This window comes from Methylobacterium sp. Leaf466 (assembly GCF_001425565.1).
In the GTDB taxonomy this organism is placed as follows: domain Bacteria; phylum Pseudomonadota; class Alphaproteobacteria; order Rhizobiales; family Beijerinckiaceae; genus Methylobacterium.
Window position 1 is genome coordinate 108978 of the sequence record NZ_LMRC01000033.1, and the last position, 110338, is coordinate 219315.

Consider the following 110338-nt stretch of genomic DNA (forward strand, 5'->3'; position numbering starts at 1 on the left):
ACGGCGGCGAGGGCCGCCCGGATCGGATCGGGATGGTGGCCGCCGCGCGCGTTGCGCACGGTGGCCACGTGGTCGATGTTCACGCCGAGACGCAAGGGAGGGCTGGGCATCGTCGCTGGGGCTCCGGACACGGGAGCGGCGTTCCGACTGGTAAAGCCCGGATGCCGCCACCATTAGATAGGGGCGCCGGGCGTCGGCGGGATAGGGGGAACGGCGGATGGGACTTCTCGACGGCCTGCTCGGGCACGGCAGCGACCTCACGGCGGGCGAGATCGACCGGCAGCTCGACGGCGTGCTCACCGACGGCGAGACCGTGAGCATCGCGTTCAAGCTGATCCGCGACCTCATCGTGTTCACCGACCGCCGCCTGATCCTGGTGGACAAGCAGGGCATCACCGGCCGCAAGGTCTCGTTCCTCACGGTGCCCTACCGGGCGATCACCTCGTTCTCGGTGGAGACCGCCGGCAGCTTCGACATGGATTCGGAACTCAAGGTGTGGGTCTCGGGGCGGGTCGACCCGATCCAGAAGACGCTCAAGCGCGGCGCCAACGTCATGGCGATCCAGAAGGCGATCGCCTCGTCGATCCGCTGAGGCGGGAGACGCCGCCCGTCATCCGCGACGACGGGTGGCGGCGACCGCGGGGAAACCCGTGCTCTACTCGCAGACGCGCACGCGGCGCACGACGCTGTAGCCGTCCGCGTCGATGAAGCGGCGCTTGGCGATGTAGCAGTAGTCCTCGTCCTCCACGGCGACGTAGGCGGGTGCGGCGGAGGTGGCGAGCGCACCGAGCACGACGGTGCCGGCGATGCCCGCGGCCACCGCGCCCGGCCAGTAGCCGGTCTTGACCTTGTAGCCCGCGGCCTGGCCGGGGGCGGACGACGCGATCAGCGATGCGCCCAGAACGGCGGCGGTGGCGACGACGATGGCGGCCCGACGAACGATACCCTGCATGACACCCTCCTCAAGACTGGTCCGGATCCATTCGCGTCCGGCCATGATCAGACGTTGCGGCAAGAAAAATCAGTCTTCGGTGCGCGATAGCACGACGATTTCTTCATGAGTCCGTGCAGGACGAGGTTTGACCCGAAGGCGCGTGTCGCAACGCACGATCCCGTCGTCCGGCGATGGTGGTCGCCTTTCTTCGATCCCGAGGACCGCGAACGGTTCGTCACGCCTTCAGGGTGAGGAACCGCGTCGGGGCGACGTTGCGCAGGTTCGGGTGATGGCCCGACAGGCGGGGCGAGACCAGCGCCTTGGCGCGGGTGTGCATCACCGGGATCCAGGGCAGGTCGTCGAGCAGGATGGCCTCGGCCCGCACCAGGATCTCGGCACGCCGGGCCAGGTCGCGCTCGGCCGCCGCCTGCCGCATCAGGTCGTCGAAGGCCGGGTTGGCGTAGCGTCCGCAGTTGAAGCCGAGGTTGTCCGCCTGCAGCAGGAACAGGAAGTTCTGCGGGTCCGAGTAATCGGCGATCCACGACATCCGCGCCACGTCGAAGTCGCCGCCGTCGCGCAGGTGGGCGAAATGGGTCTTGGCGTCGGTGTAGACGAACCGGGTCTCGACCCCGATGGTCCGCCACATGTCGGCGATGGCGATGGCGGTGTTACGGTTGTTGTCGGTGGTGTTGAAACGGTATTCGACGCGCAGGGGCCGCTCGGGGCCGAACCCGGCGCCGGCCAGGAGCGCGCGGGCCTCGTCCTCGCGGTCGATGGGCAGGGCGTCGCGACCGGGGAGCTGCGGCGGCGGCCTCGCGTTGTCGAGGCCGGGCGGGCACAGCGAATAGGCCGGGGCCATGGTCCGGCCCCAGACGACCTCGCTCAGGAACTCGCGGTCGATGACCAGCGACAGGGCCCGGCGTACCCGCACGTCGTCGAAGGGCGCCTTGCGGCCGTTGAACGCCAGGGCATAGAGGCCGAGCGCCGGGCCGAGCACGACCTGGTTCCCGAAGCGACGCTCCAGGGAAGCGATCTGGTCGCCGGGCAGGTCGGCCAGCGAATCGATCTCGCCGGCCGCATAGCGGCGCACGGCGCTGGCGAGGTCCGGGGTCGGCACGAAGGCGACGGCGGGAATCGCCACGGTGGCGGCGGCGTGGTGGTGCGGGTTGCGCACCAGGGTGATGCGGTCGTTGGGCACGACCTCGGACAGGCGGTAGGCACCGTTCGAGACGAGGTTGCCGGGCTTGGTGAAGGCATTCCCGAACCGCAGGACGGAGGGAGGATGCACCGGCAGGGCGGTCTGGTGGGTCAGGAGTTCGAGGACATACGGGGTCGGCCGTTCCAGGGTCACCACGAGGGTGCGTTCGTCGGGGGCGCCGACGCCGAGCGCCTCGGGCGGGGCGCTGCCGTCGTTGACCGCGCCGGCGTTGCGGATCGGCGCCAGGACCTCGGCGTATTTGGCGGCGGTGGCCGGGGCCATGATCCGGCGCAGCGCGAAGACGAAGTCGCCCGCGGTCACGGCGTCGCCGTTCGACCAGCGCCCGTCCTCACGCAGGATGAAGGTGTAGGTGAGGCCGTCCGGGGAGACGCTCCAGCGGGTGGCCGCGCCCGGAACGATGGCGCCGTAATTGTCGTAGGTGAGCAGCCCGTCGAACAGGTCGCGCAGGATGTGGGCTTCCGCCACCGTCGAGGAGCGATGCGGGTCGAGGGTCTCGGGGTCCGCGTCGTTGCCGCGCCGGTAGAGCGCGGTCGCCGCGGCCGCTCCCTGCCCGAGCACGGCTCCGGCCAGCAGGGCGCCGCCCCCCGTCAGGCAGTGGCGGCGGTGGAGCGGCATCCGGCCGGCTGCGTCAGGCGCCGGTCTGGGCCGAAAAGCCCGCCGCCTCGATGCCGGCCAGCGCGCAGACCTCGTCGTTGTCGGAGGTGTCGCCCGAGATGCCGACCGCACCCACGAGCACGTCGCCCTGGCGGATCAGCACGCCGCCCGGCACCGGCACCATCGCGGCCGGGCCGACGAGGTGGCTGACGGCGGCCACGAAATACGCCTGTTCCTCGGCGCGCTTGGCGATGGCGCGTCCACCGAGCCCGAGCGCCAGGCAGCCGTTGGCCTTGCCCATGGCGATCTCGGCCCGGCGCAGGGATGTGCCGTCCTCGGCGGCAAACGCCTTGAGCGCCCCGCGGGCGTCGTAGACCGCCACGGCCAGGGGCTTGAGGCCGCGCTCGCGGGCGGTGGCGAGGGCGGTGGCGACGATGGCCTGGGCGGCGGCGAGGGTGAGGTCGGTCATGGGGACTCCGGTGCCGACCGCCGGTCACGCGGCGGTCGCGCCGAGGAATAGTACGGCCGGGGGGCGGGAGCCAGCGGCCCTCAGCCGCCGAGTCCGGCCAGGAAGGCGTCGTAGCGCGCGGTCACGTCGGCGAGCCGCTCGAAGTGCGGAAACGCGCCGGTGGGCAGCACGGCCACCGTCCAGTTCGGCTTGGCCCGCACGTCGTCGACGTGGCGGTAGTCGACGAAGTCGCCCCGGGTGCCGTGGACCATCCAGACCGGCCGCTCGAGGCGGGCGTAGACCCGGGTGATGTCGGCGGGAAACAGGTGGCCGGACAGGAACGAGAACGGGGCGTGCTCGGCGCCGGGCTGGTGGGCCGAGGCCTGGTCGTATGCGAACAGGCCCTCGTCGATCTCGGCCGACCCCCAGGTCTTCTCCAGGAAGAAGCGCATGCTCGGCCGGCTCACGAGGAGGTCGTAGAGGGGGCGGCCCCAGAGCGGCTGCGCGACGATCGACCGGGCGGTGTCGCTGCCGCGGGTGGATTGGTCCGGCCCCGAGCCCGAGAGCCGCGCGTCGAAGCCGGTCGGGCTCACCAGGCCGAGGCTGCGGTAGTCCTGCGGGCGCTCGACGGCGGCGCGGGCGAGGTATTCGGCCGAAAGCGACAGCGCCACGGCGTCGACCGCACCCCCGCCGTGGCGGGCGCGGATCGCCTCGACCATGGCATGGATCGCATCGGTCATCAGCCTTGGCGTGTAGGTGCGGTCGCTGCGCTCCGAGAACCCGAACCCCGGCAGGTCGATCGCGTAGACCGGCCGGCGCGTCCGGTAGTGCATGTAGAGCGGCCGGACCTCGTAGGCGTTGGCCGCGGCGTTGATCGAGTGGACCAGGAGGAGCGGCACGCCCGCCGTCTCGTCGGTGCGGTAGTAGCTCAGGCGGCCGGCGGGGCTGTCGATCTCGTCGCGCGGACCCGGCAGGGCCGGCGGCAGCGCCACGGCACGGTCGAGCGCGAGGTGGCTGTAGGCGATCCATCCGCCGGCCGCGACCAGGGGGGCGAGGGCGAGCCCGATACCGAGGCGTCGCTTCGACAGGGTCCGGCGGCGTGGTGTCGTCATGGTGTCGTCCCGGAGGAATGGTCAGCACCGGCAACGTGGGTGGGGGCGGAATGTTGCCGCGCAGCCCCTGCGGGACGATCGCCACTGGAGTGTGCGGCGCGGCTCTCCTCCGCTTGCGGGGATCAGTTGGAGGTGGGGGTGGCGGGGTGAGCCCGTATCGCGCCAGGCGCAACCGACCCCTGCCGATCGCCGCAACGGGGAGGGGATCGCGTTCGGCTCGAACACGCCGACGGCACGAGCCGGCGAGCCATCACCCCTCGCCTTCGATCTCCGCGCTCAGGCCGAGCCATTCCTCTTCCGCGGCTTCGAGGGCCACCGCGGCATCAGACCTCATCTTCATCAGTTCCGCCGCCTTGGCGGGATTGGCCTGGAAGGCCGAGCCGTCGGAGAGGGCCGCGTCGATCTTGGCCATCGCGTCGGAGAGCTTCGTCATCCGCGCCTCGACGCCGTCGAGCTTCTTGCGCAGGGGAGCGAGCGCGCTGCGGCGTTCGGCGTTGGAGCGGCGCTCCTGCGCCTTGGCGCCGCCGGCCGGTTCGGCGGCGGCCTTGTCGGCCTCGCGCTCGGGGCCGGAGAGGACGAAGCGTCGGTAGTCGTCCATGTCGCCGTCGAAGGCCTTCACGCTGCCGTCGGCCACGAGCCAGAGCCGGTCGGCGCAGGCCTCCACCAGGAAGCGGTCGTGGCTCACCAGGATGACCGCGCCCTCGTAGTCGTTGATCGCCGCCACCAGGGCCTGGCGGCTCTCGATGTCGAGGTGGTTGGTGGGCTCGTCGAGGATGAGGAGGTGCGGACCGTTGAAGGCGGCCAGCCCCATCAGGAGCCGGGCCTTCTCGCCGCCCGAGAGCTGCGACACCGGCGTCTCGGACTTGGGTCCCGAGAAGCCGAGGCGGGCGGCCGCGGCGCGGGCCTTGGCTTCGGGCACGTCCGGCATCAGGTCGCGGACATGGGCGTAGGCGCTCTCGGCCGGGCGCAGCTCGTCGAGCTGGTGCTGGGCGAAATAGGCGACCTCCATCTTCGAGGACCGCTTCATCTCGCCGCTCAAGGGAGCCATGCGCCCGCCGATGAGCTTGCAGAAGGTCGACTTGCCGTTGCCGTTGGCGCCGAGCAGGGCGACCCGGTCGTCGGGGGCCAGCGACATGTTGAGGCCCGAGAGCACGATGCGGTCGGCGTAGCCCGCCTGCACCCGCTCCATCGCGACGATGGGGGGCGAGAGCGGCCGCTCCGGGCTCGGCAGGCGGAAGACGGGCACGTCGTCCTCGATCACCGAGGCGATGATCTCCATCTTGGCGAGGCGCTTGACGCGGGACTGGGCCTGGCGGGCCTTGGTCGCCTTGGCCTTGAAGCGGTCGACGAAGCTCTGGAGATGGGCGCGCTCGGCGTCCTGCTTCACCTTGGCCTTGGCCTGCAGCACCCTCTTCTCGGCCACCTGCCGCGCGAAGGAGGTGTAGCCGCCGCGGTAGATGGCGAGCTTGCCGCGGTCGAGGTGGAGGATGTGGTCGACGCACTCGTCGAGCAGATCGCGGTCGTGGCTGATGATGACGGCGGTGCGCGGATAGCGCTCCAGGTAGTCGTAGAGCCAGATCGTGCCCTCGATGTCGAGGTAGTTGGTCGGCTCGTCGAGTAGCAGCAGGTCGGGCTCGGAGAACAGCACCGCGGCCAGCGCCACGCGCATCCGCCAGCCGCCGGAGAAATCCGCGCACGGCCGGCCCTGCGCGACGGCGTCGAAGCCGAGGCCGTGCAGGATGGCGGCGGCGCGGGCGGGGGCCGAATGCGCCTCGATGTCCACGAGGCGGGTCTCGATCTCGGCGCGGCGCAGGCCGTCGGCGTGCTCGGCCTCCGCCATCAGGCGGGTGCGCTCGGTATCGGCCGCGAGGACGACGGAATGGAGCGTCTCGGGCCCGGCCGGCGCCTCCTGGGCCACGGCGCCGATGCGCATGCCCTTGGGCATCGAGACGGTGCCGCCCTCGGTGGGCAGTTCTCCCAGGATCGCCCTGAACAGGGTGGTTTTGCCGGCGCCGTTGCGGCCCACGAGCCCGACGCGAGCCCGGTCGGGGATCGAGAAGGTGGCGCCGTCGAGGATCAGGCGCTCGCCGATGCGATAGGTGAGGTCGTTGACGCGCAGCATGGCGCGCTTGTGCGGTGGCGGCCCGTGCGAGGCAAGCCCGCCGAAGTTCGAGACCCCCGGCAGGATCGTGCACCCGGCCCGGTGGGCCCCGCAGCGCGCGGGACCCCTCCGGACCGGATCGATTCGCTCTAGGGACAGGCGTGACGCAGGCCGTCGTTGCCGAGATAGGTGCCGGAGGCCCGGTCGTAGGAGCGGAAACGCTGGACGCAATAGGCGACCGTATTGCGCGGATCCTCGGATTGCACCTCGTAGACCGGTTGCACCCCGTACCCGTAGCCCGGCTGGACCTGATAGCCGTATCCGTAACCGGGCTGCGCCCCGTAGCCGTAGCCGTATCCCGGCTGTCCACCGTAGCCGTAGTAGCCGCCGCCCGACTGGCTGGCGATCGCTCCGCCGAGCAATGCACCCGCGGCGAGACCGCCGATCACGGCGCCGCCGCCGATCCCGCCACGGCGATAGCCGCCACCGCCGAAGCCGCGTCCCGCGAAGCCGCGTCCGCCCGCGAATCCGCGTCCTCCTCCAAAGCCGCGTCCGCCTGCGAAGCCGCGTCCTCCGCCGAAGCCCCGGCCACCGCCGATCCCGCCGCCGGCAAAGCCGCCGCGTCCACCGCGAAACTGCATGTATCCGGTCGGCGCGCCGCCCCGCTGCAGGGCGCCTAACGTCGGCCGTCCGGAGACTTCGGCCGCCGATGCGGGCGCGGGTGCGGTCAGGAGCATGGCGGAGGCAAGACCTCCCGCGATGAGCGACGGCAGAATAACCTTGACCATGGCGAATTCCATTTCTCGAAAAGTGGCCCGGAGCAGGGATCTACTTTTGGGGCGATGGAACTCAACGCGCTCGGCCGGCCGGTGTTCATCGCCTCATCGCGGAAAGATCGACACGGGCGCGGCGGTGCGGGTCGGTCCGGTCCAGGGGCCCGTCGCGTCGTCCCGACGGCATCCACCTCTATCCGCCGGCCCGGTGCCCATCCGGCTTGACCCGCCCGGGCGAGGGCTTAACGATCGGTCCGGCAACGGAAGGTGGACGACGTGAGTGCAGGGCGGCTGACCGGGATCCCGTTCTTCAAGGAGCCGGGGATCGAACTGTCGGCCTACGAGACCCGTTGTCATTGGCGCAAGTTCGACGAGAACGAGGTTCTGGTCGACTACGACGATGTCTCCACCGACGTCTATTTCATCATCGCCGGCGAGGTGCGAATCCTCAACCGGTCGCAGTCCGGCAAGGAAGTCATCCTCGGCGAGATGCGCGGCGGTGCCTTCTTCGGCGAGTTGGCCGCGCTCGACGGCATCGGCCGCTCGGCCAACGTCACCGCGCTCACCCGCGGCGAGGTCTGCGTGGTCCCGGCCCCGGTCTTCCGGCAGATGGTGTTCGCCTCCGAGCCGATCGCCGACCGCCTGTTCCGGCTGCTGGCCAAGCGCGTGCGCGAACTGAACACCCGGCTGATGGAGCACGCGCTCCTCGACCTGCGCCACCGCCTCTATGCCGAATTGCTACGCCTTTCGGTGCCGCGCGCGGGCAGCGACGGCGCCCGCGTGGTCACGCCGCCGCCCTACCATCACGTGCTCGCCGCCCGCATCGGCTGCCGTCGCGAGCAGGTGACCCGCGAGTTCACGGTCATGGCCGCCGACGGGCTCATCGACCGCACCCGCGGCGCCCTGGTGATCCGCAGGCCCGACCTGCTGGAGGCCCGCGTCGCCGAGGCGTTGCGCGAGGATTCTTGATCGGCCGGGGCCCGTGACCGTGCCGACCCCGCCCCTGTTGCGCATCGCCGGCCTGACGAAGCGGTTCGGCGCCTTCACGGCGGTGGACGACGTCTCCCTCGATCTGGCGCCCGGCGAGTTCGTGTGCCTGCTCGGCCCCTCGGGCTGCGGCAAGAGCACGTTGCTGCGCCTCGTCGCCGGCTTCGAGGCGCCGACCTCCGGCACGATCCACCTGGGCGCAGACGACCTTGCCGCCCTGCCGGCGCACCGGCGGCCGGTGAACATGATGTTCCAGTCCTATGCCCTGTTTCCCCACCTCAGCGTCGGCCGCAACGTCGGCTACGGGCTGAAAGGCCTCGGGCTCGGGCGCGGGGCCGTCGCCGAGCGGATCGCCACGCTCCTGCGCCTCGTGCGCCTCGAAGGCTTCGAGGCGCGCCTGCCCGAGACCCTCTCGGGCGGCCAGCGCCAGCGGGTGGCCCTGGCCCGTGCGCTCGCCCGCGAACCCAGGGTGCTGCTCCTCGACGAGCCCCTCGGCGCCCTCGACCGCGCCTTGCGCGAGGAGACGCAAGGGGAGTTGCGCGCGCTGCAGCGCCGCCTCGGCACGAGTTTCGTCGTCGTCACCCACGACGCCGGCGAGGCCATGACCATGGCCGACCGCATCGGGGTGATGCGTGGCGGCCGCCTCGTGCAGATCGGGACGCCGGCGGACCTCTACGAACGGCCGGCGGACCGCTTCGTCGCCGCGCTTCTGGGCGACGTGAACCTCGTCGACGGGCGCATCGCCGGCAGGGGGGACGGCGCTCACCGCGTCGAGGCCGGCTTCGGGCCCGTCGACGTCGCGGCCTCTGACCGGGCCTGGGCGGAGGGCGAGGCCGTCGTCGTGGCCCTTCGTCCGGAGCGGATCGATCTGTCCCGGATCGATCTGTCCCGGATCGATCTGTCCCGGATCGATCTGTCCCGGATCGATCTGTCCCAAGCCGATCCGGCGACGCGCCTGTCCGGGACGGTGGCGGACCGGACCTACCTCGGCGACCGCATCCGCTACGGCGTGCGGCTGTCGGACGGCACCCTCATCCGCGTGATGCGCCCGGCGGCATCCGCGTTCGTCCCCGGGGACACGGTGGCCGTCGACATCGATCCGCGCGCCGCCGCGATATTGCCGCCATGACGCCGCGGCCGCGCCTCCTCCGGTTGCTGCCGGTGCTGCCGTTCCTGTGGCTCGGCGCGTTCTTCCTGCTGCCCGTCCTGATCACCCTCAAGATCAGCCTGTCGGAGCCGGCCACCGCGCAGCCGCCCTACCTGCCCGTGCTCGATTGGAGCACCGGACTCCAGGGCTGGGCCCACTTCCTCGAGGCCCTGGATTTCGCCAACTACGAGACCCTGGCCAACGACAGCCTCTACCGCGATGCCGCCCTGTCGTCGCTGTCCCTGGCGGCGGTGGCCACGCTGATCCTCGCCCTCGTCGGCACGCCCATCGCCCATGCCATGGCGCGTGCTCCGGCGAAGGTTCAGCCATTCCTCGTCGCCCTGGTGATCGTGCCGTTCTGGACGAGCTTCCTCATCCGCATCTACGCCTGGATCGCGATCCTGAAGCCCGAGGGGCTCCTGAGCGCCGGCCTCACGCGCCTCGGGCTCGTCGACCGCCCGCTGGAGATCCTGGGGACGCAGGCGGCGGTGCTGGTCGGGCTGACCTATGCCTACCTGCCGTTCCTGGTGCTGCCGCTCTACGCGGTGATGGCCAAGGCCGATCCGCGCCTACGGGAGGCCGCCGCCGATCTCGGGGCCTCGCCGACGCGGGTGTTCTGGACGGTGACGCTGCCGCTCGCCCGGCACGGGCTCGTGGCCGGGGCACTTCTGTGCTTCATCCCGATGGTGGGCGAGTTCATCGTCCCCGACCTGCTGGGCGGGTCGGACACGCTCATGCTCGGGCGGGTCCTGTGGAGCGAGTTCTTCTCCAACCGCGACTGGCCGCTGGCCTCGGCGGTGGCGATCCTGCTCCTCGTCATCGTGGTCGGCCCCATCGTCGTGTTTCGCGAGGCGGAGACCCGGCGCGGCGAGGCGGCGCGATGAGCGCCGTCGCCAAAGGCGCGTTGATCCTGGGCTTCGCCTTCCTCTACGCGCCCATCGCGGTGCTGGTGGTCTATTCCTTCAACGCCTCGGCATTGGTGACCGTGTGGGGCGGGTTCTCGACGCGGTGGTACGGGGTCCTCCTGTCCGACGGGCCGCTCCTGGCGGCCGCCCTGGTGTCCCTGCGCGTGGCGCTCGCCTCCGCCCTGATCGCGACCGTCATGGGCACCCTGGCCGCCCTCGCCCTGACGCGCAGCGGCCGCTTCCCCGGCCGCGCGCTCTTCACCGGCCTCGTCCATGCCCCGATGGTGATGCCGGAGGTGATCGCGGGTCTGGCGCTGCTGCTCCTCTTCGTCGGGCTCGGGCTCGACCGGGGCATCGCCACCATCGTCATCGCCCATGCGACCCTCGCCACCGGCTTCGTCGCGGTCGTGGTCGGGGCCCGGCTGAAGGGCCTCGATCCGTCCCTGGAGGAGGCGGCGCGGGATCTCGGCGCCGGTCCGGTCAGGGTGTTCCTCACGGTGACGCTGCCGCTGGCGGCACCGGCCCTGGCGGCAGGCTTCCTCCTCGCCTTCACGCTGTCGCTGGACGACCTCGTCGTGGCGAGCTTCGTCTCGGGACCGGGCGCGACGACCCTGCCGATGAGGCTCTACAGCCAGATCCGCCTCGGGGTGAACCCGGAGATCAACGCGGCCTCGACGCTGCTGATCGGGGTGGTGACGGTGGTCGCGCTCACCGCCAGCCGGCTGATGGGACGCGATGCCCGTCCCGGTCAGGGCGCATAGGAGCGGGCGGTGGCCGGAAGGGCGGCCTTGGCAGGAAGCCGCAGCAGGTCGGGCTTCATGACCGCCAGCCCGCGCGGGCCGGCCTCGGACGCATCGGCGAGCAGCGCGCGCACGACGATCGCGTCCCAGGGGCCGGTGATCCCGAACTGCCGGAGTGGAACCTCGGTCTCGGCCGGCGACAGCCCTGCCCGGATGTCGAGGTGGCGCCGGTCGAGCGAGATCGTCCCGGCGAGGGAGGCGGCGACGGTCGGGGCGGCCAGCCGGCCCTGCGTGACGGTGCCCTGTCCGTCCTTGAAGCGCAGGGTGACGGCGGCGCTGGAGAAATCGGTGCGCCCGATCCGCTGCTGCGGCGATCCGGCCGCCGCGTCCGCCGGGCGCTGCAGGAGGGCGCCGAGATCGAGCCCGCTGATCGCCCCGCCCTCGACGGCGAGGCCCGCGCGGCCGTTGGCATTGGCCACGAGGTCGCCCATCGTCGCCGCGCGGCTGTCCATGGCGAAGCTGCCCTTGGCGGGGCCGACGAGCCACCGCTCCTCGCCGAAGGCGGTGAGGAGCGCGCCGAGATCGACCCCCTCGAACGCGCCCTGGGCCTTCACCTCCGTGCCCCGGTCTTCCCCCGGATCGCCGAGCACGACGCGGCCCTTGAGCGTGCCACCCTGGAGATTGGCGCGCCCGAGCGACGCCTCGACGTTGCCGGAGCGGACGATGAGACCGGCGGCGACGTCCTCCACCAGGAGCGGCCCGACCCGCGTCTCGGCGGCCGAGAGCCTCAGGTCGAGGTCGCCCATCGTCGCCGCAGCCAGCGACAGGGAGCGCCCCGTCCACTCCGGGGCGGGCCGGGCATCGCCCTCGATGCCGAAGGCGGTGGCGAGGTCGCGCACCAGCGGCGCGATGTTGAGGGTCTCGGCGGCGAGGGTCGCCTGGATCGCGGGACGCCCCCCGGCGAGCGCGAGCGACCCGGCGCCCTCGAGGCGGTTTCCACCCATCTCCACCCGCAGGCGCGGCAGGATCAGCGTTCCGGCTTCGGTGGTGAAATCGCTCTCGACGACCAACGCATCGAGGAGGGGAGCGAGGGCGACCGTGACGCCGCTCCAATCCAGCATTTCCGGCAGGGACTGGCTGGCGAGCCGCAGGTGGCCCGAGACGGCGTAACGCGCGCCCAGGACGACGCTTCCCTTCGCGTCGAAGGTGGCGGCGGGCCAGGACGCGGTCGCGGCAAAGCGGCTGACACGTCCATCGAGCAGGGCCGGCAGGTCGAGGCCCGACAGGCGCAGCTGGGCGTCCCGCTCCCGCCAGATGCCGCGGGCGACGATCTCGGCGCGGGTTCCCCAAAACGGCGAGGTGAGGCCCAAGGTCACGTCGCTCACCGTCTGGATCGCGCCGTCGCGTGGATCGCGCACCGTCACCGTGGCGCGGGTCAGGCCGAGCCGAAGGGGGCGGGACTCCGCCTCGCTGCCGAAACGCCGGACGATCCTCTCCATCGGACCGCGCCAGCGGTCGTCCGTCTCCGACAGGGGCAGGGTCACGGCGGCGCCGTCGAGGGAGACCGCGTCGAGGTCGACGCGCCCCATGGCCAGGGCGACGAGGCTGAGCTGGAGGCTCAACTGGCCGCCCTCGGCCAGGATCGCCCCGTCCGGACCGCCGGCGGTCAGGCGCGTGCCGGAGACGTTGAGGCGCGGAAACGGGAGGAGCGCGATCTCGGTAGGGCCGTCGGCCGTCAGCGCGATGCCGTAGGACCGCGCCAGATCGTCGGCGACCATCGCGAGCAGGCGAGGGGAGGTCACGCTCCAGGGCAGGCAGGCCGCGACCACACCGGCGCCGAGGGCTGCGACCGCAAGGACGCGCGCACCGGTCCCGGTCCGCGTGCGGACGGGCTCGGTAAGCTCTGGCGACGAGGGGCGCGGCGACATTTCGCTCCGGGAGGAGGGACGGTCCCAGGGGGTGTCCCGACGTCGGCCGCGACCGTGCGGACACGACCTTCCTTACCGGCTCGCACCCGCTTTGTCTCCACGCCGGTCCCGCCTGGGGGCGCCGGGCCGGGGAAAGCCCTGTCGAGTGCTGCCGGAGGGCCGTGTTTCGGCGCCGGCACGGGCGGCTCGGACGGCCTACCCCTAGCGCCGCGGCGGCTCCGCCTCCATCTGACGCGATGCGAAATTCGAGGCGAACGGGTTGGTCGGAGTGCCCGAGCCGAGGGTCCGCTCGCGGGACGAGCCGCAGCCGGCCAGGGGCACGGCGAGAGTCGACAGGACGAGGACGACGATGGCGCGGATCAGCATGACGGTCCTAAAGGATGGGCGACGCGGGATGTCGCCCGCAGCTCCTTAGCGAGGAAGAGGCCTCATGAAACCCCGTGATCTGGAACCCCATCATTTCGAGGAGGACGGTCACCGCTTCGCGGTCGCCTTCGAGCGCTCGCCCGACGGCTGGATCTGCCGGCTGCGACGCGAGAGCGACGGGACGGTCCAGGTCCTGGCCTTCCCCGATGGGCCCGGTTTCGACCCGGACGACGTGCGCGATTCGCTGATCGCCGGCTGCCGGGCGGCGGTCGCCACCCTCGGCTGGGCCGGTACGACGCGGCACTGAAGCGGAACTCCCGCACGGCCCGGTCCGTTCGCCGTCATATCCTCGTACACGGGAACCGAACCGATGACGGACGTCACCTATCACATCGTCGAGCACGACGGCGGCTACGCCTACAAGGTCGGGGACGTGTTCTCCGAGACGTTCCCGAGCCGCGACGAAGCCCTCCAGGCCGCCCAGGCGGCGGCCGCCGAGCAGCAGGTCCCCGGCTCCACCGAGGGCATCCGTTACCAGGACGGCAGTGGCGCCTGGCACGACGAGACCGCGCGCGGCGATGACCGGCCGCGGGCCAAGGTCACCGAATAGGTCTCGACCTCCCCCCGGACATCGACCTGCCGGTGTCCGGGGGGCACCCTTCGCGGGTGGCGAGGCGAGCCTGCGGCCCAAGGCTGTGACGGCAGGGTCGAAAAGGGATACCGCCGCCGGGGGGCCTGGCTATGCGGGTGCCCGCGGTTGGGGAGCCCCGTCATGACGGCAATCATCTTCGTGGGGGCGGCGCTCGCCGAGATCGCCGGGTGCTTCGCGTTCTGGGCGTGGCTGCGCCTGGATCGCTCCGCGCTCTGGCTGCTGCCGGGGCTCGCCGCGCTGGCGCTGTTCGCGCTGCTGCTGACGCGGGTCGAGAGCGAGGCCGCGGGCCGGGCCTATGCCGCTTACGGCGGCGTCTACGTCGCCGCGTCCCTGGCCTGGCTATGGGCCGTCGAGGGGCGCCAGCCCGACCGGTGGGATCTGTCGGGGGGAGCGATCTGCCTTCTGGGCACCGCGGTGATCCTGTTCGGACCTCGGCTCTGACGACGACTGCGTCACTCAGAGAATAGCCCTTAGGCCGCCGGCATCACGGCCGGGTCGTCGCGCCGGCGCGGGCCGGCCGGGGACTGGATGCGGTTGCGCCCCGCTTCCTTGGCGGCATAGAGGGCGAGGTCGGCCGCCTCGACCAGGGCGGCATCGGAGGCCGCCTGGCTGCTGATCGCGACGCCGAGGCTGACGGTGACGCGGCCGAGGCCGTCCTTGCGGGCCGCGTGCGGCACCGCCAGGTCCTCGACGCCGCGGCGGAGCGCTTCGGCGACCTCGAGGGCTTGCACCAGGGTCCGGCCCGGCAGCAGGACGGCGAATTCCTCGCCGCCATAGCGGGCCGCGACGTCGGACGGGCCGGTGGCGTGACGGGCGAGGATGGCGGCGATCGCCCGCAGGCAGTCGTCTCCCGCGCTGTGACCGTAGCGGTCGTTGAAGAGCTTGAAGTGGTCGACATCGAGCAGGATCAACGCGAAGCGGCGACCTTCCACGGCGCCCTGCCAGAGGTCGCCCATGCTGCGCGCGAACCGTCGACGGTTGGCGAGCCCCGTGAGGGAATCGGTGGTGGATAGGCGGGCGAGCATCGTGTTGTCTTCGGCCAGGCGCCTGCCGCGCAGCGTCTCGCGCAGGGTCAGGAGATAGTCGCGCCGGTTCGCGGCCTCGGTCCGCCGGGCGGCCATGAGCGTGAAGTTCATCATGACGAGGAGGTCGATCACGATGACGAGCCCGAGCTCGATCGGGATGTCGGACTTCGTCAGCACCACCGTCGTCGCCAGGACGGCGGTGACCGCGGAGACGATACAGGCCCAGGAGAAGCGCAGCGGCAGCACGTTGCTGCCGAACACGATGCTCAGCATGATCTCGGCCGTGCACAGATAGATGCGCGGCCCGCCCTCCAGGGCCATCAGCAGGATCGGGACGCCGTTGGCGCCGACCATGGCCCCGGCGCACAGCATCTCGCGCAGGCCGCCTCCCACCCGGCTCGACGCCCAGTAGACGAACAGGCCGACCGGCGTGACCACGGCGGCCCTCAGGACCAGGTTGAGCACCCACCAATCCGGCAGCGTGACGAGCCCGGTCAGGTTGTAGATGTTGAACACCAGGATGCCGATGAAGACGGCGTACCTGATCTGGCGGATGCGGTCCTGGCGGGTGTCGGCCTCGAAACGGGCCTCGAGGACCGGACCGAAGCTGTCGAGGAAGCGTCCCGAGCGCAGGCAGCGGTCGGCCGCATCGAGCAGCACCGCATCCAGGGTCGCCGAATCGTTGGCGGCGGCGGGGCCTCCCGCCGGCCGTTCGGTCTGGCCAGAGCCGTATGGCACGCCGTCACCTCGTCTCGCGTTCGGCCGCGGGAGGCGGGAGCCTGGGCCCATAAGATGACGATATCGCTAACGGGAACGGCGCGATCCGCACGGGGTTTGCGCTCCGGGGCGGATGTCGTGCATGCGGTGTCCCGTCGACCCCGCCGCATCGCGCGGCCGCCATCCGGAGATCGCCCGTGACGTCTTCCAACCCGCGCCGGCCCGACCACGAGATCGATCCGCTCTTCATCGAGCGGTGGTCGCCGCGCGCCTTCACGGGAGAGGCGGTGCCGGAGGCCGAGCTGCTGCGGATGTTCGAGGCGGCGCGCTGGGCGCCTTCGGCCTACAACTCGCAGCCCTGGCGCTTCCTCTACGCCCTGCGCGACACGGCCCATTGGCCGGTGTTCTTCGACCTCCTGGTGCCCGGAAACCAGAAGTGGGTGAAGGACACCGGCGCCATCGTGATCCTGGTGTCGAGCACGCACATGAAGGCGGGCGACGAGCTGAAGCCGTCCTGGAGCCATTCGCTCGATGCCGGCGCGGCCTCGGCCAACTTCCAGCTCCAGGCGATCCGCCAGGGGTGGCACGCCCACGGCATGACCGGGTTCGACCGGGAGCGGGCGGTCGCCGCCCTCAACGTGCCCGCCGACCACCGGGTCGAGGCGGCCTACGGCGTCGGGCGCGCGGTGGCGCGGGCCGAGCTCACGCCCGAGCAGGTCGCCAAGGAGACGCCCAACGGACGCCGGCCGATCACCGACTTCGTCCATGCCGGCGGCTTCAAGCCCGCCGGGACGTGAGCGCTTCCGCCATGCTGGCCAGCGCGCCCGATTACGACCGCCTCGTCGCCGGCTTCGCCTGGGCGATTCCGGAGCGGTTCAACATCGGCGTCGACGTCTGCGACCGCTGGGGGCTGCGCGAGCCGCAGCGCCCGGCGATCGTCGAAGTCGGCGGCGACGGCACCGTGGCGGCCACCACCTTCGGCGCGCTCAAGGCGGGGTCCGACGCCCTGGCCGCTGGCCTGGTGGCCCTGGGGATCGCGCCGGGCGAGCGCATCGGCATTCTGTTGCCGCAATCGGCCGCCGTCGTCGTGGCCCATGCGGCGGCCTACAAGATCGGCGCCATCGCCCTGCCGCTGGCCGGCCTGTTCGGCCCCGAGGCGCTGCGATACCGCCTCGCCGATGCGGGTGCGCGGGTCCTGATCACCGACGCGCCCGGCCTCGCCAAGCTGGCCGCCATCCGCTCCGACCTGCCCGCTCTGGCCCATGTCGTCTCGACGGACGGCGCGGCGCAGGGCGTCCTCGGCTGGGACGACCTCCTCGCTTCGGCGCCGGCGGGGTTTTGCCCGCGCGACACCCTGGCCGACGATCCGGCCCTGATGATCTACACCTCCGGCACCACCGGCCTCGCCAAGGGTGCGCTCCACGCCCATCGGGTGCTGCTCGGCCACCTGCCGGGCTGGGCGATGATGCACGACTTTCCCCCGAGACCCGGCGACCTGATGTGGACGCCCTCGGACTGGGCCTGGGCCGGCGGCCTCCTCAACGTCCTGATGCCGAGCCTGCACCACGGCGTGCCGGTGGTGGCCCGCCCTACCGCCCGGTTCGATCCCGAGGGCGCGTTCCGGTTCATCGCCGACCAGGGCATCACCAACGTGTTCCTGCCCCCCACCGCGCTCAGGATGCTGCGCGGCGTGCCCGATCCGCGCGGGCGCTTCGACCTCTCGGCCCTGCGCAACATCGCCTCGGCCGGCGAGGCGCTGGGGCCCGAGACCTTCGCCTGGGCGCGCAGCGAACTCGGGCTGACCATCGGCGAGGCCTACGGCCAGACCGAGTGCAACCTCGTGCTGGCCGCGTGCCGGGCCGCCGGCGTGGCGCGGCCGGGGTCCACCGGGCGCCCGGTGCCGGGGCACCGCGTGATGGTCCAGCGCCCCGACGGCCGCGAGACGGAGGTCGACGAAGTCGGCGAGATCGCGGTGGCCCGGCCCGACCCGGTGATGTTCCTGTCCTACTGGAACCAGCCCGAGGCCACTGCCGCCAAGTTTCGCGGCGACTGGATGCTGACCGGCGATACCGCCCGGCGCGACGCCGACGGCTACGTCCACTTCGTCGGCCGCGAGGACGACCTCATCACCTCGGCCGCCTACCGCATCGGCCCCACCGAGATCGAGGACTGCCTCCTGCGCCACCCGGCCGTCGCCCTGGCGGCGGCGGTGGGCAAGCCCGATGCGCTGCGCACCGAGATCGTGAAGGCCTTCGTGGTGCTGCGCCACGGATTTTCGGCGAGCGACGCCCTGGCGGACGAGATCCAGGCCTTCGTGCGCACCCGGCTCTCCGCCCACGAGTACCCGCGCGAGATCGCGTTTCGCGACAGCCTGCCGATGACGACGACCGGCAAGATCATCCGGCGGCAGCTGCGCGACGAGGGGTGAGCGATCTCGGTCGCCGCGGTGTGTTCGACCGGACCTTCATACCCCTCCTCACACGAGGCGGAAGCGAGGCGCTCGCTTTCATCCACGCTCGTCACGCGATCCCGTATCGGGCGTCGGCGCGGTGCCCCCGGTGCCGGATCGGGGCGCCGTGGCACCCTTCCCGCCGACGACCGGCAACCCGAGAAGCATGGCCAGATCCGGTGCCGCGCCGTCCCCGAGCAGGTCGGCCAGGGTGTAGCCGTCGAGCACGGCGAGGAAGGCGGCCAGGGCCTCGCCCAAGGCACGGCGCAGGCGGCATGGCGCCGTGATGGCACAGGCGCCCCCGGAGAAACACTCCACCAGGGCGAGGTCCTCCTCCGTCTGCCGCACGACGGCGCCCACGACGATCTCGGCGGGCGGACGGGCGAGCCGCAGGCCGCCGCCGCGGCCGCGCAGGGTGTGGACGAGGCCGAGCCGCCCGAGCTGGTGCACGACCTTGGTGAGGTGGCTCTCCGAGATCCCATAGGCGCGCGCGATCTCGGCGATCGAGCTCAAGCCGGTGTCGTTGAGCCCGAGATAGATCAGGGTGCGGAGGGAGTAATCTGTGTAGCGAGTGAGGCGCATGGCCACCTCCTACAGGCTTTCGAAGATACATTCTGCTTGCATCTTTTGCATCTCGGCTCCAAAGGTTCATTGTAAATGAACCTTTGGAGCTCGCCGTGTCCCAGCCGCTGACGCCCGCCACCGTCGCCCTCATCAAGGCCACCGTTCCCGCCCTGGAGGCCCATGGCCTCACCATCACGAAGCGGATGTACGAGCGCCTGTTCCAGGACCCGGCGATGCGCGACCTCTTCAACCAGTCGCACCATGGCGAGAACGGCTCGCAGCCCAAGGCGCTCGCCCTGGCGGTCCTGGCCTATGCCCGACACATCGACGACCTCGGAGCCATGAGCGGAGCCGTGGAGCGGATCGCCCAGAAGCATGTCGCCCTCAACATCCTGCCCGAGCATTATCCCTTCGTGGCCGACGCGCTGCTCGGCGCGATCCAGGACGTGCTCGGCGACGCCGCCACGGCGGAGATCTGCGCGGCCTGGGGCGAGGCCTACTGGTTCCTGGCGCATATCCTGATCGGCCGGGAGGCCGCCATCGCCCGCGACTTGGCGCACAAGCCCGGCGGCTGGAACGGGTGGCGCGACTTCGTCATCGAATCGGTGGCCGAGGAAAGCGAGACGATCCGCTCCTTCGTGCTGGCGCCGCGCGACGGCCTGCCCGTCCTGCGCCACGAACCCGGGCAGTACCTCGGCTTCCTCCTCGACCCGCCGGGGCGGGGGGTGCTCAAGCGCAACTACTCGATCTCCTGCGCGCCGAACGACCGCGCCTACCGCATCACGGTCAAGCGCGAGGGCGGCGCCGGCCAGCCCGCCGGGATCGTCTCCCACTGGCTGCACGCGCAGGCTGGGCCGGGCACGGCGATGCGGGTGGCGCCACCGGCCGGCGAGTTTGTCCTCGACCGTTCGAGCGACGCACCGGTCGTGCTCGTCAGCGGCGGCGTCGGCCTGACGCCGATGCTGAGCATGCTGGAGACGCTGGTGCAGAGCGGCGATGCGCGTCCGGTCTGGTACGTCCACGGCGCCCTGAACGGGCGCGTCCACGCGATGCGCGAGCATGTCCGCGCCCTGGCCGCCCGGTCGGGCAACGTCCGGCTGCAGACCTTCTACGCCTCGCCGGAGGCCGGCGACCGACCGGGCGTCGACTACGACGTCCCCGGCCTCGTCACCGCCGATTGGCTCGCGGCCCGCACGCCGCTCGGCGAGGCGACCTACTACCTGTGCGGCCCCAAGCCGTTCCTGGCGGCCCTCGTCAACGGCCTCGCCCGCCACGGCGTGCCCGCCGAGCGGGTGAAATTCGAGTTCTTCGGCCCCGCCGACGAACTGCTGGAGGAGCCCCGCCAGGCCGCGTGACTCCGGCGGCACGGCGGATCGTCCGCGAGGGGATCGGGCCGGGCGGTCCGGTCCCTTCTTTCGCCGCTGCCGCCCGGTGCGTCTCGTTCGTGGACCGGGCGCGTCGTCACGCCGGCCGGCACCCGCTGCGCCGACCCGCCGACCTCGAGGTTCGCATAAAGACATCTTTATGTCTTGATTGCTTCCTACCCCGGCGCCTGCTAGAGGCTCAGCCCAAGCGCAACGCGAGACGAGAGAGCGAACCACATGGCCCAGATTTCCCCGGCCCAGGATTACATCGTCAAGGACATCGGCCTGGCCGAGTACGGCCGCAAGGAGATCTCGATCGCCGAGACCGAGATGCCCGGCCTGATGGCCACGCGTGAGGAATACGGTGCGTCGCAGCCCCTCAAGGGCGCAAAGATCGCCGGCTCGCTGCACATGACGATCCAGACCGCGGTGCTGATCGAGACGCTCAAGGCTCTCGGCGCCGACATCCGCTGGGTGTCCTGCAACATCTATTCGACCCAGGACCACGCCGCCGCGGCCATCGCCGCCGCCGGCATCCCGGTGTTCGCCATCAAGGGCGAGACCCTTGAGGAGTACTGGGACTACACGTCGAAGCTGTTCGACTGGCATGGCGGCGGCATGCCGAACATGATCCTCGACGACGGCGGCGACGCCACCATGTTCGTCCACCTGGGCCTGCGCGCCGAGAACGGCGACACCGCCTTCCTCGACAAGCCCGAGTCGGAAGAGGAGGAGGTGTTCTTCGCCCTCCTGAAGAAGAAGCTCGCCGAGAAGCCCAAGGGCTGGTTCGCGGGCCTGGCCGAGTCGATCAAGGGCGTCTCGGAAGAGACCACCACCGGCGTCCACCGCCTCTACAACCTCGCCAAGGAGGGCAAGCTGCTCTTCCCGGCGATCAACGTGAACGACGCCGTCACCAAGTCGAAGTTCGACAACCTCTACGGCTGCAAGGAGTCGCTCGTCGACGGCATCCGTCGCGGCACCGACGTCATGATGGCCGGCAAGGTCGCCATGGTCGCGGGCTTCGGCGACGTCGGCAAGGGGTCTGCCGCCTCCCTGCGCAACGCCGGCTGCCGCGTCCTGATCTCGGAGATCGACCCGATCTGTGCCCTCCAGGCCGCCATGGAAGGCTACGAAGTCGTGACGATGGAAGACGCGGCCCCCCGCGCCGATATCTTCGTGACCGCCACGGGCAACAAGGACATCATCACGATCGACCACATGCGCGCCATGAAGGACCGCGCGATCGTGTGCAACATCGGCCACTTCGACAACGAGATCCAGGTCGTCGGCCTGAAGAACATGACCTGGTCCAACATCAAGCCGCAGGTGGACGAGATCACCTTCCCCGACGGCCACCGCATCATCCTCCTGTCGGAGGGGCGCTTGGTGAACCTCGGCAACGCCACCGGCCACCCGTCCTTCGTGATGTCGGCCTCCTTCACCAACCAGACGCTCGCCCAGATCGAGCTCTGGACCAACCCGGGCAAGTACGAGCGTCAGGTCTACACGCTGCCCAAGGCGCTGGACGAGAAGGTGGCCATGCTCCACCTCGAGAAGATCGGCGTGAAGCTCTCCAAGCTCCGCCCCGATCAGGCCGCCTACATCGGCGTGTCGCAGACCGGCCCGTTCAAGCCGGATCACTACCGCTACTGATACTGACGGTGGGGCGGCCCCGGCCGCCTCGGTCCGCTGCGTGACGGAAAAGCCCGGCTCGATGCCGGGCTTTTTTCGTGTCCGGGGCCGCGCCGCCGGGGGCGGGCGAGGGCGTCCGGTGTGTCTTTTCTGCGGCCTCCCGGCGGCACGTGATCCGGTTCGGGTCAAAGTTAAGCTTCGCCCCCTTCCTGCGGGATTCCGGCTCGCGCTAGTGTGGGTCGGAGTCGCCGGATACGGCGAGTCGCCAGCCGATGACGGGGTCGGTCTGTTGCGACGTGGTGGCGCCTCATCGGCAGGTCGTGGAGGCGGGGCGAAATGTGGGTCGATCGAGCGGTGCAGATCAGGGTCTGCGTCGGCGCTCTGCTCGTCGGTGCGTCCGGCGCTTCCGCCCTGGCCGCTGGCCCGGGCGCGACGACCCAGGCAACCGCGGCCCCGGGAACCACGTCCTTAGGAACGACCTGGGCCACCGACGTCATACAGCACACCCACAACGCCGCCGGTCTCGCGATCCTGATCGGCCTCACGGTGTTCGCCACCATCCTCTCGCTGCTGCACATGCGCGAGCGGTCGCGCTGGACCCGGCGCGAGGGTGACCTCGCCTCGGAGCTCGCCCGCCTGCACGGGTCGCACGACCTCGCCGAACTGCTGCTCAACGCCGAGCGCCAGGTCATCGTGACCTGGGCCGGGCGGGGCGATCCCGTGATTGAGGGCGACGTGACGCTGGCCCTGCCCGAGGGTCGTAGCCTCGCCGGCGGGTCCGAGCGCATCCTCGCCTTCTCGACCTGGCTCGCGGCGAGCGACGCCGGAGCGCTCGATGCCGCCGTGCTCGCCCTGCGCGAGCGCGGGACCGGTTTTCGCCTGAGCCTGCGCGCCCAGGACGGCCGCTACATGGAGGCGCACGGCCAGGCGCTCGCCGGCCGCGCCCTGCTGCGCCTGCGCGAGACAAGCGAGGAGCGCCGCCAGCTCAACGAGTTGCGCCACCGCCTCGACGAGGCCAAGCGCGGCCTCTCGGCCCTCTCGAACCTGCTCGACGCGATTCCCCAACCGGTCTGGCAGCGCGACCAGGACGGGGCCCTGGCCTGGGTGAACACCGCCTATGTCGCCGCCGTGGAGGCCCCGAGCCGCGAGGGCGCCGTCGTCGCCGGCATCGAGCTCCTGGACCGGCAGGCCCGCGAGATGATCGCCCGGCACGACGGCGCACGGCCGGGCTCGGGCGCGCGCGGCGCCTTCCGCCTGTCGGCGGTGGTGGCCGGCGGCCGGCGCAACCTCGACGTCACCGAATCGGTGATCGAGGGCGGCCGGGTCGGCATCGCCGTGGACGTCTCCGAGCTCGAGAGCGTGCGCGCCGACCTGCAGCGCCAGATGGACGCCAACGTCCGCACCCTCGACCAGCTGCCCACCGCCGTGGCGATGTTCGACGCCCGCCAGCGCCTCATCTTCCACAACGCCGCCTATCGGCACCTGTGGGGCCTCGACCAATCCTTCCTCGAGCAGCGGCCCCTCGACGGCGAGATCCTCGACCACCTGCGCGCCTCGCGAAAGCTTCCCGAGCAGGCGGATTTCAAGTCCTGGAAATCGGACGTGCTCGCCGCCTATCGGGCGGTAGAGGCCAACGAGACCTGGTGGTACCTGCCCGACGGCCGCTCCCTGCGCGTGGTCGCCGACCCCAACCCCCAGGGCGGCCTGACCTACCTGTTCGACGACGTCTCCGAGAGCGTGAAGCTCGAATCCCGCTACAACGCCCTGATGCGGGTGCAGGCCGAGACGCTGGACACCCTCAAGGAGCCGGTGGCGGTGTTCGGGGCCGATGGCCGCCTCACCTTCGCCAACCGCGCCTTCGCCACCGCCTGGCGCCTCGACGCGGCGATGCTGGTGGAGCGGCCGCGGGTCGACGCGGTGATCGCGGCCTGCCGCATCCTGTCCCCGGACGAGGAGCCCTGGCTTGACATCCGTGCCGCCGTGACCGACCTCGAGACCCGCGCCGGGCTCACCTGCCGCCTGGAGATCGTCGACGGCACCGTGCTCGACTGCGCCACGCAGCCGCTGCCGGAGGGCGCCACCCTGCTCACGCTCATCGACGTCACCGCCAGCGTCAACGTGGAGCGGGCGCTCACCGAGAAGAACGACGCCCTGGAGCGCGCCTCGCTCCTGCGCGACACCTTCGTCCACCACGTCTCCTACGAGCTGCGCTCGCCGCTCACCAACATCATCGGTTTCACCCAGCTCCTCGGCGACGAGACCGTGGGCGCTCTCAACGACCGCCAGCGCGAGTACTCGGACCACATCATGCGCTCGTCCGGCGCCCTCCTCGTGATGATCAACGACATCCTCGACCTCGCCTCGATCGATGCGGGCTCCCTCGAACTGTCGCGGGAGGTGGTCGACGTGCGCGCCACGGTGGAGGCTGCGGTGCGCGGCCTCGAGGACCGGTTCGCGGAATCGGCGATCACCCTCGACCTCGCGGTGCCCGACGACATCGGCAGCTTCGTCGCGGACGGCAAGCGGGTGCGCCAGATCCTGTTCAACCTCCTCTCCAACGCAGTGGGTTTCTCCGCGCCGGGCCAGACCGTGCGGGTGGAGGCGCGCCGCGAGGGCGACGAACTCGTGCTGTCGGTGGCCGACCACGGCCGCGGCATGCCTGTCGACGTCGCCGCGCGGGTGTTCGACCGGTTCGAGAGCCATACCCTGGGCACCCGCCATCGCGGCGTCGGACTGGGCCTGTCGATCGTGCGCTCCTTCGTCGAGCTGCACGGCGGGCGCGTCGCCCTGGACTCGGCCCCTGGCGCCGGCACCCGCGTCACCTGCACCTTCCCGGTCACCGATCCCCTCGCCCACCGCGCCGCGGCCGAATGACGGCCCGGCGGTTCGGGTCGCCGACCGTCGGACCTACGGCGTCGGTGGCAGGCTGTTCTTGACGAGGTACTTGAGGCCACGGTCGAACGAGACGTCGTTGTCGCCTCTGATGTCGACGCTGTAGGCCTGCTCGGGTTTGTCGCCCCTGAGGTCCTTCACGTAGACGTTGATGTTCAGGATGAGGTTGGAGACCTTCTGGATTTCGCCCGTGACGGCGACGTCGGCACCCAGCGTCCTGGCGTAGTCCTCGGCGCAGCCGTTGCAGTTACGCAGGCCCGCCCCCCGGGTGACCCGGTCCTCGACCGGGCCGGTCGATACGATCGCATAGCGACCGCTCTGCGACAGCAGCGACCGAAGCTGGTCGCTCAACGGCTTCAGGCGGGCCACATCGGCCTCGGTCGGCCCCTGGATTCCGAGGTTCGCGAGCTGGAAGTCGAAGACCGCGGCCTTGGGAGGCTCCGCATGGGCTGCGGTCATGGTCGCCAGCATGGCCCCGATGGAGATCGTCAGCGTGCGGGAGATCGACAGCGTGCGAGAGATCGTCATGGGCGGTCCTTCACGGTATTCGCGTTCCCAATGAACGCGCGTGACGGTCGATCGACCTCATGTTCCGGGAAACCCTCTTTTCGAGACCTCCAATCGATCCGCCTCGCATCGGCGAGCCGCCGGGCCGAGAACGCTCCGGACGGCCTCCCGATACGCTTGAGCGGAGGACCTTCGCGGAGCCTGCTCAGGGCTGGGCGGCCTTGCGCAGGGGCCTGGCGAAACGCTGGCCCGTGAGGGTGAAGCCGGTGGCGAGACAGAACCCCTGCGAGTCCGGCCGGTCTACATCGACCAGGGCTTCCAGGCTGGCGCAGCCCGCCACCCGCGCCGCCTGCGCCGCGGCCTTGAGGAGGAGCCGGCCGATGCCCCGGCGGCGGTCGTCGGGCGCCACCAGGAGCACCGTGATCTGGGCGACCGGGGCGCCGGATAGGAGGGTCCGGTACCAGTTCATTACCACGAGCCCGGAGGGTGGGCCCCACTCCACCGCGATGAGGGCGGCGGCCTGCTCGCGCCGCAGGATGTCAAGGCGGTCCGCCGCGTCGCGGGCCGACAGCGTCAGGCCGCAGGCGTCGAACAATTGCGACAGCCCGGGGGCGTCGCCGGCCGCGGCGGCGCGGATCTCCAGGCCGTATCGTGTGCCCAAACCCATCTCCGCGCGTGAAAGGCTGCCGGCCGCCGCCGCCGCCCCGGACTTTCCGGGCATATAGGCCGCCCGGTTCGAACGGCGACGGACCCGCGCGGGTCACGGCGTTGCGTGATTGGACACCGGCCGCCTATAGGGCGTCGAGACGACCGTCTCCGATCGCAGGACCCTCATGTCCGCCCTTCCCAGCCGCCGCGCCGTTCTGTTGCCGCTCGCCGGGTTGGCCTGCCTCGCCCCCGCCGTCCTGAGCGCACCGGCCCCGGCACAACCGGCCTCCGCCATCCCCGTGTTCCGGCGCGGCATCGGCGTCTCGCACGCGATGGGCTGGGCCGAGGTCGCGGAGGACGGCTCCTATGCCGATCCGCCGTTCTCGGGGCCGCGCTTCCGCTTCGACGGGCACCAGCGCAGGGCGATCCGCGCGGCGGGTTTCGACTTCGTCCGGCTCGCCGTCGACGTCGGCCCGTTCCTCGCCGCGGACGCAGCCAGGCGCGCGCGCATCGACCGCTTCCTCGTCGAGACCGTTGAGGCACTCCTCGACGACGGCCTCGGGGTGGTGGTCGATCTCCATCCCAGCGACATGCACCCGGCCTACACGCCGACCGCGCTGACCGGGGGCGCCGCTGCGCCGGGGTTCCTCGCCTACCTGGGGTTGGTGACTCGGACCGCGGCCAATCTCGCCGCGCTGGTCGTACGGCGGCGCCCGGTGTCGGCGCCGCGGCTCGCGTTCGAACTGATGAACGAGCCGGAGGTGTCGCAGGCAGCCTGGCAGCCGATGCTGGAGGCGGCCTACCGGGCCGCCCGCCAGGGTGCGGCCACATTGCCTCTCGTCCTCGGGGGCGGCGAGCAGAACGCGGCCGCCTCCCTTGAAGCCCTCGACCTCCGGCCGTTCGTGAACGATCCGGCGGTGCTCTACACGTTCCACAGCTACGAGCCCTGGCAGTTCACGCACCAGGGCGTGCAGGGCAACCCGGCCTTTCCCTTCGACGCGGTCCCCTATCCGGCACCGGCGACGCCGCAGGCGATGGAGCGGGCCACCGCTGCGCGGATCGCCGGCCTCCGACCCGCGGCGCCGCGGGATGCGGCGGCGGCCGCCGACGCCCTGCGCCGCTACAGCCGGTCCGGATTCGATCGGGCCGCCCTCGATGCGATCTTCCGCAGGGTGAGCGCCTGGCGACAGGCGCGAAAGCTGCCCGCCCATGCGATCCTCCTCGGCGAGTTCGGGGTTCGCCTCACGCCCTACCTGCGCACGGACGAGGGGGCGGCGGCGCGCACCCGCTGGCTGCACGACATGCGTAACCTTGCCGAAGAGCACGGGTTCGCCTGGGCCGCCTGGACCTATGTCGGGAGCGGCGGCTTCGCCCTGGCCGAGGACGAGGTCGGCCCCGGCTTCGACCCGGCCACCGGCGGCGCGCTCGGCCTCACCGCCAGCGCTGCGAAGCCGAAGCGCCCCTGATCGCATCGCCGATCGCGGCAACGGTTTCTTGACCGCGATTCCCGTCTCGCGCCGATCCAGACCCCCGCATCGCCTTCTCGGCGCGCCGATTGCGGCATGGGGCCATCGAAGGGCCGCGCCGGTCTCGAAACGGTACGGCCCCGTCCGGCCGTGACGCGTCGATGCGGCCGGCATCCCATCAGCGACGAGACATCGAGATGCAATCCGTCAAGAACCTGATCTTCCACGGCGTCGGTGTGGGTGCCATGGGCCTCGCGGCCGCGCGCCACCGTATCGGCGGCTACCGCAGGCCCACCGATTTCTCGTCGTCGGACCTCGCCCAGGCGATCGAGCACGTCGTGGCGATTGTCCAGGATTGGAACGACACCCTGTCCCGACTCGGAACGCCCGAGCACGGTTTTCGAGGGCTCGACGTGCTCGAACTCGGTCCCGGCGCCACCCTCGGCACCGGCGTCCTGCTCCGGGGGCTCGGGGCTGCGTCCTACCTCGCCGTCGACGTCAACGAACTGGCTACTCAGACGCCCTCTGCCTTCTATCGCATGATCGCCGAGGCGCCGCTCCCCGACGGATGCGATCCCGTCATCGTGCGCGCCGTCGCCGAATCTCTCGCACAGGGTCGGGATGCGGGGGTCGGCTATGCGACCGACCCGGATTTCGACATCGGGCGCGCCGTGGCCGGCCGGACCTTCGATGTGGTGGTCAGCAACGCGGCGTTCGAGCATTTCGACGACGTCGATGCGGTGATCGCCGATCTTGGACCGGTCCTGCGTCCGGGGGCGGTCTTCATCGCGATGGTCGATTTCCAGACCCATTCCCGCTGGGTCCGCCGCGTCGATCCCAACAGCATCTACCGCATCGGCCCGTCCCTCTACCGGGCCATGACGTTCCCGGGGCAGCCCAACCGCCTGCGGCCGCGCGACTACCTGAAGTTGCTCGCCCGCCACGGCTGGCGGGACGCGCAGGTGCGCCCCGTCGACCGGGCGCCCCCGGACTACCTCGCCTGGAGCCGACGCTCGCTGGCCTCGGGCTATCGCGACGACGACGCCCGCATGGACGTGCTCACCGGGATCGTCACCGCCCGCAAGCCCTGACCGCCCGCAAGCCCTGACCGGGCGCCGCGGCCGGTCGGGGCCGCGGCACATCCGTTCGGGAGCGGCCCCGTATCGTGATGAAGAGACCATGAAGAACATCGGCGAACCGCGGTCGTTCACGGCATCGCTCGTGTGCAGGGCGAATGGTTTTCTCAGGTGGTCTTGGCGACGCCATGGTGTGTCGGGGCTGAAGGACCGATTTCGGTAATCATGTCTCGTATTTTAAGAAACGCCGGCCCGGATCGCGCGTTCATGCGCGGAACAGCGATCGGTGAACGCAGATTAACAATCGTGGTCGTTGCCGAGATCGCGAAAATTATCAGTATCGATATCGGGTAAATTTACCTCGTCTCGATCCTTCGCTTTGCTCAAGAGCCGTCTGATGGCAACAGTTCGATCTCAAAGGACCGATGCAGTGAGGGGCTCCGACATGCACGACGATCGTCAGGAGCCCAGTCCGCCGTCGGGGACGTCTCCCTCGGTCACGATCGTCATCAAGGCCCTCAACGAGGAGGGCTGCATCGCCCGGGCCATCGAAAGCGCCACTACGGCGCTGGCCGCGGCCGGTGTCTGCGACGGGGAGGTGATCCTCGCCGACAGCCGCTCCGAGGACAGGACCGCCGAGATCGCGGCGGCGCGCGGCATCGCGGTGGCGCGCCTGTCCGACGCGGTGCCGCGCAGCTGCGGCATCGGCCCCCAGCTCGGCTACCAGCATGCGCGCGGCGACTTCGTCTGCCTGATCGACGGCGACATGGCGCTGGCGCCCGGGTTCCTGAGGGAGGCGCTGGCGTTTCTGCGCGACCATCCCGAAGTCGCCGGCGTCGGCGGCGGCGTGCGGGACGTCAACGTCGTCAACCTCGAGTTCGACCGCCGCGCCCGTCGCGGTGCGGCGGACCTGCGGCCGGGTCCCGTGGACCGGCTCAACGGCGGCGGCCTCTATCGGCGCGGTGCCATCGCCACGGTGGGCTATTTCAGCGACCGCAACCTGCACGGCTACGAGGAGTTCGATCTGGCCGTCCGCCTGCGCACCGCGGGCTGGTCGCTGCATCGCCTGGCGACGCCCTTCGTCGACCACTACGGCCACACCATGGGCGGCTATCCGCTGCTCCTGCGCCGGATCACCAGCCGCTACCTCGACGGGATCGGCGAGCTCCTGCGCGGTGCGCTGGGCAAGCCGCACCTGCGCACCACGTTGCGCGACCTGCCGGAGATCCGGTTGTGGCTCGCCGTCTATGTGGGCTGGGCACTCGGGCTCCTGGCGGTCATCGCCCTCCCGGCTGACCTGGCGCTCGCGGCCCTCGGCGTGCTCGTCCTGGTGCCGGTGGCGGGGATGAGCCTGCGCTACCGCTCGCTGCCCCTCGGCATCTACGCCTTCGTGGCCTGGAACGCGCACGCCTTCGGCATGGCGCGGGGCTTCCTCAGGCCCAGGGTCGCGCCGGATCTCAGGATCGAGGCCACCTTCCTGCCGGCCAAGCCGAAGGACAAGACGACGGTCGCGGGTGCCGCCGCTAGCAGGTCCGCGCCGGCGCGGTCGGTCCCGGCGCCCGCCGAGGCGCAGCCGGGCCTGGGCGAGGTCTCCCGTGCCACCGCGACGGCGGTCATGGCCGGTGCGCTCTGTGTGGTGCCGGCCAGCCGGACGATTCCCGCCGGCCTGCCGGGAGGCGACCTCCGCGGCCTGGTCGACCTCGACGCGCGCTCGCCACTCCCCGACCGCATCCGCGACGGGGCGACGGCCTGCCCGGACGGCGGTCGTCGCCATGCCGCACCGACAGCTTCGGACGACTACCATGTATAAGTATTCGGAGCCTTCGCGAGACATGCCGGCGGCACGTGGCCCGGCGCCCACGCGCAGCGCGGCGATGGCGGCCGTGACGCCCCACCCCTTTCCCGTCGAGCCGGCGCCGCTGACGCCGATGGTGTTGGCCTTCATGGTCTGGCGCCACCGGGTGCAGGTGGCCGCCTCCGGCCTCGCCGTCGCCGCCCTGGGGCTGGCCTTCGGCGTCCTGGCGCCCGCGAAATACGCCGCCTACACCCAGCTCATCATCGACCCCACCGACCTGCGCGTCACCGACCGCAGCCTGCGCACGTCGAGCCAGTTCAGCGACGCCCTGGTCGCCCAGGTGGAAAACCAGGTCCGCGTCATCACCTCGTCCTCCGTCCTCGACCGCGTGATCGCGGCCGAGCGCCTCGATCGGGACGACGAGTTCAACCCCACGGGCTCGCCCGGCCTCGTCTCGGGGATCACCGCGTCCCTGCGCGGCCTCTTCGGCGGCGGCGAGCCGCAGCGCCAGCCCGCCCCCGGGCTGATGGCCCTGCGCGCGCTGGAAAAGGTCGTGGGCGCCAAGCGCGACGAGCGCACCTACGTCGTCACCATCAGCGCCACGAGCCGCGACCCGGACAAGGCGGTACGTCTCGCCGATGCGGTGGTGGACGCCTACGTCACCGAAACGGCACAGACCCGGGACGAGGTCAGCCGCAAGATCGCCGGCTCGCTCAACGACCGCATCACGGAACTCAAGAGCGCGGTGGAGCAGGCCGAGCAGAAGATCGAACGCTACAAGCGCGCCAACAACATCGTCTCGGCGGTGGGTTCGAGCGTTACCGAGCAGCAACTCGTCACGGCCAGCACCCGCTACCAGACCGCCGTCAACGCGGTGGCGCAGGCGCAGTCGCGCTACCAGCAGGTCATGCAGGCCCGCAGCAGCGGCGATGTCGGTGCCATTCCCGACGCGCTCCAGTCGAACACCGTCATGAACCTGCGCAGCCAGGTCACCGAGGTGCAGCGGCGCCTGAGCGACCTCTCCGCCACGCGCGGCCGCCGCCACCCCGAGGTGATCGAGATCACCGCGCAGGAGACCACGGTGCGCCGGGCCCTGAACGAGGAACTCGGCCGGATCGCGGTCGCCGCCAAGACCGACCTCGACCGGGCCCGGGCCGACGAGCGCGAGATCCAGCGGACCTACGAGACCCTGAAGGCCGCCGTGAGCACGAAGGACGACGCCAGCGTGCGCCTGCGCGAACTCGAGCGCGACCTACAGGCGAGCCGCTCGGTCTACGAGACCTTCCTGAACCGGACTAAGGAGGTCTCGGAGCAGACGAAGATCGACGAGGCCAACATCCGCGTGATCTCGCGGGCCCAGGTTCCGGAGCGGCGTTCGTATCCGCCGCGCACCCTCCTGCTCGTCATCGTCGGCCTGGTGGTGGGGCTGGCCCTCGGGGTCGGGATCGCCATCGCGCGGGGCCTCATCCGCAAGAGCGGCCTCACGCTTCGGCCGAACCGGACACCCGGCGCCCTCTCGATCCGACGGTCCTAGGAACCCCGCGCAGGGCCGGGCTTCACCGACCCCGCCTCCACCCACGACGTCCCGCCCCGGGACGAAGCACCGACGTCCGCGGTGAGGCTCGGACGGACGCTCGCCACCGCGCGACACCGGTCCGCGGGGACGGCTGGCGACGACGATCGGATGTCCCCGTCGAGGGGATCGACACTGAGGAGGACAGCGCATGACTGCGATAACCAAACAGGTCCGGACCGGGTTTCAGCTCCTCGCCGAGGGCCGCCTTCGCGAGGTGGCGCGCCGGGCCGGCGCGCGATTCGGCGGCAGGATGTTCGAGCGCACCGTCGCCTTTGGCTTGCGCCGCGACCTGACGGTGCCCTTCCCCGCGCCGGCGGCGCGGATCGCCATCACCGTGCGCGAGGCCACGGAGACCGACGCCGCGCACCTGTTCGAGCATCTGCCCGAGGACACCGATCCCGCCGACCGGCAGGAACTCGCCTGGCGCCATGCCCATTTCCGCAACCGGATCCCGACCTGCTACGTGGCCATCGACGAGGCCACCGGCCGGCCCTGCTACGTGCAGTGGCTGATGACCGCGAGCAGCAACGCCGAGATCCAGAGGCTCGGGCCGTTCCCCGTCCTCGAGGCCGACGAGGCGCTCCTCGAGAACGCCTTCACCCCCAAGGCCTATCGGGGCCTCGGCATCATGCCGGCGGCGATGGCGCAGATTGCCGAGAAGGGCACCGCGCTTGGCGCCCGCTACGTCTACACCTTCGTGGGCGACGACAACATTCCTTCGCTCAAGGGCTGTGAGAAGGCTGGCTTCAGCCCCCACCTGACGCGGACGGTCACGACCCGGTTCTTCAACCTCTCGAAGCGGGTCGCCTTCGGGGTCTCCACGGATGGCTATCCGCTGTCCCACCGGGCCGGGTGACCGGCGATGCCCGATCGTAGCGGGACGCACCCCCTCCTCGATGGACGGGCCGGGCCGGGCGGCGAGCCTTTGCGGCTGCGCCTGAGGCGCGCGGCCGCGCGCCTCGTCCGCACGCGCACGCAGGTCGTCCGGTTCTCCGAGCCGCTGGTCTCCTTCACGTTCGACGACGTGCTGGAATCGGCCTGCACCGTCGGAGCCCCGATCCTGGAGGAGGCCGGTGTCAGGGGTACGTTCTACTGCGCGGGCAACCTCGGCAAGGGTTGGGCCGGTCCCCCGCTCGCCTCCCCCGAGCGGACCCTCGCCCTGCACCGCCGCGGCCACGAGGTCGCCTGCCACACCTATTCGCATCGGGCGGTCTGGAGCCTGTCGCCCGAGGCGCTGGCGCAGGACATCGCCCGCAACCGGGCGCATTTCACGGGCCTCGCCCCGGACATGGCGCTGGCCAACTTCGCCTACCCGTTCAACACCACCTCGCTGCGCGCCAAGCGGCAGCTGGAGCGGACGTTCGCGACCTGCCGCGGCGGCGTCCCCGGCGTCAACGTCGGCCGGATCGACCTCGGCTACCTGCGCGCGGTGGAACTGGCCGACGACTTCACCGACCGCGCCGCGATCCGCGCCTGGATCGCCCTCGCCGTGCGCGAGCGCGGCTGGCTGATCTTCTTCAGCCACGGCGTCGCGCAGGTGCCCGAGCCGTGGGGCTGCCACCCGGACCTGCTGCGGTTCGCCGTGGCCGAGGCGCGCGGGCAGGGCGCCCGGGTCGTCCCCGTGGGCGAGGCCGTCCTTCGCGCCGCCGGAAGCGTCAGCGCCGAGCCGCAGAGGGAGTCCGTTCCATGACCACGGTCCTGACCGAGCCGGTGCGCCGGCACGCGCACGCCGACACGCGGCCGATGCGCCTCCTGTCGGTGAACAACTACCACTACCGCCGCGGCGGCGCCGAGGTCGTGTTCCTCGAGCACAACCGGCTGATGCGGGAGACCGGCTGGGACGTCACGAGCTTCGCGATGAAGCATCCCAAGAACCTGCCCTCCGCATCGGATGCCTCCTTCGTCGACGAGATCGAGTTCGGCCAGGACTACGGGGTGCTGCGCTCCCTGCGCCAGGCCGCGACCCTGATCTACTCGTTCGAGGCGAGGGCCAAGCTGCGCCCCCTCATCGCCGCGCAGCGCCCCGACGTGGCGCATGTCCACAACATCTACCACCACATCTCGCCCTCCTTCCTGCCGCTCCTCAGGCAGGCGGGCATCCCGGTGGTGATGACGCTCCACGACCTCAAGATCGCCTGCCCGGCCTATACGATGCTGAGCCAAGGCAAAGTCTGCGAACGCTGCCGCGGCGGCAGGATCTACAACGTCGCCGTGCGGCGCTGCGTGAAGAACTCCGTCGCCCTGAGCGGCCTCGTCATGGTCGAGACGCTCATCCACCGGATGCTCGACATCTACGACCGCAACGTCGACCGCTTCGTGGTGCCGAGCCGGTTCTACATCGACAAGCTCGTGGAATGGGGCTGGCCGCGCGAGCGTTTCGTCCACATCCCGAACTTCGTCGACGTGGACGACTTCACCCCGAGCCACCTGCCGGGGGAGGGGTTCCTCTACGTCGGGCGGCTGAGCCCCGAGAAGGGTCTCGACACCCTGATCAGGGCCGCCGCCAAGGCGGGGCAGCGGGTGGCGCTGGTGGGAAGCGGCGCGATGGAGCCGCATCTGCGCAGCCTCGCCGCCGAGACCGGGGGCGACGTGCACTTCCTCGGCTACCTCACGGGCGAGGGCCTGCACGACGCCATCCGGTCGAGCCGGGCCGTGGTGCTGGCCTCGACCTGGTACGAGAACGGGCCGATCAGCCTGATGGAGGCCTATGCCCTCGGGCGCCCCGTCATCGGCACGCGCATCGGCGGCATCCCGGAGATGATCCGCGAGGACGTCACCGGCCTGATCGTCCCCCCGAACGACGCCGATGCCCTGGCAGCGGCGATGACGCGGCTGGCCGCGATGCCGGCCGAGCGTGCCGCGGCCATCAGCCGGGCCGCCCGCACCCTCGTCGAGGACGAGTTCTCGGTGGAGCGCTACCGCAGCCGCATCCTTTCCCTCTATGCCGACATCGCACGAGGCCCGACGTGAGCGACAGGTCGAGACGGTCGTCGTCCGCGCATCACGCGCCGCTGCGCGTGATGATGCTGGGCCTGCGCGGAATCCCCGACCTGCAGGGGGGCGTCGAGCGGCACGTCCAGGAGCTGGCGCGGCGCCTGGCGCGCGCGGGCTGCTCCGTCGAGGTGCTCGGGCGGGCGCGCTACCTGCCGTCGCGGCGCCCCTACGAGTGGTGCGGCGTCCGGGTCACGCCGCTGTTCTCGCCGCGCAACCACGCCCTCGAGTCGATCGTGCATACGCTGCTGGGCGTGCTCTACGCCGCCTGGGTTCGCCCCGACATCCTGCACATCCACGCCATCGGCCCGAGCCTGTTGGTGCCGCTGGCGCGCGTCCTCGGCCTCAGGGTCGTCGTCACTCACCACGGCTTCGACTACGACCGCGAGAAATGGGGGCGGCTGGCCCGCGCGATGCTGCGCATCGGCGAATGGACCGGGATGCGGTTCTCCAGCGGGCGCATCGCCGTCTCGCACGGCATCGCCTCGGTGGTCGCCGCCCGCCACGCCGTGGCTGTGTCGCCGATCCCCAACGGCGTCACGGTCCATCCCATGCCGCAGGGGACCGGCACGCTGGCCCGCTTCGGCCTCGAACCGGGCCGCTACGTGGTCATGGTCAGCCGCCTCGTGCCCGAGAAGCGCCACCTCGACCTCATCGATGCCTTCGCCCGGGCCGCGCTGCTGGGCTGGAAGCTCGCCCTGGTGGGGGGCGCCGATCATGCCGACAGCTACTCGCGCGAGGTGCTCAACCGGGCGCGCCGGACCGCCGGGGTCGTCACCACGGGCTTCCAGAGCGGTCCGGCCCTGCAGGAACTCCTCGCCCATGCGGGGCTGTTCGTGCTGCCGTCGAGCCACGAGGGGCTTCCGATCGCGCTCCTCGAAGCCCTCTCCTACGGGGTGCGGACACTCTCCAGCGACATCCCGCCCAACCGCGAGGTCGGCCTGCCCGACACCTGCTACTTCCCGGTCAGGGACGTCGGCGCCCTGGTCGCGGGTATGGCGAGGGCCTGCGCCCGGCTGCCGGACGAGGCCGAGCGGACCGAGAGCCGCGAGAGGATCCGCCGCATGTTCGATTGGGACGTCATCGCCGCGCGAACCCGCGAACTCTACATCACCGTCCAGCGCGACCCGGCCGCCCGCGCCCGCGCCCCCGGCCGGGCGCCGCTCTCCCGCCCGGGCCCCTGAGCTGCGCGGCGGCGGCGCCGACGCCGCCGGCCTCGAAGGAAGGACGCCGCGGCACGGACCGCCATGCGGGGACGGTGAACCTGGGAAGCGACGATTCGCCCGGCACCGTCCCGGCCTTCGGGACACGGCGACGGACAGTCGGGACAGGCAGGGCTCGACCTCGGGTCGACGTCGTCGCTGGCGGCCGAGGCCGACCCCTCGCCGTCTATCCGGTGCTGCGGAGCGGAACCCGGAATCCAGAACCTCGACGCGCGTCCATCCTGGCTCCCTCGGCGGCCTTGGCTTGCGCGCCTCCGGCACGGCCCTTCGGGTCCAGGTTCGCCTGTGGCGCCTCGAAAGGCGGGGGTCTTTGTCCGCAACCTCAGGCAGGAACCCTGTCGGGACCAAGCGGCTGGACGCTCTTGCCGCCTGGCGCTACGACCCGCGCCTGAGAGCGCGCATCAGGCGCCACTTGAGCGGGCGCAGGCGCTTCCAGAGCGTGGTCTCGCGCAGGCGTTCCACGAGGGCGTCGAGGGCGACGTTGCCCCGTCCCATGACGCTGGCGGCCTCGACCGCCTGGTAGAGCGGCACGACGATGTCGCAGTACTCGTCCTTGTAGGCCTCGTCGCCGATGCCGAAGTCGAACACCCGGTAGCCCTGCTCGTGGCACCAGCGCACCGTGCGGTCGTTGAGGATGCGGCCGGGCGCATAGCGCCGCCACGGCTCGTCGGAATAGCCCGAGAGGATGTTGTAGAACCGCTCGCCCAGGACGAAGCTCCATTGGCTCGCGATCACCGTCTCGCCGGCCAGGATCCCGGAGACGACGACGGGCCCGCCCAGCGCCATCGTCCGGGCCGCCTCGCGATAGAACGCCAGCTTGCCCGGCAGCTCGAAGCCCGGCACCCGCGTCTCGTCGAACTTGCGCGACTTCGTCTCGACGAGGTGGTCCATGAACGCGGTCACCTCGGCCTCGGTCCGGGCGACGGCGAACCGGACGGGCATCTCGCGTTCGAGCTTGCGCACTATCCGGCGGTGGCTCGACCGCACGGGGAGCCGCTCGTCGAGGGCCGCCAGGCTGCAATCGAGGTCGATCGCGTGGCCGGAGGTGCCCATCGCGGTGGGTTCGAGGTGCATCAGCGGGTTGCGGATTCCGCCGAACGCGGCGGGCATCTTGTCGAAGACCGCCACGTCGTAGGCCGGCAGGGCCGCCTTGATGCGCGGCCACAGGTCCGCCCACAGGCGCGCGTCGATGGCGTCGGCCGCCGGGAACAGCACGGGCATCCCGTAGTCGGTGATGGTGCCGTCGAGGAAGGCCAGGATCCTGGCGCCCCGGCTCGCCTCGATGCCGAGGGGAAGCAGCATGACGGGTTCCCCGAGCCCGTCGAAGATGCCGACGAAGACCGGTCTGGTCCCCCGAGTCCGGCCCACCGTCTCGAGCCAGAGGTCGAGGACGTCGCAGCACTGGAAGACGTGGCAGCGGGCCTCGCCCATCCTGTCCGAGCGCGGCCAGTGGGCCGCGAAGGCGGCGAGCGAATCTGAGACCCGGACCTGCAGTGGGGCGGGACGCGGGTCGGCGGCGGAGGGCATCGGCGAGGCGGTCGGCGTCATGATCGCACCTGCGCCGCATGGGCGACGCCGCCGGTCGCGCTCCGCCGGCCGTCCCGTCTGACCAGGACGAGGAGCGTGATCCAGAAGGCGACGGCAAGGGAGATTTCGGTCACGTACAACCCCAAGAAGACCCCCGGCAGGAGGAGAAAATAGGTCAGGACGGCGGAGACGGCCGCCCCGAGGAGGTTGCCGACGTTGTAGACCGCCGCCCGCACGCCGTGGCGGCCCGACGCGCCCAAAACCTCGGAGGCGGCGACGTGGATCGCCACGAAGACCACCGACCAGCACATGATGCGCAGGTTCTCGACCATGGCGCCGAACTGCGCCCCGAACAACCACGGCATCGCCGGTGCCACGAGCCAGGTCGCCGTGGCGGTCACGAGGCCGATGGCGACGGCCAGGGCGGCCAGCCCCGCGATCAGCGGCGTCATGGCGCCGTAGCCGCCCACCGCCGCCCTGGCGAGGCGCGGGTACATCACCCGGTGCAGGGCCTCCGTGGTCAGGATGCTGGTGTCGACGATGCGGCGGGCCACGCTATAGGCGCCGATCGCCTCGGGTCCCGCAACGATGCTCAGCATGAGGAAATCGATGTTCTGGCGGAAGGCGCGAAACAGGAACGGCGTCGTGAAATAGATCCCCTGGCGGACCTCGCCCCGCATGATCCGCCAGTGCGGCCGGCCGAACCGCCGGATTGCCAAGAGGCAGGCGGCGGCGACGAGGACGTGCGAGCCCAGCATCCAGAACGCCCATTCGCTGGTCTGGTCCACGCCGAGCAGGCCGCAGGCGAGGGCGGCCACCCCGGTCCGCGCGAGGGCGAAGCCGATGTTGATCGCGTTCGCCCCCCCCATGAGCCCGCGGGCGATGTAGACGCGCTCGGCGAGGAGAATGACGCGCACGAGCACGACGTTCGTCACCACCAGCGCACTGAGCGCCAGGGCGTTCGTCGATGGGTCCGGTGACAGCGTGACGAAGCTTGGCAGCGCGATGCCGAGGATCAGCGAGAGGACGAGCCCGGAGCCGCCGAGGAGGAGGAGGTGGTGTCCGAGGGCCTGCGCGTAGAGGCCGGGCTCGGCCGCGACCCGTCGCACCAAGGTCTCTTCGGCGCCCAATCCGCAGATCTGCACGGCGACGTTCGTGACGGCGGTCACCGACATGAACAGGCCGAACTGCTCGAGGCCGAGGCCGCGCGCGAGCAGGGCGAACGTGACGAGTTGCGCCGCATTGCTGACAATGAGGGTGCTCGTCGAGAAGAGGCAGCTCAGGGTGACGGCGAGCCTGCGCGGGCGCGGGCCGTTCGACGAGGGTGCAATGGCCACAAACGCCCTTCTCACACGGCTGGCTTCGGGACTTTCGTGCAATGCGGCATACCGCGTCGCGCCGCCTTCGTCTTCCTCTCGAGGACCCCCGCCCTTATCCGGCGGAGCGTTGTCCGGGTGTTTCCGGCCGATGCGCTTAATGCGCGCTTGCCGTCGTGGCCGGATAACCGGGGAATCGCCGCGGGGGGCCGGTCCGCGACGGCGAGAGGGCGGCCGGCCTCGGCGCCTCTCACGAAAAGCCCGCCGCGAAGGGTGTGCGTGAACGGGGAACGGCATTGACGGACGTTCTCGTGAGGGACTCTTAACCGCGCGGTAAGGACGCCCGGCGGATCGTCGCTGCCGGCCCCTGCAAGATCGTGCCCCTTGCGCGCCTGGCGCGCGCGATCCGCGCCCGATCCGCGCCCCTGGGGATCGACGGTCGCGACGAGGAGCCGATCATGAGCGACGCCGGCATCCCCCTGGCCGCGGGCGATCGCCCGGATCGCGCGGCGGGGACGGGCGCGCTCGGCCATGCGCTCGGCGCGGTCCTCCTGGCCGCGACGCTGGTGTTCTACTTCGTGTCGACCAACCCCTTCGTCGACCTGACGGCGGCGGCCTCCGTCGATCCGGCCACCGACCAGTCGAACACGCTCAATCAGCTCGTCTTCCTCTCGCTCACGGGCGGGCTCTGGCTGTTCGCCCTCGCTTCGCCGATGCGAGGCGAGATCGCCCAGCCGCGCGCGCTGCTCGCGGCGGTCACACTCTGGTTCCTGGCGGCCTCGGCCGTCTCCGACCACCCGGACCTGGCGATCAAGAGGACGGTCCTGGCGATCCTGACCTGCGTCAACGCAAGCGTCATCGTGTTCCTGCCCCGTTCGGAGGCCCGCTTCGCCCGCATCCTCACGGCCTGCGTCGCCCTAACCCTCGCCGTGGCCTACCTCGGCGTCCTGTTCCTGCCCAACCTGTCGATCCACCAGTTCTCGGAACTGCGTGAGCCCATGAACGCCGGGCTGTGGCGGGGCCATTTCACGCACAAGAACGCCGCCTCGACGGTCATGGTGATGATCAGCTTCATCGGCCTCTACGCGTTCCGGCGGGGCCTGAGGCTCGTCGGGGCCACCGTCTTCGTCTTGGCCGTGGTGTTCCTCCTCCACGCCGGCGGCAAGACGGCGACGGCCGCGCTTCCGGCCATCCTGCTCATGTCGTGGATGTTCGAACGCTGGCGGCTCCTGCGCATCCCCCTCGTGATCGGTGGCGTCGCCGCCATCAACACGATGACCCTCGGGTCCGCCACCGTGCCGGCCATCCGCGACCTGGTCGCCGCCCTCGGGATCGACCCGACCTTCACCAACCGCAGCGACATCTGGAAGATCGGCGTCGACGCGGTGGCGCAGAAGCCGGTGTTCGGGCACGGCTTCCAGCTCTTCTGGCAGACCGGGGACATGGTCTACCGCGCCGGTCGGGGCGAGGACTGGGCGGCGGCCGCCTACAACGGCCACAACGCCTACCTCGACAGCGCGATCACCACCGGCATCCCGGGGCTGATCCTCACGCTGCTCTTCGTCATCGTCGTGCCTCTGCGCGGCCTCGTCCGCTCGCCGGCGACGCGGTACACGCCGCTCAGCAAGCTCTACGTGGACATCTGGCTCTACGGGCTGTTCACCGCCTGCGTGGAGAGCATCCTGTTCAGCTCGGGCAGCGTCTTGTGGTTCATGATGCTGGTGGCCATCGCCGGGCTGCGCCTCCAGGGCCGGGCTGACCCGGTCGACGACACCGGAAGAGCCCCACGCCTTCCGTCCGGCGCCGCCCCGGAGCGGAAAGCGCATGACGGGCGAAACGCTTGACCCACGGCGGGAGCCGTGGCTTCTGGGGCTCGCGACGTCCCCGACTCCGTAGCTCAGCTGGATAGAGCAGCCGCCTTCTAAGCGGCAGGTCGTTGGTTCGAGCCCAACCGGGGTCGCCAGGCATTCCGGCGTATCGTCAATGAGTTGGCGCGTCGCCATGGGTCGGTGGCCACCGGCGGCTAAGCCCTCTTTGCCCCATCGCCGCCGTCGACGTGCCCGGCTGAGCGGCCCCGGCCGCATGTGACCTCCCGACCTCGCCCACCATTTGCAACCCCCGAGCGCGAACCATTTCGACGCATGCGCGTTTGTCATGCCGTTCGAACATCCGGACGCGTGGAGGTTTCAATGCGCAAGATACTCGTGGTGACGGCTGCCCTGGGGGCCCTGATGCTGCAGGACGCGCCGAGCTTCGCGCAGGGGTTCCGGATCGGTCCCGGCGGCGTCGAGGTCGACGACGGGCGCGGCTACCGCGACGAACGGGACGATCGCCGCTTCCGCCGCATGTGCCGCGAGCTTCGCGACCGCTGCGAGAACAAGGATCTTTATGCCGAAGAGGGTCAGGGTAATTGCCGGCGCTACCGCCGGACCTGTGGCTGAGGCCGTCCGAGCGGATCACCGCCGGAGGTCGAACGATCGGCCTCCGCAAACGTTTGACGTCGCCGACACGAGGATGCCGGCATGAAGACGTTTTGGGTTTCGGCACTCGTCGGCGTGAGCTTCGCCGGGCTGAGCCTCGTCGCTGCGATCGATCAGGCCGTGGCGCAGCGCGGCGGCCCCGACTACGGCTACGGCACCGACGAGGGCGATGACCGCAACCGTAGCGATCGCCGCCGCCGCGACGACGATGACGACCGGCGCCGATACCGCGATCGCACCGACGAGATCGACCGCAACGCCGAGCGTGATCGCGAGACCGACGAGGATCGCGATGTGCGGCGCCCGCGACGCTACGACAACGACGATCGCATGCGCGATCGCGGGGGCCAGCGGGCGCCGCGGGCGCGATTCGACGAAGACGAGTATCTGCGCTGTCATCCGGACGTCCGCCGCGCCGTCGAGCGTGGGGATCTCGAGTCCGGCGCCCTGCACTACCGCACCTTCGGTCGTCGCGAAGGGCGCAAGCTCACCTGTCCCCTGAAGGTCTAGGACGGGTCGCCGTCCGATCTGCCGATCCGGTCTTGGTGAGGTCCGGTACGTATGGCATGGTCGGTCCATGCCATACGCGGTCGAGATCACCCTGGCCGAACCACCGTCCGCGGACGGTGACGACGCCTTGCCGATGTACCTGCTGCCAGAGACCTTCGATACGGTCGGCGATGCCAAGGCCGCGGCCGAGGCGCACATCGCCGGCTTGCCGCGCGATCCGGCGACGGTCTTCTTCGCCATCACCGACCAGAACGGCCTGACCGTCACGACGAGCGCGAAGCAGGCGGGTTAGGGCGCCCCGCGTTTTCGGCGAGGTGTCGCCGCTGACGACGCCGCGCCTATCCGCTCACGAGGTGGACGAGATAAGCCCCCAGGAGGGCGACCGGCACGCTGACGACCATCGTGTCGGCATAACGGGCGAGCCCGGCGTACACGCCGCTCTGGAAGGCCTCACGAATTCCGAGCGACCACAGGGCGAGGGGGGCCAGCGCCCCCACGAGCAATCCGCCGACGTACCAGGGCATTCGCGTGTCGCTCCTTCAAGACCGCCCGGTGCCGGCCGGCGCAGGGTCGCCCCTGACGGCCGCGTCGTAACCCGCCAGCCACTGGGCATGCGCCTGCGTGCCTTCGGCGTAGGGCACCGATTCCCGGGCCAGGCCCTTTCCCGGCGCATAATACCCGAGCGCGAAATGGTCGAGGTTGTCGTCCGGCGACTCCATCAGGCATCGTCCCTGTCGATGTCGACGTTCATCTCGGCCTCGTCGAAGGTGTAGCCCTCGAGCCAGTCGGCGCTTTCCTGCGATCCGGCGGGATAGGGGTTGGCGTCCGCGGGCTTGCCGGCGCCCTTCGCGACCTTGCCCTCGTTCATCACGGTGGTCGACACGAAGTTCATGCTAGCACTCCTCTTCGGCACGCCTCGCACGCGCCTACCGAGTATGTAGGGCCGGGCGATCGGAAAAGCCCGGCCTATCGGTCCGTCGGATCCGCGCGCAGGTCCGTTACCGTCCCGATGGTCAGCTCGTCGACCCGCAGGCGGCCGATGTGCGCCCCGCGGATCGAGACCCGCCGGACGGACAGGCGGCCGATGGAGAAGGCGCCGACGGCGACCGCCCCCAGGGCCAGGGCACCGATCGCGATCGCGCCCAAGGCCAGGGCGCCGGTCGCCTCGGCACCGGTCGCGGCTGCCCCGGTCGCCGCCGCGCCGGTCACGCGGGTGGTGCGAACGGACGGGCGGGCTCCGCCCACGCCGACCGGTGCCTGCCGATCCTCGAGAGTACGCTCCGGCATCGCGACGATCCTCCAGGAGACCCGATCGCACGGCGGCGACCCGTCCCGTTCGGCGACTTGCGCCGCCAGCTTGCACCGGTTTCTCCCGCGCTCATAACGGTTAGGTCCTCCTGCCGCGACCCGATCGGGGCGATCCCGCAACTGGCGCCGGTCATCCGGGCGATCAGGCCGTGCAGGCGCCGCCGATGGGCAGCACGACTTCCGGGTAGCGGCTGTTCTTGCGGACGCCCTTGCGGACCGGCCACTTCAGGGTCTTGCGGATCGTGAGGCTGTCGCTGCCGTGGTCCGGGCTCAGGATCCCGCTGGCGAAGAGGATGCGATAGGGCATCTCGACTTCGACGTAGAGGAAGCGGGTGCCGGCCTCCTCGTTCGAGAAGAGGTGGGTCACGTCCTCGCCGACGGCGCGCGGGGCGGCATTGGCGGTGGCGGCCGTCGAGCAGACCTTGGCGGTGACGGCGCCGTCCTTGGCGGGGGCCCCGATCGTGCTCAGCCTGACCTTGGCGGTCGTCCCGTCGAACGGCGGCAGGATGAGGCCGGCCGCACCGAACAGCTTGGCGGCGGCCGCCGCGTCGAGGGTCTCGCCGTGGCTTGCGATCTCGCCGATCGCGCGGGCCAGGAAACCGACCTTGCGGGCATTGTTGGCGAAATGCGAGAGCTCGGCGCATCCGACGATCATCAGGATGAGGATCGGCGCGAACATCGCGAATTCGACCGCCGCGATCCCGTCCTCGGCCGCGCGGAACCGACCCGCGAGGGAGCGTGCGCCCGGCCGATCCCCGGCACGCGGCCCCCGGACCGTCATGGCGCGGGCGTCGTCCCCGGGGCCGCGCATTGGGCGGGAAGGCCGAGGCCGTCCTGGATGCGGAAGGTGTAGGCCGCCTGGAGGACGCGGTTGCCGTTGGCGAGTTCCTCGTGGCCCAGGCTCAACCCTGACAGTCCGACGAACTCCGCGGCGACCTGAAGCACAGCGATGGCGCCGTCGCGCGGACAGTCTGAGGTGGTCCCGAAGCCCTCGCTCCAGGCGCGGGTCGCCGGGTCGATCGGCAGGGCGACGGAGGCGGTGGAGAGCGTGTCGAACGTCCGCAGGTGGATCCGGATCGAATCGCAGTTGAACAGGGCGCCGATCTGCCCGCAGATCTCGGTGCGCAGGGCGGACGTCGACGGCGTCTGGCCGCTGGGGGCGGCCACGAGCGTGTCGCTGGAGATCTTGCGGGCGGCGATCTCGGTGGCGTTGTCCATGGCGTGCCCCATCCAGTACATCAGGGCCACTTCCAGGATCACGAGGAAGGTCATCAGCATCGGCAGCGCGATCATCGCGAATTCGACCGCCGCCGCTCCTGTGCGGTCCGAGCCGATCGAGCGTCCTCGCGTCGCGCATCGCCGCAGGGCGGCGCCCGTCCTCGCGACCGCGGAACCGGCGGTCGTCATCGGCCGGGAATCCGCCGAGGGGGGCTGATGGTCAGGCCGGATGCCGGAGCCGTCTGCGTGTCGTCCAGCGGAGCATGCCGCGCATCCACGAGAAACCGTCCCTGTCCCGTCCGGACCATCGTGCGCGATGCTGTGCGATCGTCGGGACGTCTTGTCGCCGTCTCGAGCGATAGCACGCGGTCCTTGTTCAAACCTTTCGTCGACCTCGCATGGTCGCGGCCCGTGATCCGGTTTCCGCTTGAATCAGGCGTAAACCGTATCACCGAGCCCGCGCGGCGCCTGAGCGAAGGCCATTTCCGCATCACGAAGTGATCACCCCAGAAATGGGATGACCGGTCTTCGCACGGCGGATCGCGATTGGGCTCAACGGATCAGGTGCACGTCCCCGTCGGTCTGTCCGAGACCCTTGGGCACCGGCACCGTGGTGGCGCCGTAATTGGTGTTGATCGTCAGCTTCGGGTTGGCGGTCAGCAGCATCTGCCGCGTGACGATGACCGTGAAGGCGGATTGCTGGGCGACGTCGTTGGTGGCGTCCACCACGAACCGCCCGCGCGACAGGTAGACCGTCCCGGTCATGTTCGAGGCATAGTTGGTCTTGATCTCGTGGTTGCGCAGCAGCGGAGCGGCGCGGTCCTCGAAGAACAGCAGCCCGGCCATGGCCCCGGAGCGCGGCGCGTTGAAGTCGACGCGGGCGTTGCTGAGGAACTGGAAGGTGCTGCCCGTCCCCGTGAGGTAGAACCCGACCCCGTCGCCGCGCACGTCGGCGTTCGAATCGACCACGAAGGGGCCGTCCTTGATCACGTACTCCCCCGGCGCGAGGCTCACGTAGGAGTTGCCGCCGATGAAGAGCCCTCCGCAATAGGTGCCGGGCTGGAGCAAGTGGCGCCCCCCGGCGGTGCCCTTGTCGACGACCGACGCCTTGGTCGCGGTGCATCCGGCGGAAGGGGAGGGCGCCAGCCGGTCGGCGAGGGGGTCGTCGATGCCGCGGCAATCGCCGATGCGCGACCCGTAGAACGTCCCCTGGCCCGAGAAGCCGCCGCCGGAGCATACCCGCGCCGCCGTCACCTGGATGCCGCTGTCCGAGGCGATGCCGCTGCTGCTGACGGCGTTCGAGTGGACGTCGCAACCCTTGGCCGTGAGCCAGGCGTTCGACTTGAGGTGGATGGTGGCGCTGCTGGCCGGGTCGAGGGCGATCACGCACACCTTGCGCTGGCCGCGCAGGGTCGCCACCGAGGAGGCCTCGATCGTGCCCGGAACGATCGCCAGCATGCCCGACAGGGTCTGCTGGCGCTCCGATGTCAGCCGGACCTGGACGCTGCGCCCTTCGTCCAGCGACGAGACGGTGGTGGCAAGGCCGATCTCGGCGCCGTCGGCCGGAAACGCCTTCTTCGCCCAGCTCTCCGCCACGGCCTGCATCCGCAGCGGCTCGAAGGCGTTCACCGCGAGCTCGCGGGCGGCCGCCATCGCCGCCGCATCGGCGGCGGCCTGCAGCTGCGAGCGCTGCTTGACCCACGTGCCGTAGTCCACGGCGACCCCTCCGATCCCCATCAGCACCGGCAGGGCGAGGGCGAACAGGACGAGCGTGCCCCCCGACGTCGACGCCCGAAACGCGAGGCGGAGGGACTTCGGCGTCATCACCGCACGTCTTTCTGGTCAGGGCGGTCGCTGCCGAGGGCGCGACGGGTCTGCCGATCGATGGACCGCGAATGCTTGAGATTCGGTTGTGACCCACCCGAAGAGCGTCCCGCCCCGGCGGTCGGCCCGCGACCGCAGGACCAATGCCGTCGCATGTGGCGCGTGTCTCCTGTAGATCGTATCCGATGGAGCACCGCGAACCGCACCGGCCGTCCGATCGCCCGCGGTTCCGCTCGTGCCGCGCGGTGGCCGCATGACCGACGAGCCGGGGTTCCTGGCGGGCGGCGGCAGGGCCGCGCAGATGATCCGCGCCCGCGACTGGTCGGGCCATCCCCTCGGTGCCCCGCACGCGTGGCCCGAAGCCCTGCAGGTGGCGCTGTCGCTGGTCCTGAACTCGCCGGAATCAATGATCCTGTGCTGGGGCGAGGACCTGCACTTCTTCTTCAACGAGACCTACTTCCCGCTGCTCGGGCCGCGGCTGTCCTGGGCGATGGGATCGACCTTCGCCGAGGTCTGGGCCGACGGCTGGGAGCAGGCCAAGCCGATCATCGCCGAGGCGATGGCGGGCCGCAGCCGCCGCTTCGTCGACCTGCCCTGGACCCTCGACACCGACCGCGGCGCCAAGGAGACGTGGTGGACGTTCTCCTACTCGCGGGTGCTCGATGCCGACGGCGCCGTGGCGGGCCTGTTCATCTTCACCAACGAGACCACGGGCCGCGTCCTGGCCGATGCCGCCCTGGCCGAGAGCCAGAGGCGGCTCGAGACCGCTCTGGCCGAAGTCCGCAGCCTCAACGAGAGCCTGGAGCGGCGGGTGGAGGAGCGCACCGCCGAGCGCGACCACCTGTGGGAGAGCAGCGAGGACCTCCTCGCCTATGCCGACTTCGAGGGGCGCATCCTCAGGGTGAGCCCGTCCTGGGTGCGGACCTTCGGCCACGACGCCGAAATCCTCGTCACGACCCCCTACATGCAGCTCGTCCATCCCGACGACGTCGCTGCCGTCGCCGGCTGCCTGGCGCACCTGGAAAAGGACCGGCAGCCGGTCCGCTACGTCAACCGCCTGCGCCACGCCGACGGCTCCTGGCGCAGCATCGCCTGGTCGCTGGTCCCCGAGCCGGGCCGCGATCGCTTCAACGCGGTCGGCCGCGACGTCACCGCCGAGCTGGAGGCCGAGGCGAGCCGCCAGCGCCTCGAAGACCAGCTCCGTCAGTCGCAGAAGCTGGAGGCGGTCGGCCAGCTCACCGGCGGCGTCGCGCACGACTTCAACAACCTCCTGACGATCATCCGGTCCTCGGTGGACCTGCTGCGGCGTCCGTCCCTGCCGGAGGACCGCAGGGCGCGCTACCTCGACGCCGTCTCCGACACGGTGGACAGGGCCGCCAAGCTCACCGGCCAGCTCCTGGCCTTCGCGCGACGCCAGACCCTCAAGCCGCAGGTGTTCGAGGTCGGAGAGCGCCTGCGCAGCGTCGCCGAGATGCTCGATACCCTCATCGGCGCCCGCATCCGCCTGACGATCGAGACGCCGGAACGGCCCTGCTTCGTCGAGGCCGACCTCAACCAGTTCGAGACCGCCCTCGTCAACATGACGGTGAATGCCCGCGATGCCATGGACGGCATCGGTACCCTCGTCATCCGCCTGTCCAGCCAGGGGGACATCCCCTCGGTGCGCAGCCCGGCCACGGGGAAGGGCCCGTTCGCGGCGGTGTCGCTGACCGACACCGGCAGCGGCATCCCGGAGGACCGGATCTGCCGGATCTTCGAGCCGTTCTTCACGACGAAGGAGGTCGGGAAGGGCACCGGCCTCGGCTTGTCGCAGGTGTTCGGCTTCACCCGGCAATCGGGCGGCGACATCGCTGTGGAGAGCGTGCCGGGGGCGGGGACGACCTTCACGCTCTACCTGCCCGAAGTCGCCTCCGCTTCGCCGGCCGCGCTCGCCGCCCCGATCGAGGAGGCGTCCCCGATGGGGGGTGGCGGTCGGCGCATCCTGGTGGTCGAGGACAACGTCGAGGTCGGCCGGTTCGCGACGCAGGTGCTCGAAGACCTCGGCTACCGGACGATCCTGGCCGCCCATGCCGAGGCCGCCCTCGACATCCTCGGCACCGACGGGGCCGGCTTCGACGCCGTGTTCTCGGACGTGGTGATGCCGGGTATGGGCGGCATCGCCCTGGCCCGGCTCCTGGCCGAGCGCCTGCCCGGCCTGCCGGTGGTGCTGGCCTCTGGCTACAGCCACGTGCTGGCCCAGGAGGGCGCGCAGGACGTCGTGCTGCTGCACAAGCCCTATTCCGCCGACCAGCTCGGACGGATCCTGCGCTCGGTCGCCGTCAGGGCGCCCGGGGAAACGGGCGGCTGACGGCGTCGCGCCCCCCGGCGGTCGCCATAGGGTTGACCCATCGGGTGGCTGTCGTCACATCGAGGCGACACTCTCGACCGCGTGAGCCGATGTCCGACGTCCTCGTCATCGACAACTACGATTCCTTCACCTGGAATCTCGTCCATCTCATCGGCCCCCTGTGCCGATCGATCGACGTGGTGCGCAACGACGGCATCACCATCGACGGCATCCGCGCGCGCGCGCCCGACGCCGTGGTGCTCTCGCCCGGGCCCTGCTCGCCCAACGAGGCCGGCATCTGCCTCGACGTCATCCGCGAACTCTCCGGCGAGATCCCGATCTTCGGGGTCTGCCTCGGGCTACAGGCCATCGGCCAGGCGTTCGGCGGGGCGGTGGTGCGCGCACCCGTCCCGAAGCACGGCAAGGTCTCGGTGATCACGCATGGGGCCACGGGCCTGTTCCGCGGGCTCAACGGCCCGTTCGAGGCGACGCGCTACCATTCCCTCGTGGTCGAGCGTGCCACCTGCCCCGGCACGCTCGCCGTCACCGCTGAGGCGGACGGTCTGATCATGGCGCTCGCGCATACGCAGCTGCCGGTCCACGGCGTGCAGTTCCATCCCGAGAGCATCCTCTCGCACCACGGCGCCCATCTCGTGCGCAACTTCCTCGACATCGCCGCCGCCTGGAACGCAGGGCGTGACAAGGCGCGCACCGGCGTGCATTGACGGCGGCGATCGCCGGACCGGCGGAACCGGAGCGGACACCGCGCCACGACGATGGATTCGTTCAAAGCCCTCCTCGCGACGGTCGCGGCCGGCCGGGCGCTCTCGCGCGGCGAGGCCCGTGCCGCCTTCGACCACCTGCTGTCGGGGGAGGTGACGCCCGTGCAGGCGAGCGCCTTCCTCATCGCCCTCAAGGTGCGCGGCGAGGCCGATGACGAGATCGTCGGCGCCGTCGAGGCGATGCGGGCCCGCATGGTCCGGGTCGCGCCGGTGGCCGGCGCCATCGACGTGGTCGGCACCGGCGGCGACCATTCGGGCAGCTACAACGTCTCGACGCTCGCCGCGATCCTCACCGCCGCCTGCGGCGTGCCCGTGGCCAAGCACGGCAACCGCGCCGCCACCTCGCGCTCGGGCGCGGCCGACGTGCTCGATTCCCTCGGGGTGAAGCTCGGGCTCGATCCGGACGGCCTCTCGCGCTGCCTGGCGCAGGCCGGCCTGTGCTTCATGTTCGCGCAGACCCACCACGGCGCCATGCGCCACGTCGCCCCGATCCGGGCCGAGCTGCCGACCCGGACGATCTTCAACCTGCTCGGCCCCCTCTCGAACCCGGCCGGCGTCGAGCGCCAGCTCTTCGGCGTCTCCAGCCCGGCCTGGGCCGAGCCGCTGACCCGGGTGCTGGCCGAACTCGGCAGCCGCCGCGTCTGGACCGTCCACGGCAGCGACGGGCTCGACGAGATCACCGTCACCGGTCCCACCGCCGTGGTCGCCCTCGACGAGGGCCGGATCGACCGCTTCACCATCGACCCGCGCGAGGTCGGGCTGCCGCTGTGGACCCTCGACGACCTGCGCGGCGGCGACCCCGACCACAACGCGCTCGCCCTGCGGGGCGTCCTCGACGGCCGGGCAGGCGCCTACCGCGACATCGCCGTGCTCAATGCCGGGGCCGCCCTGGTGGTGGCGCAGGCCGCCGGCACCCTCGCCGAGGGCGTCGCCAGGGCGGCGGCCGCCATCGACTCCGGTGCCGCGCGAACGACCCTCGACCGCCTCGTCCAGATCTCGAACGCCTGAGAGGCGCCCCATGTCCGAGACCGACGCCCCGCCCGTTCCGCGTTCCGACGTGCTCGCCCGTATCGAGGCCTACAAGCGCCGCGAGATCTCCGAGGCCAAGCTGCGCCTGCCGCTGGCCACCCTCGAGAAGCGCGCCGCCAAGGCCGGTCCGGTCCGGGGCTTCGCCGAGGCCATCGCGGCCCATGTCGCGCAGGGGCGCCCCGCCCTCATCGCCGAGGTCAAGAAGGCCTCGCCCTCGAAGGGCCTGATCCGGGCCGACTTCGACCCGGCCGCCATCGCCGAGGCCTACGAGCGGGGCGGCGCCAGCTGCCTGTCGGTGCTCACCGACACGCCCTCGTTCCAGGGCAGGCCCGAATATCTCACCGCGGCGCGGGCGGCCTGCGCCCTGCCGGTGCTGCGCAAGGACTTCCTGTTCGAGCCCTACCAGGTCTACGAGGCCCGCGCCTGGGGCGCCGATTGCGTCCTCGTCATCATGGCCTGCCTCGACGACGACGAGGCGCAGGCCCTGGTGGAGACCGCGGGCGATCTCGGCATGGACGTGCTGGTGGAGGTCCACGACGCGGCCGAACTCGCCCGCGCCCTGCCGCTGGGCACCCGGCTCGTGGGCGTCAACAACCGCAACCTCAAGACCTTCGAGGTCGCCTTCGAGACCGCCATCGATCTCGCCACGGGTATCCCGGCCGATCGCATCGCGGTGGCCGAGAGCGGCATCTCCGATCACGCCGATGTCGTGCGCCTCTCCGAACACGGCCTGCACACCGTGCTGGTGGGCGAGAGCCTGATGCGCCAGGCCGACGTGGCGGCGGCCACCCGCAGCCTCCTGTTCGGCGCGAAGGCCTGACATGACCGGCCTCACCCATCTCGACGCGGCCGGCGCCGCCAACATGGTCGACGTCTCCGACAAGGCAGCCACCGCCCGCACCGCCGTCGCCGCCGGCCACGTGGTGATGCGGCCCGAGACCCTGGCGCTGATCCGCGAGGGCGACGCCAAGAAGGGCGACGTCATCGGCACGGCCCGTCTGGCCGGGATCATGGCCTCGAAGCGCACGCACGAGCTGATCCCGCTCTGCCACCCGCTGCTGCTCTCCAAGGTCCGCGTCGACTGCGAGATCGACGAGGCGCTGCCCGGCGTGCGGGTGACGGCCGAGGTGAAGGTGCAGGGCCCCACCGGCGTCGAGATGGAGGCGCTCACCGCCGTCTCGGTCGCCTGCCTCACGGTCTACGACATGGTGAAGGCGGTGGACCGCGGCATGCGCATCGAGGGCATCCGCCTGCTCGCCAAGGACGGCGGGCGCTCCGGTGCCTTCCGGGCCGAGGACGATGCGGGCATGGGGCCGTGAGCGGCCTGATCCCGGTCGCCGAGGCGCTGGCCCGCATCCTGGGAAACGTGCGCGGCCCGGTGGAGGCCGAAACGCTGCCCATCGCGGCGTGCGCGGGCCGGACCCTGGCGCAGGCGGTGACGGCGACGCGCACGCAACCGCCGTTCCCGGCCTCGGCCATGGACGGCTATGCGGTGCGCAGCGCCGATGTCGCCGCCGTTCCGGCGAGCCTGTGCCGGGTCGGCGTCAGTACGGCCGGGCACGGCTACACCGGCGCCATCGCGGCGGGCGAGACCGTGCGGATCTTCACCGGGGCGCCGGTGCCGGAGGGGGCCGACGCCATCCTTATCCAGGAGAACGCCGACGCGGCGGAGGATCGGATCACCGCGCGGGAGACCGTGGCGGCGGGCCGCTTCATCCGCCCGAGCGGTCTCGACTTCAAGGACGGCGACCGCCTGCTGCACGCCGGGGAGACCCTGAACCCACGCCGCCTCGCGCTGGCGGCCGCGGCCGGGTGCCCGACCCTCGCCGTGCGTCGCCGGCCGCGGGTGGCGATCCTCGCCACCGGTGACGAACTGGTCGCTCCGGGGGCGCCAGCCGCCTGGGACCAGATCGTCGCCTCCAACGGCCTCGCGCTGGCGGCCCTGGTACGGGAGGCGGGCGGCGAGCCGGTCGACCTCGGCATCGCCGGCGACACCCTGGACGCCCTCGAGGGCGCGATCGAGCGGGCGCGGGACGTGCGCGCCGACCTCTTCGTGACGCTGGGCGGGGCATCCGTGGGCGACCACGACCTCGTCCAGTCGGCCCTGCATCGCCAGGGGCTCGAACTCGGGTTCTGGAGGGTGGCGCTGCGGCCGGGCAAGCCGCTGATGCACGGGCGCCTCGGGGACATGATGGTGATCGGCCTGCCGGGCAACCCGGTCTCGGCGATCGTCTGCGGCCTGCTCTTCGTGGTGCCGGCGGTCCGCGCCATGCTGGGCGACCCCACCGCCGGCGCCGACCGGAGCGAGCCGGGCACCCTGGCCACCGACCTGCCCGCCAACGACGGCCGCGCCGACTACATGCGGGCCCGCATCGAGACCGCGTCCGACCGCCTCCCCCTGGTCTTTCCGGAGAACCGCCAGGATTCCTCGATGCTGTCGGTGCTGGGCCAGGCGGAAGCGCTGTTGATCCGTCCCCCCCATGCGCCTGCCGCCGTCAGCGGGGAGCCCTGCCGCATCCTGCGCCTGGACCGGGCGCTCGTCTGACCGCACTCCGGGACGGTCGGCCGAGGTTGGTGTCCCTCACGCCGACCACTGCCAGAAGACCGAACCCGTGAACTCGAACACCTTGTCGCCACGCTGGTTGTGGCCGGTGTTGTGGTGGGTGGCGAGACCCCAGCCGGGGCGCGAGGCGGTGGCGCGGGCCTCGGCCAGGGTGCAGGTGTAGCGGATGGTGTCGCCGGCATAGACCGGCTGCAGCCAGCGCAGGTCGCGAAACCCCGGCGAGGGTCCGAGTTGCGGCACCGGACCACGGGCCTGCGTGAACGCCGCGTCGCGCGCCCGGGTGATGTGGAGGCGCTTCATCCAGGCGGCGGTGGTGTGCCAGCCCGAGGCGCACAGGGCGCCGAAATGGGTGTGCCGCGCCGCCTCGGGGTCGATGTGGAAGGCCTGCGGATCGTAGGCGCGGGCGAAGGCGATGATGTCGGCCTGCGTGAAGACATGGCGCCCGAGATCGCGGGCGTGGCCGACGACGGCATCCTTCAGGAAGTGCAGGATCTCAGCGTCCTCCCCTTCGACCACCGGGACCGGCTCGTCGAGGACGACCCTGCGCGGCGGCAGCGGTTCGCGGCCCCGGCGGGGGAAGATCACCGTGAAGGCCTGGCTCATCACGGTCTCGTCGCGGCCGTTGATGACGGTGAGGCCGAAGCGCACGAAGCCGCGGTCCGGCTTCGAGCCGGAGGTCCGGCAATCCTCGACCTTGATGACGGCGCGCAGGCTGTCGCCGGGCATGACCGGCCGCAGCCAGCGCAGCTGCGCCACCCCCGGCGAACCCATCGAGGTTCCGCCGCGGAAGGCGTGGCGCTGCAGGAGCAGCATGCCAAACCCGGTCGTCTGCCAGCCGGACCCGATCAGGGTGCCGACGAAGGTCGCCTTGGCCGCCTCCTCGTCGAGGTGGAACGGCTGCGGGTCGAACTCCGCCGCGAAGGCAACGAGGTCGTCGCGGGTCACGGTGATCGGGCCACCGTCGATCACCTCGCCGGGGGAGAAATCCTCGAAGGCGATCTCTGTCATGCGGGTCCCTCGTGCCGGCCGCGGCGCCCGGCTCGGCTCATACTATGTCCGGGTGATCACTTCGTGATGCGGACATGGGCTTCGCTCAGGCGCCGCGCGGGCTCGGTGATACGGTTCCCGCTTGATCCAAGCGGAAACCGTATCAGTTGGCGAACCGGAAATGCAGCACGTCGCCGTCCTGGACCACGTACTCCTTGCCCTCGAGCCGGAACTTGCCGGCCTCCTTGGCGCCGCTCTCGCCCTTGAGGGTGGTGTAGTCGGTGAAGGCGATGGTCTCGGCGCGGATGAAGCCCTTCTCGAAGTCCGTATGGATGACGCCGGCCGCGGCGGGGGCGCGGGTGCCCTTCTCGATGGTCCAGGCGCGGGCCTCCTTGGGGCCGACGGTGAAGTAGGTGATGAGGCCCAGAAGCTCGTAGCCGGCGCGGATGACGCGGTTGAGGCCGGGTTCGGTGAGGCCGACCGCCTCGAGGAAGTCGCCCTGGTCGGCCACCGGCATCACCGCGATCTCGCTCTCGATCTTGGCCGAGACCACCACGGCGCGCGCGCCCTCGGCCTTGGCCTGCGCCATCACGGCCTCGGAATAGGCGTTGCCCTTGTCGGCATCGGCCTCGTCGACGTTGCAGACGTAGAGGACGGGCTTGGCGGTCATCAGGCCGAGCGTCTGGAACAGGGCCTCCTCCTCGGGCTTGCGGGGCACGAGGCGGGCCGGCTTGCCCTCGCGCAGGAGCGGCAGGGCGCGGTTGACGAGGTCGAGGGCCTCCTTGGCCTCCTTGTCGGCGCCCTTGGCCTTCTTCTCCAGAGCGAACAGGCGCTTCTCGAGGCTGTCGAGGTCGGCCAGCATCAGCTCGGTCTCGATGGTCTCGATGTCGGCCTTGGGGTCGACCTTGCCCTCGACGTGGGTGACGTCCCCGTCCGTGAAGCAGCGCACCACGTGGGCGATGGCATCGACCTCGCGGATGTTGGCGAGGAACTGGTTGCCGAGCCCCTCGCCCTTGGAGGCGCCGCGCACGAGGCCGGCGATGTCGACGAAGGTGAGCCGGGTCGGGATGATCTCCTTGGAGGAGGCGATCCGGGCGAGGTCGTCGAGGCGCGGGTCGGGCACGCCGACCTCGCCGACGTTGGGCTCGATGGTGCAGAACGGATAGTTCGCCGCCTGCGCGGCGGCCGTCTGCGTCAGCGCGTTGAAGAGGGTCGACTTGCCGACGTTCGGCAGGCCGACGATGCCGCATTTGAAGCCCATGATGTTTCCTAATGTTCGATCGTCAGCATGTCGGGCGCGACCTGGAAAGGGCTCAGGATCGTCGTTCCACGAACCTCGCGCCCGTGTTCGTAATCTTCCGAGAGGAGATAGCGGCACCCGGCGCGAATCGCTGCAGCCAGGACCACGCAATCCCACCATTGAAACCCTGTTTCCTCCCGGATCGACCAAGTGCCCGAGAGCAATTCGAGGTCGGTCGTTCCGCGCGACCATCTTTCCAAAAGGCGCGTCGCGTCGCGGATGTCAGCGAGTCCGCCCGGCACCTTGCCACGGAGGACGACGCTGTGGATTTCGCCCAGGATCTGAGGGCTGATCACCAATACGTCGCGATTCGTCAGGACTGAAAGCCAGTGTCGCGCTCGTGCCTGCTTTTCCGGAAAACGGTCGTCCCGCGCATAAAGAAAGACGTTCGTGTCGACGAACACGCGCTCAGTCATCGTCGTACATGTGATCGCGCGTGGGCGCTCGCCCATTATCGTCGAGAACGTGCCAGGACGGTCCCGATAGAAACTGATCGAGAGCCTCCCGCTGGGTCAACGGCCTGCCGACGCGGTCTTCGACGGCCTCGGCCACGAAACGGGACAGGCTTTTTCCGTCGCGTGCCGCAGCGATACGGGCTCTCTGCAAGAGGGCCTCGCTCATCGTCACGGTCACGTTCTTCATCACGATTCTCCGACGCCCTGCATATCGTGTCCTCGTGTTTTCGTGTCAATCGCGGGCATTGACCTGCTTGACGTCGTCCCAGCCGCGCCCGGACATGGCGAGGTGGACCTTGTTCTGGAAGGCGGCGTCGTCGCCGGACGCGAGCAGCGCGGCGTGGTCGGCGATGGCGCGGCAGAGGTCGTCGACCCAGGCCGCCTCGCCCTTTCCGAAGTCGTTGAGGACGTAGGCGTGGACCAGCGCCTTGTCGCCGGGGTGGCCGATGCCGAGGCGCACCCGGCGGTAATCGTTGCCGCAGAGCGCGGTGATCGAGCGCAGGCCGTTGTGGCCGGCGTTGCCGCCACCGAGCTTGAGCCTGAGCTTGGCGGGGGCGAGGTCGAGTTCGTCGTGCAGGACGATGACGTCGGACAGGGCGATCTTGTGAAACCGTTGCGCCTCGGCGACCGCGCGGCCCGAGTCGTTCATGAAGGTCTGGGGCTTGAGCAGGATCGCGCGCGTGGTGCCGAGGGTCGCCTCGGCGATCTCGCCCTGGAACTTGCGCCGCCACGGGCCGGCACGGTGGACCCGGGCGATCTCGTCGAGGGCGAGGAAACCGATGTTGTGGCGGTTCTTGGCGTAGCGCGGACCGGGGTTGCCGAGGCCGACGATGAGATGCATGGCCGAACGCTCCACGGGCCGGCGGTCAGGCGGCCATCAACGCAAAGATGCCCCGGCCTCGCGGCCGGAGCATCTGTCGAAACGGAACGAGGGCGGGCCGCGATGGACCCGTCGCCTCAATCCTCCTTCTTGGCCTCGTCGGCGGCCTCTTCGGCCTCGGCCTCTTCCTCGGCCTTCTCCTCGGCGGCTTCGGCCGACTGGGCCTCGGCGATCGCAGCCTCCTCGGCCTCGACCTCGGCACCCAGGACCGTCGGCGGCACCACGTTGGCGACCGGCGCCTCGGGCTCGCCGTTGTAGGTGGCGTTGGCGGGCAGCTTCACCGACTCGATGTGGATCGTGTCGCCGATCTGAAGACCGGTGAGGTCGATCTCGATGGCGTCGGGGATGCCGTCGGCCGGGACTTCGAGCGGGATCGTGTGCATCACGATGTTGAGGGTGCCGCCGTTCTGCTTGATGCCGGGGGCCGCGTCCTCGTTGACGAAGTGCACGGGCACCTCGACCTCGAGGGTCTGGCCGGCGACGACGCGCAGGAAGTCGACGTGCAGCGGCACGCCGCTCACCGGGTCGAGCTGGAAGTCGCGCGGGATCGCACGGGTCTTCTTGCCGCCGGCATCGATCTCGAACAGCGTGGTCTTGAAGCCGCCGGCGTAGATCAGGGTGCGAGCCCGGACGAGGTCGATGGCGATGGCCTGGGGAGGCTTGCCGCCACCATAGATGACGGCGGGAACTTGACCCTGGCGACGAACGGCCCGGGCGGCCCCCTTGCCGACCCGGTCGCGTGCCACGGCCTCAAGCGGCTTGACGGCGCTCATGACGTGATCCTCATAAAAATGCGATTGCTAGGGACGGAACGACGAAAGCCGCCCGAAACGGACGGCCCAGCACCGATCCTAATGGATGCGCCCGTGCCTCCAGGGGTGTCTGGCGAGCGCAAGGCGCTGTGTAATCGCTGACGCCGCCCCATGCAACGGCAAGGTGCCGGCCGGGATGGCGCCAATGCCGGCGGTTCCGGCGACCGTCGAGAAACCATCCGCCGCGATTTTCAGGCCCTGGCCGCATCCGGTCGGCCGACATGAGGCAGTTCCTCAACCACGCCGGTCTACGACCGACCCACCTTCATCGAGCCGGACGGCGGGACCGCCGGATCAGCAGCACCCTGCGGCGTCCAGACCGCGCCCACCGGGAAGTCCACCTCATGACGCGACCGATCCTGTGGGCGCTCGGTATCTCCGCGGCCGCCACCCTGTGGGGCGTCGGCCTCGCCGGCCGCCTCGACCAACGGGCGCCGCCGCCGGCTCCGGACGGCGGGCAGGTCATGATGCACACCCCCGCACCGGTGGCCCTGGCGCCGACCACGCTCGTGCTGGAGGCCAATGCGCAGGGGCACTTCTTCACGCAGGTGCAGATCGACGGAAACCGCCTCTCGATGATGGTCGATACCGGGGCGACCCTGTGCGCCTTCTCGCAGGAGGACGCCGAGCGGGCCGGCATCCGTGTCTACGAGCGCGACTTCACCGCCAGGACCCAGACCGCCAACGGCACCGTCGCGGTGGCACCCGTGCGCATCCCGGCCATCCGCATCGGCGCGATCACCGTGCGCGACGTGGAGGCCGTCATCGTGCCGCGGGGCAAGCTCTCCACGAGCCTGCTCGGCATGTCGTTCCTGCGGCGCCTGCCCGACGTCGGCATGGCGCGCGGGCGCCTGACCCTGCGCGGGTGAGGCTCAGGCCGCGCTGCGCCGCTCAGGGTAGAGCGATAGGAGGCCGGCCTCGTCCGCCTGCGCGATGCCGCGCTCGGTGATGATCCCCGTGACCAGGCGCGCCGGCGTCACGTCGAAGGCGGGGTTGGCGACGGGGCTGCCGGGCGACACCACCTCGATGGTGGCGAACCCGCCCTCGGCCAGACGCCCGGTGAGGTGGGAGACCTCGCGGCCGTCGCGCTCCTCGATGGGGATCTCGCGAACCCCGTCCCGCAGCGTCCAGTCGATGGTCGAGAAGGGCAGGGCGGCGTAGAACGGCACGCGGTTGTCGTGGGCGGCGAGCGCCTTCAGATAGGTCCCGATCTTGTTGCAGACGTCGCCGGTGGCGGTGGTCCGGTCCGAGCCGACGATGCAGATGTCGATCCGCCCGTGCTGCATCAGGTGGCCGCCGGCGTTGTCGGCGATGACGGTGTGGGGCACGCCGTGGCCGTTGAGCTCGAACGCGGTGAGCGCGGCACCCTGGTTGCGCGGCCTCGTCTCGTCCACGAAGACATGGACCGGCACGCCGGCCTCGTGGGCCGCGTAGATCGGCGCGAGTGCCGTGCCCCAGTCGACGGTGGCGAGCCAGCCGGCGTTGCAATGGGTCAGCACGTCGACCGGCCGGCCGGTCTTCCGGTGGATGTCGGCCAGGAGCCGCGCGCCGTGCTCGCCGATGGCCCGGCAGCTCTCGACGTCCTCCTCGGCGATGCGGCCGGCCTCGGCGAAGGCCAGGGCGGCACGCTCCGGTTCGGGCGCAGCGCGCAGGAGGGCGGCGACGCGCGCCAGCGCCCAGCGCAGGTTGATCGCGGTGGGGCGGGTCGCCGCGAGGGTGGCCACGGCCCGGTCGATGCCGGCTGCGGTGGCGTCGGCGCGCATCGCCAGCGCCATCCCGTAGGCGGCGGTGACGCCGATGAGGGGAGCGCCGCGCACCACCATGGTGCGGATGGCCACCGCCGCATCGTCCAGGGTCGCCAAGCGCTTCAGTTCGAAGGCGAACGGAAGCCGGGTCTGGTCGATGACCTGGACCGACAGGCCGTCGGCCTCGGGGAGGATGGTGCGGTAGGGGCGACCGTCGATGTTCATGCGCGGGCCTCTCGCACAATCCGCAGCGGACGGCCAGCGGCGATCCCGCCACCCCCGACCCATGGCGGTTTGCAAGGATGCGATTCTCGGCCAAGCTACCCCGGTCGCAGCCGCCCGAATCGGCGGCATCGGGAGCGTCAGATCATGAGCGATCATCTCGCCGACGTGAAGAAATACGCCAAAGGCCCCGTCGACGAGGCGGTGGTGGAGGCGATGGCCAAGACCTACCGGCTGGTCCTATCCAAGCCCGACACGAAGTTCGTCGCCTGTTCGGACCAGGCCGAACTCGACACGGTGCGTGAGAACTTCCTCAAGAAGAAGCTCGGCCTGTCCGGCGACGACCTCGACGCCGCCATCAAGGACGTCTGCGAGACGATGAAGGCCTCGCGCTCGAAGTCGCGGCTGACGTTCTATTATCTGCTGGCCGAGCGTTACGGGAAGCTCGCTACTTTCGCGTGAGGGGATCGGGGACGCATTCGGTCGTTCGGTCAGAACGCCTTTGGAAGCTTCGCTTGTTTGAGGACGCCGTTGGCGGTGTGACGCGATTTGATTGCGTTATCGACGACGACTTTCAGGCCGGTCTCGTCCTGCCGCCAGATCTCATGGTCGCCGCGACCGCTACGCCAGAACGCGAAGCCATTCAGACGCAGCAACTTTTTCAATGCCGGGGTAAAGTCCGTCACGTAGCGCAGGCCTCATAAAGCACTCTGCGTGCGAGGATAGAGCACAATCCTTCTGTGCTGGGCGGGCGCAAACAAGATCACGCCGCCTCGAAGCGAATCCGTTCATGCGCATGGGCGATCAGATCGAGCTCGACCTCGGTCCCGGACGCGAACGCGTCGAGGTCTCGGATCATGATCGGCAATTTGCGACGCAGCGCATCCAACGTCGGAGCTTCCGTCATCAGGCCGGGGATATCGGTCTCCTGGACGAACCATACCCCTGCGTCGCTGTCCCAGGCGCAACGGATAACGGCGTGACGGATCATCGACATGGTCTCCGGACTGACCTGCACGTTCGCCCGGCGGGCTCCTCGAGACAAGGTACTTAAAAGCTCACCGCCCGCACCCGCTTCACCTGCGGGATCGCCGCGATCTCGGCCATCACGGACTCCGAGATCGGCGCGTCGATGGCGCAGAAGCAGATGGCGTTGCCGCCCTCCTCCTCGCGGCCGAGGCTGAAGGTGGCGACGTTGACGTTCGCTTCACCGAGCACGCTACCCAGCCGGCCGATGAAGCCCGGCTTGTCGTGGTTGCGCACGTAGAGCATGTGCGGCGCGAAGGCGGCGTCGATGGGGATCGAGCGGATCTCGATGATCCGCGGCTTGCCGTCGTGGAAGACGGTGCCGGCGGCGTCGCGCGGCATGTCCTCTGCGTCCACCGTGATGCGCACGACCGATTCGTAGTCGCTGACCGCACCCTCGCGCTTGACTTCCTCCACCACGATGCCGCGCTCGCGGGCCACGATGGGGGCCGAGACCATGTTGATGTCGGCCAGGAACGGCCGCAGGACGCCGGTCACCGCCGCCGAGGTCAGGGCGCGGGTGTTCATGGAGGCCACCGCCCCCTCGTAGGTGATGCGGATGCCCTTGATCGGCGCCTCGGTGAGCTGGCCGAGGAACGAACCGAGCCTGTCGGCCAGCGCCACGAACGGCTTGAGCCGGGGCGCCTCGTCGGCGGTGATCGAGGGGAAGTTGATGGCGTTGGTGATGGCGCCCTGGAGCAGGTAGTCGGCCATCTGCTCGGCCACCTGAAGCGCCACGTTCTCCTGCGCCTCGCTGGTGGCCGCACCGAGATGCGGCGTGCAGATCATATTCGGGTGCCCGAACAGCGGGTTTTCCGTCGCCGGCTCCTCCACGAAGACGTCGAAGGCCGCCCCCGCCACGTGGCCGGAGTCGAGGGCGGCGCGCAGGGCGACCTCGTCCACGAGCCCGCCGCGGGCACAATTGACGATCCGCACGCCGGGCTTGGTCCTGGCCAGGCTCTCGGAGGAGAGGATGTTGCGGGTCTTCTCGGTCATCGGCACGTGCAGGGTGATGACGTCGGCCCGCGCCAGGAGCACGTCGAGGTCGACCTTCTCGACGCCGATCTCGATCGCCCGCTCGGGCGACAGGTAAGGATCGTAGGCGACGACCTTGAGCTTGAGGCCGATGGCCCGGTCGGCGACGATGGCGCCGATGTTGCCGCAGCCGATGATGCCGAGGGTCTTGCCCGTCAGCTCGACGCCCATGAACCGGTTCTTCTCCCACCTGCCGGCCTGGGTCGAGAGGTCGGCCTGCGGGATCTGGCGGGCGAGCGCGAACATCATCGCGATGGCGTGTTCGGCGGTGGTGATCGAATTGCCGAAGGGCGTGTTCATCACGATGACGCCGCGGGCGGTGGCGGCCGGCACGTCGACGTTGTCGACGCCGATCCCGGCCCGGCCGATCACCCGGAGGCGGCCGGCCCGGTCCAGCACCTTCTGCGTCACCTTGGTGGCGGACCGGATCGCCAGCCCGTCATAATCGCCGATGATGGCCGCGAAGGCGTCCTTGTCCTTGCCGAGCTCGGGGCGGAAATCGACGTCGATGCCCCGGTCGCGAAAGATCTGCACGGCGGCATCGGACAGGGCGTCGGAGATCAGGACCTTGGGAGCGGGCATCGGTGTCTCCGGCTCGGGTGGATAGGCGCGGGGCCTGTCGCTCCGCCGAGGGGAGACGGCGCGCTCCCTCTCGTGGCGCCGTCCTCGGCGAGGGGACGCGCGCTTTCATAGCCACAGAGCCACCCTGCGCAAACCCGCTCCCACCGGACAATTCCGCCGGTCTGACAGGAAACCTCGGCGGGGCGGCGACCGCCGCGATCCCGCGCAGGCATCCGGTCTCATACCATTTCGATTGTTCACTTCGTGATGCGGAAATGGGCTTCGCTCAGGCGCCGCGCGGGCTCGGTGATACGGTTCCTGCTCGATTCAAGCGGAACCCGTATCAATAGGCATTGCGATACGCCCGCGGCGACACCACCGTGCGCACCATGATCTGGATGTCGAGCCAGACCGACCAGTTGTCGATGTAATGCAGGTCGTGGGCGACCCGCCGCTCCATGTCGAGGTCGGTCAGCGTCTCGCCGCGCAGGCCGTGGACCTGCGCCCAGCCGGTGATGCCGGGCTTCACGTTGTGGCGGCGGGCGTAGAGGGCGATCCGGCGCTCGAAGCTGCGGTCGTGGGCCAGGGCGTGCGGGCGGGGGCCGACCAGGGACATCTCGCCCAGCACCACGTTGAAGAGCTGGGGCAGCTCGTCGATGTTGGAGCGCCGCAACACGGCGCCGACCCGGGTGATCCGGCTGTCGTTGCGCGAGGCCTGCCGGAACACCGCGCTGCGCTCGGTCTTCATGCTGCGGAACTTGTAGACCCCGAAGGCCTGCTGGTTGAACCCGTAGCGGCGCTGGCGGAAGAACACCGGCCCCGGGCTGTCGAGCTTGATCAGGATCGCCACCGCCACGAACAGCGGCGCCAGCATCACCAGGGCGAGGAGCGACAGGCCGATGTCCATCGCCCGCTTGACGAAGATCTCTCCGGCCTGGAGCGGTTTGCGTCCGACCCGGATGCCGGAGAGCTGGCCGATCCGCCCGACCTGGAGATCGGGAAAGCGGTCCATGATCGAGCCGGGGCGCAGGTGCAGGGTGGCCGGCACGCGCAGGAAGGCGTCGACGCAGCGTTCCACGTCCGCCGTGTCGGTCCACGGCACCAGGATGAACACGTCGTCGGGCTGGAGGAAGCGGATCACCGAGACGGCGAGGTCGAGATCCTCCGCGACCTGCGTCCGACGCGCGGCCTCGTCGGCCTCGGGCGCCACCCGGCGCAGATAGCTCGTCCCGATGATCCGTAGGCCGAGGGCATCGGCGTCCTTGCCGTCGTAGAACCGCGCGATGTCCTCCTCGTAGCCGACGAGGTGGACCCGGCTGATCGAGGCCGATGCGGAGGTGATGCCGTGGCGCAGCAGCCGGACCATCCCGAACCGGACGACGAGCATCGCCGGCAGGCCGGCCACGAAGATGCCCGCGGTCACCGCCCGCGAGAGATCGTTCGAGGTCTTGGTGGCGAAGCCGACGACGAGGGTCAGCGCCCAGGCCGCCAGCCACAGGGTAGCCGTGCGGCGCAGGTGGGGACGCTGCGCGATCTGCGCCTCGATGCCGTAGTCCTCGCGCACGATGTTGGTGGTGAGGATGATCAGGGCCAGCAGGCCGGAGATGTGCAGCCAGGTGCCGGTGCCCGCCGGCATGAAGATCCGGGCGGTGGCGAAGCAATACGCGATGTCGACGGCATAGGCCGTGCCGACGATGACCAGGAGATCGGTCATCGCCACGGCCCCGGAGATCCCGACGCGGAAGGCGGCACGGTTGCGACGCGGCAGAAGCGAGGCCCACACGTCGCGGCGGCGCGCGCCGAGGGAGGGCAGCCGGTGATAGACCTTCGGGGGCGGTTCCTGGAGCATGGTGGTGCTGTGTACCGTCTTGGGCCGGGAATTGTTTCAAAATGACCGATCGATCCACACGATCGTCACCTGCCATCTGTCCTGCGCAATTCCCGCACCCCCGAAAACGAGACGGCGCCCGCTCTCCGGGAGCGGACGCCGTAGCAGACGGGTCGCGACCCGGCCCATGAAGGGGGTCGGGATGTCCCGGTTCGATCGGCCGCCCGTGGCCGGCCCGTCCTCGTTCAGGCGGCCGCGTCGGACGCCGATTGGCCGAGCGTCTGGACCGCCTCGAAACCCTCGAACTGCGGGTGCCCGACGTAGAGCGGCTTGGTGGTGGGGACCCGGCTGTGGGCCTTGCGGAACTGCTCGGAGCGGGTCCAGGCCTCGAAGTCGGACTTCGAGCGCCAGATCGTATGGGAGGCGTAGAGGATGTGGTCCTCGTGCTCGGGCCCCTTGAGCAACTGAAACTCGACGAACCCCGCCATCTCCCCGAGGTGACTGTCGCGGCCGAGCCAGACCTGCTCGAAGTCTGCGGCCGATTCCTTGACGACCTTGAAGCGATTCATGGCGATGAACATCGGAATTTCTCTCCTGGGTTGGGTCTGCGGCCACGGTAGGGCGAAGCGACGCGGACCGAAACACGACGCGTCGCCGCTGGTGGATGTGGCATGATGTCGACCCAGAGATACCGGAGAGCTTATAAGGATGACTACGGCGACGACTGTCGATGATTGTTGAAGGTCTTCATTTACCAGGCAGAGCATTGCCGTCCCTGCGCCCGTCTTTCGAGGATTCCCCGGTGGGGCGCACTTGCCATAGGTTGGTCGTTCGTGGTCAAGCTCGGGTGCGTGATACTTGCGGATGGCGAGGCAATGCGCCCTAGGCGATTGCTATCGCGCTCCAATACGTTATCCAAAGCCGGTGTGGTGTCGAGAATCCTGCGCCCGAGCCGTCCCGGTGGATCATGACCGGCGGACGGCTCCAGGATCGGCAGCGCGATCAAGGATGGACGCCCGCTCAACGAGGTCCGGGGCGGCGTACAGCGTAACAGTCGGACTGAGCCGAGTGACGATGCCTAAACAGACCACGGACGTCGACCGACTGGTTGGATTGCGGATCACCGCGCTGCGTAAGGCGCGCGGTTTGAGCCAGACGGCCCTGGGCACGGCCGTCGGCGTGACGTTCCAGCAGGTCCAGAAGTACGAGAAGGGCCAGAACCGCGTCGGAGCCGGTCGCCTGCGCGAGATCGCCCGCCTGCTGGAGGTTCCGGTCACGGCCTTCTTCGAGGACGAGGAGGGCGGCAGCCAGAACGACGCCTTCGGTTTCCTCGGGACCCAGGGCGCGATCGAGCTGCTTCGGGCCTATGCCCTGATCGAGGACGACCAGCTGCGCCGCGACGTGCTCGCCTTGGTGAGGACCGCGTCGAAGATGGGCAAGCAGCCCGCCGCCACCGCGGCCGCGGTGCCCGTGGCCGTCCCCGCCGTCGTGGCCGCCGCGTCGCAGGCACCCGCTCCGGAACCCGACGCCGTCGCCTGAGCCGCCCGGCCTTCGCCGACGTGTGCTGACTTCAGCCATTCCTGGGATCGAGGCCCGCCTCGGTGCCGCTGCCGCGACGACGCGGCCCAGAGAATGCGACGGCTTGCGCCCTCGTCCGGTCCGGCGGGGTCCTACCCCGAGATCAGGTGGAAGAAGCTGCCGGTGACATGGCCGTCGCGGTGGCCCGCCAGTCCGCGGGGAACGCCCTCCGCATCGGTGGCCTCGGCGAGGGCGATTTCGCGCGCGGGAGCGTCGGTCAGCTCGCTCGCATAGTGGAACTCGTGCCCCACAAGCCGGGCCCCGGCCTCCCCGAGAACGCAACCGGCCACCAGCGTCGCGACGCGGTAGCCGAGGTGCAGCCGCCTCGCGCGGTAGGAGGTCTCCACCGGCAGGAGCCCGGCCATGGGGTGGGTGATACCCTCGGCATCCTCCAGGCTGCGGCCGAGCACCATGTAGCCGCCGCACTCGCCGTGAACCGGCTTGTCCTTCGCGAACGCACGCAGCCCGTCGAGGAAGCCCTGCGCCGTGGCCAGGGTGCAGGCGTGGAGTTCGGGATAGCCCCCCGGCAGCCAGCAGGCGTCGCAATCCGAACCGGGCGCCTCGTCGGCCAGCGGCGAGAACGCCACGAGTTCGGCCCCGGCGCGGCGCCATCCGATCTCCAGGTGCGGATACAGGAACGAGAACGCCGCGTCCGATGCCACCGCGATGCGCTGGCCCGGTGGACGGGGCAGGGCGGTCGGGCCGCCCGGCAGTCCGGTGGAGGCCGCCGCCGCCAGGACGGCGTCGAGGTCGATGCCGGCCTCCGCCAGATCCGCGAGGCGGTCGAGGCGGGCGTCGAGGTCGCCGGTCTCGCGGGCCTGGACGAGGCCGAGGTGGCGCTCGGGCAGGCTGAGGCCGGCATCGCGCATCAGGGCCCCCAGCACCGGCATCCCGATCCGGCTCAGGCCGGCTTCCACCAGGCGGCGGTGCCGGGCGCTGGCGACCTTGTTGAGGATGACGCCGGCGATGCGGATGCGGGGGTCGTAGGCGGCGCAGCCGAGCGCCACCGCGGCGGCCGATTGCGCCGAACCCGAGACGTCGAGCACCAGGATCACCGGCCAGCCGTAGCGGGCGGCGATGTCGGCGTTGGCGCCGGTGACGCCCTCCTGCGCCACGATCCCGTCGAACAGGCCCATGGAGCCTTCCGCGACCACGAGGTCGGCGTCGGTCATGGCGAGATCCGCGACGCCGTCGAGGAGCGCGTCCGGCATCGCGAAGCTGTCGAGGTTGACGCTGGGCGCCCCCGTCGCGGCCTGGTGGAAGGCGGGATCGATGTAGTCCGGCCCGCATTTGGCGCCCTGGACCCGCAGGCCGCGCCGTCGCAACGCGCGCATCAACGCGAGGGTGACGGTGGTCTTGCCCGAACTCGAACGGGGGGCGGCGACGAGGAGGCCGGGGGTCATATCGCCAAGCCTTCCGGGTTGGTGGCGGTGGGCCGGAACCGCCGGTCGTAATCGGCCGCGTAGAGCGCGCTCTCGCGAAACCCGTCGGCGGCGAGCGCCGGCCCCACCAGGATCAGCGCCGTGCGCTCGAGACCGGCCGCCGCGACCTGCGCGGCGATGGTGGCGAGCGTGCCCGTCAGGACGCGCTCGTCCGGCCAGGTGGCCCGGAACACCACCGCGACCGGGCCGTCGGCGCCGTAGAAGGGCGTCAATTCGGCGACGACCCTGTCGATGACGTGGATCGAGAGATGCAGCGCCAGGGTGGCGCCGGTGGCAGCGTAGGCGGCGAGTTGTTCGCGCTCGGGCATGGCGCTCGCCCGCCCGGAGGTGCGCGTCAGCACCACGGTCTGGGCCACCCCCGGCACGGTCAGTTCGCGCCGCAGGATCGCTGCGGCGGCGGCGAATGAGGGCACCCCCGGCGTCACCGTATAGGGGATACCGAGGCGGTCGAGGCGCCGGGTCTGTTCGGCGAGCGCGCTCCAGATCGAGAGGTCGCCCGAATGCAGCCGCGCCACGTCCTGCCCGGCCGCGTGGGCGGCGGTGCATTCGGCCATGATCGCGTCGAGGTCGAGGGGCGCGGTGTCGACGATGCGCGCCCCCGGCGGGCACCAGCCGAGGATCTCGGGCGCCACCAGGGAGCCGGCGTGGAGGCAGACGGGGCAGCGGGCGATGAGGTCGCGCCCGCGCACGGTCACGAGGTCGGCCGCACCCGGCCCGGCGCCGATGAAATGGATGGTCATGGCGACGGGCTTTGCCCCGAAACCGGCACCGACGCCAGGGCGCACGTCGCCCCGGCGCCGACCATGCGCGCCACCACGAGCCGCCCGCCCGCGCCGGCGGCCGCCAGGGCGGCGGCTTCCGCCACCGACCCGACCCCTCGGCTCGCCGCGATCCTGGCGGAGCGGGTCGGCACCCGGTCGTCGACCGCGATGAGGTCGGCCGGCGCGATGGCAACGAGGGCGACGCCGAGCAGGCGGGCGGCCCGCACGACGGCGGGTTCGCCGGCCCGGTCGCTCGCGGTGGCCAAAGCACGAAGATCGCCGGGATCGGCGCCGGCCGCCTCCAGGGCGGCGCGGACGAGCGCCGCGATCTCCTTGGGTTGCGTCGCGTGGCGGAAGCCGACGCCTGCGACGAGGTGTGTCACCGCTTGGTCCAGGCCCATTGCGTCACCGGCATCGCGCTGCGCCAGCCGTGCATGCCGCCGACCGGATCGGCCCGGGCCACCGACAGCCGGCGCAGGCTTCCGCCCTCCTGCGCGAAGGCCGCGAGCAGGGCGGCTTCTCCCTCCAGGGTGACGGCGTTGGCCACCAGCCGCCCGCCGGGACGCAGGGCCTTCAGGCACGCCGCCAGGATCGCCGGATCGGAGACGCCGCCGCCGATGAAGATCGCGTCCGGCTCGGGCAGACCCGCCAGCGCGGCCGGGGCGCTGCCCGCGACGATGGCGATGTCGGGCACACCGAGGCGGTCGGCATTGCGCCGGATGCGCGCGGCCCGCTCCGCCCTGGCCTCGACGGCGAAGGCGTGGTTGGCGGGATGGCGCAGGCACCATTCGATGGCGACCGAGCCCGCCCCGGCGCCGACGTCCCACAACACCTGTCCGGCGGCCGGCCGCAGGGCCGAGAGCGTCACCGCCCGGATCTCGGACTTGGTGAGCTGCCCGTCGTTCTCGAACCAGGCGTCGTCGAGGCCGGGGCTCAAGGTGACCACCTGCGCCCGCGCGGACCCCACGACCGCAATGGCGACGGTGTTGAGCGGATCGATATCGGCAATCGCGAAGCGGGCGGCGGGCGCGGTGCGGATCCGCTCGCGCGGGCCGCCCATCGCTTCGAGCACGGTGATGGGGGAATCGCCGAACCCGCGTTCGGCGAGGAGCGCGGCGACGCTGGCCGCCGTGGTCCCGTCCCAGGCCAGCACGAGCAGTCGGGCGCCCGGCTGCAGGGCGGGCACGATCCGCGGCAGCGACCGGCCGTGCAGGGTGAGGCAGGTGCACTCCGCCAGCGGCCAGCCGAGGCGGGCGCAGGCGAGGCTGAAGGCGGAGGGCTGGGGGTAGGCGGCGATCTCGGACGGAGCGACCAGCCGCGCGATCTCGGCGCCGATGCCGTAGTGGAACGGATCGCCGGTGGCGAGCAGGCAGGTCGGCCGGCCGCGCCGCGCCAGAATCTCGGGGTAGGCGTCGGTGATCGGCCGTGGCCACGGCCGTCCCTCGCCGGTCAGCGGCGCGGCGAGATCGAGGTGGCGCGTCCCGCCGTAGACGACCTCGGCCCGATCGAGGGCGGCGCGGGCGGCGGGGTGGAGGCCGGCGTGGCCGTCCTCGCCGATCCCGACGATGGCGAGCCAGGGGCCGACGCTCGACAGCGGTTCATGGGTCATGGAACAAGGCCCGCATGCGTATCCTCATCCTCGGCGGCACCGGCGAGGCGAGCGCCCTGGTGGCCGGGCTCGCGGGCACCGTGCACGCCGTCACCCTGTCCCTGGCCGGCCGCACGACGGCGCCCAGGGTCGAGCCCGTGCGCACCCGCGTCGGCGGGTTCGGCGGCGCCGAGGGCCTGGCGGCCTGGCTGCGGGCGGAGGCCACCGATCTCCTGGTCGACGCGACCCATCCCTTCGCCGCCCGCATCGGCGTGAACGCGGCCGTGGCCGCCCAGAGCGTGGGCATCAAGATCCTGGCCGTCCGGCGGCCGCCCTGGCCGCGACGGCCCGGCGACCTCTGGACCGAGGTGGCGAGCGTGGCCGATTGCGTTGCGGCCCTGGGGCCGGTGCCGCGCCGGGTGTTCGTCACCGTCGGCCGCCTCGAACTGCCGGTCTTCGCCGCGGCCCCCCAGCACGACTACGTGGTGCGCACCATCGAGCCGGTGGGCGACGCCCTGCCGGTGCCGCGCCTCACCACCATCGCCGCCCGTGGCCCGTTCGCACAGGCCGACGAGGCGCGGTTCATGCGCGAGGCGGCCATCGAGGTGCTGGTGACCAAGAACTCCGGCGGCGAGGCCACCTACGGCAAGGTCGCCGCGGCGCGGGCGCTGGCTGTTCCGGTGGTGATCGTCCGCCAGCCCGAGAAGCCGGAGGTGGCGCGGGTTGCGGATGCGGCGCAGGCTCTGGCGTGGATCGAAGCTTTTTCGACGCGATGAACGCGCCGCATCGCGCGTGCGAAACCCATCCCCCCCTGCGGGGGAGGGTGCCTTGCGGATGCGCTGCGGGAGGGGGGCAAGCGACCTCCCCGAACGAACCTGAGCCTTCCTCTCCCGACCCTCGCTGACGGGAGGGCCACCTTCCCCCGCAGGGAGGGGAGGGTTTCGAGCGTGCATGGCTCTCACGCCGGCACGCTGCGCGGGGTGTAGACGAACGGTCGCTCGCCGTCGCCGCGCGGGATCAGCCGGGTCGCGGATGCGCCGATGATGACCAGCGTCGCCATGTCGGCCGACGCCTCGCGGGCCTCGGCCAGGGTCAGCACCCGGATCGCCTCGTCGGGGCGCGACACGGCGCGGGCGAGCATCACCGGGGTGCCGGGCGCCCGGATCTCGGCGGCGAGCCCCAGGGCGGCACCGAGCTGCCAGGGTCGCGCCGAGGAGATCGGGTTGTAGAGGGCGACGACGAAATCGGCCCGCAGCACCGCCTCCAGCCGGGCGGTGATGACCGGCCAGGGTTTCAGGTTGTCCGACAGCGACAGCGCGCAGAAATCCCCGCCCAGCGGCGCCCCGAGGCTGGCGGCGGCCGCGAGCATGGCGGTGATGCCGGGCTCCACCCGGATGTCGAGGCGGCGCCAGGCCGGATCGCCCGCCTCCACCGCCTCGAACACGGCCGCGGCCATGGCGAAGACGCCGGGATCGCCCCCTGAGACCACCGCGACGCGGCGGCCGGAGGCGGCGAGTTCCAGGGCCTGGCGCGCCCGGTCGACCTCGACGCGGTTGTCGGAGGCATGGCGCACGAGGTCCGGCCGCTCGGGCACGCGGGCGACGTAGGGGATGTAGCCGATCAGGTCCTGTGCCTGCGCCAGCGCATCCTGCGCCGCCTGCGTCAGCAGGCGGGGGTCGCCGGGGCCGAGGCCGATCACCGTGACCGAGCCGGTCACGGCCGGCGGCCCTCGCCCGGCACCAGCACCATCGAGAAATAGGGGGCGACGTCGTCGGGCTTCTCGGCCAGGGCCACGACCTTCTCGCCGGCCATCGTCCCGCGTTCCACGTAGACCGCACGCTCGAGGAGACCGGTCTCGGCGAGCGCGCGCCGCACCTTCGGCAAATGGCGGCCGAGCTTCATGATGACGGCGGCATCAGTGATGCCGAGCCGTTGCACCAGGGCGTCGTGGGGGAGGGTGGCGGGCAGGATGGTGAGGACGTCGTCGCCCCAGGTGATGGGGGTGCCCGCCCGGGTCCAGCAGCCCGACATGCCGGTGACGCCGGGCACCACCTCCACCGGGAAGCGGTCCTTCAGCCGGCGCCAGAGGTGCATGAAGGAGCCGTAGAAGAACGGATCGCCCTCCGACAGGATCGCCACGTCGCGGCCCAGGCTGAGATGGTCGGCGAGGCGCCCGGCCGCATCATCGTAGAAGTCGGCGAGCGCGGAGACGTATTCGGCGTGATCGGGCGGCAGTTCGGTGGTGTAGGGGTAGACCAGCGGGAACTCGCGGGCGGGGTCGCGCATCACCGCATCGGCGATAGTGCGGGCGTTGCCGCGCTTTCCCTTCTTGCAAAAATGCACGAGCACCGGCGCCTGCGACAGCACATTCATGGCGCGCACGGTGAGGTAGTCCGGGTCGCCAGGCCCCATGCCGACGCCGAACAGCGTGCCGGTGGTGACGCTGCGCGGGGCCGCCCGCGGCTCGTCGGGCAGGACCGAAGGCCGCTCGGTCGCGTCCATCACTCGACCTCGCAGGCCAGCGCGTTGATCGCGGCCGCCGTCATGGCGCTGCCGCCGCGCCGGCCGTGGACGACGACGAAGGGCACACGGCCGTCGCGCGCCAGGGCGTCTTTGGATTCCGCCGCGCCGACGAAGCCGACGGGGATGCCGATGACGGCGGCCGGCGGTGCGATGCCTTCGTCGAGGAGTTCGAGCAGCCGGAACAGGGCGGTGGGGGCGTTGCCGACGGCTACGATGCTGCCGGGCAGGTGCTCGCGCCACAGCTCCATGGCGGCGGCGGTGCGGGTGGTGGCCATCTCGGCGGCCAAGCCCGCCACGCGTGGATCGCTCAAGGTACAGATCACCTTGTTGTCGGCGGGCAGGCGCGACCGGGTGACGCCGTCGGCGACCATGCGCACGTCGCACAGGATCGGGGCGCCCCGCTTTAGGGCATCGGCACCGGAGTCGGCGAAATCCTCCGAGATCGCCACGTCGGCGGGCAGGTCCGTCATGCCGCAGGCATGGATCATCCGCACCACCACCCGCTCGGCGATGCCGTGGAAGCGGGCGAGATCGGCCTCGGCGCGGATCATCGCGAAGGAGCGGGCATAGATCGCCTGCCCGTCGCGCAGGTAATCGACGCGCGAATGGGTCGGCGCGGTCATGGCTGAATCCTGAAAGCCCGTTCGAGGGGAAGGGCCGGGTCGGCCCTCCTTAGACGCTCCAGCGCCGCCTCGAAAGTCAGTTGCATCGCCGGCAGGTCGGAGGGCGCGCCGCCGATCACGATGCCGTAGAGGCCGCCGTTCCCCACCAGGGTCAGGTCGGCCGCCTGGGGATGGGCGCAGCCCTTGGCGCAGCCCGAGACATGCCCCCGCAACCCGCGTGCCGCGAAGGGGCCGAACGCCTGCGCCAGCCGCGCCGCGTGGTCGAGGGTGGGGGTGGAGCCCGAGGCGCAGGCCGGCGCGCCGGGGCAGGCGGCGACGGCCCCGCGCGGATCGTCGGGCTCGGTGACGAAGCCGGTCAGGACATCGCGGGCCCGGCGCAGGGCGCCGGCATCCGTGCCGGCGAGGGCGAAGCCCCGGGTGGGCGAGAGATGGATGTCGCTGCCCAGGGCCTTGGCCGCGTCGGCGAGCCGATGCAGAGCGCCGGAATCGCAGCGGCCGAAGGGCGCGTCGAGGAGGAGGGCGGTGCGTCCGTCGCCGAGGTCGCCGATCCCGCAGCGGAGCCTCGGCGCGGCGGCTGCGGGCGTCGCCACGGCCGTCGGGCGGAGGTCGGCGATCAGCCGACTCCTCTCGCCCGCCGGGAGGTCCCGCATCCGGCGCACTCCACTGGCGGCCAGGGTCCGCAGCGCAAGGCCCGCCACTTCCAGCGGCTCGGCCGCCGTGAACCATTCGGGGCCGTCAGGGCCGGCCAATGCCATTGCGATCCGGAGGGCTCGCCTCTCCGCGACGGGTGCAGTAGCGTCGTTGAGAACGCAGAGGCGGATGTCGGCCTCACCGTCTCCGGAGCCCACGAACGCCACGTCCTCCACGCTCACCAGCGCCTTGGCCGGCAATCCCGGGATGGCGAGCCCGATCGCCTCGATCGCCCGCGCGAGGTCCCTCACCGCCTGCCCCGCCAGGGGCGCCGTCAACGTCAGCCGCTGCGGACCGCCGTCGCTGCGCATGTCGCCGAGGCCGGCGTCGTCGAGGAAGGCGGCCAGCGGTGCCCGCGTGTCCTCGGTGACGCCGCGGATCTGCAGGTTGGCGCGGGCGGTGACGTCGACATGGCCGTTGCTGAACCGGCGTGCGCCCTCCGCCACCGCCCGCGCCTGCGCCGGCGTCAGGATCCCGAGTGGCGGGTGGACGCGGGCCAGGAGTCCGTCGCCGGTGGGCATCGGCCGGGACAGGCTCGGGCACCAGCCGCGCCGGCTCGGTGCCTGCGGCAGCGCGCGGCGGGCGGTCATTCGGCCGCCTCGGGCAGGATCGCGGCTGTGGCCGGCATCAGTTCGTCGGCGGCCATCGCGTTGCGGCGGGAGAGCCAGAGACCGCGGTTGCGGGCCTCGTCGAAGCGTTCGAGGATCGCGCGGGTGGCGGCCGGGTTGGCGGCGCGCAACTGCGTGAAGGTCTCGTCGTCGGCGATGAGGGCGCCGTAGAGCCGGTCGAGGTCGGCGTGCGCGACCGCGTCGGTGGTGGCGGCCAGGACGAACACCGCGTCGACCCCCTGCGCCAGTTCCTGGGCGCCGCGGTACCCGTGACGCAACTGCGCCGCGATCCAGGCCGGATGCGCGAGCTTGCCCCGGATCAGCCGCGCCGCATCCTCGCGGGCGGTGCGGGCGCGCGGCGTCTCGGGTTTCGAGACGTCGAGGCTGTAGAGGGCGGGCTGCGCACCTTTGAGGGCGGCGGCGGCGGCGAACCCGCCCATCGCCTCCACCGCGGCGTCCCCATCGAGCAGGTCGCGCTCGGCGACGTCGAAGGCGTGGACATAGGCGTCGGCCTTGGCGACCCGGTCGGAAAAGCCGTCGTCCGGGGCGTCTTCGGCACCGCCATAGGCATGGGTGGTGGCGTCGAGATAGGCGCGGCCGAGGTCGTCGCGGTGGTCCCAGGCGCCGTCGAGGGCGCGCTCGCCGGCCCCGGCCCCGTAGCGGCCGGGCGCGCCACCGAAGATGCGCGCGGGGGCCTCGCCGCGGCGCCGGGCGGCGGCGAGCGGGTTCTCGTCGTCCTCTTCCTCCCGGTCCGCCACCGCGCGGGCGGCCCTGTCGAGGAGCGCCAGCGTCTCGGGAAAGGTGTCGCGAAACGCGCCCGAGACCCGCACCGTCACGTCGATGCGCGGCCGGTCGAGCATGGCGAGCGGCAACACCTCGAAGCCGGTGACGCGGGTCGAGGCATGGTCCCAGGTCGGGCGCACCCCCATCAGGGCGAGCGCGTGGGCGATGTCCTCGCCGCCGGTGCGCAGGGTGGGCGAGGCCCACAGGTCCATCACGATGCGGGCGGGGTATTCGCCCTCGTCCTGCAGGTAGCGCAGCACCACCGCCGCGGCGGCCCTGGTGCCGAGCAGGGTGGCCGACCGGGTCGGGAGCGCGCGCGGATCGAGGGTGGTGAGGTTGCGTCCCGTCGGCATCACGTCGCTGCGCCCGCGCGAGGGCGAGCCCGCCGGTCCCGGGGCAACGAAGCGGCCGTCGAGGGCGGCGAGCAGCCCCGCCCGCTCGGCCGTCGCGCAGGCCGCCACGGCCTCGCTCGCCTCGGGCGCCGCCTGCCCGAAGACGTGGAGCCCGTCGCGGGTGGTGACTTCGGACAGGTCGCACAGATGCGCGTCCAGCGCGGCCAGCGCGTCGGCCATCGGCGTGTCTGCGTCGATGCCGGCCCCCGCCAGCAGTCCGGCGCTCTCGGCCTCCTCGAGGATCGTCGCGCTGAGGATGGCGGCCCGGCGCGGGTCGAGGACGCTGGCGCCGGCGTATTCCTCCACGAGTTCGCGCAAGGTCGCGGCCTCCGGCGTCAGGCCCGCCTCCACCGTCTGCGGCGTGAGATGGCCGAGCGCGATGCCGCCGAGCCGGCGCTTGAGCGGAGCGGCCTCGCCGGGATCGTCGACGATGAAGGGATACACCACCGGCAGCGCGCCCACCGCCAGGGCCGGCCAGCATGCGGGCGAGAGCGCCACGGCCTTGCCCGGTAGCCATTCGGTGGTGCCGTGGGTGCCCAGATGGATCAGCGCGTCGAAGCGGGTGCGCAGGCCGAGGTGGAACGCGAGGTAGGCATGGGTCGGCGGCTCGTCGGGGTCGTGGTAGCCGGCCTTGCGATCCGCCGACCGGCCGCGGTCGGGCTGGAGGAAGACGGTCAGGCCGCCGCGGGGCGTCGCCGTCCCGAGGGTCGGCCCCGGCCGGGCGCCGGCGTCGACCGAGCGGAACCGGAACGCACCGTGCGAGCACGACGGGTCGTCGGCCGGCCTGCCCCAGCGGGCGTCCAGGGTCGCGCGCAGGGTATCCGGCAGCCCGGCGAGCCAGGCCTCATAGGCGGCCAGCGGGACGGCGATGTCGGGCGGGCCTTCGGTGAGGCCGTGCATCAGGGCCTCGGCGTCGGGCAGGTCGCCGACCGAATAGCCCTCCAGCCGCAGGGTCGCGGCGATGGCCCGCGCGCTCGCCGGGGTGTCGAGCCCCACCGCGAAGCCCGCCCGGCCGCCGCGGGCGGGATAGTCCGACAGGACGAGGGCGAGGCGCCGGTCGGGTCGCGGCCTGCGGGCGAGGCCGATCCAGGCCGCCGCCCGGTCGGCCAGCGCCGCGATGCCGGTCGCATCCGGCCGGGCCCGGCGCTCGCCGAACCCCTCGACCTCCGGCGCCTCTTCCTTGAACGAGATCGGGAAGCCGGACAGGCGTCCGTCGAACTCCGGCAGCGCCACCTGCATCGCGAGGTCCGAGGCGCTCAGGCCCCGGGCGGAGGCCGCCCAGGCGTCCCGCGGGGCACCGATGGTGAAGGCCTGGATCACCGGGCAATCGGCCGCGTCGAGGACGAAGTTCCGGTCCTCGCGGGCCGAGAACGCGGTGGCCGCCACGATCACGTCGGGCTTGTGCCGGGCGATGGCCTCGCGCAGCGGCGCCAGTGCGTCGGGGTCCTTGAGGCTCGACACCGCCACCGCGAGGGATGCGATGCCGCGCGCGCCCAGTTCCGAGGCCAGCACGGCGGCCGGCCCGCCGTCGCCGCCGAGGATCGCGGAGCGGTAGACCAGCAGCAGCGCCAGGGGCGGCGCGCCCTGGGAAAGCTCGGCCAAGGGGCTGCGGCCGACGTCGCGGGCATGCTCGAAGGACACGGGGCCGCAGCCGGGGCAGCACAGGAAGCCGCGGGGCAGCGGCTCCGGCGGCTGCGCGGTGATCGACCAGCCGATCTCGGCCGCGACCCGGCGCAGCATCCGGCGCTGGTTGGCACCGCCGCCCGCCCGGAAATAGGCGTCGAGGGTTCCGGCCACCTCGGGCGCGACCGTGGAGAAGGCGTCGAGCCGGGAATCCGGCCTGTCGTCGCCCGGCAGCACCGCCAGGGCGACGCCGTTGGCACGGGCGGCGGCCGCCGCCCGCTCGACGCCGTAGCGCCAGTAGTCGAGGCCGCCGAGGCAGCGGATCACCACCATCCGCGCCTTGGCGATCACCGCATCGACGTAGAGGTCCACCGACATCGGGTGGCGCAGCCGCGCGAGCTTGGCGAGGCGCAGGGTGGGGAAGCCCCCTCGCGACTCGGAAGCTTCTGCCGCATGCGCGGCCGCCACGCCGACGAGGTCGGAATCGGTGAACGACAGGAAGACGATGTCCCCGGGCGCCTGCCCGAGGTCGATCGCCGCCTCGCCCTCGTCGAGGGAGACCGTGTCGATGCGGATCAGATGCATGGCCGGCTCGAGCGGACGGGCCGGGCGTGGCACCCGGCTCCTCGTCCTGCATGCGGCGCGGCCGGGCGGGAGAGGCGGCGCCGTCGTAGAGGTCGGCGACCGCCCAGCCGATGCCGAGCCCGTCGATCGAGATCGAGCCCGGCACCACGCGCCTCGACCCAGGTGCCGGCACCGTCGCGCGACCACGGCGTGACCTCGGCGCCGCGCGCGCCGCAATCGACGCCGGCATCCGGGCGCCGGATCCGTCCGGCCAGCGTCTCCACGCTGCCGTCGCCGGTGAAGGGATGCCAACCGCTGCCGCGCCGGACGTCGCGCAGCACGGCGACGATGTCGGCGTGGACGTCGCGGGCGCCGGCCACGAGCCCGCAGCAGTCCGCCTGGCGTTCCTGCCAGGCGAAGACCGCTTCGATGCTCATCGGCTGCGTGCTGCGATCCAACATCCCGACAACGTGTCCATCACGGCCATGACCCTCAGCGGGCTTCGCGAAAGCGGTCACCGGTCTTGCGCCGAAAACCTGCGACGGACCACGAACCTGAGCAGGGTGAGGCGTCGGCCTGCCGACGCGAACCCGCTTGGACGAGGCCGACCCTATCCCGCCAGCGCGGCGGTGACCGCGTCCCGGTCGAATCCCTTGAGGCCGATCACCACCAGGCGCCCGTCGCGGGGCTCGTTGCCGCGCCAGGGCCGGTCGTAGTGGTGACTGACGCGGGTGCCGACGCCCTGGACCACGAGGCGCATCGGCTTGCCGGCGATCTCGGCAAACCCCTTGATGCGCAGGACGCCGGCGGTCTCGGTGGCGCGGGCGACGCGCAGGGCGAGGTCGTCGGCGCTGGCGCTGGCCCGCACCGGGATCGCCACCGTGTCGAAGTCGTCGTGGTCGTGGTCTTCGCCGTCGCCGTGGTGCGAGGGGCGGGAGGCGAGGTCGTCCTCGGCCGCGGCACCGAGCCCGAGCAGCACGGCCGGGTCGATGCGGCCGTGCTCGGTCTCGACCATCTTCACGGCGCGCGGCAGGTGGCGCTCGATCTCGGCGCGCACCGAGGCCCGGCCGGCCTCGTCGAGGAGGTCGGCCTTGTTCACGATCACGAGGTCGGCGCAGAGGAGCTGGTCCTCGAACACCTCTTCGAGCGGATTGTCGTGGTCGACGCTGGCGTCGTCCGCCCGCTGCGCCGCCAGTGCGGCCGGATCGTCGGCGAAGAACCCGGCGGCGACGGCAGGCCCGTCCACCACGGCGACGACGCCGTCGACGGTCACCCGTGAACGGATCGCCGGCCACTGGAACGCCTGGACCAGGGGTTTGGGCAGCGCCAGGCCGGATGTCTCGATCAGGATGTGCTCGGGCGGATCGGCCCGGTCGAGGAGCTTGTTGAGGGCGGGCACGAAGTCGTCGGCCACCGTGCAGCAGATGCAGCCGTTGGCGAGTTCTACGATGTCCTCGTCGCCGCAGCCTTCGATGCCGCAGGCCGCCAGGAACGACCCGTCGAAGCCGATGTCGCCGAACTCGTTGACGACGATGGCGAGGCGCCGGCCGCCGGCGTTCTCGAGGATGTGGCGCACCAGTGTCGTCTTGCCGGCCCCGAGGAAGCCGGTGACGATGGTGCAGGGAATTTTTGGCACGATGCTCATTCGGCGGCGTCCGAGAGGGGGTGGCCGCCGGGTGGCGGGAACGGCGGGATGCGGGCGACGACGCCCTTGCGAAAAACCTCCGGCCGCGCCTTCCACGGCACGATCCCGTCCGGCGTTTCGGCGTAGAGCCCGAGGCCGTCGAGGATCGTCCGCGCGGACGACACCGGGTCGAGGTCGCCGTAGACGTAGGTCCAGCGGCCTTGCGAGGCCACCGCGACGGTACACGGCCGCTTGCAGACCGAGAGGCATTCGACGCCCTCGACGCGGACGATGTCGGTCGCGGCGGCCTCCCGCAGGGCCGTCAGCAGCCGGGCGCCGGCGCGCGGCTCGGTGGCATCACCCGCCGTGCGGCAGGTGGTGCAGACGTAGAGGACGACCTCAGCCACGGGCGACTTCCGGTCGGCCGCGGCCGAAGGTCGACCAGGCGTAGGCGAAGGCGAGCCCGATCACCGCCCAGAACACGAAGGCGATCCCCAGCGAGCGGGCGGCGAACTGCGCCGCGTATCCCGCCGGCAGGGCGGAGGCCGTGTGGTCGGTGTCGGGCGCGCCGGCCAGGTGCGGCGCGACGATCAGCACCAGCCCGCCCAGGATGGTGATCGGCACCCTCCGGATCGCGATGAGGTAGAGCCCGACCGCCGTGGCGAGCGCCGTCATCACCCACCACATCTGGCGCGTCTCCAGGGGAGCGGCCGGCATGCCCGGAAGCTCCGGCGGCAGCCCGAGGGCGGGCGCGAGGGACACCGCCAGGAAGCCCGCGACGGCGAACCCGAGGCTCGTCTCCACCGTCGGCTCGCGGCCGCAGGCGAGCAGGACCGCACCGAGCAGCAGGGCGTAGCCGACGCCGCCCACCAATGTGGCCAGCCCGGTGAAGGCCATGCGCTGGAAGCCGGGCGCCGGCTCCCAGGCGGTGTCCGCCTGCCCCGTCGCCGAATGGCCGTCGCCATGGGCGTGGACGCGCACGACGAGGGAGGTCGGAGCCTCGTGGGAGGCCTGCGTCTCGTAGCGCTCGGCGGCGAGGATCAGCGGCGAGGTCAACGTGAGCTGAAGCCCCGTGGCCACGACGGCCGCGAGGAAGCCGGCGACCAGGGCCGCCGACAGGAGTCGGATGATCATGGGAATGCTGCCTTCAACGGTCCCTGAGGGGACGGCCTAGTGGCAGGGGAAGTTCTGCGCGTGCCGGAAATCGTGGGCCGCGTTGTGCAGCGTCATCGAGGGGGCGAAGCCCGCCATGAAGACGAGGCCGAGGCCGAGGAAGGCGGCCACCAGGACGGCGCCGAGGCGCTCGGTGGTGCGGGTGCCGGCAAGGGTCAGCGTGCTGGTCGACATCGTGTCACGGTCTCCGGCCGCCCCGCCGGCGGCGTTCGAGGAAATGCGGGTGGACGGCAGGTCTCCTGGCTCGCGGGTCTCGCATGCCCACCGCCTTCCCGGATCGCTCCAGTGGCCGATGGCAGGCACGTCGCCGCTTACAGTTGCGGGGGCAGCCGCGGCATCGAGGGTGTCCCCTCTCACCGCATTCCCTTTTCACCCCGTCGCCGGGGCACCGTCCATCTCGCCTTCTACGCTTCCGCGCCGCCGCTTACAACGCGCCCCCGGCCGTATTCGCGCTTCTTTGACCGGCGCGGCCGGTTTCGGGTTAAGGAGCGTCGATGCGGCAGGCTCTTTCACGGATGACGTTGGTGCTGGGCGGTGCCCGCTCGGGCAAGAGCGCCCATGCGGAGGGCCTGATCGAGGCCTGTCCGGCGCCGTGGCTTTACCTCGCCACCGCCCAGGCCTTCGACGACGAGATGCGCGAGCGGATCGCCCTGCATCGGGAGCGGCGCTCGTCGGAGTGGACGACGCGCGAGGCGCCCATCGATCTCCCGGAGGCGGTGGCGGCGGCCGCCGGCCCGGTCCTGGTCGATTGCCTGACGTTGTGGATGACCAACCTGATCCTGTCGGAGGCCGATATCCCGAGGGCCGTTTCGGCCCTGGTCGAGGCCTGCACGGCGGCGCCCGGCCCGGTCGTCCTCGTCGGCAACGAGGTCGGCCTCGGGATCGTGCCGGACAACGCCCTGGCCCGCCGCTTCCGCGACGAGGCCGGGCGCCTGCACCAGCGTCTGGCGGCGCGCGCCGACCGTGTGGTCTTCATGGTGGCGGGCCTGCCGATGATCGTGAAACCGCAAGCCGGAGCCGATACATGACCGACGACGAGACCCGCCATCGCGAGAAGATGGAGAAGCGCAAGGCCGTCCAGGACGCGGAGGTGGCCGAAAAGACGATCGAGAAGGGGCTCCTCATCGTCAACACCGGCCCCGGCAAGGGCAAGACCACGGCGGCCCTGGGGCTGATGCTGCGGGCACTCGGCCATGGCTGGCGGGTCGGCGTCGTCCAGTTCATCAAGGGCGCCTGGGACACCGGCGAGAAGCACGCGCTCGGGCCCTTCGGCGACCGCATCGCCTGGCATACGCTGGGCGAGGGCTTCACCTGGGAGACGCAGGACAAGGCCCGCGACATCGCCGCCGCCGAGCACGCCTGGGCCAAGGCGCTCGACCTGATGGCCGATCCGACCATCCGCCTCGTCGTCCTCGACGAACTCAACATCGCCCTGCGCTACGACTACCTGCCGCTGGCCGAGGTGATCGCGGCCTTCCAGGCCCGCCGGCCCGACCTCCACGTGATCGTGACCGGCCGCAACGCCAAGCCGGCGCTGATCGAGGCCGCCGACCTCGTCACCGAGATGACGGTGGTGAAGCACCACTTCTCGGCCGGCGTGAAGGCACAGGCGGGAATCGAATTCTAGATGCGGCGGATCGTTGCCGGGGCGTTCGCCCTCCTCGTCGTGGTGGACACGCCCGGCGTCCGTTCGGAGCCGGGCGGGCCCTGGCCCGACAGCTACCTCGGCCGGGTCGAGGCGACGGCGGTGGTCCAGACCCTGAACGCCCGCCTGCTCGCGGCCCGGAGCGCCACCACGACCCTCGAAAGCTGGTGCGCCGAGCACGGCATGGCATCGCGCCCGGTCCTGGCGGCGCGCCTGGAGCGCGGCGTCGACGTGCCTGCGACGCCCGAGACCCGCCAGCGCCTCGCCATTGCCCCCGACACGCCCTTGCGCCACCGGCGCGTCCGCCTCGCCTGCGGCGACCACCTCCTCTCCGAGGCGGACAATTGGTACGTGCCCGAGCGGCTGACGCCGGAGATGAACCGCCTCCTCGACACCACCGACACGCCGTTCGGCCGTGTCGTCCAGGCGCTCGGCACCACGCGCCAGACCGTGGCGGCCGACATCCTGTGGCGGCCGCTGCCGGAGGGCTGGGACCAGGCGCCCGTGCCGCCCACGACCTGCGCGATGCTGCCGATCCCCGAGCGCCTGTTCAGCCACCGTGCGGTGCTGTTCACCGCCGAACGGGTGCCCTTCTCCGAGGTGGTCGAGACCTACGGTGCGGCGATCCTCGCCTTCCGCCGGGCCGAGCGTCCGACCGATCCCGCCTGTGCCGGGACGCCCCGATGAGACGCTCGCACAGGCTTTTACGCCAGCCCGCTCCACGCCACGTCCAGGCATCCCCGGCTCCGACCCGATGAGAACCCCGACCCCCGCCATCATGATCCAGGGCACCGGCTCGGACGTCGGCAAGTCGCTGATCGTCGCCGGCCTGTGCCGTGCGTTCGCCAACCGTGGGCTGAGGGTGCGCCCGTTCAAGCCGCAGAACATGTCGAACAACGCCGCCGTCACCGCCGACGGCGGCGAGATCGGGCGGGCGCAGGCATTGCAGGCCCGCGCCGCGCGGGTGGCGCCCTCCGTCCACATGAACCCGGTCCTCCTCAAGCCCCAGAGCGAGACCGGATCGCAGATCGTCGTGCAGGGCCGCATGGTCGGGCAGGCGGCGGCGCGGGACTACCAGGCCTGGAAGCCGCGCCTTCTCGCGTCGGTGCTGGAGAGCTTCGCGCGCCTGGGAGCCGAGGCCGACCTCGTCGTCGTCGAGGGCGCCGGATCGGCCTCGGAGGTCAACCTGCGCGCCGGCGACATCGCCAACATGGGCTTTGCCCGCGCCACCGGCGTGCCGGTGATCCTGCTAGGGGACATCGACCGCGGCGGCGTCATCGCCAGCCTCGTCGGCACCCAGGCGGTGATCGCGCCCGAGGACGCCGCGATGATCCGCGGCTTCATCGTCAATCGGTTTCGCGGCGACCCGAGCCTGTTCGCCGACGGCATGGCCATCGTCGCGCGGCGCACCGGCTGGCCGTCCTTCGGCCTCGTGCCGCATTTTCCCGCCGCCGCCCGGCTCCCGGCCGAGGACATCCTCGGTCTGGCCGGTTCGGCGCCGGGCGCGGGCAAGCGCGTGGTCGCGGTGCCGGTGCTGCCGCGGCTCGCCAATTTCGACGACCTCGACCCCCTGCGCGCCGAGCCCAGCCTCGCCGTGGTGCTGGTGCGGCCCGGCGAGGCCATTCCGGGAGATGCCGATCTCGTCCTGCTTCCGGGGTCGAAGACCACCATCGCCGACCTCGACGTCCTGCGCGAGCAGGGCTGGGACATCGACATCCGCGCCCATGTCCGGCGCGGCGGCCGGGTGCTCGGCCTGTGCGGTGGCTATCAGATGCTCGGGCGCACCATCGCCGACCCGCACGGGATCGAGGGGACGCCGCGGTCGGTGCCCGGCCTCGGCCTCCTCGACGTCGAGACGGTGATGACACCGCTCAAGCGTCTCGAGCGGGTGACGGGCGTCACCCTGCCCGATGGCGTCCCGTTCTGCGGCTACGAGATGCATGTGGGCGAGACCGCCGGCCCCGACACCATCCGGCCGTTGATCCGCTTCGCGGACGGGCGCCAGGACGGCGCGGTCTCGGGTGACGGACGCGTCTGCGGAACCTACGTCCACGGCCTGTTTTCGGACGACCGCCAGCGCGCGGCCTGGCTCGCGCGCCTGGGCACCGTCTCGAGCGGAGAGGGCTACGAGGCCGGAATCGAGGCGGTGCTCGACCGGCTCGCCGCGCATATCGAGGCTCATGTCGATTGCGACGCCGTGCTCGCCGTCGCGAACGCCCGACCCTGAAGGGATGACCCGCATGCCTCGCTCCGTCCTGACGGGTGTCGTCGCGATCCTGATCGCGACCCCGGCGCTTTCCGTCGACGATCGCTGGACCGCCGGGTTCGGTCAGGGCACCGCGGAGGCCAGCATCCGCAGCCGGACCGGCAGCATCTTTCGGGTCTTCTGCGGCGGCGGGACCGGCGGGCGGCGGATGGGGGTCGTCCTCGAAGGCCTGGCGCAGACGGCGCCGAAGGGACGGCCCCTGGACGTCCGGGTCGTCGTCGACGGCCGGACCTTTCCCTTCGCCGTGACGGACGGCTACGGCGCCGTCGACGCGCGGGGTGGGCGCTTCGCCCTCGAGGCGATGGCCAAGGCGATGCTGGCGAGCAAGGCCGCGCGCTTCACCATCGCCTATCCGACCCTCGACAAGGCCGAAGATTATTCGTTGAGCAACGTGGGCGACGCGCTGGGCGAGGGCCGGAATACCATCGTGACGCCCTGCCTGTAGGGGCTGCCGGTCGGGCCTGCCGGGATCAGGCGAGAGCCACAATGGCGGCGAGCGCGGCGAGGCCGAACAGGATGAGGCAGGCGCTGCGGTAGAGGGCGAGGGCCCGCTCCACGTCGGCCGGGCCCGCCTCGGCCCGGCCGTCGCCCATCCAGGCGTCCTCGACCCTCACGGCGCCGTAGACCCGCGGTCCGGCCAGGCGCAGGCCGAGCGCGCCGGCCATGGCGGCCTCGGGCCAGCCGGCGTTGGGCGAGCGGTGGCGGCCGGCATCGCGGCGCAGGGCACGCCAGGCTCCGGTCGCCGAGGCGTCGCGGTGGCAGGCCGCCGCGGCGACGATCAGGCCGGCGGAGAGGCGCGAGGCCGGCAGGTTGACGAGGTCGTCGAGGCGGGCCGAAGCCCAGCCGAAGGCCTCGTGGCGCTCGGTGCGGTGGCCGATCATGCTGTCGGCGGTGTTGATCGCCTTGTAGAGGGCGCCGCCGGGCAGGCCGCCGACCCCGATCCAGACCGCCGGCGCCACGATCCCGTCGGAAAAGTTCTCGGCCAGGCTCTCGATGGCCGCGCGGCAGACCCCGGCTTCGTCGAGGCTCTCGGGATCGCGACCGACGATCATCGCCACCGCTGCGCGCCCGCCGGGAAGCCCCTCCCGCCGGATTCCCTGCGCCACCCGTGCGACGTGCTCGTGGAGGCTTCGCTGCGCCGGCAAGGCGGCGCAGGCGATTCCCGCGAGGACGATCCCGGCGACCGGACCGGCGAGACCGAGGAGCGTACCGACCGCCAGCGCGATGCCGCCGACCACGGCGATCAGCACGAGGAGGCCGAGCACGCCGGCCAGGCGCCGCCGGCGGGCGCTTCCCCGGTTCAGGCCGACGTCGAGGGCGCCGATCAGCCGGCCGATCCAGGTGACAGGATGGCCGAGCGCCCTGTAGAGCCCGTCCGGATAGCCGGCGGCCGCCTCGACGGCGAGGGCGACGACCAGGATCGGAAGCGTGTCGGGCGGATGGGCGAGGACGGTCCAGGGCATTCTGCGGCGGAACACTCTCTGATGGGGGAAGGCACGCGAATCGCCCACGGCGGCGATCTCGACGCGGCCCGGCGCCTGTTTCCCGCAGGCCCCGAGCCGTGGGTCGATCTGTCCACCGGCATCAACCCGGTGCCCTATCCGTGTCCGCCGCTGGAGGCCAGCGCCTTCACGCGGCTGCCGTCGGCCGCCGAGCTGACCGCCTTGCGGAACGCGGCGGCCGACGCCTACGGCGCCGATCCGGCGACGGTGGCGGCGGCGCCGGGCACGCAGATCCTGATCGAGACCTTGCCGCGGCTGCGCGCTCGATCGCGGGTCGCGGTGCTGTCGCCGACCTATGCCGAGCATGCGGCGGCCTGGACCCGCGGTGGTCATCACGTCGTCGCGGTCGCCGACCTGTCCGGCGCCGAGGGCTGCGATGTCGTCGTCGTCGTCAATCCCAACAACCCCGACGGACGCATCGTGCCCGCCGGCGATCTCCTGGCCACGGCCCATGCCCTGGGGCGCCGTGGCGGCCTCCTCGTGGTGGACGAGGCCTTCGCCGACTTCGAGCCCGCGGGCTCGTTGTGCGCAGAGGTCGGCCCCGGGCTCGTGGTCCTGCGCTCCTTCGGCAAGACCTATGGGCTCGCCGGCCTGCGCCTCGGTTTCGCCCTCGCCGAGCCGGCGCTGGCCCTTCGGATCGCCGAAGCCCTCGGACCCTGGGCGGTGGCCGGCCCGGCGCTCGCCATCGGCCGCACCGCGCTCCGCGACAGGTCCTGGCGCGAGGCGGCCCGAGCGGCGCGCGCGGCCGATGCCGCCCGCCTCGACCGCATGATCGGCCGGGCCGGGGGGGTGGTGGTCGGTGGGACCAGCCTGTTCCGCACGGCGGATTTCGAGGACGGCCCCGGCGTGTTCCGGCGCCTCGGGGAGGCGGGCATCTACGTGCGCCGGTTCGAGGCGATGCCCCATCGTCTGCGCTTCGGCCTGCCGGCCGACCGGGGCGAATGGTGCCGGCTCTCGCGCATCCTGCGGTGAGGACCGCTACGCCTCGACCGGACGCCGCGGTTCGACGATCGCCACCAGCAGTCCGGCCCCGGCCAGGGCGATCCCGACGGCGCAGACGCCGGACCAGCCGTAGCTGAGGAAGGCCTGCGAGCCGGCCAAGGCGCCGATCGCCCCGAACAGGAAGATGCCCGTGAACAGCACCGTGTTGATGCGTCCGCGCGCGCCCGGCACCAGGGCATAGGCCCGGGTCTGGTTGGCGATGAGGGCGGCGTTGATGCCGATGTCGATGAGCAGCACGCCCACCGCCACCGCGACGAGCGACCCGGTGCCGGCCAGCCACAGCACCGCGAAGGCGGCCATGACGCAGACGCCGCCGGCGAGCACCACCGGGCGCGCCCCGCGCCGGTCGGTGAAGCGGCCCGACAACGGCGCCACCACGGCCCCGCATACGCCGATCACGCCGAACAGGCCCGCCCCGGCGGCGGTGAGGTCGAAGGGCGGCGCCTCCACCAGGAGGGCCAGGGTCGCCCAGAAGGCGTTGAAGCTGGCGAACAGGAACGCCTGGCACAGGGTCGCGCTGCGCAGCACCGGCTGGGTGCGCAGGAGGTCGAGGATCGACAGCATCAGGGCGCGGTAGCGCAGCGGGGCGGTCTGGGGTGTCCTCGGCAGGGTCGCCGCCGCCACCGCCGCGATGGCGAGCGCGACCCCGCAGGCGGCGAAGAACACGATGCGCCAGCCGAACTGCGCCCCCACGAACCCGCTGATGGTCCGGGCGAGCAGGATGCCGCTGAGGAGCCCGGTCATGACCTGGCCGACGATGCGGCCGCGGCTGGCATCGGGGGCGAGTTCCGCCGCGAAGGGCACCGCCTGCTGCGCCGCGGAAGAGAGGAAGCCGATGACGAGGCAGGCGCCCACCAGCATCGCCAGGGAGGTGCTCAGGGCCGCGGCCAGCAGGGCGACGCTCAGGCCGAGCAACTGCCAGATGATCAGGCTGCGCCGTGGCAGGCTGTCGCCCAACGGCACCAGCCCGACGATGCCGAGGCCATAGCCGATCAGGGAGGCGGCGGGCACCAAGAGTGCCGCCCGTTCGCCGAACTCGGCCACGAGGAGGGCCAGCAACGGCTGATTGTAGTAGATGTTGGCGACGGCGCCGCCCGCGATCAGCGTCAGGCCGAATCGCGTCCTGGCGGTGAAACCGTGCCGGACCGGGGCGGCGCTCGGCGCCCGCCCGGGGTCGTCCTTGGGCGATGGGGTGTCCATGGGATGTCGGTGCCCGCCTTGGTTCGGTCGCGGCGGGGTACGCGTCCTGGCCGGCACGAACAACCCGCGCGCGCGGAGGGCCGAGGCTGCGGACCGCTCATGGAGCCGGACTCGTCATGAACTAAGCCTCGCCATGGAGCCGGACTTGTCGATCGATTTGACACAACCCATATAGGTTGTGTTGTCGATCACTGATCGAACGGCCCGGCCCCCGCCATCCAGTGCTTGGCAGGTGGCCGGTCATCGCGTTTCATGGACGGGATACGTCGTGTCGCGCTGATGTGTGGTTTGCGTCACCGCGTGTCCCGTTCGTCCGAACCATGGGGTTTGCCATGCCGAGCTACCGTGTCGCTTTCGCCAGGGAGATCATGGGCGTTCCGTTCACGATCGGATCCGTGGAGATCGCCCGGGCGCGGGATGCGGGCCGTGCGTTGCGCGCGGCCGAAATCCGGTTCGCCCGCCAGCACGGCATTGACGATTGGCGCCTGCGGGCCGATTGCGCCCGGATCGAAGGCCTCGCGGGCGGGCACCGCTGACCCCGCCGGCCACGGTCGCCGCCGCGGCTTGAGACTGGCCCTGGCACGCGAGGCATCCTAGAGTGCGATGCCGGTCGGACACCCTCTTCCGTCGTGGTCGGCATCGCTCCAGGGGTGAAGGCTCAGGCGACTCGGCATGGCGGCGATCTCCTTCTTCGGCGACCTCATTCAGACGATCAGCGATCGCGGGCGCGACCTGATCGGTTTCGGGCGGGGCGATCTCGCCGCCCGGGCCAACGCCATCGAACTCGTCGGCTTGTGCGAGGATCTGATCTCGCGGCGCGGCGAGGCATCCGGTGTCGCGCTCGCGCGCCTGATCCTCGAACGCTACGCCACCCTGTCTCGCGAGGAGCGCGGGACGTTCCTGCGCCTCGTGGCCATGGAGTTCGGCGCCGATCACACCGGGATCGAGGACGCGATCGCGACGTACCGCGCCAATCCGACGCGGGCGGCCCTCGGCGTCCTCCACAAGTCCGCCGAGCCGCGCAGCCAGGAACTGATCCGGCGCCTTAACCTCGCCCGCGACGGCACGCTCGCCCTGGTGCGGATGCGCGAGGACCTGATGACCCTGCGCCGCGACCTGCGCTCGGCCGGTGACGACCACGCCCTGATCGAGGCGGCCGACAGTCTCGACAACGATTTCGAGCACCTGTTCGCGTCCTGGTTCAACCGCGGCTTCCTCGTCCTGCGGCACATCGACTGGACGACGCCGGCGCACATCCTCGAGAAGATCATCCGCTACGAGGCGGTGCACGAGATCGCCGGCTGGGACGACCTGCGCCGCCGGATCGAGCCGCAGGACCGGCGCTGCTTCGCCTTCTTCCATCCGGCCCTGGTCGACGAGCCCCTGATCTTCGTGGAGGTGGCGCTGACCGCCGGCATCGCCCCGGCGATCGCGCCGATCCTGGCGCACGACCGCCAGGCATTGCCGCTGCGGGCGGCCAACACCGCCATCTTCTACTCGATCTCGAACTGCCAGAAGGGCCTGGCCGGCGTCACCTTCGGCAACTTCCTGATCAAGCAGGTGGTGGAGGACCTGGCCCGCGACATCCCAAGCCTCAAGACCTTCGTCACCCTGTCGCCGGTGCCGGGTTTCGCCAAATGGCTCGACCGCGAGCGCCGGGCAGAGGCGCCGCTCAGCCTCACCCGCGAGGACGTCGAGGCCCTGCGCCTGCTCGACGCCCCGGATTGGGCCACCGACAAGACCAAGTCCGAGGCGGTGCGCAAGGCGCTGCTGCCGGCGGCCGCCGCCTACTTCCTGCGGGCCAAGACCGATCGCGCCCGCCCCGTCGATCCGGTCGCCCGGTTCCACCTCGGCAACGGCGCCCGGCTCGAACGCATAAACTTCCTCGGCGACGTCTCGGGCAAGGGGCTGGCGCAATCCTATGGCCTGATGGTCAACTACCTCTACGACCTTGCCGCCATCGAGAAGAACCACGAAACCTACGCCAACCTCGGCACCGTCTCGGCGTCCAGCGCCGTCACCCGGGAGTTGCGCGCCAACCTGCCGCCGCCGCGCGCCGTCGCCCTCGCGGAGGCCTGAGTGCCCCGCGTCGGGACCGCCGGTCTCAATGAGTCAGCATCGCCGCCCATGAGCCAGACCCTGTTCGACCTCGTCCGCGCGAACCTGCCGGCCGATCCCGCCGCCAAGACGGTGATCGAGACCGGCGAGGGCACGCGCTACAGCTATGCCGATCTCGTCGCGCGGTCCGGCGCCTATGCCGCAGCCCTGGTCGGTCTCGGCGTGGGGCCCGGCGACCGCGTGGCGGTGCAGGTCGAGAAGAGCGCCGAGGTCGTGTTCCTCTATCTCGGCGCCGTGCGGGCCGGCGCGGTCTTCCTGCCCCTGAACACCGCCTACACCGCCGCCGAGGTGGCGTATTTCCTCGCGGACGCCGAACCCGCCCTGTTCGTCTGCGATCCGGCCCGGCGCGAGAGCCTGGAGCCGGTGGCCACCGCCGCCGGCGTCGGCCGCGTGACGACCCTCGACGCCTCCGGACGCGGGGCCATCGCCGAGGCGGCGGACGCGGCCGATCCCGACTTCGCCGACGTCGCCCGCGACCCCGACGATCTGGCCGCCATCCTCTACACATCCGGCACCACCGGGCGCTCCAAGGGCGCGATGCTGACCCATGCCAACCTCGCCTCGAACGCGGTGACCCTGGCGCAGACCTGGCGTTTCGACGCCGACGACGTGCTGATTCACGCCCTGCCGGTGTTCCACACCCACGGCCTGTTCGTGGCGACCAACGTCGTGCTCGCCAGCGGCGCCGGGATGATCTTCCTGTCGAAGTTCGACGCCAAGCAGATCCTCGCCCTGATGCCGCGCGCCACCACGATGATGGGCGTGCCGACCTTCTACACCCGCCTCCTCAAGGAGCCGGGCCTGACGCCCGAGGCGACCGCCGCGATCCGCCTGTTCGTGTCGGGCTCGGCGCCGCTCCTCGCCGAGACGCACCGCGACTGGCAGGCGCGCACCGGCCACGCCATCCTCGAACGCTACGGCATGACCGAGACCAATATGAACACCTCCAACCCCTACGAGGGCGACCGCATCGCCGGCACCGTGGGCTTGCCCCTGGACGGGGTCGCCGTGCGGGTGGTGGACCCCGAGACCGGGGCGCACCTGCCGGCCGACGCCGTCGGCATGATCGAGGTCAAGGGCCCCAACGTGTTCAAGGGCTACTGGCGCATGCCGGAGAAGACGGCGGCCGAGTTCAAGACCGACGGGTTCTTCATCACCGGCGATCTCGGCAAGATCGACGCCCGCGGCTACGTCCACATCGTCGGGCGCGGCAAGGACCTCATCATCACCGGCGGCTACAACGTCTACCCGAAGGAGGTCGAGAACGAGATCGACGCCCTGCCCGGCGTCGTCGAATCGGCCGTGATCGGCCTGCCCCACGCCGATTTCGGCGAGGGCGTCACCGCCGTCGTCGTGGCCCGGCCGGATGCACCCGGCGAGGCGGAGATCCTGCGCACGCTGGAGGGGCGGCTCGCCCGCTTCAAATGCCCCAAGCGCATCCTGTTCGCCGACGAACTGCCGCGCAACGCCATGGGCAAGGTCCAGAAGAACCTCCTGCGCGACACCCACGCGGGGCTCTACCGGGGCTGACCGAAAACCGGTATCTGCCTCGAGCGCGGATGCGGGCCTGCCCACCGCACCGTTCTGCCCCGAGGCAGGGCGGGCGCATGCCCCCGTCGATCCCGGTTGCCCCATGTCATCGCCCCCTCGACCCGAAACCCGCCCCGAGACAGCCGCGGCGTGGCTCTGGACGGGCGTGATGGGCGTCGCCCTCATCGGCCTGGCTGCGGCCTCCCTCCGCGCCAGGGGCGGCGCCGATCCGGCGCGTGCGAGGCCCGGGCCGCCGCAGCCCGAGGGGGAGGGCGCCCTGTCCCTGAGCGGCAGCGAGGCGCGCAGCGTGGCCGCCGCCGAGGTCCATCGAGGACGGGCGGCCAGGACCCCCGCCGAGATCCCGGCCTCGGGCTGGAAGGACATCGGCTACCGGGTCTTCGTCGAGTTCAACAAGGACCGTGTGCTGTCGGTGGCCGGCGGCGTGACCTTCTACACCCTGCTGTCGCTGGTGCCGGCCATCGCGGCGCTGGTGAGCTGCTACGGCCTGTTCGCCGACGCCAACGTGATCAACGAACACGTCTCGGCGATGCAGGGCGTGTTGCCGTCGGGGGCGGTGGAGATCGTCGGCGAGCAGATCAAGCGCATCGCCAGCAAGAGCAACGAATCCCTCGGGCTGACCTTCTTCACCTCGCTCGTTCTGTCGGTGTGGAGCGCCAACGCGGCGGTGAAGGCGATCTTCGACGCCCTCAACATCGTCTACGAGGAAGAGGAGAAGCGCTCCTTCGTGATGCTGAACCTGCGCTCGCTGACCTTCACGGTGGGCGCCCTCGTCTTCGTCATTTTGGCGCTCACCGGGGTGGTGGTGCTGCCCGTCGTCCTCACCTTCGTCGGCTTCGGCGAGAACGCCTGGCTTCTCGCCCAGCTGCGCTGGCCGGCGATGCTGGTGGTGCTGCTGGGCGGCCTCTCCCTCCTCTACCGCTACGGCCCGAGCCGCGAGCGGGCACGCTGGCGCTGGGTCGGCACCGGCAGCGTGGTGGCCGGCGTCCTCTGGCTCGTCGCCTCGATTCTGTTCTCCTGGTACGTGGCGGGCTTCGGCAACTACAACGAGACCTACGGCTCGCTGGGAGCGGTGATCGGCTTCATGACCTGGATCTGGATTTCGGTGACGATCGTCCTGCTCGGGGCCGAGATCAACGCCGAGATGGAACACCAGACCGCGCGCGACACCACCACCGGCCCGGAACTGCCCATGGGGCTGCGCCAGGCTCGCATGGCTGATACCTTGGGCGCCGCCACCTGACGGTTTTGGCCGCGCCATCTCGAAGACGACGGCCCTGCGCCCCATCTCATGGGCGAGACAACGAGGGGAGGGCACCATGAGCGATACCGCCGAGGGGACCGGAATCGATGCGACGGTCATCGAACGGACGGACGCCGAATGGCGTCGCATCCTGACGCCGGAGCAGTACCGCGTCCTGCGCGAGCACGGCACCGAGCGCGCCGGGACGAGCTGCCTCAACGCGGAGAAGCGCCCCGGCACCTTCCACTGCGCCGGCTGCGACCTGCCCCTGTTCCAGACCGGCACCAAGTTCGAGTCCGGCAGCGGCTGGCCGAGTTTCTTCGACCCGATCGAGGATGCCGTCGAGACGCAGGTCGACCGCAGTCACTGGATGACGCGGACCGAAGTCCACTGTGCCCGCTGCAAGGGCCACCTCGGCCACGTGTTCGACGACGGCCCGGCCCCGACGGGCCTGCGCTATTGCATGAACGGACTCTCGCTGCGCTTCGAACCCAACGCCTGACGCAGGGGATCGGAGACCGCCAAGGCCCTCGGTGGCGGAGCGAATGCGGCATCATCCCGCTCCCCCGAGGAGCCGCGTCTTGATTTCGACGCCTTTTCCCTTAGGCCATGACGACGGTCGGCGGGACCGCCCGCGGGCGATTCCGAGGCTATGCATCGGACGACGGTCTTCATCCCGGATGTCGACGGCGGCCCCGCGAGGGACGCGGATCGATGGTGGGGCGGGAGAGGGCGCGACGTCCGGCGCCACCATCGCCCGAGGCCGGCCGATAGTGCCGTGAGGAGTGAGTATGAGCGTCGTCCGCCGGTTCCTCGTCGCCTCGTCCCTGGTCCGCCTGATCCGCAAGGAGCGGGGCGGGTCTCGCATCTCGGAGGGCTATTTCCCTCCCCAGGGGGGACGGACCTCCTACGTTCGCGTCGACGGTCAGAACTGCCACCTCGTCCTCGTGACCGCGGCGCCCGACGGCGGGACCAGCGAGGAACGCACGGAGGTGCCCCGCGCCCACGGCGAAGCACTCCTCGACGTCTGCTCGGGCAAGGCCGCCTACGACCGCACGGTGATCGCGCTTCCGGCGGGGCGGGAGATCCTGCTCGACCGCTACGTCGCCCCCGCGACCCTCGACATGGTCAGCGTCGCCTTCGACGGGGCCGAGGAGGCCGCGTCCTTCGCGGTTCCGTCCTGGTTCGGCCCGGAGGTGACGGCCGACCCGGCCTTCGACCGGCACGCGGTCGGCATCAACGGCGCCCCCCAGCCCGGCGAGATCGCCCTGAGCAACGCGGCCCTGGATGCCGTGCTCGACCTCGTCGAGCCGCGCTTCGGCTTCGGTCGCTACAACACGGCGCCCAAGGCCTCCGAAGACGGCAGCGTCGCCAACACCCTGCGCCGCATCGTCGGGAGCGTTCCTCCGGCCGCAGCGGCCGCGCCGGTCGCCGCGGCGGCGGCTGCACCGATGCCGCCCGCGCATATTCCCTTCACGGACCCCGCCCCGGCCGAGGATCACGAGTCCGACCAGCCACAGCCGCCACCGGACACGCGGATGGAAGACGTGTTCGAGAGCCTGTCGCAGGCGCTCGGCGCCGCCGTGCATCCGCCCCAGGAGCCGCCCCGCGACGAGGACGGCTCCTTCGAGCGCTGGACCGTCCGGCCGCGCCGCACGCAGCAGTAGGGGCGAGCGTGGGCCGTTCCCGGCTCGCGAGACCGCGAGCCGGGAACGGCCCGTGCGGGTAGCGGTGCCGTCGTTCTCTCGGGGACATGCGATCCGCGTGCCGCCGCCGGCGTCGGTCCTCCTGAAGGGCCGGGATTAAAATCGCCACCGCCGTCTTCGGCGATTGAGCGGGCGCACCAGAATCGCTAGCGTTGCAACCAACGCGACCGATGAACGGGATGCGACACGCGGATCAAGCGTGCGCAGGCGAGGAAACATGGCCCAGACGATCACCTCCCCCGCCGCGCCAGCGGTGGCCACGCCGACGGCGAAGGAGCCCTGGTACCGGGTCCTCTACATCCAGGTCTTGATCGCGATCGCCCTCGGCATCCTGGTCGGCTGGCTGTACCCGGAGTGGGGCAAGTCCTTCAAATGGATGGGCGACGGCTTCATCGCGCTGATCAAGATGATGATCGCGCCGATCATCTTCTGCACCATCGTCCATGGCATCGCCTCGATCGGCGACCTCAAGAAGGTCGGCCGCGTCGGCCTGAAGGCGCTGATCTATTTCGAGGTGGTGTCCTCCGTGGCCCTGCTCGTCGGCATCCTGGTGGGCGAGATCGTCCAGCCCGGCGCCGGTTTTGGAGCGGACGTGAGCAAGCTCGACGCCAAGGCGGTGGAGGGCTACGCCAGCAAGGCGGCCTCCGATTCCACGGTCGCCCATCTGCTCGGCATCATTCCCAAGAGCTTCTTCGACGCCTTCGCCACCGGAGACCTGCTGCAGGTGCTCCTGATCTCGATCCTGACCGGCGTCGTGCTCACCGGCATGGGCGAGCGGGGCGCCGGCATCACGCGCGGCATCGACGCGGTCGGCCAGATGTTCTTCCGCATCATCGGCCTCATCGTGAAGCTCGCCCCGATCGGCGCCTTCGGCGCCATGGCCTTCACGGTGGGCCAGTACGGCATCGGCAAGGTCATCGACCTCGCGTGGCTGGTGGGCACCTTCTACGCCACCTCGCTCCTGTTCATCTTCGTCGTGCTCGGCGGCATCGCGGCCTTCGCCGGCTTCTCGATCATCAAGTTCCTGGCCTACATCAAGGACGAGTTGCTGATCGTGCTCGGCACCTCGTCGTCCGAGACCGTGCTGCCGCACATGATGACGAAGATGAAGCGCCTCGGCGCCTCGGACTCGGTGGTGGGCCTCGTGATCCCGACCGGCTACTCGTTCAACCTCGACGGCACCAACATCTACATGACGCTCACCACGCTGTTCCTGGCGCAGGCGGTGGGCGCCGACCTCACGGTCGGGCAGTACGCGACGATCTTCCTCGTCGCGATGCTGACGTCGAAGGGCGCCTCCGGCGTGACGGGTGCCGGATTCATCACCCTGGCCGCGACGCTCGCCGCCATCCCCGGCAATCCCGTTCCGGTCGCGGCGATGACCCTGGTGCTCGGCGTCGACAAGTTCATGTCGGAGTGCCGCGCCCTCACCAACCTCATCGGCAACGGCGTCGCCACCATCGTCGTGTCCCGCTGGGAGGGCGAGCTCGACAAGGAGAAACTCGCCCAGGTCATGGCGCACCCGGTCTCGATCGGCACCGATATCTCGGACCATGCGCCGAACATGGACGACGCGGTCGCTCCGTCGCCGACGGCGGCGGCAGGCCCGCGCTGACCGGGCCGCGAGCGCGGTCGGGCCCGACCGCCGACCGGGCCGGTGTCCAGGGCGAGGATCCAGCCAAGCGGGTGCTCGAGACGCCGGACGGCCGCTACATCGTCGTGCGCGGCCGGCTCTGGCGCCGCCAGCGGCCGGACCTCGCCGGCCCGGTCCGCGACCGCCTGGTGCACGACCTCATGGATGCGCGCCGCGCCGTGAAGGCGGGTAGGCGCGCCGGCGACGAGGCCGCCATCGCGCGGGCCCGGGCCGCCGTCGACGCCGCAAAGCACGGCCTCGGCGAACGCGGCCCGGTGTGGTGGACGGACGGCGCGCCGGACCTCAACCGCAGACTGGTCGGGAACACCGGCTACGCCGCCTGGTACGAAAACGAGGCCGATCACCGCTCCGGTGACGGTTGAACCTTTCGGGCACGCGGCCGGTTTGACGCTCACACCCGTAGGCCGGAGCGATCATGTCGAAGACGATTTCAGCGCAGTTCAAGTCGCGCCGCGACGCGGAGATGGCCGTGGAGCACATCGTGCAGGAGCACGGCGTCGACCGGACCGCCGTCGAGGTCGGCGCTGCGTCCGGTGAGAACACCGCCGGGACCGAAGCGGCCAGGGCCGACATCGAGGACGGGCACCCCAAGACCGGCACCGACGGCGAGCCGGCCCTGGCCGGGAAGGTCGAGGTCTCGGTCCGGGTCGACGATGCGAGCGTCGAGGCGGTGGTGTCGTCGCTGAAGACCTATCACGGCGAGATCGCGTCCTGAGCCCCCTGCAGGCGGCGGGCCGGCCGAGCCGCATCCGGATCGAAGATGCTGCCGCCGGGCACGGATGGGTCTAGGAGACCCGTGGGCCTCCTCGGCGGTTCGGCCAATCCGGCCGCCGGATGGGGGCGCCGGTTTCGGTCCAGCTTTCGGGAATCCCCATGCGAACGACGTTCTCTCTCGCCCTCACCCTGGCCGTAGGCCTCGCCACGGCCGCCCAGGGGCAGGGGCTCGCGCGCGGTTCGCAGGACGGCGCGGAGCGCGGCGGCAACATCGCCGGCCCCCTCGGTGCGGCGGTCGGGAGCGCGATCGGCGGGGCCGTCGGGACCGCGAACGAGATTTTGGGCATCGACCGGCGCGAGCGCTTCCGGATCTATACCCTCGCCGAGCCGCGCCCGTCGTTCGCGCTGAAGGGCACCGTCCGCGTCGGGACGGTCCTGCCCAGAGACGGCGTGGTCTATTACGACGTTCCGCCCGAGTTCGCCCTGCAGGGCCTCAACTACACCATCGTCAACGGGCGGCCGGTCCTGGTCGAGCCCGGCACGCGTCGCATCGTCGAGATCATCGATTGAACGATGTTCGGCCCTGACGCCCGGCGGCTTTTGTGAGTGATGCGGTTTCCGCTTGGATCAAGCGGGAACCGTTTCACCGAGCCCGCGCGGCGCCTGAGCGAAGCCCATTTCCGTGTCACGAAGTGATCACCCGGAAATGGGATGAGGCCCCCGCGCTCAGGCGGGGGCGATCTCGAACGCCATCCCCCGTCCCGGTCCCTGGTCGGAGTAGTCGACGAGGGCGTACCCACGTTCGGCCAGGGCCGCGTCGAGGGTGTCGCCGTGTTTGCGGAACATCTGGCCGATCGCCAGGGGCGTCAGCCGCGGATTGCCCTGCCGCAACTGGTCCACGCCGATGGTGAGGGGTGCACCGTCGCGATCCGCGATCCGAACGATGGAGGAGGCCAGGTCCGCGGCCTTCGTCTCGGATGCGGACTTCGGTTTGAACGCCATCGTATCTCCTCGACCGGATCTCTGTCGACCGCCACGACGTCCGCGCAAGGCATCGACCGCGGCCGTCCCGGGAGACGCCATCGGCCCGCGATCGTCACGCCGGGTCCTGCCTCGCGCCTGCGGCTACGATCGTCATCGCGGTATCGGGCAACGGCCGCCGAAGTTCCAGCGCGACCTCGGTCGTGGCCTCCAGCCAGGTGCGCCACTCCTCGGGCGTCGTCAGCAGCACCGGCATGGCCTTGGGATGGACGGGGCCGACGATCCCGTTCGCCTCGCAGGTGAGGAATGAGAACAGCCGGTGTTCGGCCTCCTCGCGGTCGGGCTTCTCCGCCCTGGTGCCGCGAACGCCCGTCCAGGGCCGCCAGATGCCGGCGAAGGCGAACGGCGGCCGGTTTTCGTCGGGGGCGAACCACGTCGGCGTCTTCCCGGGCTTGGTATCGGCGTATTCCGAGAACGAGGAGACCGGCACGAGGCAGCGATACTCCGGCTCGAGCCAGGGACGCCAATGCGGGCTCTTCACGTTGCGCACGTTGGTGACCGGGTGTTCGCCGAACTGCTTGGGGCCCGGAATGCCCCACCGGACCATCTCGATTACCCGCTCGTCACCCTCGAGCCGAACGATCGGCGCGCGCTGGTCCGGGAAGATGCCCGGCAGCGCCGGCGGGTTGCCGGCCCGGTCGAGCGCGACGCCGAAGAGTGCGCGGATCTCAGCCTGCGGCGTGACGAGGCCGAAGAGGTTGCACATGCCGGCCCCATTCTGTCGCAGCCACGAACCCGGCCCTGCCCACGTTGGCCCAAGGTTGCGGGACAAGCCCGAGCCCTGGGAAAAAACCCGCTTCGGCAAAGGGACCAACGATGACATCGGATCCACGCGACGCCGGCCCGCGCCCGCCGTTTTCCGGAGACCAGCAGCAGGAGCGGCCGGGCCTGACCTCCCGCATGACGCCTACGCCGGACCATGGCGAGGACAGCTACGTCGGCAAGGGCCTGCTACAGGGCAAGGTCGCCCTCATCACTGGCGGCGACAGCGGCATCGGTCGTGCGGTGGCCATCGCCTATGCCCGCGAGGGGGCGGACGTGGCGATCTCCTATCTCGCGGTCGAGCAATCCGACGCCGAGGACACCGCCCGGTGGATCGAGAAGGCGGGACGCCGCGCCCTGTTGCTGCCGGGCGACATCCGCGACGAGGCCCATTGCCGGGATCTCGTCGCGCGGACCGTGACGGGGCTCGGCGGCATCGACATCCTCGTGAACAACGCCGCCGCGCAAACGGTCAACGACGGCCTCGACGACGTGACGGCCGAGGACCTGGAAGGCTCGTTCCGCGCCAACGTCTTCGCGATGTACTACCTCGCCCGGGCGGCCGTGCCGCACATGAAGCCGGGGTCGGCGATCGTCAATTCCACGAGTCAGCAGGCCAAGATCGCCGACAGGACCATGCTCATCTACGCCGCCACGAAGGGCGCCATCGCGAGCCTCACCATCGGGCTGTCCAACCTCCTGGCCCCGAAGGGCATCCGCGTGAACTGCGTGGCGCCCGGCCCGATCTGGACGCCGATCCAGCCCATCGTGAAGAGCCCCGACGAAATCGCTCAGCTTGGCGCCGACACGCCTCTCGGCCGGGCCGGACAGCCGGCGGAACTCGCCCCCGCGTACGTGCTGCTGGCCTCCCGCGAGGGCAGCTACATGTCCGGAGCGCTCGTCCCGGTCACGGGCGGGACGCCGATGTATTGAAGCTGACTTTGAATGGCGCGCCCGAAGAGATTCGAACTCCTGACCCCCAGATTCGTAGTCTGGTGCTCTATCCAGCTGAGCTACGGGCGCGCGGTGCGACGGGCGGGCTGTTGGATGCCGTGCCGGTCGGAGGCGGTGTCTAAGGCCTCCGTTTCGGCTTGGCAACCCCTATCGGAAGGCGTTCGCCTCATCCGTCCGAGAAAGCGCCGGAGTGCACCCGGCGCGCCTCCAGCAGGCGGGCGCCCTGGACCGCCGCCGCGGCCCGGTTGTTCACGTGGAGGGCGCGCAGGAGTGCGGCCACGTGGACCTTCACGGTGCCCTCGCTGAGCGACAGGGCGCGGGCGATCTCCTTGTTGGCCTTGCCGCCGACGATGAGGGCGAGCACGTCACGCTGGCGGCGGGTGAGGTTGGCGAGCACCGTGGCCGGCCCGCCGTCCTCGCCGGGGCGGCGGGCCGGCGGCGGCCGATCCAAGGACGGGCCGGAGGGCGGCGCCTGCGCGAGGCTCGGCGGCACATAGAGGACGCCCGACAGGATCATCTCGATCACCCGCGTCATCTCGGCGGCGCCGAGCCCCTTGGGGACGTAGCCGTGCGCACCGGCTTCGAGGGCGAGGAGGATGTCGTGCCGCCGCGCCGATGCCGAGACGATGGCCGCCACGACGTCCGGGAAGCACTCGCGCACCGCGCCGAGCGATCTCGCGCCGGCCATTCCCGGCATGTCGAGGTCGAACAAGGCCAGATCGACCCCGCCGTCGCGCTCGCCCAGCCGCGCCAGGGCTTCGTCGAGGGAGCCCGTCTCGATCACCTCGGCAAAGCCCAGGCGTCGCGACAGGATGGCGCTCATGGCGAGCCGGAAGAACTCGTCGTCGTCGGCTACGACCGCGCATCGACGCTGCGAAGAAGGTGAGGTCATCGTCGGTTTCGTATTGGAAGGCGCGGCGGAGCGCCATCGCGGCGGGCGGCCCGAATGTCCAGCCTCGATCCGCTGGCTGCGTGCCGGAACGCCGGTGACGTTCGAGCGGATGCCGGAGCCCGTTCATCCCCGCTGTGCGGGAGGTCGACGCTCTCCGTGTCAGGGGGCAGGTCCCGAACCTGCGACCCGGCCGATCGGGACGACGCCCGTCCCCGACCGGCACGCCGTCCAGGGGCGCCTGCCACCCGCACGCCTGCCGACCGCATCGTTTTGGGATCGGCCCCGTCGCGGGTTCGGGGACGGGACGGACCGTATGACGACCGGTCGCGAGCCTGCGACGGGCCTCGTGCCTCCACCGCCCGACTGGCGCTCGCCCACCCCGGACGAAAAACACGAGCCTCGATCAAGGGCTTGGCGACGAACTCGAGGGAGAGGGACGTTTTCGATGATCTCGCCGAACCCGGTGAAATGGCTGCGAGTGTTGTCGAGTTCACCATATTCGAGATCGCAAGTGCAGCCAAGTCCTCGTTAAGGAAAGCCTGGAACGGGTCTTGATCACTGTCCTCCTATCCCAGTCGCGACGTCTCGCGACGGGACACGATCAAGGGGAGCGGCATGACCGCAGCGGTTGGGGTGGTGATCATCGACGAATCAGAGGCGCTGGACCCGTCCCTGCGGGCGGCCCTGGAGCATGAACCGGCGCTCTATACGGTCGGGGAAACCGGCAGCGTGCCCGCCGTCGCCCTGGTCGTCCTGCCCGACAGCGGCTTCACCCCGACCCTGGAGCGCCTCGCCACGCTCAAGCGCGCCCGGGCCGACGTGAAGGTGCTGCTGGCCTTCCAGTCCCTCGACAGTGCCACCCTGAGCTCGCTCCTGGCCGCCGGGGCCGATGCGGTGGTGGCGCGCCAGTCGACGCCCCGCGAGGTCTGCGCCGCCCTGCTCGGGCTGATGCAGCCGGCGCAGCGGCTCGCCGCCGACGATCGCGACGGCGCCGAAAGCCTCGACGGCGCCGAGGGGCTGACGCCGCGCGAAGCCGAGATCCTGCGGTTCCTCAGCGCCGGCTTCAGCAACAAGGAAGTCGCCCGCCGCCTCAGCCTGAGCGTGCGCACCGTCGAGACCCACCGCCTCAACCTGCGCCGCAAGACCCAGACCGGCCGGCTGAAGGACCTCGTCGCCCTGGCACGTAAGCTCGGCCTCAAGCCGGTGGTGGACGCCGACACGCGCCGCAGTGGCACCGATGGGGCCGTCTCCGTGTCCCGGCCCACCATGAACGCCGCCGCCCCTTGGTGAGCGCTCACGTGGGTCAGCCTGCGGTGGTCCGTCCGGCCGTCGTGCGGGCGCGCGCCGGTCGGCGCCGCCCCGGACCGTCGTCTGCGTTCGCGGAGAGTTGCGATTGCAGCAGCCCGAGCACGGCCGCCTCCTCGGGCCTCAGGCGGGCGAGATCGTCGCGCAGTTCATCCTCCACCGCGTCCTTGATCTGGAGCAGCAGAGCACCCTCCACGTAGCAGTCGAGGATGCGAGGGTGGATGTAGCAGGACCGGCAGACCGTCGGGGTGTTGCCGAGCCGCGCGGCCACCCGTTCGATCGCCGCGCGCAGGTTGGCCTTCGCCTTGGCTTGGCTGTCGAAGGCCTCGAACTCGCGCAATGCCAGGGCCGCCAGCACCGTGCCCGCCCAGGTGCGGAAATCCTTGGCGGTGACGTCGTCCCCCGTGATGTCGCGCAGATAGGCGTTGACGTCGGACGACGTGACGTCCCGGCGCGCGCCGTCGTCGTCGAGGTACTGAAACAGCTCCTGGCCGGGCAGGTCCTGGCAGGCCTTCACGATCCTGGCGACACGCTTGTCCTTGAGCGAGAGGTTCCAGTCCTTGCCGCTCTTGCCGGTGAAGCGGAACGTCAGCTCGGAGCCGTCCACCCGCACGTGCGGGTCCTTGAGCGTCGTCAGGCCGTAGCTGCCGTTGGTGCGGGCGTAGTCGTCGTTGCCGACCCGGATCAGCGTGGTCTCGAGGAGATGGACCACGGTGGCGAGCACCTTTTCGCGGGGCAGGCCGCGCCGGGACATGTCGCGGTCGACCCGGGTGCGGATGCCCGGCAGCGCGTCGGCGAAGGCCATGATGCGGGAGAACTTGGTCGCGTCGCGGGCCTGCCGGAAATCGGGATGGTAGCGGTACTGCTTGCGTCCCTTGGCGTCGCGCCCCGTGGCCTGGATGTGGCCGTTGGCGCGCGCGCAGATCCAGACGTCGGTATAGGCCGGCGGGATCGCGAGGGAGCGGATGCGGGCCAGGGTCTTGGCATCGCGTAGCGTGGCGCCCTTCGTGTCGCGGTAATTGAACCCCTTGCCGCTCTTGCGCCGCGTGAAGCCGGGGCGCGCATCGTCCACGTAGACGAGGCCGGCCTCCTCGGCGGCCTCGCGGGGATCGGCGATGCCGGAGGGCGCGTCTGACTCCTGCGGCGTGGCCATCCTCGGGCTCCCCTCGTTCGTTGCGAGCTTCAACCGAGGTGTCCGGCGGGCTGTTCCTGCGGCGTCCGTGCTACACGCCGTCCCATGGACCAGCCCGCTCCTCCCAAACCGACCTGCCTCGTCTACGTCGTCACCGAGGATTGGTTCTTCGCCTCGCACTTCCTGCCGATGGCCCGTGCGGCGGTGGCCATGGGCATGGCGGTGGCGGTGGTCACGCGGGTGCGCGACCACCGGGCGGTCATCGAGGCCACCGGTGCCCGCGTGGTGGCGCTCGAGGCCGAGCGGTCGAGCCTGAACCCGATGGCGGCGGGCTATGCCGCGGGCCAGCTCGCGGCCATCCTCAAGGCCTTGAGGGCCGACATCGTCCATTGCATCGCCCTGCGCGGCATCCTTGTGGGCGGCACCGCCGCGGCGATGGCCGGCATCCCGGCGCGGGTCTACGCGCTCACGGGGCTCGGCCTCATCGGCGCTCGGGAGGACCGGGTCGGACGCATGGCGCGGCTCGGCCTGCGCCACCTCATCCGGGGGCCGCTGGCGTCGAAGAAGACGCGGTTCCTGTTCGAGAATGCGCACGACGCCCATGCCCTCGGCCTCGATCCGTCGGAGACGCGGGTGACCATCGTCGGCGGGGCCGGCATCGATCCTGCGGCCTATCCGGTCGCGCCCCTCGTCGCGATCCCGCCGCTGCGGGTGGCACTCGTGGCGCGGATGCTGTGGTCGAAGGGCGTCGACACCGCCGTCGAGGCCGTGCTCCGCGCCCGCGCAGAAGGCGCCGCCGTCGCGCTGTCCCTCTACGGGGCACCCGACCCCTCGAACCGCCGAGCCATTCCCGAGGCGACCCTGCGCGGGTGGACCGGCGACGGGATCGCCTGGCACGGCGCGACCGACGATGTCCGGGGCGTCTGGGCGGGCCACCACGTCGGCTGCCTGCCCTCGCGCGGCGGCGAGGGCTTGCCGCGTACGCTGCTGGAGGCCGCCGCCTGCGGCCGGGCCCTGGTGACCACCGACGTGCCGGGCTGCCGCGACCTCGTGCGCGACGGGACCGAGGGCCTGCTCGTCCCCCCCGGCGATCCGGCGGCGCTGGCCGAAGCCCTGGCGCGGCTCGCGGGCGACCCCGCCCTCGTCGCCCGGATGGGGGCGGCGGCCCGGTCCCGCATCGAGACCGGCGGCTACACCGAGGCCGCCGTGACCGACGCGGTCTGCGCGCTCTATGCGGAGCTGGCGTCGTGATCGCGCCCGAGGAGACCCTGGCCTTCATCCGCGCCAACACCCGGCTGCTGCCGGTGCCCTACACGCCCGAGATCGTCCTGCATGTGGCCGACGAGGCCACGGTGCTCTGGCAGAAGACCGAGGACGAACTCGCCGAGATCGGCCTGCCGCCGCCGTTCTGGGCCTTCGCCTGGGCCGGCGGCCAGGCGCTCGCCCGCTACATCCTCGACAACCCCGAGGTGGTGGCCGGGCGGCGGGTGCTGGATTTCGCCTCCGGCTCGGGCCTCGTCGCCATCGCCGCCGCCATGGCGGGGGCCCGAGGCGTGACGGCCAGCGACCTCGATCCCTTCGCGATCCCCGCCATCGGCCTCAACGCCGCCGCCAACGGCGTCGCCGAGCGGATCACGGCGGTGCGCGCCGACCTCGTCGGCACCGATCCGGGCGATGCGGTGGTGCTGGCCGCCGACATCTTCTACGAGCGCGACATCGCCGCCCGCGTCACGGAGTGGCTCGGCGGCCTCCATGCCAGGGGGGCGGTGGTGCTCATCGGCGACCCCGGCCGCGCCTACCTGCCGCGCGAGCGCCTGACCAACCTGGCGACCTACGAGGTTCCGGTGAGCCGCGCCCTCGAGGATGCCGAGATCAAGCGTAGCGGCGTGTGGCGCTTCGTGGCGTGAGGCGAGGACCCGCGCCGGTGCCGGACGACCCTGCGAGATCCGTTGCGGCCACCCGGTGACCTGCTAGGGTCCGTGTCGGCGCCGGCGGCGGATCGGTCGGCGTCGACGGCGGGGGTGGGTGATGTCGGGATCGACGCGGCTCTGGCGGCAGGCCACCCTTCTCGCGGTGATGCTGGCGGCGTTCTGCGCGCCGGCATCGGCCCAGGCGCCCGCCACCAAGCCCGCGCCGAAAGCGGCGACGGCCAAGCCGGCGGCGGCCCAGAAGACCTTCGTCCGCGAGGTCCTGGCGAGCGACGCCGTGCGCCTCGAAGCGGCCCTCCGGGCCGAGGCCAAGGCGTCGGGCGTGGCCAGGACCGCCACGCAGTGGCTCGCCGAGGGCGAGGCGCTGATCGAGGCGGAGAAACCCGCTGACGCCCTGAAGCCCCTCACGGCAGCGGTGGCCGGGGACTCCGGCAACCCCGCCGCCTGGATCGCCTATTCTGAGGCCGCCGCCGCCGTCGGCCAGGACGAGAACAACCGCGACTACACGCTGCGCAGCCGCCTGCGCGCCAATGCCAGGGCCGCCGCCTACCAGGCCTATCTTCGTGCCCGGACCCCGGCGGTGGAGGCGCAGGCGCTGGCCCAGCTCGGCGCGGTCCATGCCGGCTCCTCGGACTGGCGCTCCTCCCTCGAAGCCTATCGCGCCAGCCTGGCTCTCGCCGACGACGAGGCCGTGCGCGAGACCTACGAGGCCCTGCGCGCCGAGCACGGTTTCCGCATCCTCGACTACAAGGTCGATTCGGACGCCGCCGCCCCGCGGGTGTGCTTCCAGTTTTCGGAAGGGCTGGCGGCCAAGACCGATTTCACGCCCTTCGTGGCGGTCTCGGGCAGCGCCACCGCCGCCGTCACCGCCACCGGCCAGCAGCTCTGCGTCGACGGCCTGCGCCACGGCGAACGCTACGCCTTCGTCCTGCGCCAGGGCCTGCCCTCGGCGGTGGGCGAGACCCTGCTCAAGGCCGCCGACTACGAGGTCTACGTCCGCGACCGCTCGCCCCAGGTCCGCTTCACCGGTCGCAACTACGTCCTGCCGCGTACCGGCCAGGCGGGGGTGCCCCTGGTCTCGGTGAACGCCGCCAGACTCGACGTGGAGGTGCTGCGTATCGGCGACCGCAGCCTCTTGCCGTCGCTGCGCTCGGAGGAGTTCCTGGGGCAGCTCAACGGGGCCTCGGCCAGGACCATCGCCGACCAGAAGGGCCGCAGCGTCTGGAAGGGCAGCCTCGAGACCGCCAAGGCCGAACTGAACCAGGAGGCGATCACCGCCTTCCCGGTCATGCAGGCGGTCGGCAAGCTCGAGCCCGGCCTCTACGTCATGACCGCCCAGGCGACCGGCACCGCGCCGGCCGCCGACGAGGAGGGCGGCTACGAGGCCATGGCTACGCAATGGTTCGTGGTCTCGGACCTCGGGCTCACCGTGTTCAAGGGCCGCGACGGCGTCCATGTCTTCGCCCGCTCGCTCGCCAGCGCGGCGGCGGTGGCGAACGCCGAGATCCGCCTGGTGGCCCGCAACAACGAGGTGCTGGCCACGGCCCGCACCGACGCGATGGGCCACGTCGCCTTCGATCCGGGCCTGGCGCGGGGGGAGGGCGGCATCGCGCCCGGCCTCGTGGTGGCCGAGGCGGGGGGCGACTACGGCTTCCTAGACCTCGCCCAATCGGCCTTCGATCTCACCGACCGCGGCGTGAAGGGGCGCCCGGCGCCGGGTGCGGTGGAGGCCTACGTCTTCCCCGAGCGCGGGGTCTACCGCTCCGGCGAGACCGTGAACCTCACCGCCATCCTGCGCGACGCGCAGGGCGTGGCCCTCTCGGGCCTGCCGCTGACCCTGGTGGTCAAGCGCCCGGACGGCGTCGAGTACCGCCGCGTCCAGGTGGTGGACGCCGGCTTGGGCGGGCGCGCCCTGCCGGTGGCGCTGCTGCCGGGCGCCGCCCACGGCACCTGGCGCGTTGCCGCCTACACCGACCCGAAGGCCCCGGCGGTGGGCGAGGCGAGCTTCCTCGTCGAGGACTACGTGCCCGAGCGCCTGGAGGTGAGCCTGTCGAGCACCACGCCCGCCCTCACCAGGGGCGAGCCGGCCCGGGTCGCGGTGGCGGCGCGCTACCTCTACGGCGCGCCCGGCGCCGGGCTCGACGTCTCGGGCACGATCCTGGTCCAGGCGGCCGCGGACAGCGGCATCAAGGGGTTGGAGGGCTATGCGATCGGCCTCGACGACGAGCGGGTCGAGGCCTCCTCCAGCGAGATCGAGGCGCGGACCACCACCGACGCCAAGGGCGCTGCCGTCCTCGACGTGCCGGTCCCGGTCGTGGCGGCGCCCAGGCCCCTCGAAGCCAAGATCACCTTGCAGGTCGGCGAGCCGGGCGGGCGGGCCCTCAGCCGCAGCCTCACCCTGCCGATCCTGCCCGAGGGGCCGGTGGTGGCGATCCGCAAGACCTTCTCGGGGGATCTCCCAGAGGGCGGCACGGCCGGCTTCGACGTGGTGATGGCAGCCCCCGACGGGACGCGGCTGTCGCAGGGCGGTGCGACCTGGACCCTCTCGAAGGTCGAGAAGAGCTACCAATGGTACCGAGAGGGCGGGCGCTGGGCGTTCGAGCCGGTGACCGCGACCCGCCGCATCGCAGACGGACGGATCGACCTCGGCACGGAGACGCCCGCGCGGATCGCGCAGGCGGTGAGCTACGGCAATTATCGCCTGGAGGTGCAGGCGCCCGGCAAGCCCGCCGCAACGGCGAGCGTGAGCTTCACCGTCGGCTGGGGCGGGGGCGAGACCGCGGACGTGCCAGACCTCCTCGACCTGCGCCTCGACAAGGCGGCCTATGCCGCCGGGGAAACCCTGCGCGTGCGCCTGCAGCCGAAGTTCAAGGGCATGGCGACGCTGGCGGTGGTGAGCGACAAGGTCCACGCCATCCTCGACATCCCGGTCTCGGCCGGGGGCACCGACGCGACGATCCCGGTCAAGGCCGAATGGGGCTCGGGCGCCTACCTCGTCGCCACCGCCTACCGGCCCCTCGACCAGGCGGCCAAGCGCCTGCCCGGCCGGGCACTCGGCCTCGCCTGGTTCTCGGTGGACCGCGACCGGCGCCAGATCGACGTGACCGTGGAGGCGCCCGCCAAGGCCAAGCCCCGCGAGAACCTGACCCTCCCGATCCGCCTCGCCGGCCTCGGTGCGGGCGAGGAGGCCCGGGTGACGGTGGCGCTCGTGGACGTCGGCATCCTCAACCTGACCCGCTACGAATCGCCCAACCCGGTCGGCTACTTCTTCGGCCAGAAGGCGCTCGGGCCTGAGATCCGCGACCTCTACGGATACCTCATCGACGGCATGCAGGCGACGGTGGGCGCGATCCGCTCCGGCGGCGACGGCGCCGGCACCGAACTCTCCGACGCCCCCCCGACCCAGGCCCCGCTGGCGCTCTATTCGGGGCCGGTCACGGTCGGCCCGGACGGGCGCGCCAGCGTCACCTTCCCGCTGCCGGCCTTCAACGGCACCGGCCGGGTGATGGTCACCGCCTGGAGCAAGGCCAGGGTCGGCGCGGCCCAGGCCGACGTGATCATCCGCGATCCGGTGGTGCTCACCGGCACCCTGCCGCGCTTTCTCAACGTCGGCGACCGCTCGCGCTTCTTCGTGGCGGTCGACAACGTCGAGGGACAGGCCGGCGAGTACACCATCGACCTCGACCTCTCGGGGCCGGCCCTGGTCTCAGCCGAGGCGGCGCACCGCACCATGCGGCTGGAGGCCGGGGCCAAGGGATCCTTCGTGATCCCGATCACCGCCGCCGGCCCGGGGCTCACCCGCCTCGACGTGAACCTCAGCGGGCCCGGCCTCGCCTCGCCCGTCGGCCAGAGCTTCGCGCTGGCCATCGGTCCCGGCACCGGCCCGCTGGTGCGGCGCACGGTCCGCTCCCTCGAGCCCGGCGCCAGCCTCCAGGTGACGAACGCGCTGCTGGCCGACATCCTGCCGGGCACCGGCTCGGTCTCGGTCACCGCCTCGTCGCTGGCGGCCCTCGACGTGCCGGCGCTGCTGCAGGCCCTCGACCGCTATCCCTACGGCTGCTCCGAGCAGACCGTGAGCCGGGCGATGCCGCTCCTCTACGTCAACAAGCTGGCGGCCCTCGACCGCCTCGGTCTCGACGACAAGGCCGACGAGCGGGTGCGCGAGGCCATCGACCGGGTACTGGCGCGCCAGAACGCCTCCGGCGACTTCGGCCTGTGGACCTCGGACTGGTCGAGCGACACCTGGCTCAACGCCTATGTCACCGACTTCCTCACCCGGGCCCGCGAGCGCGGCTTCGCGGTGCCGCAGACGGCTTTCTCCAATGCCCTCGACCGCCTGCGCAACACGGTGGCCAACACCACCGAGGTCAAGGACGGCGGCATGGACATCGCCTATGCCGCCTACGTGCTCGCCCGCAACGGCCGGCCGGTGATGGGCGACCTGCGCTACCTCGCCGACACCAAGCTCGACGCCTTCGCCACACCGCTGGGGCGCGGCCAGATCGCGGCGGCGCTGGCGTTGCTCGGCGACCGCGGCCGCGCGGCCAGGGCCTTCGAGTCGGCGGTGACCGCCCTCAAGGGCGCTGCCGACGACGGCACCTACCGGTCCGATTACGGCTCGCGCCTGCGCGACGGCGCCGGCCTGCTCACGCTCGCGGCCGAGACTGGGCTGACCGCCCAGGCCTTGGCGCCGCTCGGCGCCGTGATCACACAGGAGCGCGCCGCCGGCCGCGCCACCAGCACCCAGGAGAACGCCTGGATGGTGCTGGCCGCGCAAGGCCTCGCCAAGGACGCCGAGGCCCTGAGCTTTCGCGTCGACGACGTGCCCCAGACCGGCGCGCTGACACGACTCTATCGCGGCCCCGCCCTCGATGCGAAACCCGTCACCATCACCAACGACGGGCGCAGCGCGGTGCAGGCGTCGGTGAGCGTCTCGGGCCATCCGATCAGCCCGGAGCCGGCGGAATCGCGCGGCTACGCCATCGCCCGCACCTACCACCGCCTCGACGGCACGGCCGTCGACCTCGCCCAGGGACTGCGCCAGAACGACCGCCTCGTGGTGGTGCTGAAGGTGACGGAGGCCAAGGCCTCGGCCGGGCGCCTCCTGCTGGTGGACCGCCTGCCGGCGGGGCTCGAGATCGACAATCCTAAGCTCCTCGACGCCGACACCCTCACCGGCCTCGGCTTCGCCAAGAGCGAGGTGGCGCCGGCCCACACCGAGTTCCGCGACGACCGCTTCGTGGCCGCCTTCGACCGCACTCCGGAGCAATCGGCCTTCTTCGGCGCGGCCTACACGGTGCGGGTGGTCTCGCCGGGCACCTACGTGCACCCGGCCGCCACCATCGAGGACATGTACCGCCCCGACCGCTTCGGCCGCACCGGCTTCGGCACGGTCGAGGTGACGGCGAAGTAGGGTGGGCGCTTGGCACCGCAACCTTCCCCCGCCCCAGTCGGGCTTGCCCGGTTGGGGCGATGGCGCGCGGATTTCGAGTCTGACCGAGATCTGATGCGGGGAGGGATGCGCCGCATCCTCCACAGTCTGGCGCTGCTGGTCGTGGTCGCCGCCATGGCGGCGGGTCTCGTCCTCTGGCGCTTCGTCGTCACCCTCCCGCCCCTCGACCTCGCGCAAGCCGCGCAGCGCTCCACCGTCGTCCTCGACCGCGACGGGCGGTTGCTGCGCCCCTATGCCACCGCCGACGGACGCTGGCGGCTGCCGCTGACCGCCGCCGAGGTCGATCCGCGCATGCTCGCCATGCTGGTGGCCTACGAGGACAAGCGCTTTGCCGACCACCCCGGCCTCGACCCGGCCGCGACCCTGCGCGCGGCCTGGCAATGGCTCGTCGCCGGCCGCATCGTATCGGGGGGATCGACCCTGTCGATGCAGGTGGCCCGCCTCGTCGAGCCGCGACCCGAGCGGTCGCTGTCGGCCAAGCTCCGGCAGATGGTCCGCGCGGTGCAACTGGAGCGCCGACTCGGCAAGGCCGGCGTCCTCGACCTCTACCTCACGCTCGCCCCCTACGGCGGCCCGGTGGAGGGCCTGCGGGCGGCGAGCCTGGCCTATTTCGGCCGCGAGCCGGCGCGCCTGTCCTTCGCGGAAGCCGCCCTCCTGGTCGGCCTGCCGCAATCTCCCGAGACCCGCCGGCCCGACCGATTCCCCGAGCGCGCCGGACGCGCCCGCGATCGCGTCCT

Annotated in this window: 111 protein-coding genes, 2 tRNA genes and 1 riboswitch (2 of these 114 only partly in view); of the genes, 58 read left to right on the plus strand and 55 right to left on the minus strand. The window is 71.4% G+C overall.

Annotation, left to right across the window (positions count from 1 at the left end):
• Positions 1-110, minus strand: partial view of a pyridoxine 5'-phosphate synthase gene (locus ASG59_RS15505; RefSeq protein ID WP_056409878.1) — the beginning only. 637 nt of this gene lie to the left of the window's left edge; only the first 110 of its 747 coding nucleotides appear in the window; its start codon is at positions 108-110; the stop codon falls past the left edge of the window.
• Positions 111-217: 107 nt separating this feature from the next.
• Between ASG59_RS15505 and ASG59_RS15510 the strand changes: the two genes are divergently transcribed.
• Positions 218-592, plus strand: a complete 375-nt coding sequence (locus ASG59_RS15510; RefSeq protein ID WP_055878952.1) for a PH domain-containing protein — start codon at positions 218-220, stop codon at positions 590-592.
• Between the two features lie 63 nt (positions 593-655).
• Here the strand turns inward: ASG59_RS15510 and ASG59_RS15515 are convergent, their stop codons facing one another.
• The 6 genes from ASG59_RS15515 to ASG59_RS15540 form a co-directional block, all read right to left on the minus strand.
• Positions 656-952, minus strand: a complete 297-nt coding sequence (locus tag ASG59_RS15515; protein WP_056409881.1) for a hypothetical protein — start codon at positions 950-952, stop codon at positions 656-658.
• A gap of 217 nt (positions 953-1169) precedes the next feature.
• Positions 1170-2768, minus strand: coding sequence for a peptide ABC transporter substrate-binding protein (locus ASG59_RS15520; protein WP_056409884.1), 1599 nt, complete (start codon positions 2766-2768; stop codon positions 1170-1172).
• A gap of 13 nt (positions 2769-2781) precedes the next feature.
• Positions 2782-3216 carry a heme-binding protein gene (locus ASG59_RS15525; RefSeq protein ID WP_055878941.1) on the minus strand — a complete coding sequence of 145 codons (435 nt, stop codon included), beginning with the start codon at positions 3214-3216 and terminating at the stop codon, positions 2782-2784.
• Between the two features lie 80 nt (positions 3217-3296).
• On the minus strand, positions 3297-4307 hold the full coding sequence (locus ASG59_RS15530; protein WP_056409889.1) for an alpha/beta fold hydrolase: 1011 nt from the start codon (positions 4305-4307) through the stop codon (positions 3297-3299).
• A gap of 250 nt (positions 4308-4557) precedes the next feature.
• The gene (locus tag ASG59_RS15535; RefSeq protein ID WP_056409892.1) at positions 4558-6429 is read right to left on the minus strand and encodes an ABC-F family ATP-binding cassette domain-containing protein; all 1872 of its coding nucleotides are present in this window, start codon (positions 6427-6429) and stop codon (positions 4558-4560) included.
• A 128-nt stretch (positions 6430-6557) separates the two neighbouring features.
• Complete coding sequence (locus ASG59_RS15540) at positions 6558-7196, minus strand: BA14K family protein (RefSeq protein ID WP_082528803.1); 639 nt, start codon at positions 7194-7196, stop codon at positions 6558-6560.
• Between the two features lie 261 nt (positions 7197-7457).
• Here ASG59_RS15540 and ASG59_RS15545 point away from each other — a divergent pair, with 261 nt between their 5' ends.
• From ASG59_RS15545 to ASG59_RS15560, 4 genes are read left to right on the plus strand one after another with little or no spacing between them, the layout of a single operon-like run.
• The gene (locus ASG59_RS15545; protein WP_055881017.1) at positions 7458-8150 is read left to right on the plus strand and encodes a Crp/Fnr family transcriptional regulator; all 693 of its coding nucleotides are present in this window, start codon (positions 7458-7460) and stop codon (positions 8148-8150) included.
• A 19-nt stretch (positions 8151-8169) separates the two neighbouring features.
• Positions 8170-9297, plus strand: a complete 1128-nt coding sequence (locus ASG59_RS15550) for an ABC transporter ATP-binding protein (protein ID WP_082528804.1) — start codon at positions 8170-8172, stop codon at positions 9295-9297.
• Positions 9294-10199 carry an ABC transporter permease subunit gene (locus ASG59_RS15555; RefSeq protein ID WP_056409900.1) on the plus strand — a complete coding sequence of 302 codons (906 nt, stop codon included), beginning with the start codon at positions 9294-9296 and terminating at the stop codon, positions 10197-10199. Before ASG59_RS15550 ends, ASG59_RS15555 begins: the two co-directional genes overlap by 4 nt.
• Positions 10196-10981 carry an ABC transporter permease subunit gene (locus ASG59_RS15560; RefSeq protein ID WP_056409902.1) on the plus strand — a complete coding sequence of 262 codons (786 nt, stop codon included), beginning with the start codon at positions 10196-10198 and terminating at the stop codon, positions 10979-10981. Before ASG59_RS15555 ends, ASG59_RS15560 begins: the two co-directional genes overlap by 4 nt.
• On the opposite strand, the gene ASG59_RS15565 is transcribed toward ASG59_RS15560, so the two are convergent.
• Complete coding sequence (locus ASG59_RS15565; protein ID WP_210168512.1) at positions 10969-12888, minus strand: AsmA-like C-terminal region-containing protein; 1920 nt, start codon at positions 12886-12888, stop codon at positions 10969-10971. The genes ASG59_RS15560 and ASG59_RS15565 overlap by 13 nt on opposite strands.
• A gap of 201 nt (positions 12889-13089) precedes the next feature.
• Positions 13090-13254: a hypothetical protein gene (locus ASG59_RS20715; RefSeq protein ID WP_156387489.1), complete on the minus strand. Its 165-nt coding sequence runs from the start codon at positions 13252-13254 to the stop codon at positions 13090-13092.
• A 64-nt stretch (positions 13255-13318) separates the two neighbouring features.
• Here ASG59_RS20715 and ASG59_RS15570 point away from each other — a divergent pair, with 64 nt between their 5' ends.
• The 3 genes from ASG59_RS15570 to ASG59_RS15580 all read left to right on the plus strand — a co-directional run bounded on the left by ASG59_RS15570 (position 13319) and on the right by ASG59_RS15580 (position 14347).
• Positions 13319-13561 (plus strand): hypothetical protein, encoded by a 243-nt coding sequence (locus tag ASG59_RS15570; RefSeq protein WP_244475726.1) that lies wholly within the window; start codon positions 13319-13321, stop codon positions 13559-13561.
• A 63-nt stretch (positions 13562-13624) separates the two neighbouring features.
• Positions 13625-13864: a DUF2188 domain-containing protein gene (locus ASG59_RS15575; protein ID WP_055878913.1), complete on the plus strand. Its 240-nt coding sequence runs from the start codon at positions 13625-13627 to the stop codon at positions 13862-13864.
• A 162-nt stretch (positions 13865-14026) separates the two neighbouring features.
• Complete coding sequence (locus ASG59_RS15580; protein WP_056409908.1) at positions 14027-14347, plus strand: YnfA family protein; 321 nt, start codon at positions 14027-14029, stop codon at positions 14345-14347.
• A 29-nt stretch (positions 14348-14376) separates the two neighbouring features.
• Here ASG59_RS15580 and ASG59_RS15585 read toward each other — a convergent pair whose 3' ends face one another.
• Positions 14377-15669 (minus strand): sensor domain-containing diguanylate cyclase, encoded by a 1293-nt coding sequence (locus ASG59_RS15585; protein ID WP_056409911.1) that lies wholly within the window; start codon positions 15667-15669, stop codon positions 14377-14379.
• Between the two features lie 176 nt (positions 15670-15845).
• On the opposite strand from ASG59_RS15585, the gene ASG59_RS15590 reads away from it, so the two are divergent.
• Complete coding sequence (locus tag ASG59_RS15590) at positions 15846-16445, plus strand: nitroreductase family protein (protein WP_056409915.1); 600 nt, start codon at positions 15846-15848, stop codon at positions 16443-16445.
• 11 nt (positions 16446-16456) lie between these two features.
• Positions 16457-18076, plus strand: a complete 1620-nt coding sequence (locus ASG59_RS15595) for an AMP-binding protein (RefSeq protein WP_056409919.1) — start codon at positions 16457-16459, stop codon at positions 18074-18076.
• A gap of 78 nt (positions 18077-18154) precedes the next feature.
• Here ASG59_RS15595 and ASG59_RS15600 read toward each other — a convergent pair whose 3' ends face one another.
• Positions 18155-18679, minus strand: a complete 525-nt coding sequence (locus ASG59_RS15600; RefSeq protein ID WP_244475727.1) for an Rrf2 family transcriptional regulator — start codon at positions 18677-18679, stop codon at positions 18155-18157.
• Between the two features lie 95 nt (positions 18680-18774).
• Between ASG59_RS15600 and hmpA the strand changes: the two genes are divergently transcribed.
• The 3 genes from hmpA to ASG59_RS15615 all read left to right on the plus strand — a co-directional run bounded on the left by hmpA (position 18775) and on the right by ASG59_RS15615 (position 24531).
• The gene (hmpA, locus tag ASG59_RS15605; RefSeq protein ID WP_056410087.1) at positions 18775-20016 is read left to right on the plus strand and encodes an NO-inducible flavohemoprotein; all 1242 of its coding nucleotides are present in this window, start codon (positions 18775-18777) and stop codon (positions 20014-20016) included.
• Between the two features lie 255 nt (positions 20017-20271).
• Positions 20272-21678 carry an adenosylhomocysteinase gene (ahcY, locus tag ASG59_RS15610; RefSeq protein ID WP_156387538.1) on the plus strand — a complete coding sequence of 469 codons (1407 nt, stop codon included), beginning with the start codon at positions 20272-20274 and terminating at the stop codon, positions 21676-21678.
• Positions 21679-21993: 315 nt separating this feature from the next.
• Complete coding sequence (locus tag ASG59_RS15615; RefSeq protein ID WP_056409923.1) at positions 21994-24531, plus strand: PAS domain-containing sensor histidine kinase; 2538 nt, start codon at positions 21994-21996, stop codon at positions 24529-24531.
• A gap of 33 nt (positions 24532-24564) precedes the next feature.
• Here the strand turns inward: ASG59_RS15615 and ASG59_RS15620 are convergent, their stop codons facing one another.
• Positions 24565-25020 carry a DUF3280 domain-containing protein gene (locus ASG59_RS15620; protein ID WP_244475732.1) on the minus strand — a complete coding sequence of 152 codons (456 nt, stop codon included), beginning with the start codon at positions 25018-25020 and terminating at the stop codon, positions 24565-24567.
• A gap of 241 nt (positions 25021-25261) precedes the next feature.
• On the minus strand, positions 25262-25723 hold the full coding sequence (locus ASG59_RS15625; protein ID WP_347379715.1) for a GNAT family N-acetyltransferase: 462 nt from the start codon (positions 25721-25723) through the stop codon (positions 25262-25264).
• 166 nt (positions 25724-25889) lie between these two features.
• Between ASG59_RS15625 and ASG59_RS15630 the strand changes: the two genes are divergently transcribed.
• The 8 genes from ASG59_RS15630 to ASG59_RS15665 all read left to right on the plus strand — a co-directional run bounded on the left by ASG59_RS15630 (position 25890) and on the right by ASG59_RS15665 (position 35792).
• On the plus strand, positions 25890-27170 hold the full coding sequence (locus tag ASG59_RS15630) for a cellulase family glycosylhydrolase (protein ID WP_056409929.1): 1281 nt from the start codon (positions 25890-25892) through the stop codon (positions 27168-27170).
• Positions 27171-27367: 197 nt separating this feature from the next.
• A complete protein-coding gene (locus ASG59_RS15635) occupies positions 27368-28261 on the plus strand; it encodes a class I SAM-dependent methyltransferase (protein ID WP_056409932.1) in 894 nt (297 codons plus the stop codon).
• A gap of 430 nt (positions 28262-28691) precedes the next feature.
• A complete protein-coding gene (locus ASG59_RS15640; RefSeq protein WP_082528791.1) occupies positions 28692-30056 on the plus strand; it encodes a glycosyltransferase family A protein in 1365 nt (454 codons plus the stop codon).
• Between the two features lie 22 nt (positions 30057-30078).
• Positions 30079-31575, plus strand: coding sequence for a GumC family protein (locus ASG59_RS15645; protein WP_056409935.1), 1497 nt, complete (start codon positions 30079-30081; stop codon positions 31573-31575).
• 190 nt (positions 31576-31765) lie between these two features.
• On the plus strand, positions 31766-32473 hold the full coding sequence (locus ASG59_RS15650; protein WP_056409939.1) for a GNAT family N-acetyltransferase: 708 nt from the start codon (positions 31766-31768) through the stop codon (positions 32471-32473).
• A 6-nt stretch (positions 32474-32479) separates the two neighbouring features.
• On the plus strand, positions 32480-33307 hold the full coding sequence (locus ASG59_RS15655) for a polysaccharide deacetylase family protein (protein WP_082528793.1): 828 nt from the start codon (positions 32480-32482) through the stop codon (positions 33305-33307).
• Entirely contained in the window at positions 33304-34587 is a 1284-nt protein-coding gene (locus tag ASG59_RS15660) for a glycosyltransferase (protein ID WP_244475728.1), read from the plus strand. The genes ASG59_RS15655 and ASG59_RS15660 overlap by 4 nt, the downstream gene beginning before the upstream one ends.
• Entirely contained in the window at positions 34584-35792 is a 1209-nt protein-coding gene (locus tag ASG59_RS15665; protein ID WP_156399272.1) for a glycosyltransferase family 4 protein, read from the plus strand. The genes ASG59_RS15660 and ASG59_RS15665 overlap by 4 nt, the downstream gene beginning before the upstream one ends.
• 414 nt (positions 35793-36206) lie before the next feature.
• On the opposite strand, the gene ASG59_RS15670 is transcribed toward ASG59_RS15665, so the two are convergent.
• Together ASG59_RS15670 and ASG59_RS15675 are read right to left on the minus strand one after the other, a co-directional pair.
• Positions 36207-37379: a GNAT family N-acetyltransferase gene (locus ASG59_RS15670; protein ID WP_056409947.1), complete on the minus strand. Its 1173-nt coding sequence runs from the start codon at positions 37377-37379 to the stop codon at positions 36207-36209.
• A complete protein-coding gene (locus ASG59_RS15675; protein ID WP_056409950.1) occupies positions 37376-38695 on the minus strand; it encodes a lipopolysaccharide biosynthesis protein in 1320 nt (439 codons plus the stop codon). The genes ASG59_RS15670 and ASG59_RS15675 overlap by 4 nt, the downstream gene beginning before the upstream one ends.
• 437 nt (positions 38696-39132) lie before the next feature.
• On the opposite strand from ASG59_RS15675, the gene ASG59_RS15680 reads away from it, so the two are divergent.
• The 5 genes from ASG59_RS15680 to ASG59_RS15700 all read left to right on the plus strand — a co-directional run bounded on the left by ASG59_RS15680 (position 39133) and on the right by ASG59_RS15700 (position 41956).
• On the plus strand, positions 39133-40518 hold the full coding sequence (locus tag ASG59_RS15680; protein ID WP_082528806.1) for an O-antigen ligase: 1386 nt from the start codon (positions 39133-39135) through the stop codon (positions 40516-40518).
• 42 nt (positions 40519-40560) lie between these two features.
• Positions 40561-40637, plus strand: a tRNA-Arg gene (locus ASG59_RS15685).
• Between the two features lie 226 nt (positions 40638-40863).
• A complete protein-coding gene (locus ASG59_RS15690; protein WP_055878855.1) occupies positions 40864-41115 on the plus strand; it encodes a hypothetical protein in 252 nt (83 codons plus the stop codon).
• An 81-nt stretch (positions 41116-41196) separates the two neighbouring features.
• The gene (locus tag ASG59_RS15695) at positions 41197-41664 is read left to right on the plus strand and encodes a hypothetical protein (RefSeq protein WP_056409953.1); all 468 of its coding nucleotides are present in this window, start codon (positions 41197-41199) and stop codon (positions 41662-41664) included.
• Between the two features lie 67 nt (positions 41665-41731).
• Positions 41732-41956, plus strand: coding sequence for a hypothetical protein (locus tag ASG59_RS15700; RefSeq protein WP_056409956.1), 225 nt, complete (start codon positions 41732-41734; stop codon positions 41954-41956).
• A 46-nt stretch (positions 41957-42002) separates the two neighbouring features.
• Here ASG59_RS15700 and ASG59_RS15705 read toward each other — a convergent pair whose 3' ends face one another.
• The 7 genes from ASG59_RS15705 to ASG59_RS15730 all read right to left on the minus strand — a co-directional run bounded on the left by ASG59_RS15705 (position 42003) and on the right by ASG59_RS15730 (position 46014).
• Positions 42003-42188 (minus strand): hypothetical protein, encoded by a 186-nt coding sequence (locus tag ASG59_RS15705; protein ID WP_055878843.1) that lies wholly within the window; start codon positions 42186-42188, stop codon positions 42003-42005.
• 15 nt (positions 42189-42203) lie between these two features.
• Positions 42204-42383 (minus strand): ribosome modulation factor, encoded by a 180-nt coding sequence (locus tag ASG59_RS15710; RefSeq protein ID WP_082494265.1) that lies wholly within the window; start codon positions 42381-42383, stop codon positions 42204-42206.
• A complete protein-coding gene (locus ASG59_RS20975) occupies positions 42383-42556 on the minus strand; it encodes a hypothetical protein (RefSeq protein WP_165700230.1) in 174 nt (57 codons plus the stop codon). The genes ASG59_RS15710 and ASG59_RS20975 overlap by 1 nt, the downstream gene beginning before the upstream one ends.
• A 74-nt stretch (positions 42557-42630) precedes the next feature.
• Positions 42631-42951, minus strand: coding sequence for a hypothetical protein (locus ASG59_RS20980; protein WP_200945972.1), 321 nt, complete (start codon positions 42949-42951; stop codon positions 42631-42633).
• 163 nt (positions 42952-43114) lie between these two features.
• Positions 43115-43753: a TadE/TadG family type IV pilus assembly protein gene (locus ASG59_RS15720; RefSeq protein ID WP_162245464.1), complete on the minus strand. Its 639-nt coding sequence runs from the start codon at positions 43751-43753 to the stop codon at positions 43115-43117.
• Positions 43750-44379: a TadE family protein gene (locus tag ASG59_RS15725; RefSeq protein ID WP_056409960.1), complete on the minus strand. Its 630-nt coding sequence runs from the start codon at positions 44377-44379 to the stop codon at positions 43750-43752. The genes ASG59_RS15720 and ASG59_RS15725 overlap by 4 nt, the downstream gene beginning before the upstream one ends.
• Before the next feature lie 363 nt (positions 44380-44742).
• Positions 44743-46014 carry a pilus assembly protein TadG-related protein gene (locus ASG59_RS15730; RefSeq protein WP_056409963.1) on the minus strand — a complete coding sequence of 424 codons (1272 nt, stop codon included), beginning with the start codon at positions 46012-46014 and terminating at the stop codon, positions 44743-44745.
• 253 nt (positions 46015-46267) lie between these two features.
• Between ASG59_RS15730 and ASG59_RS15735 the strand changes: the two genes are divergently transcribed.
• The 6 genes from ASG59_RS15735 to glp all read left to right on the plus strand — a co-directional run bounded on the left by ASG59_RS15735 (position 46268) and on the right by glp (position 52696).
• Positions 46268-48361, plus strand: coding sequence for an ATP-binding protein (locus ASG59_RS15735; protein WP_056409966.1), 2094 nt, complete (start codon positions 46268-46270; stop codon positions 48359-48361).
• An 89-nt stretch (positions 48362-48450) separates the two neighbouring features.
• A complete protein-coding gene (locus ASG59_RS15740) occupies positions 48451-49065 on the plus strand; it encodes an aminodeoxychorismate/anthranilate synthase component II (RefSeq protein ID WP_056280254.1) in 615 nt (204 codons plus the stop codon).
• Positions 49066-49116: 51 nt separating this feature from the next.
• The gene (trpD, locus tag ASG59_RS15745) at positions 49117-50130 is read left to right on the plus strand and encodes an anthranilate phosphoribosyltransferase (protein ID WP_056409968.1); all 1014 of its coding nucleotides are present in this window, start codon (positions 49117-49119) and stop codon (positions 50128-50130) included.
• A 10-nt stretch (positions 50131-50140) separates the two neighbouring features.
• On the plus strand, positions 50141-50971 hold the full coding sequence (gene trpC / locus ASG59_RS15750; protein ID WP_056409972.1) for an indole-3-glycerol phosphate synthase TrpC: 831 nt from the start codon (positions 50141-50143) through the stop codon (positions 50969-50971).
• Position 50972: 1 nt separating this feature from the next.
• The gene (moaC, locus tag ASG59_RS15755) at positions 50973-51470 is read left to right on the plus strand and encodes a cyclic pyranopterin monophosphate synthase MoaC (RefSeq protein WP_055878816.1); all 498 of its coding nucleotides are present in this window, start codon (positions 50973-50975) and stop codon (positions 51468-51470) included.
• Positions 51467-52696: a gephyrin-like molybdotransferase Glp gene (gene glp / locus ASG59_RS15760; protein ID WP_056409974.1), complete on the plus strand. Its 1230-nt coding sequence runs from the start codon at positions 51467-51469 to the stop codon at positions 52694-52696. Before moaC ends, glp begins: the two co-directional genes overlap by 4 nt.
• Positions 52697-52732: 36 nt before the next feature.
• Here the strand turns inward: glp and ASG59_RS15765 are convergent, their stop codons facing one another.
• The 6 genes from ASG59_RS15765 to ASG59_RS15790 form a co-directional block, all read right to left on the minus strand.
• Positions 52733-53722 carry a MaoC family dehydratase gene (locus tag ASG59_RS15765; RefSeq protein WP_056409977.1) on the minus strand — a complete coding sequence of 330 codons (990 nt, stop codon included), beginning with the start codon at positions 53720-53722 and terminating at the stop codon, positions 52733-52735.
• A 142-nt stretch (positions 53723-53864) separates the two neighbouring features.
• Positions 53865-54962 carry a redox-regulated ATPase YchF gene (gene ychF, locus ASG59_RS15770; RefSeq protein WP_055878804.1) on the minus strand — a complete coding sequence of 366 codons (1098 nt, stop codon included), beginning with the start codon at positions 54960-54962 and terminating at the stop codon, positions 53865-53867.
• 8 nt (positions 54963-54970) lie between these two features.
• Positions 54971-55405, minus strand: coding sequence for a PIN domain-containing protein (locus ASG59_RS15775; protein ID WP_162245465.1), 435 nt, complete (start codon positions 55403-55405; stop codon positions 54971-54973).
• A 4-nt stretch (positions 55406-55409) separates the two neighbouring features.
• On the minus strand, positions 55410-55643 hold the full coding sequence (locus tag ASG59_RS15780) for a hypothetical protein (RefSeq protein ID WP_056409983.1): 234 nt from the start codon (positions 55641-55643) through the stop codon (positions 55410-55412).
• 45 nt (positions 55644-55688) lie between these two features.
• Positions 55689-56297: an aminoacyl-tRNA hydrolase gene (gene pth / locus ASG59_RS15785; protein WP_055878793.1), complete on the minus strand. Its 609-nt coding sequence runs from the start codon at positions 56295-56297 to the stop codon at positions 55689-55691.
• A gap of 116 nt (positions 56298-56413) precedes the next feature.
• The gene (locus ASG59_RS15790) at positions 56414-57109 is read right to left on the minus strand and encodes a 50S ribosomal protein L25/general stress protein Ctc (RefSeq protein ID WP_055878790.1); all 696 of its coding nucleotides are present in this window, start codon (positions 57107-57109) and stop codon (positions 56414-56416) included.
• A gap of 383 nt (positions 57110-57492) precedes the next feature.
• Here ASG59_RS15790 and ASG59_RS15795 point away from each other — a divergent pair, with 383 nt between their 5' ends.
• On the plus strand, positions 57493-58017 hold the full coding sequence (locus tag ASG59_RS15795; RefSeq protein ID WP_056409984.1) for a TIGR02281 family clan AA aspartic protease: 525 nt from the start codon (positions 57493-57495) through the stop codon (positions 58015-58017).
• A 3-nt stretch (positions 58018-58020) separates the two neighbouring features.
• Here ASG59_RS15795 and mtnA read toward each other — a convergent pair whose 3' ends face one another.
• On the minus strand, positions 58021-59118 hold the full coding sequence (mtnA, locus tag ASG59_RS15800; protein WP_055878785.1) for an S-methyl-5-thioribose-1-phosphate isomerase: 1098 nt from the start codon (positions 59116-59118) through the stop codon (positions 58021-58023).
• A gap of 144 nt (positions 59119-59262) precedes the next feature.
• Between mtnA and ASG59_RS15805 the strand changes: the two genes are divergently transcribed.
• A complete protein-coding gene (locus ASG59_RS15805) occupies positions 59263-59577 on the plus strand; it encodes a DUF2853 family protein (protein ID WP_055878782.1) in 315 nt (104 codons plus the stop codon).
• Positions 59578-59606: 29 nt separating this feature from the next.
• Here ASG59_RS15805 and ASG59_RS15810 read toward each other — a convergent pair whose 3' ends face one another.
• From ASG59_RS15810 to ASG59_RS15830, 5 genes are all read right to left on the minus strand, one after another.
• A complete protein-coding gene (locus ASG59_RS15810; protein ID WP_055878780.1) occupies positions 59607-59801 on the minus strand; it encodes a type II toxin-antitoxin system HicA family toxin in 195 nt (64 codons plus the stop codon).
• A 77-nt stretch (positions 59802-59878) separates the two neighbouring features.
• Positions 59879-60106, minus strand: a complete 228-nt coding sequence (locus ASG59_RS15815) for a DUF1902 domain-containing protein (RefSeq protein ID WP_056410093.1) — start codon at positions 60104-60106, stop codon at positions 59879-59881.
• Positions 60107-60165: 59 nt separating this feature from the next.
• Positions 60166-61758, minus strand: coding sequence for a phosphoglycerate dehydrogenase (gene serA, locus ASG59_RS15820; RefSeq protein ID WP_056409990.1), 1593 nt, complete (start codon positions 61756-61758; stop codon positions 60166-60168).
• Positions 61759-62080: 322 nt separating this feature from the next.
• Complete coding sequence (locus tag ASG59_RS15825) at positions 62081-63586, minus strand: exopolysaccharide biosynthesis polyprenyl glycosylphosphotransferase (RefSeq protein ID WP_055878775.1); 1506 nt, start codon at positions 63584-63586, stop codon at positions 62081-62083.
• Between the two features lie 224 nt (positions 63587-63810).
• Positions 63811-64146: an antibiotic biosynthesis monooxygenase gene (locus tag ASG59_RS15830; RefSeq protein WP_055878772.1), complete on the minus strand. Its 336-nt coding sequence runs from the start codon at positions 64144-64146 to the stop codon at positions 63811-63813.
• 493 nt (positions 64147-64639) lie between these two features.
• Between ASG59_RS15830 and ASG59_RS15835 the strand changes: the two genes are divergently transcribed.
• Positions 64640-65104 (plus strand): helix-turn-helix transcriptional regulator, encoded by a 465-nt coding sequence (locus ASG59_RS15835; protein WP_082528797.1) that lies wholly within the window; start codon positions 64640-64642, stop codon positions 65102-65104.
• Between the two features lie 131 nt (positions 65105-65235).
• Here the strand turns inward: ASG59_RS15835 and ASG59_RS15840 are convergent, their stop codons facing one another.
• The 4 genes from ASG59_RS15840 to ASG59_RS15855 are packed head-to-tail and all read right to left on the minus strand — an operon-like array spanning position 65236 to position 68955.
• Entirely contained in the window at positions 65236-66546 is a 1311-nt protein-coding gene (locus ASG59_RS15840; RefSeq protein WP_056409994.1) for a cobyrinate a,c-diamide synthase, read from the minus strand.
• On the minus strand, positions 66543-67325 hold the full coding sequence (cobM, locus tag ASG59_RS15845) for a precorrin-4 C(11)-methyltransferase (protein WP_056409997.1): 783 nt from the start codon (positions 67323-67325) through the stop codon (positions 66543-66545). The genes ASG59_RS15840 and cobM overlap by 4 nt, the downstream gene beginning before the upstream one ends.
• Positions 67322-67747 (minus strand): cobalamin biosynthesis protein, encoded by a 426-nt coding sequence (locus ASG59_RS15850; protein WP_056280208.1) that lies wholly within the window; start codon positions 67745-67747, stop codon positions 67322-67324. Before ASG59_RS15850 ends, cobM begins: the two co-directional genes overlap by 4 nt.
• Entirely contained in the window at positions 67726-68955 is a 1230-nt protein-coding gene (locus ASG59_RS15855) for a bifunctional cobalt-precorrin-7 (C(5))-methyltransferase/cobalt-precorrin-6B (C(15))-methyltransferase (protein ID WP_056280205.1), read from the minus strand. Before ASG59_RS15855 ends, ASG59_RS15850 begins: the two co-directional genes overlap by 22 nt.
• A 14-nt stretch (positions 68956-68969) precedes the next feature.
• Here ASG59_RS15855 and ASG59_RS15860 point away from each other — a divergent pair, with 14 nt between their 5' ends.
• On the plus strand, positions 68970-69710 hold the full coding sequence (locus ASG59_RS15860; RefSeq protein ID WP_056280202.1) for a cobalt-precorrin-6A reductase: 741 nt from the start codon (positions 68970-68972) through the stop codon (positions 69708-69710).
• Between the two features lie 182 nt (positions 69711-69892).
• On the opposite strand, the gene cobJ is transcribed toward ASG59_RS15860, so the two are convergent.
• The 10 genes from cobJ to ASG59_RS15910 all read right to left on the minus strand — a co-directional run bounded on the left by cobJ (position 69893) and on the right by ASG59_RS15910 (position 79711).
• Complete coding sequence (gene cobJ / locus ASG59_RS15865) at positions 69893-70651, minus strand: precorrin-3B C(17)-methyltransferase (RefSeq protein WP_056280199.1); 759 nt, start codon at positions 70649-70651, stop codon at positions 69893-69895.
• On the minus strand, positions 70648-71436 hold the full coding sequence (locus tag ASG59_RS15870) for a precorrin-2 C(20)-methyltransferase (RefSeq protein ID WP_056280195.1): 789 nt from the start codon (positions 71434-71436) through the stop codon (positions 70648-70650). Before ASG59_RS15870 ends, cobJ begins: the two co-directional genes overlap by 4 nt.
• Positions 71436-72080: a precorrin-8X methylmutase gene (locus ASG59_RS15875; RefSeq protein ID WP_055878748.1), complete on the minus strand. Its 645-nt coding sequence runs from the start codon at positions 72078-72080 to the stop codon at positions 71436-71438. Before ASG59_RS15875 ends, ASG59_RS15870 begins: the two co-directional genes overlap by 1 nt.
• Positions 72077-73360, minus strand: a complete 1284-nt coding sequence (locus ASG59_RS15880; protein ID WP_056409999.1) for a hypothetical protein — start codon at positions 73358-73360, stop codon at positions 72077-72079. Before ASG59_RS15880 ends, ASG59_RS15875 begins: the two co-directional genes overlap by 4 nt.
• Positions 73357-76761, minus strand: coding sequence for a cobaltochelatase subunit CobN (gene cobN / locus ASG59_RS15885; RefSeq protein WP_056410095.1), 3405 nt, complete (start codon positions 76759-76761; stop codon positions 73357-73359). Before cobN ends, ASG59_RS15880 begins: the two co-directional genes overlap by 4 nt.
• Positions 76752-77258: a hypothetical protein gene (locus tag ASG59_RS15890; RefSeq protein ID WP_210168513.1), complete on the minus strand. Its 507-nt coding sequence runs from the start codon at positions 77256-77258 to the stop codon at positions 76752-76754. The genes cobN and ASG59_RS15890 overlap by 10 nt, the downstream gene beginning before the upstream one ends.
• A gap of 92 nt (positions 77259-77350) precedes the next feature.
• Positions 77351-78385 (minus strand): cobalamin biosynthesis protein CobW, encoded by a 1035-nt coding sequence (gene cobW, locus ASG59_RS15895; protein WP_056410004.1) that lies wholly within the window; start codon positions 78383-78385, stop codon positions 77351-77353.
• A complete protein-coding gene (locus ASG59_RS15900; RefSeq protein ID WP_055878736.1) occupies positions 78382-78771 on the minus strand; it encodes a DUF1636 domain-containing protein in 390 nt (129 codons plus the stop codon). Before ASG59_RS15900 ends, cobW begins: the two co-directional genes overlap by 4 nt.
• A complete protein-coding gene (locus ASG59_RS15905; RefSeq protein WP_055878733.1) occupies positions 78764-79498 on the minus strand; it encodes a CbtA family protein in 735 nt (244 codons plus the stop codon). Before ASG59_RS15905 ends, ASG59_RS15900 begins: the two co-directional genes overlap by 8 nt.
• Positions 79499-79534: 36 nt before the next feature.
• A complete protein-coding gene (locus tag ASG59_RS15910; RefSeq protein WP_055878730.1) occupies positions 79535-79711 on the minus strand; it encodes a CbtB-domain containing protein in 177 nt (58 codons plus the stop codon).
• 37 nt (positions 79712-79748) lie between these two features.
• A riboswitch (cobalamin riboswitch) is annotated at positions 79749-79945 on the minus strand.
• An 86-nt stretch (positions 79946-80031) separates the two neighbouring features.
• On the opposite strand from ASG59_RS15910, the gene cobU reads away from it, so the two are divergent.
• The 5 genes from cobU (at position 80032) to ASG59_RS15935 (ending at position 83893) form a co-directional block, all read left to right on the plus strand.
• Entirely contained in the window at positions 80032-80565 is a 534-nt protein-coding gene (gene cobU, locus ASG59_RS15915) for a bifunctional adenosylcobinamide kinase/adenosylcobinamide-phosphate guanylyltransferase (RefSeq protein WP_244475729.1), read from the plus strand.
• The gene (cobO, locus tag ASG59_RS15920; protein ID WP_055878723.1) at positions 80562-81164 is read left to right on the plus strand and encodes a cob(I)yrinic acid a,c-diamide adenosyltransferase; all 603 of its coding nucleotides are present in this window, start codon (positions 80562-80564) and stop codon (positions 81162-81164) included. Before cobU ends, cobO begins: the two co-directional genes overlap by 4 nt.
• A complete protein-coding gene (locus ASG59_RS15925) occupies positions 81165-81869 on the plus strand; it encodes a hypothetical protein (RefSeq protein ID WP_082494264.1) in 705 nt (234 codons plus the stop codon).
• Between the two features lie 91 nt (positions 81870-81960).
• Positions 81961-83409 carry a cobyric acid synthase gene (locus tag ASG59_RS15930; protein WP_056410007.1) on the plus strand — a complete coding sequence of 483 codons (1449 nt, stop codon included), beginning with the start codon at positions 81961-81963 and terminating at the stop codon, positions 83407-83409.
• A 13-nt stretch (positions 83410-83422) separates the two neighbouring features.
• The gene (locus ASG59_RS15935; RefSeq protein WP_156399273.1) at positions 83423-83893 is read left to right on the plus strand and encodes a hypothetical protein; all 471 of its coding nucleotides are present in this window, start codon (positions 83423-83425) and stop codon (positions 83891-83893) included.
• 25 nt (positions 83894-83918) lie between these two features.
• On the opposite strand, the gene cbiB is transcribed toward ASG59_RS15935, so the two are convergent.
• The gene (gene cbiB, locus ASG59_RS15940) at positions 83919-84911 is read right to left on the minus strand and encodes an adenosylcobinamide-phosphate synthase CbiB (RefSeq protein ID WP_056410014.1); all 993 of its coding nucleotides are present in this window, start codon (positions 84909-84911) and stop codon (positions 83919-83921) included.
• Positions 84912-84932: 21 nt separating this feature from the next.
• Between cbiB and cobD the strand changes: the two genes are divergently transcribed.
• Positions 84933-85922: a threonine-phosphate decarboxylase CobD gene (cobD, locus tag ASG59_RS15945; RefSeq protein ID WP_056410016.1), complete on the plus strand. Its 990-nt coding sequence runs from the start codon at positions 84933-84935 to the stop codon at positions 85920-85922.
• 6 nt (positions 85923-85928) lie between these two features.
• Here the strand turns inward: cobD and ASG59_RS15950 are convergent, their stop codons facing one another.
• Positions 85929-87152 carry an MFS transporter gene (locus ASG59_RS15950; protein ID WP_082494263.1) on the minus strand — a complete coding sequence of 408 codons (1224 nt, stop codon included), beginning with the start codon at positions 87150-87152 and terminating at the stop codon, positions 85929-85931.
• A 332-nt stretch (positions 87153-87484) separates the two neighbouring features.
• Between ASG59_RS15950 and ASG59_RS15955 the strand changes: the two genes are divergently transcribed.
• From ASG59_RS15955 to ASG59_RS16000, 10 genes are all read left to right on the plus strand, one after another.
• A complete protein-coding gene (locus ASG59_RS15955; RefSeq protein ID WP_055880989.1) occupies positions 87485-87688 on the plus strand; it encodes a hypothetical protein in 204 nt (67 codons plus the stop codon).
• 136 nt (positions 87689-87824) lie between these two features.
• Positions 87825-89231 (plus strand): malonyl-CoA decarboxylase, encoded by a 1407-nt coding sequence (locus tag ASG59_RS15960; protein WP_056410018.1) that lies wholly within the window; start codon positions 87825-87827, stop codon positions 89229-89231.
• A 48-nt stretch (positions 89232-89279) separates the two neighbouring features.
• The gene (locus ASG59_RS15965; protein ID WP_056280170.1) at positions 89280-90800 is read left to right on the plus strand and encodes a malonyl-CoA synthase; all 1521 of its coding nucleotides are present in this window, start codon (positions 89280-89282) and stop codon (positions 90798-90800) included.
• Positions 90801-90969: 169 nt separating this feature from the next.
• Positions 90970-92061: a YihY/virulence factor BrkB family protein gene (locus ASG59_RS15970; RefSeq protein ID WP_082523825.1), complete on the plus strand. Its 1092-nt coding sequence runs from the start codon at positions 90970-90972 to the stop codon at positions 92059-92061.
• Positions 92062-92137: 76 nt separating this feature from the next.
• Positions 92138-92563 carry a peptide-methionine (R)-S-oxide reductase MsrB gene (gene msrB, locus ASG59_RS15975; protein WP_056410020.1) on the plus strand — a complete coding sequence of 142 codons (426 nt, stop codon included), beginning with the start codon at positions 92138-92140 and terminating at the stop codon, positions 92561-92563.
• A gap of 289 nt (positions 92564-92852) precedes the next feature.
• Complete coding sequence (locus tag ASG59_RS15980; RefSeq protein ID WP_055878691.1) at positions 92853-93728, plus strand: hypothetical protein; 876 nt, start codon at positions 92853-92855, stop codon at positions 93726-93728.
• 256 nt (positions 93729-93984) lie between these two features.
• Entirely contained in the window at positions 93985-95382 is a 1398-nt protein-coding gene (locus ASG59_RS15985) for a dicarboxylate/amino acid:cation symporter (RefSeq protein WP_055878688.1), read from the plus strand.
• 71 nt (positions 95383-95453) lie between these two features.
• On the plus strand, positions 95454-95783 hold the full coding sequence (locus ASG59_RS15990) for a hypothetical protein (RefSeq protein ID WP_055878683.1): 330 nt from the start codon (positions 95454-95456) through the stop codon (positions 95781-95783).
• A 53-nt stretch (positions 95784-95836) separates the two neighbouring features.
• Positions 95837-96136 carry a hypothetical protein gene (locus ASG59_RS15995; protein ID WP_056280152.1) on the plus strand — a complete coding sequence of 100 codons (300 nt, stop codon included), beginning with the start codon at positions 95837-95839 and terminating at the stop codon, positions 96134-96136.
• 158 nt (positions 96137-96294) lie between these two features.
• Positions 96295-96705, plus strand: a complete 411-nt coding sequence (locus ASG59_RS16000) for a DUF1236 domain-containing protein (RefSeq protein ID WP_056410022.1) — start codon at positions 96295-96297, stop codon at positions 96703-96705.
• Positions 96706-96861: 156 nt separating this feature from the next.
• Here ASG59_RS16000 and ASG59_RS16005 read toward each other — a convergent pair whose 3' ends face one another.
• Together ASG59_RS16005 and ASG59_RS16010 are read right to left on the minus strand one after the other, a co-directional pair.
• Positions 96862-97137 (minus strand): hypothetical protein, encoded by a 276-nt coding sequence (locus tag ASG59_RS16005; protein WP_056410024.1) that lies wholly within the window; start codon positions 97135-97137, stop codon positions 96862-96864.
• 94 nt (positions 97138-97231) lie between these two features.
• Entirely contained in the window at positions 97232-97882 is a 651-nt protein-coding gene (locus ASG59_RS16010; RefSeq protein ID WP_056410026.1) for an SOS response-associated peptidase, read from the minus strand.
• Between the two features lie 110 nt (positions 97883-97992).
• On the opposite strand from ASG59_RS16010, the gene ASG59_RS16015 reads away from it, so the two are divergent.
• The gene (locus ASG59_RS16015; RefSeq protein WP_056410028.1) at positions 97993-98871 is read left to right on the plus strand and encodes an SDR family oxidoreductase; all 879 of its coding nucleotides are present in this window, start codon (positions 97993-97995) and stop codon (positions 98869-98871) included.
• A 13-nt stretch (positions 98872-98884) separates the two neighbouring features.
• Here ASG59_RS16015 and ASG59_RS16020 read toward each other — a convergent pair.
• Together ASG59_RS16020 and ASG59_RS16025 are read right to left on the minus strand one after the other, a co-directional pair.
• Positions 98885-98961, minus strand: a tRNA-Arg gene (locus ASG59_RS16020).
• Positions 98962-99058: 97 nt separating this feature from the next.
• Positions 99059-99784, minus strand: a complete 726-nt coding sequence (locus ASG59_RS16025; RefSeq protein ID WP_056410029.1) for a response regulator transcription factor — start codon at positions 99782-99784, stop codon at positions 99059-99061.
• 615 nt (positions 99785-100399) lie between these two features.
• Here ASG59_RS16025 and ASG59_RS16030 point away from each other — a divergent pair.
• Positions 100400-101074 (plus strand): response regulator transcription factor, encoded by a 675-nt coding sequence (locus ASG59_RS16030; protein WP_056410032.1) that lies wholly within the window; start codon positions 100400-100402, stop codon positions 101072-101074.
• A gap of 13 nt (positions 101075-101087) precedes the next feature.
• On the opposite strand, the gene ASG59_RS16035 is transcribed toward ASG59_RS16030, so the two are convergent.
• Positions 101088-102242, minus strand: coding sequence for a DNA topoisomerase IB (locus ASG59_RS16035; protein ID WP_056410034.1), 1155 nt, complete (start codon positions 102240-102242; stop codon positions 101088-101090).
• Between the two features lie 84 nt (positions 102243-102326).
• On the opposite strand from ASG59_RS16035, the gene ASG59_RS16040 reads away from it, so the two are divergent.
• The 4 genes from ASG59_RS16040 to pbpC form a co-directional block, all read left to right on the plus strand.
• The gene (locus ASG59_RS16040) at positions 102327-103472 is read left to right on the plus strand and encodes a glycosyltransferase (RefSeq protein ID WP_056410036.1); all 1146 of its coding nucleotides are present in this window, start codon (positions 102327-102329) and stop codon (positions 103470-103472) included.
• A complete protein-coding gene (locus tag ASG59_RS16045) occupies positions 103469-104128 on the plus strand; it encodes a methyltransferase (RefSeq protein WP_156399275.1) in 660 nt (219 codons plus the stop codon). The genes ASG59_RS16040 and ASG59_RS16045 overlap by 4 nt, the downstream gene beginning before the upstream one ends.
• Positions 104129-104249: 121 nt before the next feature.
• Entirely contained in the window at positions 104250-109562 is a 5313-nt protein-coding gene (locus tag ASG59_RS16050; RefSeq protein ID WP_056410039.1) for an alpha-2-macroglobulin, read from the plus strand.
• A 105-nt stretch (positions 109563-109667) separates the two neighbouring features.
• Positions 109668-110338: the 5' portion of a penicillin-binding protein 1C gene (gene pbpC / locus ASG59_RS16055; RefSeq protein ID WP_244475730.1), read on the plus strand. It continues 1396 nt past the right edge of the window; 671 of the gene's 2067 nt are visible here — the first part of the coding sequence; the start codon lies at positions 109668-109670; the stop codon falls past the right edge of the window.

What these genes read in the sequence shown, in the direction of transcription:
- ASG59_RS15530 (WP_056409889.1), bottom strand. Translation starts at nt 4,307, where the DNA reads ATGACGACACCACGCCGCCGGACCCTGTCGAAGCGACGCCTCGGTATC.
- ASG59_RS15835 (WP_082528797.1), top strand. Translation starts at nt 64,640, where the DNA reads ATGCCTAAACAGACCACGGACGTCGACCGACTGGTTGGATTGCGGATC.
- ASG59_RS15730 (WP_056409963.1), bottom strand. Translation starts at nt 46,014, where the DNA reads ATGACGCCGAAGTCCCTCCGCCTCGCGTTTCGGGCGTCGACGTCGGGG.
- serA (WP_056409990.1), bottom strand. Translation starts at nt 61,758, where the DNA reads ATGCCCGCTCCCAAGGTCCTGATCTCCGACGCCCTGTCCGATGCCGCC.
- ASG59_RS15855 (WP_056280205.1), bottom strand. Translation starts at nt 68,955, where the DNA reads ATGACCCATGAACCGCTGTCGAGCGTCGGCCCCTGGCTCGCCATCGTC.
- ASG59_RS15635 (WP_056409932.1), top strand. Translation starts at nt 27,368, where the DNA reads ATGCAATCCGTCAAGAACCTGATCTTCCACGGCGTCGGTGTGGGTGCC.
- ASG59_RS15985 (WP_055878688.1), top strand. Translation starts at nt 93,985, where the DNA reads ATGGCCCAGACGATCACCTCCCCCGCCGCGCCAGCGGTGGCCACGCCG.
- mtnA (WP_055878785.1), bottom strand. Translation starts at nt 59,118, where the DNA reads ATGAACATCGACGGTCGCCCCTACCGCACCATCCTCCCCGAGGCCGAC.
- ASG59_RS15575 (WP_055878913.1), top strand. Translation starts at nt 13,625, where the DNA reads ATGACGGACGTCACCTATCACATCGTCGAGCACGACGGCGGCTACGCC.
- ASG59_RS15510 (WP_055878952.1), top strand. Translation starts at nt 218, where the DNA reads ATGGGACTTCTCGACGGCCTGCTCGGGCACGGCAGCGACCTCACGGCG.
- ASG59_RS16010 (WP_056410026.1), bottom strand. Translation starts at nt 97,882, where the DNA reads ATGTGCAACCTCTTCGGCCTCGTCACGCCGCAGGCTGAGATCCGCGCA.
- ASG59_RS15570 (WP_244475726.1), top strand. Translation starts at nt 13,319, where the DNA reads ATGAAACCCCGTGATCTGGAACCCCATCATTTCGAGGAGGACGGTCAC.
- ASG59_RS15650 (WP_056409939.1), top strand. Translation starts at nt 31,766, where the DNA reads ATGACTGCGATAACCAAACAGGTCCGGACCGGGTTTCAGCTCCTCGCC.
- ASG59_RS15690 (WP_055878855.1), top strand. Translation starts at nt 40,864, where the DNA reads ATGCGCAAGATACTCGTGGTGACGGCTGCCCTGGGGGCCCTGATGCTG.
- ASG59_RS15935 (WP_156399273.1), top strand. Translation starts at nt 83,423, where the DNA reads ATGCCTCGCTCCGTCCTGACGGGTGTCGTCGCGATCCTGATCGCGACC.
- ASG59_RS15600 (WP_244475727.1), bottom strand. Translation starts at nt 18,679, where the DNA reads ATGCGCCTCACTCGCTACACAGATTACTCCCTCCGCACCCTGATCTAT.
- ASG59_RS15735 (WP_056409966.1), top strand. Translation starts at nt 46,268, where the DNA reads ATGACCGACGAGCCGGGGTTCCTGGCGGGCGGCGGCAGGGCCGCGCAG.
- ASG59_RS20715 (WP_156387489.1), bottom strand. Translation starts at nt 13,254, where the DNA reads ATGCTGATCCGCGCCATCGTCGTCCTCGTCCTGTCGACTCTCGCCGTG.
- ASG59_RS15710 (WP_082494265.1), bottom strand. Translation starts at nt 42,383, where the DNA reads ATGGAGTCGCCGGACGACAACCTCGACCATTTCGCGCTCGGGTATTAT.
- cobN (WP_056410095.1), bottom strand. Translation starts at nt 76,761, where the DNA reads ATGCATCTGATCCGCATCGACACGGTCTCCCTCGACGAGGGCGAGGCG.
- ASG59_RS15905 (WP_055878733.1), bottom strand. Translation starts at nt 79,498, where the DNA reads ATGATCATCCGACTCCTGTCGGCGGCCCTGGTCGCCGGCTTCCTCGCG.
- ASG59_RS15925 (WP_082494264.1), top strand. Translation starts at nt 81,165, where the DNA reads ATGCGGCGGATCGTTGCCGGGGCGTTCGCCCTCCTCGTCGTGGTGGAC.
- ASG59_RS15645 (WP_056409935.1), top strand. Translation starts at nt 30,079, where the DNA reads ATGCCGGCGGCACGTGGCCCGGCGCCCACGCGCAGCGCGGCGATGGCG.
- cbiB (WP_056410014.1), bottom strand. Translation starts at nt 84,911, where the DNA reads ATGCCCTGGACCGTCCTCGCCCATCCGCCCGACACGCTTCCGATCCTG.
- ASG59_RS15705 (WP_055878843.1), bottom strand. Translation starts at nt 42,188, where the DNA reads ATGCCCTGGTACGTCGGCGGATTGCTCGTGGGGGCGCTGGCCCCCCTC.
- ASG59_RS15860 (WP_056280202.1), top strand. Translation starts at nt 68,970, where the DNA reads ATGCGTATCCTCATCCTCGGCGGCACCGGCGAGGCGAGCGCCCTGGTG.
- ASG59_RS15720 (WP_162245464.1), bottom strand. Translation starts at nt 43,753, where the DNA reads ATGACGGTCCGGGGGCCGCGTGCCGGGGATCGGCCGGGCGCACGCTCC.
- ASG59_RS15965 (WP_056280170.1), top strand. Translation starts at nt 89,280, where the DNA reads ATGAGCCAGACCCTGTTCGACCTCGTCCGCGCGAACCTGCCGGCCGAT.
- pth (WP_055878793.1), bottom strand. Translation starts at nt 56,297, where the DNA reads ATGCATCTCATCGTCGGCCTCGGCAACCCCGGTCCGCGCTACGCCAAG.
- ASG59_RS15615 (WP_056409923.1), top strand. Translation starts at nt 21,994, where the DNA reads ATGTGGGTCGATCGAGCGGTGCAGATCAGGGTCTGCGTCGGCGCTCTG.
- ASG59_RS16000 (WP_056410022.1), top strand. Translation starts at nt 96,295, where the DNA reads ATGCGAACGACGTTCTCTCTCGCCCTCACCCTGGCCGTAGGCCTCGCC.
- ASG59_RS16035 (WP_056410034.1), bottom strand. Translation starts at nt 102,242, where the DNA reads ATGGCCACGCCGCAGGAGTCAGACGCGCCCTCCGGCATCGCCGATCCC.
- ASG59_RS20980 (WP_200945972.1), bottom strand. Translation starts at nt 42,951, where the DNA reads ATGCCGGAGCGTACTCTCGAGGATCGGCAGGCACCGGTCGGCGTGGGC.
- ASG59_RS16025 (WP_056410029.1), bottom strand. Translation starts at nt 99,784, where the DNA reads ATGACCTCACCTTCTTCGCAGCGTCGATGCGCGGTCGTAGCCGACGAC.
- cobU (WP_244475729.1), top strand. Translation starts at nt 80,032, where the DNA reads ATGCGGCAGGCTCTTTCACGGATGACGTTGGTGCTGGGCGGTGCCCGC.
- ASG59_RS15620 (WP_244475732.1), bottom strand. Translation starts at nt 25,020, where the DNA reads ATGCTGGCGACCATGACCGCAGCCCATGCGGAGCCTCCCAAGGCCGCG.
- ASG59_RS15660 (WP_244475728.1), top strand. Translation starts at nt 33,304, where the DNA reads ATGACCACGGTCCTGACCGAGCCGGTGCGCCGGCACGCGCACGCCGAC.
- ASG59_RS15640 (WP_082528791.1), top strand. Translation starts at nt 28,692, where the DNA reads ATGCACGACGATCGTCAGGAGCCCAGTCCGCCGTCGGGGACGTCTCCC.
- ASG59_RS15930 (WP_056410007.1), top strand. Translation starts at nt 81,961, where the DNA reads ATGATCCAGGGCACCGGCTCGGACGTCGGCAAGTCGCTGATCGTCGCC.
- ASG59_RS15560 (WP_056409902.1), top strand. Translation starts at nt 10,196, where the DNA reads ATGAGCGCCGTCGCCAAAGGCGCGTTGATCCTGGGCTTCGCCTTCCTC.
- ASG59_RS15780 (WP_056409983.1), bottom strand. Translation starts at nt 55,643, where the DNA reads ATGAAGAACGTGACCGTGACGATGAGCGAGGCCCTCTTGCAGAGAGCC.
- ASG59_RS15950 (WP_082494263.1), bottom strand. Translation starts at nt 87,152, where the DNA reads ATGGACACCCCATCGCCCAAGGACGACCCCGGGCGGGCGCCGAGCGCC.
- ASG59_RS15630 (WP_056409929.1), top strand. Translation starts at nt 25,890, where the DNA reads ATGTCCGCCCTTCCCAGCCGCCGCGCCGTTCTGTTGCCGCTCGCCGGG.
- ASG59_RS15695 (WP_056409953.1), top strand. Translation starts at nt 41,197, where the DNA reads ATGAAGACGTTTTGGGTTTCGGCACTCGTCGGCGTGAGCTTCGCCGGG.
- ASG59_RS16030 (WP_056410032.1), top strand. Translation starts at nt 100,400, where the DNA reads ATGACCGCAGCGGTTGGGGTGGTGATCATCGACGAATCAGAGGCGCTG.
- ASG59_RS15580 (WP_056409908.1), top strand. Translation starts at nt 14,027, where the DNA reads ATGACGGCAATCATCTTCGTGGGGGCGGCGCTCGCCGAGATCGCCGGG.
- ASG59_RS15790 (WP_055878790.1), bottom strand. Translation starts at nt 57,109, where the DNA reads ATGAGCGCCGTCAAGCCGCTTGAGGCCGTGGCACGCGACCGGGTCGGC.
- ASG59_RS15815 (WP_056410093.1), bottom strand. Translation starts at nt 60,106, where the DNA reads ATGATCCGTCACGCCGTTATCCGTTGCGCCTGGGACAGCGACGCAGGG.
- ASG59_RS15515 (WP_056409881.1), bottom strand. Translation starts at nt 952, where the DNA reads ATGCAGGGTATCGTTCGTCGGGCCGCCATCGTCGTCGCCACCGCCGCC.
- ASG59_RS15595 (WP_056409919.1), top strand. Translation starts at nt 16,457, where the DNA reads ATGCTGGCCAGCGCGCCCGATTACGACCGCCTCGTCGCCGGCTTCGCC.
- ASG59_RS15680 (WP_082528806.1), top strand. Translation starts at nt 39,133, where the DNA reads ATGAGCGACGCCGGCATCCCCCTGGCCGCGGGCGATCGCCCGGATCGC.
- cobO (WP_055878723.1), top strand. Translation starts at nt 80,562, where the DNA reads ATGACCGACGACGAGACCCGCCATCGCGAGAAGATGGAGAAGCGCAAG.
- cobM (WP_056409997.1), bottom strand. Translation starts at nt 67,325, where the DNA reads ATGACCATCCATTTCATCGGCGCCGGGCCGGGTGCGGCCGACCTCGTG.
- cobD (WP_056410016.1), top strand. Translation starts at nt 84,933, where the DNA reads ATGGGGGAAGGCACGCGAATCGCCCACGGCGGCGATCTCGACGCGGCC.
- ASG59_RS15765 (WP_056409977.1), bottom strand. Translation starts at nt 53,722, where the DNA reads ATGACAGAGATCGCCTTCGAGGATTTCTCCCCCGGCGAGGTGATCGAC.
- ASG59_RS15540 (WP_082528803.1), bottom strand. Translation starts at nt 7,196, where the DNA reads ATGGTCAAGGTTATTCTGCCGTCGCTCATCGCGGGAGGTCTTGCCTCC.
- ASG59_RS15740 (WP_056280254.1), top strand. Translation starts at nt 48,451, where the DNA reads ATGTCCGACGTCCTCGTCATCGACAACTACGATTCCTTCACCTGGAAT.
- ASG59_RS15655 (WP_082528793.1), top strand. Translation starts at nt 32,480, where the DNA reads ATGCCCGATCGTAGCGGGACGCACCCCCTCCTCGATGGACGGGCCGGG.
- ASG59_RS15960 (WP_056410018.1), top strand. Translation starts at nt 87,825, where the DNA reads ATGGCGGCGATCTCCTTCTTCGGCGACCTCATTCAGACGATCAGCGAT.
- ASG59_RS15970 (WP_082523825.1), top strand. Translation starts at nt 90,970, where the DNA reads ATGGGCGTCGCCCTCATCGGCCTGGCTGCGGCCTCCCTCCGCGCCAGG.
- ASG59_RS15825 (WP_055878775.1), bottom strand. Translation starts at nt 63,586, where the DNA reads ATGCTCCAGGAACCGCCCCCGAAGGTCTATCACCGGCTGCCCTCCCTC.
- ASG59_RS15795 (WP_056409984.1), top strand. Translation starts at nt 57,493, where the DNA reads ATGACGCGACCGATCCTGTGGGCGCTCGGTATCTCCGCGGCCGCCACC.
- trpC (WP_056409972.1), top strand. Translation starts at nt 50,141, where the DNA reads ATGTCCGAGACCGACGCCCCGCCCGTTCCGCGTTCCGACGTGCTCGCC.
- ASG59_RS16040 (WP_056410036.1), top strand. Translation starts at nt 102,327, where the DNA reads ATGGACCAGCCCGCTCCTCCCAAACCGACCTGCCTCGTCTACGTCGTC.
- ASG59_RS15725 (WP_056409960.1), bottom strand. Translation starts at nt 44,379, where the DNA reads ATGACGACCGCCGGTTCCGCGGTCGCGAGGACGGGCGCCGCCCTGCGG.
- ychF (WP_055878804.1), bottom strand. Translation starts at nt 54,962, where the DNA reads ATGGGCTTCAAATGCGGCATCGTCGGCCTGCCGAACGTCGGCAAGTCG.
- cobW (WP_056410004.1), bottom strand. Translation starts at nt 78,385, where the DNA reads ATGAGCATCGTGCCAAAAATTCCCTGCACCATCGTCACCGGCTTCCTC.
- ASG59_RS20975 (WP_165700230.1), bottom strand. Translation starts at nt 42,556, where the DNA reads ATGAACTTCGTGTCGACCACCGTGATGAACGAGGGCAAGGTCGCGAAG.
- ASG59_RS15805 (WP_055878782.1), top strand. Translation starts at nt 59,263, where the DNA reads ATGAGCGATCATCTCGCCGACGTGAAGAAATACGCCAAAGGCCCCGTC.
- ASG59_RS16050 (WP_056410039.1), top strand. Translation starts at nt 104,250, where the DNA reads ATGTCGGGATCGACGCGGCTCTGGCGGCAGGCCACCCTTCTCGCGGTG.
- ASG59_RS15875 (WP_055878748.1), bottom strand. Translation starts at nt 72,080, where the DNA reads ATGACCGCGCCGACCCATTCGCGCGTCGATTACCTGCGCGACGGGCAG.
- ASG59_RS15830 (WP_055878772.1), bottom strand. Translation starts at nt 64,146, where the DNA reads ATGTTCATCGCCATGAATCGCTTCAAGGTCGTCAAGGAATCGGCCGCA.
- ASG59_RS15700 (WP_056409956.1), top strand. Translation starts at nt 41,732, where the DNA reads ATGCCATACGCGGTCGAGATCACCCTGGCCGAACCACCGTCCGCGGAC.
- moaC (WP_055878816.1), top strand. Translation starts at nt 50,973, where the DNA reads ATGACCGGCCTCACCCATCTCGACGCGGCCGGCGCCGCCAACATGGTC.
- ASG59_RS15625 (WP_347379715.1), bottom strand. Translation starts at nt 25,723, where the DNA reads ATGGGTTTGGGCACACGATACGGCCTGGAGATCCGCGCCGCCGCGGCC.
- ASG59_RS15535 (WP_056409892.1), bottom strand. Translation starts at nt 6,429, where the DNA reads ATGCTGCGCGTCAACGACCTCACCTATCGCATCGGCGAGCGCCTGATC.
- ASG59_RS15520 (WP_056409884.1), bottom strand. Translation starts at nt 2,768, where the DNA reads ATGCCGCTCCACCGCCGCCACTGCCTGACGGGGGGCGGCGCCCTGCTG.
- ASG59_RS15880 (WP_056409999.1), bottom strand. Translation starts at nt 73,360, where the DNA reads ATGACCGCCCGCCGCGCGCTGCCGCAGGCACCGAGCCGGCGCGGCTGG.
- ASG59_RS15840 (WP_056409994.1), bottom strand. Translation starts at nt 66,546, where the DNA reads ATGACCCCCGGCCTCCTCGTCGCCGCCCCCCGTTCGAGTTCGGGCAAG.
- ASG59_RS15955 (WP_055880989.1), top strand. Translation starts at nt 87,485, where the DNA reads ATGCCGAGCTACCGTGTCGCTTTCGCCAGGGAGATCATGGGCGTTCCG.
- ASG59_RS15670 (WP_056409947.1), bottom strand. Translation starts at nt 37,379, where the DNA reads ATGACGCCGACCGCCTCGCCGATGCCCTCCGCCGCCGACCCGCGTCCC.
- trpD (WP_056409968.1), top strand. Translation starts at nt 49,117, where the DNA reads ATGGATTCGTTCAAAGCCCTCCTCGCGACGGTCGCGGCCGGCCGGGCG.
- ASG59_RS15980 (WP_055878691.1), top strand. Translation starts at nt 92,853, where the DNA reads ATGAGCGTCGTCCGCCGGTTCCTCGTCGCCTCGTCCCTGGTCCGCCTG.
- ASG59_RS15565 (WP_210168512.1), bottom strand. Translation starts at nt 12,888, where the DNA reads ATGTCGCCGCGCCCCTCGTCGCCAGAGCTTACCGAGCCCGTCCGCACG.
- msrB (WP_056410020.1), top strand. Translation starts at nt 92,138, where the DNA reads ATGAGCGATACCGCCGAGGGGACCGGAATCGATGCGACGGTCATCGAA.
- ASG59_RS15850 (WP_056280208.1), bottom strand. Translation starts at nt 67,747, where the DNA reads ATGGGCCTGGACCAAGCGGTGACACACCTCGTCGCAGGCGTCGGCTTC.
- ASG59_RS15910 (WP_055878730.1), bottom strand. Translation starts at nt 79,711, where the DNA reads ATGTCGACCAGCACGCTGACCCTTGCCGGCACCCGCACCACCGAGCGC.
- ASG59_RS15525 (WP_055878941.1), bottom strand. Translation starts at nt 3,216, where the DNA reads ATGACCGACCTCACCCTCGCCGCCGCCCAGGCCATCGTCGCCACCGCC.
- ASG59_RS16015 (WP_056410028.1), top strand. Translation starts at nt 97,993, where the DNA reads ATGACATCGGATCCACGCGACGCCGGCCCGCGCCCGCCGTTTTCCGGA.
- ASG59_RS15995 (WP_056280152.1), top strand. Translation starts at nt 95,837, where the DNA reads ATGTCGAAGACGATTTCAGCGCAGTTCAAGTCGCGCCGCGACGCGGAG.
- ASG59_RS16005 (WP_056410024.1), bottom strand. Translation starts at nt 97,137, where the DNA reads ATGGCGTTCAAACCGAAGTCCGCATCCGAGACGAAGGCCGCGGACCTG.
- ASG59_RS15555 (WP_056409900.1), top strand. Translation starts at nt 9,294, where the DNA reads ATGACGCCGCGGCCGCGCCTCCTCCGGTTGCTGCCGGTGCTGCCGTTC.
- ASG59_RS15870 (WP_056280195.1), bottom strand. Translation starts at nt 71,436, where the DNA reads ATGGACGCGACCGAGCGGCCTTCGGTCCTGCCCGACGAGCCGCGGGCG.